General features: G+C 63.9%; 91 protein-coding genes and 3 pseudogenes. 44 read left to right on the top strand and 50 right to left on the bottom strand.

Translation table 11 applies throughout. The features are described 5' to 3' along the window. Positions 1-149: 149 nt before the first annotated feature. A complete protein-coding gene (gene argF, locus HWY30_RS17300) occupies positions 150-1079 on the bottom strand; it encodes an ornithine carbamoyltransferase (protein WP_090801624.1) in 930 nt (309 codons plus the stop codon). Between the two features lie 505 nt (positions 1080-1584). On the opposite strand from argF, the gene HWY30_RS17295 reads away from it, so the two are divergent. Further along, positions 1585-1932: a DUF3579 domain-containing protein gene (locus HWY30_RS17295; RefSeq protein ID WP_090801622.1), complete on the top strand. Its 348-nt coding sequence runs from the start codon at positions 1585-1587 to the stop codon at positions 1930-1932. A 149-nt stretch (positions 1933-2081) separates the two neighbouring features. Here HWY30_RS17295 and rpsT read toward each other — a convergent pair whose 3' ends face one another. Continuing rightward, positions 2082-2360: a 30S ribosomal protein S20 gene (gene rpsT / locus HWY30_RS17290; RefSeq protein ID WP_027198671.1), complete on the bottom strand. Its 279-nt coding sequence runs from the start codon at positions 2358-2360 to the stop codon at positions 2082-2084. Between the two features lie 508 nt (positions 2361-2868). On the opposite strand from rpsT, the gene murJ reads away from it, so the two are divergent. After that, positions 2869-4419, top strand: coding sequence for a murein biosynthesis integral membrane protein MurJ (gene murJ, locus HWY30_RS17285; protein ID WP_090801620.1), 1551 nt, complete (start codon positions 2869-2871; stop codon positions 4417-4419). A 5-nt stretch (positions 4420-4424) separates the two neighbouring features. Next, positions 4425-5267: a SirB1 family protein gene (locus HWY30_RS17280; protein WP_090805444.1), complete on the top strand. Its 843-nt coding sequence runs from the start codon at positions 4425-4427 to the stop codon at positions 5265-5267. Positions 5268-5394: 127 nt separating this feature from the next. Here HWY30_RS17280 and HWY30_RS17275 read toward each other — a convergent pair whose 3' ends face one another. The 5 genes from HWY30_RS17275 to lpxK form a co-directional block, all read right to left on the bottom strand. Further along, positions 5395-6153: a 3-hydroxyacyl-CoA dehydrogenase gene (locus HWY30_RS17275; protein ID WP_090805443.1), complete on the bottom strand. Its 759-nt coding sequence runs from the start codon at positions 6151-6153 to the stop codon at positions 5395-5397. A 260-nt stretch (positions 6154-6413) separates the two neighbouring features. Continuing rightward, positions 6414-7079 (bottom strand): adenylate kinase, encoded by a 666-nt coding sequence (adk, locus tag HWY30_RS17270; RefSeq protein ID WP_090801619.1) that lies wholly within the window; start codon positions 7077-7079, stop codon positions 6414-6416. Between the two features lie 210 nt (positions 7080-7289). Further along, positions 7290-8084: a 3-deoxy-manno-octulosonate cytidylyltransferase gene (gene kdsB / locus HWY30_RS17265; protein ID WP_090801617.1), complete on the bottom strand. Its 795-nt coding sequence runs from the start codon at positions 8082-8084 to the stop codon at positions 7290-7292. 208 nt (positions 8085-8292) lie between these two features. Continuing rightward, positions 8293-8496 (bottom strand): Trm112 family protein, encoded by a 204-nt coding sequence (locus HWY30_RS17260; protein WP_007180583.1) that lies wholly within the window; start codon positions 8494-8496, stop codon positions 8293-8295. Then, positions 8477-9493 carry a tetraacyldisaccharide 4'-kinase gene (gene lpxK / locus HWY30_RS17255; protein WP_090801615.1) on the bottom strand — a complete coding sequence of 339 codons (1017 nt, stop codon included), beginning with the start codon at positions 9491-9493 and terminating at the stop codon, positions 8477-8479. Before lpxK ends, HWY30_RS17260 begins: the two co-directional genes overlap by 20 nt. Positions 9494-10042: 549 nt before the next feature. Here lpxK and xseA point away from each other — a divergent pair. The 3 genes from xseA (at position 10043) to HWY30_RS17240 (ending at position 13387) form a co-directional block, all read left to right on the top strand. Then, on the top strand, positions 10043-11422 hold the full coding sequence (xseA, locus tag HWY30_RS17250; protein WP_090801614.1) for an exodeoxyribonuclease VII large subunit: 1380 nt from the start codon (positions 10043-10045) through the stop codon (positions 11420-11422). Between the two features lie 216 nt (positions 11423-11638). Then, positions 11639-12217 (top strand): superoxide dismutase [Fe], encoded by a 579-nt coding sequence (gene sodB / locus HWY30_RS17245; RefSeq protein WP_013090345.1) that lies wholly within the window; start codon positions 11639-11641, stop codon positions 12215-12217. 618 nt (positions 12218-12835) lie between these two features. After that, positions 12836-13387 (top strand): glycine zipper family protein, encoded by a 552-nt coding sequence (locus HWY30_RS17240; protein ID WP_090801611.1) that lies wholly within the window; start codon positions 12836-12838, stop codon positions 13385-13387. 123 nt (positions 13388-13510) lie between these two features. On the opposite strand, the gene HWY30_RS17235 is transcribed toward HWY30_RS17240, so the two are convergent. The 3 genes from HWY30_RS17235 to HWY30_RS17225 all read right to left on the bottom strand — a co-directional run bounded on the left by HWY30_RS17235 (position 13511) and on the right by HWY30_RS17225 (position 16112). Continuing rightward, complete coding sequence (locus tag HWY30_RS17235) at positions 13511-15061, bottom strand: NYN domain-containing protein (RefSeq protein ID WP_090801609.1); 1551 nt, start codon at positions 15059-15061, stop codon at positions 13511-13513. A 157-nt stretch (positions 15062-15218) separates the two neighbouring features. After that, positions 15219-15866: an ATP-dependent Clp endopeptidase proteolytic subunit ClpP gene (gene clpP / locus HWY30_RS17230; protein ID WP_090801608.1), complete on the bottom strand. Its 648-nt coding sequence runs from the start codon at positions 15864-15866 to the stop codon at positions 15219-15221. A gap of 57 nt (positions 15867-15923) precedes the next feature. Then, the gene (locus tag HWY30_RS17225; RefSeq protein WP_143037118.1) at positions 15924-16112 is read right to left on the bottom strand and encodes a hypothetical protein; all 189 of its coding nucleotides are present in this window, start codon (positions 16110-16112) and stop codon (positions 15924-15926) included. A 24-nt stretch (positions 16113-16136) separates the two neighbouring features. On the opposite strand from HWY30_RS17225, the gene HWY30_RS17220 reads away from it, so the two are divergent. After that, positions 16137-17192: a sigma-70 family RNA polymerase sigma factor gene (locus HWY30_RS17220; protein ID WP_090801605.1), complete on the top strand. Its 1056-nt coding sequence runs from the start codon at positions 16137-16139 to the stop codon at positions 17190-17192. Here the strand turns inward: HWY30_RS17220 and HWY30_RS17215 are convergent. From HWY30_RS17215 to HWY30_RS17205, 3 genes are all read right to left on the bottom strand, one after another. Then, a complete protein-coding gene (locus HWY30_RS17215; protein ID WP_090801603.1) occupies positions 17148-18422 on the bottom strand; it encodes an EAL domain-containing protein in 1275 nt (424 codons plus the stop codon). The genes HWY30_RS17220 and HWY30_RS17215 overlap by 45 nt on opposite strands. 334 nt (positions 18423-18756) lie before the next feature. Continuing rightward, positions 18757-20217, bottom strand: coding sequence for a multidrug transporter subunit MdtD (gene mdtD, locus HWY30_RS17210; protein ID WP_090801602.1), 1461 nt, complete (start codon positions 20215-20217; stop codon positions 18757-18759). Between the two features lie 129 nt (positions 20218-20346). Then, positions 20347-21765, bottom strand: coding sequence for an aminotransferase-like domain-containing protein (locus HWY30_RS17205; RefSeq protein ID WP_090801600.1), 1419 nt, complete (start codon positions 21763-21765; stop codon positions 20347-20349). Between the two features lie 183 nt (positions 21766-21948). On the opposite strand from HWY30_RS17205, the gene HWY30_RS17200 reads away from it, so the two are divergent. Continuing rightward, positions 21949-22254 (top strand): DUF2917 domain-containing protein, encoded by a 306-nt coding sequence (locus tag HWY30_RS17200; RefSeq protein ID WP_090801599.1) that lies wholly within the window; start codon positions 21949-21951, stop codon positions 22252-22254. Between the two features lie 35 nt (positions 22255-22289). Here the strand turns inward: HWY30_RS17200 and HWY30_RS17195 are convergent, their stop codons facing one another. Next, on the bottom strand, positions 22290-23531 hold the full coding sequence (locus HWY30_RS17195) for a citrate/2-methylcitrate synthase (RefSeq protein ID WP_090801597.1): 1242 nt from the start codon (positions 23529-23531) through the stop codon (positions 22290-22292). A 126-nt stretch (positions 23532-23657) separates the two neighbouring features. On the opposite strand from HWY30_RS17195, the gene HWY30_RS17190 reads away from it, so the two are divergent. After that, entirely contained in the window at positions 23658-25067 is a 1410-nt protein-coding gene (locus tag HWY30_RS17190; protein ID WP_090805441.1) for a CoA transferase, read from the top strand. Between the two features lie 66 nt (positions 25068-25133). On the opposite strand, the gene HWY30_RS17185 is transcribed toward HWY30_RS17190, so the two are convergent. After that, positions 25134-25880 (bottom strand): GntR family transcriptional regulator, encoded by a 747-nt coding sequence (locus tag HWY30_RS17185; protein ID WP_013090333.1) that lies wholly within the window; start codon positions 25878-25880, stop codon positions 25134-25136. A 195-nt stretch (positions 25881-26075) separates the two neighbouring features. Between HWY30_RS17185 and HWY30_RS17180 the strand changes: the two genes are divergently transcribed. Continuing rightward, positions 26076-26921, top strand: coding sequence for an aldo/keto reductase (locus HWY30_RS17180; RefSeq protein WP_090801596.1), 846 nt, complete (start codon positions 26076-26078; stop codon positions 26919-26921). 93 nt (positions 26922-27014) lie between these two features. On the opposite strand, the gene HWY30_RS17175 is transcribed toward HWY30_RS17180, so the two are convergent. The 12 genes from HWY30_RS17175 to HWY30_RS17120 form a co-directional block, all read right to left on the bottom strand. Next, positions 27015-27476: a Rap1a/Tai family immunity protein gene (locus HWY30_RS17175; protein WP_090801594.1), complete on the bottom strand. Its 462-nt coding sequence runs from the start codon at positions 27474-27476 to the stop codon at positions 27015-27017. A 327-nt stretch (positions 27477-27803) separates the two neighbouring features. Then, complete coding sequence (locus HWY30_RS17170) at positions 27804-28541, bottom strand: hypothetical protein (RefSeq protein ID WP_090805440.1); 738 nt, start codon at positions 28539-28541, stop codon at positions 27804-27806. Positions 28542-28961: 420 nt separating this feature from the next. Beyond that, positions 28962-31151, bottom strand: coding sequence for an ABC transporter ATP-binding protein (locus tag HWY30_RS17165; RefSeq protein ID WP_090801592.1), 2190 nt, complete (start codon positions 31149-31151; stop codon positions 28962-28964). Further along, on the bottom strand, positions 31148-32044 hold the full coding sequence (locus HWY30_RS17160) for an ABC transporter permease (RefSeq protein ID WP_090801591.1): 897 nt from the start codon (positions 32042-32044) through the stop codon (positions 31148-31150). Before HWY30_RS17160 ends, HWY30_RS17165 begins: the two co-directional genes overlap by 4 nt. Beyond that, the gene (locus HWY30_RS17155; protein ID WP_090801589.1) at positions 32041-33069 is read right to left on the bottom strand and encodes an ABC transporter permease; all 1029 of its coding nucleotides are present in this window, start codon (positions 33067-33069) and stop codon (positions 32041-32043) included. The genes HWY30_RS17160 and HWY30_RS17155 overlap by 4 nt, the downstream gene beginning before the upstream one ends. A gap of 41 nt (positions 33070-33110) precedes the next feature. Beyond that, entirely contained in the window at positions 33111-34784 is a 1674-nt protein-coding gene (locus HWY30_RS17150) for an ABC transporter substrate-binding protein (RefSeq protein ID WP_090801588.1), read from the bottom strand. Positions 34785-35171: 387 nt separating this feature from the next. Then, positions 35172-36191 carry a HoxN/HupN/NixA family nickel/cobalt transporter gene (locus HWY30_RS17145; RefSeq protein ID WP_090801586.1) on the bottom strand — a complete coding sequence of 340 codons (1020 nt, stop codon included), beginning with the start codon at positions 36189-36191 and terminating at the stop codon, positions 35172-35174. Between the two features lie 38 nt (positions 36192-36229). Beyond that, on the bottom strand, positions 36230-36757 hold the full coding sequence (locus tag HWY30_RS17140; protein WP_090801585.1) for a cupin domain-containing protein: 528 nt from the start codon (positions 36755-36757) through the stop codon (positions 36230-36232). Between the two features lie 202 nt (positions 36758-36959). Further along, positions 36960-39065: an elongation factor G gene (gene fusA, locus HWY30_RS17135; protein WP_090801583.1), complete on the bottom strand. Its 2106-nt coding sequence runs from the start codon at positions 39063-39065 to the stop codon at positions 36960-36962. Between the two features lie 316 nt (positions 39066-39381). Then, a complete protein-coding gene (locus tag HWY30_RS17130) occupies positions 39382-39897 on the bottom strand; it encodes a DUF192 domain-containing protein (RefSeq protein ID WP_176078905.1) in 516 nt (171 codons plus the stop codon). A gap of 144 nt (positions 39898-40041) precedes the next feature. After that, positions 40042-40227, bottom strand: coding sequence for a hypothetical protein (locus HWY30_RS17125; RefSeq protein WP_090801582.1), 186 nt, complete (start codon positions 40225-40227; stop codon positions 40042-40044). A gap of 495 nt (positions 40228-40722) precedes the next feature. After that, the gene (locus HWY30_RS17120; RefSeq protein WP_090801580.1) at positions 40723-41292 is read right to left on the bottom strand and encodes a pseudouridine synthase; all 570 of its coding nucleotides are present in this window, start codon (positions 41290-41292) and stop codon (positions 40723-40725) included. 261 nt (positions 41293-41553) lie between these two features. On the opposite strand from HWY30_RS17120, the gene icd reads away from it, so the two are divergent. Further along, positions 41554-42810: an NADP-dependent isocitrate dehydrogenase gene (icd, locus tag HWY30_RS17115; protein WP_090801579.1), complete on the top strand. Its 1257-nt coding sequence runs from the start codon at positions 41554-41556 to the stop codon at positions 42808-42810. A 182-nt stretch (positions 42811-42992) separates the two neighbouring features. Here icd and HWY30_RS17110 read toward each other — a convergent pair whose 3' ends face one another. Then, the gene (locus tag HWY30_RS17110) at positions 42993-43199 is read right to left on the bottom strand and encodes a cold-shock protein (RefSeq protein WP_007180614.1); all 207 of its coding nucleotides are present in this window, start codon (positions 43197-43199) and stop codon (positions 42993-42995) included. 554 nt (positions 43200-43753) lie between these two features. On the opposite strand from HWY30_RS17110, the gene clpS reads away from it, so the two are divergent. Continuing rightward, positions 43754-44068, top strand: a complete 315-nt coding sequence (gene clpS, locus HWY30_RS17105) for an ATP-dependent Clp protease adapter ClpS (RefSeq protein ID WP_008919570.1) — start codon at positions 43754-43756, stop codon at positions 44066-44068. Then, on the top strand, positions 44065-46362 hold the full coding sequence (gene clpA, locus HWY30_RS17100) for an ATP-dependent Clp protease ATP-binding subunit ClpA (protein ID WP_090801577.1): 2298 nt from the start codon (positions 44065-44067) through the stop codon (positions 46360-46362). Before clpS ends, clpA begins: the two co-directional genes overlap by 4 nt. A gap of 142 nt (positions 46363-46504) precedes the next feature. Here the strand turns inward: clpA and dut are convergent, their stop codons facing one another. The 6 genes from dut to HWY30_RS17070 form a co-directional block, all read right to left on the bottom strand. Further along, positions 46505-46951, bottom strand: coding sequence for a dUTP diphosphatase (gene dut / locus HWY30_RS17095; RefSeq protein ID WP_018421593.1), 447 nt, complete (start codon positions 46949-46951; stop codon positions 46505-46507). A 66-nt stretch (positions 46952-47017) separates the two neighbouring features. Continuing rightward, on the bottom strand, positions 47018-48034 hold the full coding sequence (locus HWY30_RS17090; RefSeq protein WP_090801576.1) for an LLM class flavin-dependent oxidoreductase: 1017 nt from the start codon (positions 48032-48034) through the stop codon (positions 47018-47020). Positions 48035-48115: 81 nt separating this feature from the next. Further along, positions 48116-49333: a bifunctional phosphopantothenoylcysteine decarboxylase/phosphopantothenate--cysteine ligase CoaBC gene (gene coaBC, locus HWY30_RS17085; RefSeq protein ID WP_090801574.1), complete on the bottom strand. Its 1218-nt coding sequence runs from the start codon at positions 49331-49333 to the stop codon at positions 48116-48118. Between the two features lie 124 nt (positions 49334-49457). Further along, positions 49458-49964, bottom strand: coding sequence for a signal peptidase II (gene lspA / locus HWY30_RS17080; protein ID WP_090801573.1), 507 nt, complete (start codon positions 49962-49964; stop codon positions 49458-49460). After that, positions 49964-52801, bottom strand: coding sequence for an isoleucine--tRNA ligase (gene ileS, locus HWY30_RS17075; RefSeq protein WP_090805438.1), 2838 nt, complete (start codon positions 52799-52801; stop codon positions 49964-49966). The genes lspA and ileS overlap by 1 nt, the downstream gene beginning before the upstream one ends. Positions 52802-52969: 168 nt before the next feature. Then, a complete protein-coding gene (locus HWY30_RS17070; RefSeq protein WP_090805436.1) occupies positions 52970-53965 on the bottom strand; it encodes a bifunctional riboflavin kinase/FAD synthetase in 996 nt (331 codons plus the stop codon). 138 nt (positions 53966-54103) lie between these two features. Between HWY30_RS17070 and purN the strand changes: the two genes are divergently transcribed. The 6 genes and pseudogenes from purN (at position 54104) to nadC (ending at position 60522) form a co-directional block, all read left to right on the top strand. Then, the gene (gene purN / locus HWY30_RS17065; protein ID WP_090801571.1) at positions 54104-54757 is read left to right on the top strand and encodes a phosphoribosylglycinamide formyltransferase; all 654 of its coding nucleotides are present in this window, start codon (positions 54104-54106) and stop codon (positions 54755-54757) included. After that, on the top strand, positions 54754-56013 hold the full coding sequence (locus HWY30_RS17060; protein ID WP_090801569.1) for an RsmB/NOP family class I SAM-dependent RNA methyltransferase: 1260 nt from the start codon (positions 54754-54756) through the stop codon (positions 56011-56013). Before purN ends, HWY30_RS17060 begins: the two co-directional genes overlap by 4 nt. A 90-nt stretch (positions 56014-56103) precedes the next feature. After that, positions 56104-56843, top strand: a pseudogene (locus HWY30_RS17055) (hypothetical protein); the annotation flags it as partial. A gap of 289 nt (positions 56844-57132) precedes the next feature. Continuing rightward, entirely contained in the window at positions 57133-58329 is a 1197-nt protein-coding gene (locus tag HWY30_RS17050) for a DesA family fatty acid desaturase (protein ID WP_090801568.1), read from the top strand. Between the two features lie 130 nt (positions 58330-58459). Continuing rightward, positions 58460-59599 carry a quinolinate synthase NadA gene (nadA, locus tag HWY30_RS17045; protein WP_176078907.1) on the top strand — a complete coding sequence of 380 codons (1140 nt, stop codon included), beginning with the start codon at positions 58460-58462 and terminating at the stop codon, positions 59597-59599. Next, positions 59599-60522, top strand: coding sequence for a carboxylating nicotinate-nucleotide diphosphorylase (nadC, locus tag HWY30_RS17040; protein ID WP_090801565.1), 924 nt, complete (start codon positions 59599-59601; stop codon positions 60520-60522). The genes nadA and nadC overlap by 1 nt, the downstream gene beginning before the upstream one ends. 124 nt (positions 60523-60646) lie before the next feature. Here the strand turns inward: nadC and nadB are convergent, their stop codons facing one another. The 4 genes from nadB to radC form a co-directional block, all read right to left on the bottom strand. After that, positions 60647-62245 carry an L-aspartate oxidase gene (gene nadB, locus HWY30_RS17035; protein WP_090801563.1) on the bottom strand — a complete coding sequence of 533 codons (1599 nt, stop codon included), beginning with the start codon at positions 62243-62245 and terminating at the stop codon, positions 60647-60649. Between the two features lie 226 nt (positions 62246-62471). Further along, complete coding sequence (gene rpmG, locus HWY30_RS17030) at positions 62472-62639, bottom strand: 50S ribosomal protein L33 (protein ID WP_008919555.1); 168 nt, start codon at positions 62637-62639, stop codon at positions 62472-62474. 10 nt (positions 62640-62649) lie between these two features. Continuing rightward, positions 62650-62883, bottom strand: a complete 234-nt coding sequence (gene rpmB, locus HWY30_RS17025; protein ID WP_007180631.1) for a 50S ribosomal protein L28 — start codon at positions 62881-62883, stop codon at positions 62650-62652. A 210-nt stretch (positions 62884-63093) separates the two neighbouring features. Further along, positions 63094-64008 (bottom strand): RadC family protein, encoded by a 915-nt coding sequence (gene radC, locus HWY30_RS17020; protein WP_090801562.1) that lies wholly within the window; start codon positions 64006-64008, stop codon positions 63094-63096. A gap of 206 nt (positions 64009-64214) precedes the next feature. Here radC and HWY30_RS17015 point away from each other — a divergent pair, with 206 nt between their 5' ends. From HWY30_RS17015 to HWY30_RS16985, 7 genes are all read left to right on the top strand, one after another. After that, positions 64215-64670 (top strand): FKBP-type peptidyl-prolyl cis-trans isomerase, encoded by a 456-nt coding sequence (locus HWY30_RS17015; protein ID WP_090801560.1) that lies wholly within the window; start codon positions 64215-64217, stop codon positions 64668-64670. 2 nt (positions 64671-64672) lie between these two features. Next, entirely contained in the window at positions 64673-65632 is a 960-nt protein-coding gene (ispH, locus tag HWY30_RS17010; RefSeq protein ID WP_018421578.1) for a 4-hydroxy-3-methylbut-2-enyl diphosphate reductase, read from the top strand. A 542-nt stretch (positions 65633-66174) separates the two neighbouring features. Next, on the top strand, positions 66175-67377 hold the full coding sequence (locus HWY30_RS17005) for a branched-chain amino acid ABC transporter substrate-binding protein (protein ID WP_090801559.1): 1203 nt from the start codon (positions 66175-66177) through the stop codon (positions 67375-67377). Positions 67378-67605: 228 nt separating this feature from the next. Further along, positions 67606-68556 (top strand): branched-chain amino acid ABC transporter permease, encoded by a 951-nt coding sequence (locus tag HWY30_RS17000; RefSeq protein WP_090801557.1) that lies wholly within the window; start codon positions 67606-67608, stop codon positions 68554-68556. Between the two features lie 26 nt (positions 68557-68582). After that, positions 68583-69752 (top strand): ABC transporter permease subunit, encoded by a 1170-nt coding sequence (locus HWY30_RS16995; protein ID WP_090801556.1) that lies wholly within the window; start codon positions 68583-68585, stop codon positions 69750-69752. A gap of 20 nt (positions 69753-69772) precedes the next feature. After that, positions 69773-70564 carry an ABC transporter ATP-binding protein gene (locus HWY30_RS16990; RefSeq protein WP_090801554.1) on the top strand — a complete coding sequence of 264 codons (792 nt, stop codon included), beginning with the start codon at positions 69773-69775 and terminating at the stop codon, positions 70562-70564. A gap of 17 nt (positions 70565-70581) precedes the next feature. After that, a complete protein-coding gene (locus tag HWY30_RS16985; protein ID WP_090805434.1) occupies positions 70582-71286 on the top strand; it encodes an ABC transporter ATP-binding protein in 705 nt (234 codons plus the stop codon). A 133-nt stretch (positions 71287-71419) separates the two neighbouring features. On the opposite strand, the gene HWY30_RS16980 is transcribed toward HWY30_RS16985, so the two are convergent. The 4 genes from HWY30_RS16980 to HWY30_RS16965 all read right to left on the bottom strand — a co-directional run bounded on the left by HWY30_RS16980 (position 71420) and on the right by HWY30_RS16965 (position 74998). Then, positions 71420-71713, bottom strand: coding sequence for a GYD domain-containing protein (locus tag HWY30_RS16980; RefSeq protein WP_018421572.1), 294 nt, complete (start codon positions 71711-71713; stop codon positions 71420-71422). A 262-nt stretch (positions 71714-71975) separates the two neighbouring features. Next, positions 71976-72449: a GNAT family acetyltransferase gene (locus HWY30_RS16975; protein ID WP_090801553.1), complete on the bottom strand. Its 474-nt coding sequence runs from the start codon at positions 72447-72449 to the stop codon at positions 71976-71978. 19 nt (positions 72450-72468) lie between these two features. Then, positions 72469-73653: an acetylornithine transaminase gene (locus HWY30_RS16970; protein ID WP_090801551.1), complete on the bottom strand. Its 1185-nt coding sequence runs from the start codon at positions 73651-73653 to the stop codon at positions 72469-72471. A 313-nt stretch (positions 73654-73966) separates the two neighbouring features. Then, a complete protein-coding gene (locus tag HWY30_RS16965; protein WP_090801550.1) occupies positions 73967-74998 on the bottom strand; it encodes a CDP-6-deoxy-delta-3,4-glucoseen reductase in 1032 nt (343 codons plus the stop codon). Between the two features lie 94 nt (positions 74999-75092). On the opposite strand from HWY30_RS16965, the gene HWY30_RS16960 reads away from it, so the two are divergent. Next, complete coding sequence (locus tag HWY30_RS16960; protein WP_090801548.1) at positions 75093-76124, top strand: Rossmann-fold NAD(P)-binding domain-containing protein; 1032 nt, start codon at positions 75093-75095, stop codon at positions 76122-76124. A 112-nt stretch (positions 76125-76236) separates the two neighbouring features. On the opposite strand, the gene HWY30_RS16955 is transcribed toward HWY30_RS16960, so the two are convergent. Then, the gene (locus tag HWY30_RS16955) at positions 76237-76425 is read right to left on the bottom strand and encodes a hypothetical protein (protein ID WP_090801547.1); all 189 of its coding nucleotides are present in this window, start codon (positions 76423-76425) and stop codon (positions 76237-76239) included. Positions 76426-76592: 167 nt separating this feature from the next. Then, entirely contained in the window at positions 76593-77303 is a 711-nt protein-coding gene (locus HWY30_RS16950; protein WP_090801545.1) for a pseudouridine synthase, read from the bottom strand. A gap of 94 nt (positions 77304-77397) precedes the next feature. On the opposite strand from HWY30_RS16950, the gene HWY30_RS16945 reads away from it, so the two are divergent. The 9 genes from HWY30_RS16945 to HWY30_RS16905 all read left to right on the top strand — a co-directional run bounded on the left by HWY30_RS16945 (position 77398) and on the right by HWY30_RS16905 (position 88572). Then, complete coding sequence (locus HWY30_RS16945; protein WP_176078904.1) at positions 77398-78666, top strand: MFS transporter; 1269 nt, start codon at positions 77398-77400, stop codon at positions 78664-78666. 216 nt (positions 78667-78882) lie between these two features. After that, positions 78883-79974: a MurR/RpiR family transcriptional regulator gene (locus tag HWY30_RS16940; protein WP_090801543.1), complete on the top strand. Its 1092-nt coding sequence runs from the start codon at positions 78883-78885 to the stop codon at positions 79972-79974. Further along, the gene (locus HWY30_RS16935; protein WP_090801542.1) at positions 79971-80960 is read left to right on the top strand and encodes an isoaspartyl peptidase/L-asparaginase family protein; all 990 of its coding nucleotides are present in this window, start codon (positions 79971-79973) and stop codon (positions 80958-80960) included. The genes HWY30_RS16940 and HWY30_RS16935 overlap by 4 nt, the downstream gene beginning before the upstream one ends. 70 nt (positions 80961-81030) lie before the next feature. After that, complete coding sequence (locus HWY30_RS16930; RefSeq protein WP_090801540.1) at positions 81031-82953, top strand: dipeptide ABC transporter ATP-binding protein; 1923 nt, start codon at positions 81031-81033, stop codon at positions 82951-82953. A gap of 153 nt (positions 82954-83106) precedes the next feature. Continuing rightward, positions 83107-84669 (top strand): glutathione ABC transporter substrate-binding protein GsiB, encoded by a 1563-nt coding sequence (gene gsiB / locus HWY30_RS16925; RefSeq protein ID WP_090801538.1) that lies wholly within the window; start codon positions 83107-83109, stop codon positions 84667-84669. A gap of 127 nt (positions 84670-84796) precedes the next feature. Further along, the gene (gene gsiC / locus HWY30_RS16920; protein WP_090801536.1) at positions 84797-85717 is read left to right on the top strand and encodes a glutathione ABC transporter permease GsiC; all 921 of its coding nucleotides are present in this window, start codon (positions 84797-84799) and stop codon (positions 85715-85717) included. A 7-nt stretch (positions 85718-85724) separates the two neighbouring features. Then, complete coding sequence (gene gsiD, locus HWY30_RS16915; protein ID WP_090801535.1) at positions 85725-86630, top strand: glutathione ABC transporter permease GsiD; 906 nt, start codon at positions 85725-85727, stop codon at positions 86628-86630. Further along, positions 86627-87742, top strand: a complete 1116-nt coding sequence (locus HWY30_RS16910) for a DmpA family aminopeptidase (RefSeq protein ID WP_090801533.1) — start codon at positions 86627-86629, stop codon at positions 87740-87742. Before gsiD ends, HWY30_RS16910 begins: the two co-directional genes overlap by 4 nt. After that, on the top strand, positions 87739-88572 hold the full coding sequence (locus tag HWY30_RS16905) for a M55 family metallopeptidase (RefSeq protein WP_090801532.1): 834 nt from the start codon (positions 87739-87741) through the stop codon (positions 88570-88572). Before HWY30_RS16910 ends, HWY30_RS16905 begins: the two co-directional genes overlap by 4 nt. A 24-nt stretch (positions 88573-88596) precedes the next feature. On the opposite strand, the gene HWY30_RS16900 is transcribed toward HWY30_RS16905, so the two are convergent. Then, positions 88597-89490 (bottom strand): alpha/beta fold hydrolase, encoded by an 894-nt coding sequence (locus HWY30_RS16900; protein ID WP_090801530.1) that lies wholly within the window; start codon positions 89488-89490, stop codon positions 88597-88599. Between the two features lie 673 nt (positions 89491-90163). Here HWY30_RS16900 and HWY30_RS16895 point away from each other — a divergent pair. From HWY30_RS16895 to catB, 6 genes and pseudogenes are all read left to right on the top strand, one after another. After that, positions 90164-91429, top strand: coding sequence for a glycosyltransferase family 87 protein (locus HWY30_RS16895; protein ID WP_090801527.1), 1266 nt, complete (start codon positions 90164-90166; stop codon positions 91427-91429). A gap of 479 nt (positions 91430-91908) precedes the next feature. Continuing rightward, positions 91909-92801: pseudogene (locus HWY30_RS43005) on the top strand (IS30 family transposase). A 53-nt stretch (positions 92802-92854) separates the two neighbouring features. Beyond that, positions 92855-94714 (top strand): methyl-accepting chemotaxis protein, encoded by a 1860-nt coding sequence (locus tag HWY30_RS42490; RefSeq protein WP_090801526.1) that lies wholly within the window; start codon positions 92855-92857, stop codon positions 94712-94714. Positions 94715-94727: 13 nt separating this feature from the next. After that, positions 94728-95003 carry a hypothetical protein gene (locus tag HWY30_RS16880; protein ID WP_090801524.1) on the top strand — a complete coding sequence of 92 codons (276 nt, stop codon included), beginning with the start codon at positions 94728-94730 and terminating at the stop codon, positions 95001-95003. Between the two features lie 556 nt (positions 95004-95559). After that, positions 95560-96111: a GNAT family N-acetyltransferase gene (locus HWY30_RS16875; protein WP_090801523.1), complete on the top strand. Its 552-nt coding sequence runs from the start codon at positions 95560-95562 to the stop codon at positions 96109-96111. Between the two features lie 146 nt (positions 96112-96257). Continuing rightward, positions 96258-96899 (top strand): type B chloramphenicol O-acetyltransferase, encoded by a 642-nt coding sequence (catB, locus tag HWY30_RS16870; protein ID WP_090801522.1) that lies wholly within the window; start codon positions 96258-96260, stop codon positions 96897-96899. A 97-nt stretch (positions 96900-96996) separates the two neighbouring features. Here the strand turns inward: catB and HWY30_RS16865 are convergent, their stop codons facing one another. Together HWY30_RS16865 and HWY30_RS16860 are read right to left on the bottom strand one after the other, a co-directional pair. Then, a complete protein-coding gene (locus HWY30_RS16865; protein WP_090801520.1) occupies positions 96997-97530 on the bottom strand; it encodes a GNAT family N-acetyltransferase in 534 nt (177 codons plus the stop codon). Positions 97531-97622: 92 nt separating this feature from the next. Beyond that, positions 97623-97995 (bottom strand): annotated as a pseudogene (locus HWY30_RS16860) (site-specific integrase); the annotation flags it as partial. 227 nt (positions 97996-98222) lie between these two features. Between HWY30_RS16860 and HWY30_RS16855 the strand changes: the two are divergent. Both HWY30_RS16855 and HWY30_RS16850 read left to right on the top strand, forming a co-directional pair. Beyond that, positions 98223-99986, top strand: a complete 1764-nt coding sequence (locus HWY30_RS16855) for a serine hydrolase (protein WP_090801519.1) — start codon at positions 98223-98225, stop codon at positions 99984-99986. A 251-nt stretch (positions 99987-100237) separates the two neighbouring features. Beyond that, a complete protein-coding gene (locus HWY30_RS16850) occupies positions 100238-101239 on the top strand; it encodes a hypothetical protein (RefSeq protein ID WP_090801517.1) in 1002 nt (333 codons plus the stop codon). Positions 101240-101406: 167 nt separating this feature from the next. On the opposite strand, the gene HWY30_RS41670 is transcribed toward HWY30_RS16850, so the two are convergent. From HWY30_RS41670 to HWY30_RS16840, 3 genes are all read right to left on the bottom strand, one after another. Beyond that, on the bottom strand, positions 101407-101715 hold the full coding sequence (locus HWY30_RS41670; RefSeq protein ID WP_244144927.1) for a sensor histidine kinase: 309 nt from the start codon (positions 101713-101715) through the stop codon (positions 101407-101409). A 39-nt stretch (positions 101716-101754) separates the two neighbouring features. Then, the gene (locus HWY30_RS41665) at positions 101755-101973 is read right to left on the bottom strand and encodes a histidine kinase (RefSeq protein ID WP_244144926.1); all 219 of its coding nucleotides are present in this window, start codon (positions 101971-101973) and stop codon (positions 101755-101757) included. Positions 101974-102134: 161 nt separating this feature from the next. Further along, positions 102135-102989, bottom strand: a complete 855-nt coding sequence (locus tag HWY30_RS16840) for a PA4780 family RIO1-like protein kinase (RefSeq protein ID WP_090801516.1) — start codon at positions 102987-102989, stop codon at positions 102135-102137. Positions 102990-103188 lie beyond the last annotated feature (199 nt).

Below are 103188 nucleotides of genomic sequence, written 5' to 3'. Positions count from 1 at the left end.
ACGAAACGAAGCTCGCTGGAGCAATCCAGTCGTCAGGAAACGCCGGATACGTGATCCGTACGTCCGGTGTTGTGGGAGGACGGCGGGGGCAACCCCGCCTCCTACCCGATTGCCCGCGGTTCCGGCGCGGGTATGGACCAGCGGCTCGCTCAGTGATTGAGCTTGCCGAGCAGCAGGTATTCCATCAACGCCTTCTGCACGTGCAGACGGTTTTCCGCCTCATCCCACACGACGCTCTGCGGTCCGTCGATCACTTCCGCGCTGACTTCTTCGCCGCGATGCGCGGGCAGGCAGTGCATGAAGAGCGCGTCGGGATTCGCGCGCGCCATCATGTCGGCGTCGACGCACCAGTCTGCGAAGGCCTTCTTGCGCGCTTCGTTCTCGGCCTCGAAGCCCATGCTGGTCCACACGTCGGTGGTGACGAGATCGGCGCCCGTGCAGGCTTCGTTCGGGTCGTCGAATTCCTCGTAGAACGACGCGCTTTGCGCCGCGACGAGCGCGCGGTCGAGCTTGTAGCCGGGCGGCGTGGACAGGCGCAGCCTGAACCCGAGAATCTGCGCGGCTTCGATCCACGTGTACAGCATGTTATTCGCGTCGCCGACCCACGCGACCGTCTTGTCGCGAATTGGACCGCGATGCTCGAAGTACGTGAAGATGTCTGCGAGCACCTGACACGGGTGGTATTCGTTCGTGAGCCCGTTGATCACCGGCACGCGCGAATTCTCGGCGAAGCGCTGGATGATGTCCTGGCCGAACGTGCGGATCATGATGATGTCGACCATGCGCGAGATGACCTGCGCGGCGTCTTCGATCGGCTCGCCGCGGCCGAGCTGCGTGTCGCGCGTGCTCATGAACACGGCGTGGCCGCCCAGCTGGAAGATGCCGGCTTCGAACGACAGGCGCGTGCGTGTCGAATTCTTTTCGAAGATCATCGCCAGCGTGCGGTCATGCAGCGGGTGATAGGTCTCGTAGTTCTTGAATTTGCGTTTCAGGATGCGCGCGCGCTCCAGCACGTACTCGTAGTCTTCCAGCGAGAAGTCCTTGAACTGCAGGTAGTGGCGAATTTTCTTGGCGGTCATGAAACAAATACGGCGGTCTCACCCGGCAGGGTTGCCGGACTGCGCCGCCGTCGGTATGGTGGTAACTCCATGCAGCATAAAGGATTTCGCCTCGTTTGACGAGTCGGCGGGAGGGCGCCGAAAGCGATTCGAAAGCTTCGTATCGCGCTTCGCGGGGTCATCGGAAGGCGCTTGTGTGCGCTGCGGAAAAGGGCCCGCTGCGCTATAATCTGCGGGTTATCCCAAAGCCCAGCAGGCCGGCGTTTCGCATGAAGAAACGCGGCTCGTGCGGCGCGGAAAGCCTGTCAAGGCGTGGCCGTCATGACAGACGCCAGAGCGGTTCAGCCGGTTCGCCGCAGCGGTTCTCGTGGTGCGGTTCGTCATTGTTGCGTTAGCGCCAGATCCCACGCACGTCGCAGGTGGCTGCAAGCGCTTGCCGTACATGCCGCTTGCGGTGAGTTCGAGCGTACAACTGGCGTCGCCGGTTGGTCGTCATTCCGCTGGGCAGTCACACAGGTATTTCTACATGGCCGAAGCAGCTCCAATCGAATATTTCATTCAGGGCATTACGTCGACGGGAAAAAAATTTCGGCCGAGCGACTGGTCGGAGCGGCTCGCGGGCGTCATGTCGTCGTTCGGGCCCGGCGTGAGGAAGGGGCCGAACGCCTATATGCAGTACTCGCTGTACGTGCGGCCGACCATGATCGGCGACCTCAAATGCGTGATTCTCGATTCGCGGCTGCGCGACATCGAACCAATGGCCTTCGATTTCGTTATGAACTTCGCGAAAGACAACGACCTGCTGGTCACCGAGGCGTGTGAGCTGGAACTCGACCATGCGCCTGCGCCGCAAGCCAAACGGCAGGTCATCTGATGTAAGTCGACCGGATCGGCAAAAACAAAAACCCGCAAGCAGCGGGTTTTTTTGTGGCTGGCAATTCAACCGAAACAAAAAAGCCCGCCAAAGCGGGCTTCTTGTGCAGCGGAAACAGGAGGTAGCCCGCCGAAGCGGGCCGACCGGAATTACTGCGCTGCGGGCGCTTGCAGACCCTTGACGGCTGCAGCGAGGCGGCTCTTGTTGCGAGCTGCCTTGTTCTTGTGAACGATGTTCTTGTCGGCGATGATGTCGATGGTCTTCGACGATGCCTTGAAGATTTCGGCGGCCTTAGCGTGATCGCCTGCATCGATTGCCTTGCGGACAGCCTTGATAGCCGTGCGGAACTTCGAGCGCAGTGCCGAGTTGTGCGAGTTTGCCTTCGCGGCCTGGCGGGCGCGCTTGCGTGCTTGTGCGGAGTTAGCCATGACGGTTCCTTATCCTGTTCCTGTTTCCAGTACCCGGCCTTCAATGATGAGGCGAGGTGCTGCTTCTCGATCCGAACCCTTGGAAGCGATTGCCCAAGGGCGCAAAAGTGTCGAAAAAATCGATCGAACTACGCGAAGGCGGGCCCGTGTTTCAAGGCATCCGGATGTATTGACAGGCGGCGCTGCGCCAACCTGAGAACCGCGTCCGAAGACCATTCGAAAACTGAGCAAGCTTCGAAACCGACGATTATAGCAACAAAATCAGGCACGTGACAACGGAAAACACGCGCCGGCGCCACAATGACCGGAGCGGCGTCATGTCGGCGCGTATGTGCTGGCCCTCCTGCGAGGGCGCCGATGGAAGGCGGGGGCGCTGCCGGGAAGACCGCAGAAAACACAAGAAATCGCGCTTTCCAGCCGATCGCGGCGAACGTCCGCGTGGCAAATCGGTCCGAATCGCGTTCTGGCTCGTCGCCCGCATTGGCGGGACCCGTATAATAAGCGCCCCATGAATCTATTACGAGCCCTGCTGACGGTCAGCGGCTTCACGCTGCTGTCGCGCGTGACCGGACTGGCCCGTGAAACGTTGATCGCCCGTGCGTTCGGCGCCAGTCAATACACCGACGCTTTCTACGTCGCCTTTCGCATTCCGAACCTGCTGCGTCGCATTTCCGCCGAAGGCGCGTTCTCGCAGGCCTTCGTGCCGATCCTCGCGGAGTTCAAGAACCAGCAAGGCCACGACGCCACCAAGGCGCTCGTCGACGCGACCTCGACCGTGCTCGCGTGGGCGCTCGCCGTGCTGTCAGTGATCGGCGTGGTCGGCGCGTCGGGCGTCGTGTTCGTCGTCGCGTCGGGCCTCGCGCACGAGGGCCACGCGTACCAGCTTGCGGTCGCGATGACGCGCATCATGTTCCCATACATCATTTTCATCTCGCTGACGTCGCTGGCGTCGGGCGTGCTGAATACGTACAAGAACTTTTCGTTGCCCGCGTTTGCGCCCGTGCTGTTGAACGTCGCGTTCATCGCCTCCGCCGTATTCCTCGCGCCGCGCCTGCAAACGCCGGTCTATGCGCTCGCCTGGGCAGTGATCGTCGGCGGCGTGCTGCAATTCGTCGTGCAGCTGCCGGGCCTCAAGAAGATCGACATGGTGCCGCTCATCGGCCTGAACCCGCTGCGCGCGCTCGCGCATCGCGGCGTAAAGCGGGTGCTCGCGAAGATGGTGCCGGCGATGTTCGCGGTGTCGGTCGCGCAGATCAGCCTGATCATCAACACCAACATCGCGTCGCACATCGGCCCCGGCGCGGTGTCGTGGATCAACTACGCCGACCGGCTGATGGAGTTTCCGACCGCGCTGCTCGGCGTCGCGCTGGGCACGATCCTGCTGCCGAGCCTGTCGAAGGCGCACGTCGATGCCGACTCGCATGAGTATTCGTCGCTGCTCGACTGGGGACTGCGCGTCACGTTCCTGCTCGCCGCGCCGAGCGCGATCGCGCTGTTCTTTTTCGCCCAGCCGCTGACAGCGGTGCTGTTCAACTACGGCAAGTTCGACGGCAATGCGGTCGTGATGGTGAGCCGCGCGCTCGCCGCCTACGGAGTCGGCCTGATCGGCCTGATCCTGATCAAGATCCTCGCGCCGGGCTTTTACGCGAAGCAGGACATCAAGACGCCAGTGAAGATCGGCATCGGCGTGCTGGTCGTCACGCAGTTGAGCAACTACGTGTTCGTGCCGGTGCTCGCGCATGCGGGTCTCACGCTGAGCGTCGGGCTCGGCGCTTGCGTCAATGCGTTGCTGCTATTCATTGGTCTGCGCAAACGTGGCATTTATATGCCGTCGAGCGGCTGGCTCAAGTTTTTCGTGCAGTTGCTCGGGGCGTGCCTCGTGCTCGCCGGCGTGATGCGCTGGCTCGCGATCAGCTTCGACTGGATCGGCATGCATACCCAGCCGGTCAGCCGCATGGTGTTGCTCGGTGCGTGTCTCGTGCTGTTCGCCGCGCTGTATTTCGGTATGCTTTGGCTGATGGGCTTCAAGTACGCGTATTTCAGAAGGCGAGTGAAGTGATCACCATGTCGCGGGTTCTCGATTATTTCAGTACGCTCGTCGCCGAAGACGAGAGCCTGCCGCTGACCGAGACGGCGCTCTCGATCGCGCAGGATGCCTATCCCGACCTCGATCTGCAGTCGGTGCTCGCCGAGATCGACGAGCTGGTGCTGCGGCTGCGGCGCCGCATGCCCGACGATGCCGACATCCGTCAGAAGGTTGGCATCCTCAACCGTTTCTTTTTCCGCGAACTCGGTTTCGCGAGCAACCTGAACGATTACTACGACCCCGACAACAGCCATCTGAACGTCGTACTCAAACGTCGCCGCGGCATTCCGATTTCGCTCGCGGTGCTCTATCTGGAGATGGCCGAGCAATTCGGCGTTCCGGTGCGAGGGGTGTCGTTTCCAGGCCACTTCCTGCTGCGCGTGACGATGCCCGACGGCGACGTGATGCTCGATCCGACCACCGGTCATTCGCTGTCCGAAGCGCAGATGGTCGAGATGCTCGAGCCGTACGTCGCGTCGGCTGGCGATTCGGTCGGGCGCGCGCTACGCATGCTGCTGCAACCGGCCACGCATCGCGAGATCGTCGCGCGGATGTTGCGCAACCTGAAGGCGATCTATCTGCAGACCGAGCGTTGGCAACGTCTGCTCGCGGTGCAGCAACGGCTCGTCATTCTGCTGCCGGACAATATCGAGGAAGTGCGGGATCGCGGTTTCGCGTATGCGCGGCTCGATTATCTGCGGCCCGCGCTCGAGGACCTCGAAAGCTATCTCGGCGATCGCCCCGATGCGGAAGATGCCACCGTGGTCGAGTCGCAGTTGCATGAATTGCGGCAGCGCACGCGGCATGATGACGGCGAATAGCGACGCGCGTTTTCACGCTGCATAAAACACAAACGCCTGCACATGTCGCACATGCACAGGCGTTTTTTTATCGCCGTATGCAGGCCTTGGCCTAGCATCGGCGACCAGATCGATCGCTAAGCGATCCTCACTTCGGCTGCATGCGGATCGCGCCGTCCAGCCGGATCACCTCGCCGTTCAGCATCGGATTGTCGAAGATCTGCTTGGCGAGCATCGCGTATTCCGCCGGTTTGCCGAGGCGCGGCGGGAACGGCACCATCGCACCGAGCGCGTCCTGCACTTCCTGCGGCATGCCGAGCAGCATCGGCGTTTCGAAGAGGCCGGGGGCGATCGTCATCACGCGGATCGCGTTGCGCGACAGGTCTCGCGCGATCGGCAGCGTCATACCGACCACGCCAGCCTTCGACGCGGAGTAGGCCGCCTGGCCGATCTGGCCGTCGAACGCGGCGACCGATGCGGTGTTGATGATCACGCCGCGCTCGCCGTTGGCGTTCGGCTCGTTCTTCGACATTTGCACCGCGGCGAGCCGGATCATGTTGAACGTGCCGATCAGATTGATCGAGATCGTGCGCGTGAACAGATCGAGCGAATGGGGGCCATCCTTGCCGACGGTCTTCGCGGCCGGCGCGACGCCCGCGCAGTTGACGAGACCGCGCAGCGTACCGAGCTTCGTCGCGGCTTCGACGGCCTGTTGCGCGTCCTCTTCCCGGCTCACGTCGCATTTGACGAAAGCGCCGCCGAGTTCCTTTGCGAGCGCCTCGCCCGCGTCCAGATTCAGGTCGGCGAGGACGACTTTGCCGCCGTTCTCGACGAGCAGGCGCGCGGTGGCAGCGCCGAGCCCTGATGCGCCGCCGGTGATCAGGAACACGTTGTCACGAATTTCCATGTCTTCTCCTTTGCTACGGTTGTTCAGTGCGGTCTCGAGCGAAGCATTTTTCGACGACGATCGATTGTAGCGGCTGTGCTGCGCTGCGGAAAGCGAAGCGGGCGGCGGCATGCAAGCGCTATGGAAACCTAACTGGTTCCGCTGGGCGTTCCCCACCGCTTGCCGCTTTTGGTTTGCGCACCGAGCCAAATAAAAAACCCGCCCAACGTGGGCGGGTTTTGGTCAAACGAAAACAGCGGTAATGTTTGGACCAAGCCGGCTTACTTCAGCGCGTCGAACGCGCGGGCGCGAATTTCATCGACGCTGCCAAGGCCCGAAATGCGGCGATATTGGGGCGCCTTCACCGAGCTCGACGTATCGCCGTTCTTCGCCCAGCCGTTGTAGTACTCGATCAGCGGCTTGGTTTGCGATTCGTACACTTCCAGACGCTTCTTGACCGTTTCTTCCTTGTCGTCGTCGCGCTGGATCAGCGGCTCGCCGGTCACGTCGTCGATGCCCTCGACCTTCGGCGGATTGAACGTCACGTGATAGGTGCGGCCCGACGCGGGGTGCGAGCGACGGCCGCTCATGCGCACGATGATCTCGTCGAACGGCACGTCGATTTCGAGCACGTAGTCGATCGCGACACCGGCCTGCTTCATTGCTTCGGCTTGCGGAATCGTGCGCGGGAAGCCGTCGAACAGATAGCCGTTCGCGCAGTCCGGCTGCTGCAGACGTTCCTTCACGAGGTTGATGATCAGCTCATCCGTGACGAGCTCGCCGGCGTCCATGAAGCGCTTTGCTTCGAGGCCGAGCGGCGTGCCAGCCTTGACGGCCGCGCGCAGCATGTCGCCGGTCGAAATTTGCGGGATGCCGAACTTTTCCTTGATGAAGTTGGCCTGAGTGCCTTTGCCGGCACCCGGTGCACCCAACAGGATCAAACGCATGGATATCTCCAGATCTATGTGAATTCTTTGTTGACGCGGCATGCTTCCCGGCGATTCTCGCAGGTTGCGCATCGGCTACCGTTGGCTACCTCGCGCTGCACGTCGAATACGACGGCGCTGCAAGATCCGCACGGCGCGACCGGATAACCCGAGTGTCGCCTGCGCTGGGAGGCGCGCATAACCGTTCGATTATGCCACGGCTTCCCGCGCTCAAGACCCGAATAAGGCCCGTACGCGCGCGAGATCGGCGGGGGTATCGACCCCCGCCAACGGTACGTCTTGCGTGACGAGGACCGCGATGCGCTCGCCATGCCACATCGCGCGCAGTTGTTCGAGCGCTTCGACCTGCTCGATCGGCGAGATCGCGAGGCTCGGGTACGTGCGCAGAAATTTCGCGCGATACGCGTACAGGCCGATGTGCCGGTATACGACGGCGGGCGCGGCCGGCGTCGGCATCGACGCGACGTTGGGCCAGTGCGGTTGCCATGCGTCGCGCGCCCACGGGATCGGCGCGCGCGAGAAATACAGCGCGACGCCGCGCGCATCGGGCACGACCTTGACGACGTTCGGATTGAAAATTTCGGCGGGATCGGTGATCGGATGCGCGGCCGTCGCGATCGCGCAGTCGCTTGTCGTTGCCAGATGCGCGGCGACGCCGCGCACGAGCGCCGGGTCGATCAGCGGCTCGTCGCCCTGCACGTTGACGACGATCGTGTCGTCGCTCCAGCCGAAACGCGTCGCCACTTCCGCGAGACGGTCGGTGCCCGACGGATGGTCGGCGCGCGTGAGTACCGCGTCGAAGCCGTGGTCTCGCGCCGCGTCGAGCACTTCCTGCGCGTCCGACGCGACCAGCACCTGTTGCGCGCCCGATTCGCGCGCGCGCTGCGCGACGCGCACGACCATCGGTTTGCCGCCGATGTCCGCGAGCGGCTTGTTGGGCAGACGCGTCGACGCGAGGCGGGCCGGCACGACGGCGATAAACGGATGAGGGGTGGTGTGGATCATCGGATCAGGAACGGGCGGCGATCAGGCCGGAGGAAGAGGCTGCGCGCGCGACGCTCACGCAGAGTCGGAGATGAGCCGGAGCGGCGAAAACGGCTGTGGATCGATATGGGAGCGCATGCGGGGAGGGGGCGGTGGCATCGATGAAGTCTGCCTTGACCCGCGCGCGAGCGAGACGTCGCGGCGCCTCGCGCTGCAGTGGCGCTGCGGGTCAGGCGACCGAGCCGGGATTCAGATCGACCGGCGTGCCTTCGACGGTCTGCCTCGCTTCGTCGACGAGCATCACGGGAATGCCGTCGCGGATCGGATAGGCGAGCTTGTCCGCGTTGCAGATCAGTTCCTGCGCGGCGCGGTCGTAGCTGAGCGGGCCCTTGCAGATCGGGCAGACGAGGATTTCAAGCAGGCGAGCGTCCACGGACTTTCTCCACAACTAATGCAGTGAGGCGGTGATCAAGCGCGGCTTCGACCGGGACTACCCAGATGCGCGCGTCGTGCCAGGCCCCCAATTTTACCGCATCCTTTTCCGTAATCAGGATCGCGTCGGCGTCGACGTCGGTGAACGGATTGCGCTCGAACGCGTAGTGGTCGGGCAGCGCGCGCGTCGTGGGCGCGAGGCCGGCCGCGCGCACTGTCGCGAAAAAGCGTTCCGGCGCGCCGATGCCGGCCGCGGCCAGCACGCGTTGACCGGCGAATTGCGCAAGCGGGCGGCGCAGTGCGGGATTGTCGAGATGCCACGCGTCGGCAGGGGCGAGCTGCAGTGCGAACGTGTTCGGCCACGCGGGCAGCGTGCGCGCATACGGATCGTTGATCAGCGTCGCGTCGCGGCGGCGCGACAGCGGCTCGCGCAGCGGCCCGGCCGGTAGCAGGAAACCGTTGCCGCCGAGCCGGTGATCGAACACGACGAGTTCGACATCGCGCGCGAGGCGATAGTGCTGCAAGCCGTCGTCGCTGACGATCACGTCGACGTCGCGATGCGCGGCGCACAACGCCTGCGCGGCGGCGACGCGGTCCGGACAGACCCACACGGGTGCGCCGGTGCGGCGCGCGATCAGCAACGGCTCGTCTCCGCCGACCCGTGCCGACGAACCGGGCGTGACCCGGGTCGGCGTGCTCACGCGCGCGCCGTAGCCGCGCGACACGATGCCGGGCGTTAAGCCCGCGGCGCGCAACGCTTCGACGAGCGCGATGACGGTCGGCGTCTTGCCGGTGCCCCCGACCGTCACGTTGCCGACCACCACCACCGGCACGCCGACGCGCACCGATTTGAGCCAGCCGAGCGAAAACGCGGCGCGGCGCGCGGCCGCGACTGCGCCGAACACGCAGGCGAGCGGCGTCAGCGCCCAGGCGAGCGGTCCACGTTGCTGCCATTCGCGCGAGAGGCGCGCTCCGAGACGGTCGCTGAGTTCGCTCATGGGCGGGTTGCGAGCACGGACTGCGCGCCGTGCGCACTACGCGGGGTCAACATCAACGCGGTTCTCCGGGCAATCGAATGCGAATACGGGTCAAAAAATGAGGTGCGAGCGGCGCGGCGAAAGGGCCCGCGGCCAGTGGCCTCGGGCCGGGCAAGCTCTCCGCCGCGCTGCGCGATCGACATGCCGTCGAACCCGGCACTGTAGCGCGCGGGCGTCCCGCCCGGCAAGTCGCGTAAGGTCCAACGCACGCCGCTCCACGCTATGTGCGGTTGCGCACAGTCTGTGGATAACTTTGTGGAGAACCTGCCGTCCGATCGTCCCGAAGGGCCATTCCGTGCGCTTTGGATCGTAGTACTCGCTCGCTATCGAGATGCAAACGCCATATAAATCAAGGCTCTGCCAGGAATTTATTGACGTTGGCGGGCGTTCTGGCGGAATTCGTCAGGCGGTTCCCGCCATGTGGACACTTTTAACAATCCTGCGATTCCGGCTGGACGCGGCTCTTCGCTCGGTCTATCGTCTGTCCGGCCAGCGCTATTTATTCCTTGCATGAACCCCGAAAATCCTTTTGCTTCTGCGGCCACACCTGGCGGTGAGGTCGTCGTTCCCGTCTCCGCGCTCAATCGCGCGATCGGCACGATGCTCGAACGCTCGTTTCCACTTGTTTGGGTCGCGGGTGAAGTGTCGAACTTCACGCGCGCCGCGAGCGGCCATTGGTACTTCTCGATCAAGGACGCGCAGGCGCAGATGCGCTGCGTGATGTTCCGCGGTCGAGCTCAGTACGCCGAATTCATGCCGCGCGAAGGCGATCGCATCGAAGTGCGCGCCCTCGTCACGATGTACGAGCCGCGCGGCGAACTGCAGCTTAATGTCGAAGCGGTGCGCCGCACCGGCCAGGGGCGTTTGTACGAAGCGTTTCTGCGGTTGAAGGCGCAACTCGAGGCCGAGGGGCTGTTCGCCGCCGAGCGCAAGCGCGCGCTGCCGACGCATCCGCGCGCGATCGGTATCGTCACGTCGTTGCAGGCTGCCGCATTGCGCGATGTGCTGACGACGCTGTCGCGTCGCGCGCCGCATATTCCGGTGATCGTTTATCCGGCGCCGGTGCAGGGCGCGGGCGTCAGCGCGAAGCTCGCGGCGATGGTCGAGGCGGCTGGCGCGCGCCGCGAGGTCGACGTGCTGATCGTGTGTCGCGGCGGCGGCTCGATCGAAGATCTGTGGGCGTTCAACGAAGAAGTGCTCGCGCGCGCGATTGCGGAAAGCGTCATACCCGTGGTGAGCGGCGTCGGTCACGAGACCGATTTCACGATTGCCGATTTCGCCGCCGACGTACGTGCACCGACGCCGACCGGTGCCGCCGAACTCGTCAGTCCACAGCGCGTCATGCTGCTGCGCGAACTTGATCATCGGCACGCGACGCTCGCGCGCGCGTTCGGCCGCATGATGGAGCGGCGCGCGCAGCAGCTCGACTGGCTGGCGCGCCGGCTCGTGTCGCCCGCCGAGCGGCTCGCTCGGCAGCGCACGCATCTGCAGCAGTTGCGCGTTCGGCTCGCGTCGGCGGGCGCCCGGCCGGTGCGCGACGCTCGTGCGCGATTTTCGTTGCTGCAGATGCGCTGGCAACGCTGGCGTCCGGATCTCGCGGCCGAGCGCACGCGCGTCAACGTGTTGGCGCAGCGTCTGAATGCGGCGCTATCGCGCCGGCATGAACGACAGGTCGCGCGCATCGACATGCTCAGCGCGCGACTCGAAGTGCTGAGTCCACAGCGCACGCTCGAGCGCGGTTATGCGGCCGTGCTCGATGCGCAAAGCGGTCGGGCGATTCGCACGCCGTCGTCGCTGAAACCTGGACGTCGTCTGACGATGCATCTCGCCGAAGGCTCGGCCGATGTCGCGCTCGCCGACGTGCAGGCGCGTCTGACCGACGGTTTCTGACGTTTCACCGGTGGGCGCGTGACGCCCTGTTTACCGTCTTCCGACGAGGCGGGCACGCGCCATGCGCGCCCTTTTCATGGGCCTTGCGCACGGCGTGTTCGACATGCCGGACATAAAGGCCGTTGGTTTGCGGGGTTATTCCAACTCGCCTACAATCGAGTGCTCGATAGCGTCATCCGCAGACTCCCCACAACAGATACAGAGAAGGAAAGCACCATGGAACATACGCTCCCGCCGCTGCCGTTTGCGAAAAACGCGCTCGCTCCGCACATGTCGGAAGAGACGCTCGAGTTTCACTATGGCAAGCATCACCAGACCTATGTGACCAACCTGAACAATCTGATCAAGGGCACCGAGTTCGAGAACCTGTCGCTGGAAGAGATCGTCAAGAAGTCGTCGGGCGGTATCTTCAACAATTCGGCTCAGGTGTGGAATCACACGTTCTTCTGGAACAGCCTGTCGCCGCAAGGTGGCGGCGCACCGACCGGCGCGCTGGCTGACGCCATCAACGCGAAGTGGGGTTCGTTCGACAAGTTCAAGGAAGAGTTTGCGAAGACCGCGGTCGGCACGTTCGGCTCGGGCTGGGCATGGCTCGTGAAGAAGGCTGATGGTTCGCTCGACCTCGTGTCGACGAGCAACGCCGCCACGCCGCTCACCACCGACGCGAAGGCTCTGCTGACGATCGACGTGTGGGAGCACGCTTACTACATCGACTATCGCAATGCGCGTCCGAAGTTCGTCGAGGCGTACTGGAACATCGTCAACTGGGACTTCGCAGCGAAAAACTTCGCTTGAGATTGCCGGTTGCGGCTCGCCGTCTGATGTCGTGATCCTGGCGGTCGCGTTTGAAGATGGTAGCCAGAGGCGAAAGCCCTCCATCGCGAGGGCTTTTTCTTTCTGGAGGCGATTGGAAGGGGAGGAATTGGTATTGCTTACCACCGAGGGATGCCCTTCTTACGCGCTTCTGAAAGAAGTTTGTCACAGTTGGTAACTGCGGTTTGGCGGGGCGCGGCGCTAAGTGAAATTGCCCTGCGGCTAATCGTCGGGGCCAGAATTCGTGGACATCTGTCGATGCCGATGAGCCCGGTCCCCGCCCGTCGACTTCGCCGAACTGGCGAGGGCGGGCGCTGGCGGCGGATGGTTCATATACCGGAAGTTCTGCGCGGTCGCGGCGCTCGGGAAGGTCGTCGCGCCCGGTTGCTGGAGTACGACGTTCGGCGCGGCCGGCGTCGTGTCAATCGATTGCCAGCTCATCTACAAGCATGACTTGATATAACGTACCAATCGCCGCAGCGACTCGCAGCAAGGTCGAGGCCAGCCAGCCGGGCAAAAAACTTTCTGTAACTGAGCCGTAACCACGGAATTTCGCGATTAGCCTAACGTTTGAATTCCAATCCTCCGAAGTGCACCGCCATGATTCCCAGCAATAAAACGATCAGCCTGGCGATTCCCGCCGCCGTCATCGCGCTCGCGTTAGGCGGTTGCGCAGTGGCGCCACCGAGCGGCCCGAGCATAGCCGCGATGCCGCGCAGCGGCGAGCCGCTCAGCCAGTTCCAGCAGAACGACTACGCGTGCCGCGACTACGCGAATCAATCGACGAATCCGTCCGGCGCTGCGCAGGCGGCCACCACGAACAGCGTGAACAGCGCGGCGCTCGGCACGCTCGGCGGCGCGGCGATCGGCGCGCTGTTCGGCGCCGCGGCGGGCAACGCCGGCGCGGGCGCGGCGATCGGCGCCGGCAGCGGTCTGCTGATCGGGGGCGCGAACGGCGCGAATGGCGCCCAGTATTCGGCGGCCGGCATGCAGGCGCGCTACGACACCGCCTACGCCCAGTGCATGACCTCGAAGGGTGAGACGATCGTTCAGCCGCAGCCTTACTATTCGACGCAGCCGGTGTACGTCGCGCCCCGTCCTTATTACGCGCCGCCTCCGCCCGTCATGTACGCGCCTTATCCGGCTTACTGAGCGGTGATAGCTGAGGTTGGCCGGCTTGCGCTTGTCTTGCATTGTCGGCCGGTACTGCATTTCAAGTCCGAAGGACGGTTGGGCGGTAGCTTTTAGCGACGATCGTCGAATCCGTGCCGCTCCTTATTCCGCGCTGTCGGTCGATGCCGCTTTGCGCGGGCGACGGCTCCGGGACGCCGTTTTACGGGCTGCCTTCCTCGCGGCCTCAGACCCTTCTTCCGAGTTGATTGCTGGAGCAGGGGGCGCGGCCGGCGCTGCGATCTCAGGTACTTCCTCGATCGTGCCTGGCGTGCTTTTCTTCACTTTCTTCGCGGCCGTTTTGCGCGATGCGCGCTTTTTGGCGCTTTGACGCTGCGCGGGTTGGTCGCTGTCGGTGGAATGGTCGGTTCCTTGGCCGAATACGACTTGTTCAGCGGCTGTATCCGCTTGCGCTGTTACAGCGCGAGCTTTGGACTCTTCAGCTATCGGTTCAGTGACGAACTCATGTGGGAGCGGCGCGTGTTCACGCGGTTCCTGCCGCTCGACCTCTTCGGCGGGTTCCGCGTGTTCGGTGAGAGCCGCAGCGGTAGCCGCATGCTCTTCATCAGCCGTTTCGTGGTGACCGCGCTTGCCGTGCGCGGCCTCCTGCTGACCCCGCCCCAGCTTGCGGTTGTTGCGCTCCTTGCGCCGCGACTTGTGCTTGCCGCTCGACTCGGACGCGGCCGCTTGCGCCGCCTGCGCTTCATATGAATGTTCGGCCGCCTGTTCGGCCGATACCGCTTCAGCCGACCCCGTTTCGGCAGACTCCGCCGCGGTTTCGCCGATGGTTTCACTTGCCGCTTCACTCGCAACGTTCACGGCTGTACTTCGATAGACGTACGCGCCTGACTTTTCATCGCGGCCGAATTCGAGCAGCCCGCGCGCCTGCGCTTCTTCCAGCAGATTGCCGAAAGCGCGAAACCCGTAATACGTCTCGTTGAAATCCGGTTTGCGCCGTTTGATCGCGTTCTTCAGCACGGACGCCCAGATCTTGCCGCTGTCGCCACGTTCGGAAGCGAGCGCGTCGAATGTCTGCACCGCAATTTCAACGGCCTTGCTGCGGCGCTTCTCCAGATCTTCCTTGGGCGGAGCCTTCTCTTCATCAGGCGCACGTTTGGCTGCCTGCTGGGTGTTCTGCTGCTGACGAGACGATTCGGGCCTTGCGACTGCGCGCTGACTTTCGCGTACAAGATCGTCGTAAAAGAAGAACTCGTCGCAATTCGCAATCAGCAGATCCGAGGTGGACTGTTGCACACCGACGCCGATCACCTGTTTGGCGTTCTCGCGCAGCTTCGACACGAGCGGCGAGAAATCCGAATCACCACTGATGATGACGAACGTATTGACGTGCGATTTCGTGTAACAAAGATCGAGCGCATCGACGACGAGCCGGATGTCGGCGGAATTCTTGCCCGATTGGCGCACGTGCGGAATTTCGATCAACTCGAAATTGGCCTCGTGCATCGCGCCTTTGAAGCTCTTGTAACGGTCCCAGTCGCAATACGCTTTCTTGACGACGATGCTGCCCTTCAGCAGCAGGCGCTCGAGCACCAGCTTGATGTCGAACTTGTCGTACTTCGCGTCGCGCACGCCAAGCGCGACATTCTCGAAGTCGCAGAACAGCGCCATGCTGACGTTTTCGTTGGATGACGCCATGTGTATCTCCATTGAAGCGGTCGTCGAAGTCGACGAATCGCGACATGATAGCGATTCCAGCGAAGGTGAGCAGCTTTTGTGGTGCGCTCGCACCGATCGGTAGGTGCGAATTTGCAGCCTGCGGTCCAACCGGTGGTCCAGCGGGCGGCTCGTTCCGTTACAGGGTGTCGCGACGGCCTGCGTTGTTCCATGTCGCGCGAGCTTCCAGCACGTCATCGATCAATCCGTATTCCCTCGCTTCGAGCGCCGACATGAAGTTGTCGCGGTCGGTGTCGCGCGCGATTTCTTCGATGCTGCGTCCGGTGCGCTCGGCCATCATCGCATTGAGCCGCGCTCGTACATACAGCACCTCCTTGGCCTGGATTTCGATGTCCGCCGCGGTGCCCTGACCGCCGCCCGACGGCTGGTGAATCATGATGCGCGCATTGGGTAGCGCATACCGTTTGCCGCATTGACCCGCGGTGACCAGAAAGGTGCCCATGCTCGCGGCAAAACCCGTGCACAAGGTCGAGACCTCCGGCTTGATGAACTGCATGGTGTCGTAAATCGCGAGGCCGTCGTACACGGAGCCGCCGGGCGAGTTGATGTAAAAAGAAATATCCTTGTCGGGGTTCTCCGATTCGAGAAACAGCAATTGTGCGACGATCAGACTGGCTGACTGCTCGTTCACGGGCCCGACAAGAAAGACGATGCGCTCGCGCAGCAGGCGGGAGTAGATGTCATAGGCACGTTCGCCCCGGCCGGATTGTTCGATCACCGTGGGCACAAGGCCGAGGCCGGAGACAGACGGGTAACTGGAAGGCATGGATTCCTCGTTCAGATGGATGGCGCGGGCATTCCGGGATGCGCAGGCCGCCGCGGATCAGAAGCCGCGTGACATGCGCCGGTTGTTGCTCATTTGACGAAGCAGCCGCTGGCGTTGTGACAGGTTGTGACAGCGAATTTTTTTGCGCCGCGCTGTCACATCACAGGTTGCCCATGCGTCAAGCTCAGGAATACCGAGCATGACGCGCGCCTGAGCCATGCCGCCGGTATGCAGCCGCTTCTTCACCACGCACCATCGGGAGGTCTACGCATGACGGAACAGGGAATCGACAAGGCATCCAGTTTCGAGGCCGCGCGCGCCCGTCTGCTGGCACTCGCATATCGGATGCTCGGCAGTCGCGCGGAGGCCGAAGACGTGGTGCAGGATGTCTGGCTCAAATGGCACCTGGCCGATACGCAGGCGGTGCAAACGCCGGTCGCGTGGCTCACCACGCTCACCACGCGCACGGCGATCGACCGTCTGCGGCATGCACAGCGCGAGCGTGCGTCACAGGCTAGCGGCTGGTTGCCGGAGCCGTGGCTCGACGAGGTCGCACCATCGGCGGAGGAGTTGGCGTTGCGAGCGGCAGATATGTCGTACGGCGTGATGCTGCTTCTCGAACATCTGAAACCAGACGAACGTGCGGCGCTCGTCCTGCATGAAGCGTTCGAGTGCGGTTATGCGGAAATCGCCTCGATTCTCGAGCGCACACCGGCCGCTTGCCGGCAAATGGTTCATCGCGCCAAGGAGCGTCTGAGACGTGCGGGGGCGCCGTTGGAGCGGCCCGATCCGGCGGTGCATGGGCGAATCGTCGAGCGTTTGCGCGCGGCGCTCGAAGCGCAAGACCGGGCGGGCCTGCTACAGCTTTTCAGCGATGCGCCGCAACTGATCAGCGACGTGCCTTTGTACGCTCCGCCGCCTCCGTTCCCCACAGCCAACCCGGCCCTTCGAGCACAAGGGCCAAGGCCTGAAACCGAAGCGCAACGCGACCGCGAACCGGGTTCAGGTCCGAAGTGGATGGCTGTAGTCACATCGCTCGCGCAACAGGCGAGCCATGCGGAGGTGGTGTCGATGGCGGGTGCGGTGTGCATCGCACTGTTCTGCGACGGCGAGATCGTCGGGTTAATCGACGTGGTGACGGATGGCAAAACGGACCTTTCGGCGAAAATCGTCTCGCTGCGCATCCTGACCAGCGCCGCGCATCTGCAGGCGGCCAACCGGATGCTGGGCCGTGATGCGGTCATGGAACTGCTTGCCCGCATCAAGGACCATCCGGGGGCGTCAGTTACGGTGAGCCGCGACTTCCCAGTTGATGTCGACGCATAGCACCTGCGTACCATGCGACGTGTGCGCGGCAATCGAGGCGGTCACGCACAGATGCGCTTCGTTGATCGACAGATACGGCGGCGTCAGATTAACCCGCCCCGGTTGACGCATCGCCTGAATGAAGTACGGGCGGCGCTCCCAACTCGCGCCTTCGGAATGCAGCAGCGGGCTGAAGCGCTTTGCGCGTTGCGATGTGCGCCCCGGCGGCAGCACGTTGTCGCCGATCTGCCGCCCCGAACCGTCCAAAACAAAGCAGCGCGCCGTTTCTCCGAGCGCGAGCAGAGGTGCGGTCGCCTGCGTGATCGATTCCCCGGCAACCAGCTGTGCGGCGGCTGCCTCGAGCGCCGTGACATACGGCGCGAGCCGCGCGGATTGCGCTTTCTCTCGAGCGGCAACGCGTTCGCGCAGCGAAGCGGAGAGCGAATCCATCAGGCCAGCGGCAACTTGCGGCTTGACGGGTTCGACGCTCGGACCCGCGAAAAATGCGCCCTGGACGAAGTCGACATTGCATTCGAGCGCGATCAGCGCATCACGTTCGGTGCTCAGACCGCCCATCAGCACCAGTTGCCCAGACTCGTGCAACAGAGAGACGAGGCCCGGCAGCACGCGCTCGATATGCGAGTGTTCACTCGCTTGCGCGAGGATGCAGCGGTCGAGCGTGACGATGTCCGGCCGCAGATTCCACACCCGGTCGATGTTCGAATGCTTGGCGCCAAAGCCGTCGAGCGCGATCAGGAAACCGGCCTTGCGCAGCGAATCGACGATTTCGGCGAAGCGCGTGGTTTCGCCGCCAGCCTGTTCGGATACTTCGAGCACCACGCGCTGCGGCGGCAGGCCGAGCGCCTTCAGGCTGGCAAGCAGCGCGTCGCCGTAGCTGGTGTCCATCAGTGCGGCCGGATGCAGGCTGAGGAAGAGCCATTCGTCGTGGCTGTCGAATGCGTTGAAGTTGCCGAGGTGCAGCGATTCGGCCAGCCGTCCGAGTTCCAGCAGATCGCCGCGTCGCGCGGCCTGCGTAAAGACTTCGTGCGAGGGCACTTGCCGCTCATGCTCGTCGTGCACGCGCAGCGACGCGTGATACCCGATCGCGCGCCGGTGCGATACCGAAAAGACCGGCTGAAACACGCTGAAAACGGTGTAGCCGCCATAGAGAACGGTACGCCGGGAGCCTTCGTCGCCGGCCATCGGGCGTGGTGGCTGGAAGCCGGGAGGATCGAGTTCGATCATGCTCATCGTGTCAGTCGTGTGGAAATGGCGGCGCTTGCTGGGCCAGGCAGGAGTTCGCGCGCGCAGACCAAGAGTTTACAGGATAGACGAGCAAGAACTATGCGCGTGTTCGAACAAAGCTCGAGCGTCCACCAGCAATGCTCCGAGGAAATCGTTGTGCGCCCGCCGCGGTACGAAGGCGATAACGCGCACTTCGCTGGTGCGGGACGCGCCCTGTTGCGGGTCGGCGACGCTGTGCAAGCGTGCTGCGTGCTGCGTGCTGCGTGCGGCGCGCGCGGAGCGATGCCCGGAAATCCGTTCGCGAGTGCACGAGGATGCGTCGTCCTGGCTACTGCGGCTTTCAAGTACGCTCCGAAGGATCGGTCTTTTTCGCGGGCGTGCGAATCTCCGGCGACAACTGCGCAAAGATCCATGACGAGCATGCGGTGATGATGCCGACACAGAGGAACGTCGCATGAAACGCGGGCAGCGAATTGGCGCCAGTCGCGCGTTGCATGATGCCGGTAAAGGTTGTCAGCAACGCACCGGCCACCGTCACGCCGAGACTCATCGAAAGCATCTGCACGAGCGAAAACAGGCTATTGCCGCTGCTGGCGCCGCCGGTGCCGAGGTCCTTCAACGTCAACGTGTTCATCGCGGTGAACTGCATCGAGTTCACGCCGCCGAAGATCGCCAGTTGCACGAGCCGCAGCCACAGCGGCTGATGCGTGCTCGTGAGCGCGAAACTCGCCATCATCAGACCGACCAGAATCGTGTTCGCCATCAGCACGCGCCGGTAGCTGTACTTCAGAATCAGCTTCGTCACGAGGCGCTTCGTCGCCATGCCCGCGGCCGCCACGGGCAGCATCATCAGCCCGGCTTCGAATGCGCTATAGCCGAGGCTCACCTGCAACAGCAGAGGAATCAGGTAGGGCATCGAGCCGCTGCCGATCCGCGCGAACAGATTACCGAGCAGCCCAACGCTAAACGTGTGGATCTTGAACAGATCGAGCGAGAAGATCGGCGCGGGCACGCGCACCGCGTGCAGCCCATACGCAACGAAGCACGCCATGCTCAGAATCAGCAGCACCAGCACCGTCGCATGTTGAATGCCGAACTCGGTGCGGCCGTCGAGCGCGAACGAAATCGCCACCATGCCCACCACCAGCAACAGGTAGCCGCCAAGGTCGAATTTGCTCGTGTGTTCGTTGCGGCTATCCGGCATGAAGATAAACGTCGCGATGCAGCCCACGATGCCCACCGGCACGTTGATCAGAAAGATCCAGTGCCACGACGCGATCTTGACGAGCCAGCCACCGAGCGTCGGTCCGATCAACGGTCCGATCAGCCCCGGAATCGCCACGAACGACAACGCCGGCAGATAGCGCTCAGCCGGAAAGGTTCGCAGCACCGCGAGCCGCCCAACCGGCAGAAGCATCGCGCCGCCCACGCCTTGCAGAACGCGAAACAGCACCAGTTGGTTCAGCGTATGCGCGTTCGCGCACAGCAACGAGCCCACCGCGAACACGAGGATCGCACTGAAGAACACGCGCCGCGTGCCGAGTCTGTCGGCGAGCCAGCCGGACACGGGGATCATCACCGCCATCGTCAGCGAGTAGCCGATCACCACCGATTGCATGCGCAGCGGCAGTTCGCCGAGGCTTGTCGCCATTGCGGGCAGCGCGGTGTTGACGATCGTCGAATCGAGCGTCTGCATGAAGAAGCCGGTGGCGACCAGCCACAGCATCACGGTCAGCGAGCGGGGCGAAGGACCCGAGGGGATATCGGGAGCGAGGGCGGGCGGAGGCGTCGTCGTGGACATATGAGGTGGCTGGGCGCGCTCGGTCGGGTTGGGACTCGCTATTCTAGGGAAAAGCGGGTCCCGGCGCAGCGGGCGGCGCAGCGTTGCGCGGGTGTCGGTGCTGCGTCACGGCCGCGCTCCGCGCCGTGTTCACGCATCAGGCGGCAACTGCGCCGCCGCATTAAAAAACGCCTGCGCACGTGGCTCGTTGCCAAACGCCACATGAATTCTGATCCACGGGCTCACCTCCCGGTTCGGCCTGAAGTGTTGTCCAGGCAGCACCGTCACTCCGAGGGGCACGCCGCATTCAACGAGCCGCTCGGCGTCCGCGACATGCGGCACGCGTGCCCACACGAACTTGCCACCCGCTGGTTCTTCGAAGATCTCCCAGCCGGCATCTTCGAGTGTCTGGACGGTCGAGCCAAGCGCGCCGCGCATCTGGCGGCGCAGTCGCTCCAGATATTTGCGATATGCGCCGCGCTCCAGCATCGACACCGCCACCGCTTCGGCAAAGCGCGAACAGCCGATGCTCGTCAGCATCTTGATGTCGACCAGGTCCTTGATGATCGCGTGACTCGCAACCACGTAGCCGACCCGCAGCGAAGACGACAGCGTTTTCGACAATCCGCCGATGTAGATCACCTGTTCGAGTTGGTCGAGGGTGGCCAGGCGGTCGGTGAGCTCGGTCTGAAAATCCGCGTAGATATCGTCCTCGATGATCTGGAAGCCATGCTCTCGCGCCATTTGCAGCAAACGGAATGCGACCTGCGGTGCGACCGTGGTGCCGGTCGGATTGTGGAACACGGTGTTGATGAGCAGCAATCTGGGCCGGTGCAGCTTCAGTTGCGCCTGCATCGTGTCGAGGTCGGGACCATTGCCGGTGCGTGGAATGCCGATCAGCTTCATGCCGTGCAGGCGCAACAGGCCGTACAGGTTGTAGTAACCGGGGTCCTCGACAAAGATCGTGTCGCCTGGCTTGAGCATGTAGCGCACCAGCAGATCGAACGCCTGGCTCGCGCCGTTGGTGATCAGAATCTGCGATGCGTCTGCCTGGATGCCCAACTGGCCAATGCGGCCGCGCAACTGTTCGCGCAAGACCGGGTTGCCGAGCGGCGTCGCGTACTCGACCATGCTAGCCGGATCGGTTCGCGACACGTGGCGGATCGCCTGCGCAATGCCATCGATGTCGCGCCAGCTTTCGGGGATGAAACCGGTGCTGAGCTTCAGCGTTTCGCCCGGAAAGTTGAATTGCTCGAGCAGATGGTCCGACTCGACATCGGCGCGGCGCGGGTCCGAAGTGCCCTGGCAGCGCATGTCGGTCGGTTGGCGATCGGCGACGTAAAAGCCGGAGCCGTGGCGCGAGTCGACATAGCCGAGCGACACCAACCGGTCGTATGCCTCGATCACCGGAAAGCGGCTTACGTCGAAGTCGGCGGCGAACTGGCGGATCGACGGCAGCTTTGAGCCAGGATGCGCATTGCGCGAGCGGATCCACGCCGAGACGCCCGCGACGATCTGCTCGGTCAGCGGCACGCCGTTGTCCCGATCGAGCTGGATTTCGAGTTTCATACGCTTGCCTTCTGTCGCCGGCCTGCGAGCGCGAAAGTTTTAAACCTGCGCCGCGCGAGCCATGCCAACTGTTCGGTTTTTTGACTGAACAGTTCCGATGGAAGTGTTCGGAACTGTGCATGGGTCTCCGATCATCGCACGTCAATAATCGGTACAACAGAAAGTTCATCGAGGAGAACGGCGATGCGAGAAGTGCGAGTTTTCGAGCTGGAACATGGCGAGCCCGTCACGGCCTGGCGGGTTGCGCGTCCGACGATTTTCAAGGTGATCAGCGGCAACGTCTGGCTGACCGTCGAGGGCGAGCATGAGGATCACTGGCTGGCGGCGGGGCAGTCGATCGAGTTGGCGCGTGGATCGGTGGCATGGATCAGCGCCGGGCGGGCCGGGGCGCGTTTTGCGCTGGCGAGCGGCTCGGAACGCAGGTTGCCGAGGCTGCTATTCGGCTGGCCGATGCCGGCTTGGCTGGCGCGTCGGCCGGGCGTGGTCTGATGCAGGGCGAACGGCGAGCCGCCTCTTCCTGGTCCCTAAGCAGCACCTCCCGCCTCATACTCCCCGATATACCGCGCCCGCGGCCGGATCAACCGGCCATCGCGCGCCTGCTCCATCGCGTGCGCGATCCAGCCGACCACCCGCCCGAGCGCGAACAGCGTGAACGCGGCCCCGCTCGGCAAGCCGAGCACGCGCTCGATCGCGGCAAGCGCGAAATCCACCGTCGGCTCCGCGCCGGTCGTGTCGCGCACCGCTCGCGCGACCTGCTGCACCTCGTTGAGCGGCGAGCGGGCTGGCGCGCAGTCGGCGAGCATCGTCAGCAATAGCCGCGCGCGCGGATCACCGTCCGGATAGAGCGGATGACCGAAGCCCGACAGCAGCGGCCCTTGCGCGCCGTGCTCGTAGCGCGCGAGACGGTTCGCCAGGTAGCGGTCCAGCTCGGGCGAGCGCGACGCCTCATCGAGCAGCGCGGCGATGCGCACGGTTTCGCCGCCGTGACGCGGCCCGGAAAGCGCCGCGAGCCCGCCCGCGACCGCACCGAACAGGTGCGTGCCCGTCGACGTGATACAACGGACCGTGAACGTCGACGCGTTCAGCTCGTGATCCGCGCAGGCGACCAAGGCCGCGCGCAGCAATCCGCTTTGCTGACGGCTGCGCACCCGCCAGGCCGTCGCGATCTGCCGATGCAGCGGTTCGTTCGACGGCGCCGCCGGCAGCATCGCGGCGGCCAGCAGCCGCATCACGGCGCACGCGGTGTCGAGCTGCGCATCGCGGCCGAGCGCCCACACGCGTGGCATCTGCGCGGCGGCGGCCGGCAGCAGCACCAGCGCGCGATCGAGCGGCGTGCTGTCACTCCACAGCTTGAGCCACGCGGCCCATTGCGCGGGGGCGAGCGGCACGACCGGCGCATCGGCGATGCGCCGCGCGCTGCATTCCCACAACAGCGCCGCGACGTCTTCGAGTGACGCACTGCGCGCGAGTTCGATCGCATCGTGCCCGCGATACAGCAGCCGACCGTCCGCGACCAGCGTGATCGACGATTCGAGCACCGGTACGCCCCAGTCGAGCACCTTCTGCGCGACCTTGCCGGCGCGTTTGCCGTCCGCCTTGCGACGCGCGAGGCGGCGCACCTCGGCGGCATCGTAGAGCCGATGCCTGCCTTGCGCATCCGGCGACGAGCCGAGCATGCCTCGGCTTACATACGCGTACAGCGTCGGCAAGCTGACGCCGAGCGTTGCGGCCGCTTCGGCGGCGCTCAGGTAAATCGGGGCTGGCATAAAAGTGGGTATAAACCGAAGAAATCAATATATATTGATTATCATAATCAACATTGATTGCGGCAAGGTGCAAATTTAGACTCGGTGTACCTGCTTCCTGTCCGCGCGGCCAGCGCGCCCGATCCCATGACGCCCGAACTCGCCCTCAAGCACATCTGGACCCTCGCCGGCTGCGATCCGGTCGCGCTGCACGCCGTGTCGCTCGCCGGCGCGGATCCCGGCTTGCCGTCGGTCTACCGTGTCGGCAGCCTCGCGGCGTCGACCATCGCCGCGACGGGCCTCGCCGCCGCCGAATACTGGCGCTTGCGCAGCGCTCGCCTGCAACAGGTGTCGGTGCAGATGCGTCGCGCGCTGGCGGCGTTTCGCAGCGAACGCTATTTGCGGATCGACGATGGGCCGCCGCCCGCGCTGCGCGATCCGGTCACCGGCTTCTATGAAACGGGCGACGGCCGATGGATCCAGCTGCATACGAATTTCGCGCATCACTTGAAGGGCGTGCTCGAGGTGCTCGGCTGTGACAATGGGCGGCACTCGGTGGCGGCCGCGATTCGCGGCTGGGAAGGCGCGACGCTCGATCAAACGCTCGCCGACGCGGGCCTGTGCGCCGCCTTGATTCGCACGCCCGACGAATGGGCCGCGCTCGAGCAGGCCAAAGCGATCGCGCGCTTGCCGCTGTTCGAGATCGAGCGCATCGGCGACGCCCCCGCCGAGCCGCCGCGCCACGCCGCCGCTGACGCCGAGCCTGGTATCGACCGCCCGCTCGCGGGTGTGCGGGTGCTGGATCTGTCGCGGATCATCGCGGGACCGGTGGCCGGCCGCGCGCTCGCGCATCATGGCGCGGACGTGTTGACGATCAACGGGCCGCATCTGCCGAACATCGCGCCGCTCGTGATCGACAACGGCCGCGGCAAGCGTTCGGCAATCGTCGATCTGCGCGAGGCGGCAGGCTGCGACACGTTGCGCGGACTCGCGCGCGATGCCGACGTGTTCCTGCAGGCCTATCGTCCGGGCGCGCTCAAGGCGCGCGGCTTCGGGCCGGACGAGCTGGCACGGCTGCGGCCCGGCGTCGTCTATATCTCGGTGTGCGCGTACGGGCACACAGGGCCGTGGGCGCAGCGACGCGGCTTCGATAGTCTGGTGCAGTCGGCGAGCGGCATCGCGTGGACCGAGCGCGCGGCGGCGGGTTCAGCCGAGCCGCGGCATCTGCCGTGTCAGGCGCTCGATCACGCGACCGGCTATCTGGCCGCGTTCGGCGCGATGGTCGCGCTCGCGCGGCGCGCTCGCGAGGGCGGCAGCTGGCATGTGAAGGTGTCTCTTGCGCAGACGGGGCGTTGGCTGCGGTCGTTCGGGCTGCTGGCCGATGGGCAGCAGGCGCCCGAGGTGTCGCTCGACGACGTGCGCGATTGCGTCGCGAGCGTGCAATCGGAGTTCGGGCGTGTGCTTGGCGTGCTGCCGGCGGAGGAACTGGAGCAGACGCCTGCGTTTTATGCGCTGCCGCCGGCGCGCATCGGCGCGCACGAAGCCCGGTGGCCGTGACGGTTGGAGCGGGCGGCGCGTTCAGGTTGGGAACGCGGCGTACCTAACCGCCCACCGCGTCGCAGCTTACTTTCGCAACTCCGCCACGAAGTCGTAGTAATCGTTGCGGCAGTACGTGTCCGTCAGTTCGATCGCGCGTTGATCCGCCGTATAACCCACGCGCGTGATCAACAGCAACGCCTCGTTCGGCGCGATGCTCATCTGCTGCGCGATCTCGTCGCTCGCGTTCACCGCGCGGAAGTGCTGCAACGCGCGCACGATCGTCAGTCCGCGATTCTCCAGATACGTGTACAGCGAGTCGCCGATTGCCTGTGGATCGGGAATCACCGCGGCCGGGAACGTCGAATTCTCGACCGCCATCACGATGCCGTCGGCGAGCCGCAGCCGCCGCAGCCGCGTGACCGCTGCGGCCGGCGACAGACCCAGCTGGATCACCTCGTCGCGATTGGCCGGCGAGATTTCGCGCGACAGCCACTTCGAACTCGGCGTGAAGCCGCGCCGCCGCAGCATTTCGCTGAAGCTCGACAGACGCGACAACGGATCTTCGTAGCGCGGCGTGATGAAGCTGCCCGCGCCTTGGGTGCGGCGGATCAAACCCTGCTCCACGAGCAGCGCGATCGCCTTGCGCGACGTGATGCGCGACACGCCGAGCGCCTCCGACAGCACGCGCTCCGAAGGCAGCGCCTCGCCGGCGTTCCAGCGGTTTTCGTGGATCGCGCTGCCGAGCTTGCGGGCAAGTTGCAGATAGAGCGGCGTGTCGTTTTCCGGGTCCGGGCGCAGGTCGCGCCAGCGGTCTTCCGAGGCAGAGGTCATGGGGCTCACGCAAGATGGGCAAGCGGCAATTTTAAAACATCGGCGCGTCCTGTTATAGCGGGCTTTTGCCAGGCGCGCCGTTCTGAGGCCGCGGAGCCGCTAAACTCGTCGCCAGGATTTGAGTAGCATGCGTTGCGCGATGAGGCGGCGGGCCAGCGCATCGCATCTGGATCGAGCCACTTTCGAGGAGTCAGCATGACGAGCGAGATCGCAAGCGTGAGCCTGCCGGGCGGCGAGCGCATGCCAGCACTGGGGCAGGGCACGTGGGAAATGGGCGAGCAGCGGGCACGACGCGCGGCGGAAATCGCTGCGCTGCGCTGCGGCATCGAACTCGGCATGACGCTGATCGATACCGCCGAAATGTACGGCGACGGCGCGACCGAGTCGCTGCTCGGCGAAGCGCTCGCGGGTTTGCGCGACAAGGTGTTTCTGGTCAGCAAGGTGTATCCGCACAACGCCAGCCAGCGCGGCGTGATCGCCGCGTGCGAGCAGAGCCTGAAGCGTCTGAAAACGGACCGGCTCGATCTGTATCTGCTGCACTGGCGTGGTTCGGTGCCGCTCGCGGACACCGTCGACGGCTTCGAGGCGCTGCGGCGCGCGGGCAAGATCCGTCACTGGGGCGTCAGCAACTTCGATACCGACGACATGGAAGAACTCGTCGCGACGCCAGGCGGCGACGCGTGCGCGACCAACCAGATTCTGTACAACGTGGCGCGGCGCGGGCCGGAGTTCGATCTGTTGCCGTGGCTCGCCGCGCGCGGCATGCCGGCGATGGCGTACAGCCCGGTCGATCATGCGCGGCTGCCGAAACGCTCGCCGCTCGACGATATCGCCGACGCGCGCGGCGTCTCGGTGTTTCAGGTGGCGCTCGCGTGGGTGCTGGGCAAGCCCAATGTGTGCGCGATTCCGAAGGCGGCGCGCGTCGAGCATGTGCGCGACAACCATCGCGCGTCGCAACTGGTGCTGGAAGCCGGCGAACTCGCCGCGCTCGACGCGTACTTCAAGCCGCCGCGCGGCAAGCGTGCGCTGGAGATGTTGTAAGTGCCGGCGCGGCCGCCGTCCGTTGCGCAACGGCGGCGCGCGAGGCTCGAAGCGCTGTGGGCGTCGATGACGCCGCTCGCGCTGACGCGGCGCTCAGGTGCAGGGATGGTGCTGATGCACGGAGCCGAGCACGGCGACTTCGGCGGGGGTGTGCTGCAGCGCGTCGTCCGGCACCTGGGCGGCATCGGCGAGGAAGTCGTCGACGATCGACGACACCGCCACGTCGCGCAGGCATAGCGACACGCGCTGCGTTTCGTTGGCGGGGAGGGTTGCTCGTTGCGAGAGGAACAGCACGCCGTATTGATAACCGTGGATGATGCCGCGGATCGCGCCGACGCATTGCCCTTGCGCGACGTTGTCGTGGCGCTGTTTGCAGCTCTGGACGAGCGAGTAGGCGGAGAAGCTCGGATCGACCGGTGGCGCCGCTTGCGACAAGGTTTGCGCCATTGGCTGCGCGGGTGTTTGCGCATTGGCGAGCGATGCGAGGCCCAGGGCGGCAGCGGTCAGCACGGCGGCTGCCGTACGGGTCGCGGCGGGGGGGACGCTTCTATGCATGTTGTGGGCCCTCATATCGAACGATGAATTTGATATGAGGCGGTCGTCTCGGATTGGTTCCATAACACTCGCACGCAATGGAGGTTGTGTTTCCGCCGCTCGCGGTGCGGTTCGCGCGATGGCGCGAGGCGCAGCTCGCGCGCGCTCCGAGCCATTCCGTCAGCGCGCGCCGAAGGCGGGCGGGCCGCTCCGACCGGCCTCCGGCGGTGACGCCCGACCGGGGGATCGGGACATCACCGCCGTTGCCAGCGGATAGCGGACAGTATGCCGGGACATGTCGCCGGCGGGTAGGGCGCGGGGCTCCCTACCCGGGGCAACGGGCGACGCCTAGTGCCCGTTCCCGCCACCGTTGCCACTGCCGCCACCCTTGCCTCCGTGACCGCCGCCGAAGCCTCCGCCAAAGCCTCCGCCGAACCCGCCACCGAAGCCACCACCGAAGCCACCACCATTCGCACCGCCGAAACCACCGCTAGGGCCACCGCTGGAGCCTCCGCAACCGCAGCCGCCGCTCCCGCTGCCGCCGCTGCTTCCGCCTCCGCCGCCTCCGCCGCCTCCGCCGCCGCCACCACCTCCGCTTCCACCTCCGCTTCCACCTCCGCTTCCACCTCCGCTTCCACTACCGCTATTTCCCTTACCGCCACTCCCACTTCCGCTCCCTGAACCCGCCGCCCCGGCGCCGCTGTTGCCGCTTGCGCCAGCACCGCTATTGCTCGAACCCGCCGCGCCGCCATTACCGCCGCCGTTGCCAATGCCGCCGCCGAGCCGCCCGCAGCCCGGACCGCCGAGCCCGCCGCAGCCGGCCGGCGCGAACACCGAGGCGGCATCGTCGGCGGCTGTGGCCGTGCCAGCCTCGGCGCCGGTTGCCGCGCCGTCGTTCCGCGCGAGCAGCAGCGGCGTTGAATCGCCGGGTTGCGCCCGCAACGCGTCGGCCAGCACAATCCAGCGAGGGATCACGTCCGTCGACGCTCCGTACGCGGTCCCGCCCGCCAACACCGCGACCCCCGCGAGGACCACCGCGCTGCGCATCATTGCACAGTAGTACTGATCTGATTTTCCGGTCTTCATCGCGCGTCTCCAGAGCGAAGGACGGTCCCTCGCTGCCGCCTTCGCGAACTGCTCCAGCAGCGGCCGACCTGTCTGCACGCGGGTCTTGTCGAACCCCCGGTCCGTTGTGTCGAAGTTGTCCGTGCGTCGCTGCCGTGCTGATCGCGCGAGGTCGCGCCATCGCGTGGTGACGCTCGTCGTGCGGATATGCGCGGCGTTGCGCGCCCGGTTTGGCTTCGAATCTCTGGCTGTTAATTTAGCGATATCCATGCCACGCGCCGCAAAGCCTTGAAGCGACACGGGCGATATCGGGATGTGCGATGCGCACGCCGGAAAAACGCCTCAAAACGTTGCGACGATGAAACGCGCGGACGCAAAAGCGTGTTCCGACGCGGGATTCGTTAAGAGGGGCGGTGTGCGTCGATGAGGTTCGAGTCGACGCTAGCTGGCGTTTTCCGACGCATCGTCGGAGGTGCCGCCATTCGTCGGGTCGCCCGCGTTGTCGTCGCGCGGCTCGCTTTGCAGCTCGCGAAGTGTGGCGACCGGAATATGGCAGCGAATCCGGTGCGCGCAAGACGGATCGGCGGCGTCGTCCGCGTCGAGAAACGGCGGGTCCTGCTGCTCGCAGATCGCGCCGAGCTTGCGCGGACAGCGCGTGTGAAACACGCAGCCCGACGGCATCGCGCCGGGCCCGGGCAACTCGCCGGTGAGACGGATACGCGTACGTTGATGCACCTCGCCGGACGCGCCGTCGCCCGGCAGTGTCGGCACGGCGGACAGCAGCGCCTCGGTATAGGGATGCTGCGGTCCATCGAACACGGCCGCCGCCGGGCCGATTTCGAGCAGCCGGCCGAGGTAGAGCACCGCGATGCGATCCGACACATAGCGGACCACGTGCAGATCGTGCGAGATGAATACGTAGCTGACGCCGCGCTCGTGCTGCAGATCGGCGAGCAGGTTCAGAATCGCGGCCTGCACCGACACGTCGAGCGATGAAGTCGGCTCATCGCACACGACGACGCGCGGTTCGCCGGCGAACGCGCGCGCAATCGCGACGCGCTGCTTGAGTCCGCCCGAAAGCTGGCGCGAACGTGCATCCAGATAGCGCTCGGGCAGCCGCACGGCGTCCGTCAGCGTGGCGAGCCGTGCGTCGATCTCCGGCCCGCGCAGCGCGGTGAAGCGCGCGAGCGCACGGCCGATCAGCCGCTTGACGGAATGCGCGCGATTGAGCGCCGAGTCCGGATTCTGGAACACGATCTGCAGCGATTTCAGCTGCTCGTCGCTGCGTCGCGTGACGCGCGCGGCGAGCGGGGCGCCGTCGAGTTCGAGCAGGCTGCCGGCATCGGGTGCGAGCAGGCCGAGCAGCAGTCGCGCGAGCGTTGTCTTGCCGCTGCCCGATTCGCCGACGAGGCCGAGCGTCTCGCCGCTCGCGAGTTCGAGCGACACGTCGTCGACCGCGCGCAGCGGGACGCCCGATACGTGGAATGTTTTCGACAGGTTCCGGGCGCGCAAGACCGGCCCAGAGGGCGCGCGCGGCGCCGCGTTGGATGATGCGGCCGCCACCGGCGCCGCGCTCGATGTCGCACGCGGCAGTTCGATCGCACGCTCGTGATAGTGGCAGCGCGCCATCTGATCGCCATGCCGGGCGCCGAGGCGATAGGGCGGCGGCGCGTCGCGGCGGCAGCGCTCGTCGGCGAGACGGCAGCGCTCCGCATAGATGCAGCCCTGCGTGACCGAGCCCGGCAGAGGCAGGCCGCCCGCGATCGTATCGAGCCGCTCGCTGTCCTTGCTGCGTCCGGCCGTCGGCAGGCAGCGCAGCAACCCGACCGTGTACGGATGACGCGGCCGCGCGAACACGTCCTGGGTCGCGCCTTCCTCGACCAGCTTGCCCGCGTACAGCACGCCGACGCGTTCGCACATGCGGCCGATCACCGCGAGGTTGTGGCTGATGAACAGCACCGCGGTGCCGAGTTCCTCGCGCAACCGTGCGACGAGGTCGAGCACTTCCGCTTCGACGGTCGCATCGAGGCCGGTAGTCGGTTCGTCGAGAATCAGCAGCGCGGGGTTCGACGCGAGCGCCATCGCGATCACGACGCGCTGCTGCATGCCGCCCGACAATTGATGCGGATAGCTGTTCATCACGCGCTCGGGCGCCGCGATGCGGACGCGTTTGAGTATCTCGAGCGTGCGTTGCAGCGCCTCGTCGCGCGCGACGCCGGCCGCCTCGAATGCTTCGGAAACCTGACGGGCGATCGTCAGCGATGGATTCAGTGCGCGCCCCGGGTCCTGGTAGACCATCGAGACGGTCGTCGCACGCATGCTGCGCAGCGCGTCGGCACCCAGCTTCTGCACGTCCTCACCGGCGATTACGATCTTGCCGGCCTTCACCTTGCCATTGCGCGGCAGATAGCGCAGCGTCGCCATTGCCACGGTCGACTTGCCGCAACCGGATTCGCCGACGAGCCCATACGCCTCGCCGCGTCGCACGCGAAACGATACGTCCTGCAGCACTTCGCGATCGCGTCCGCGGATCCGGTAGGTGACCGTCAGGCCGACCACGGTCAGCGCATCGGTGCGATCGCTTTTCGACACGTCGAACGCCGCGAACGAGGAGGGCGGTGGGCCGTTCATTGGTCGAGCACTCCCTGCACGCCGTCGGCGATCAGATTGACGCCGACCACCAGTGACGCGATCGCGCCCGCCGCAAACACGACGGTCCACCACGCGCCGCCCGCCATCAACGTGTACGACTCGGACAGCGCGAGCCCCCAGTCGGCCGACGGCGGCTGGATGCCGAAGCCGAGAAACGACAGCGTCGCGACCGCGAAGATCGCATAGCCGAGCCGCACCGTTGCTTCGACGACGATCGGCGGCAGCACGTTCGGCAGGATCTCCGCGAACATGATGTACGGCGCGCGTTCGCCGCGCAGCTGCGCGGCGGCCACATAGTCGAGATGCCGCTCTGCGAACACGGCGGCGCGCACGGTGCGGGCTGTTATCGGCGTGAAGGTGGTGCCGATCACGAGAATCACCGTGAAGTTCGACGCACCGACCGCGGCGAGCGCGAGCAGCGCGACGATCACGAGCGGCAGCGCGAGCACCGCGTCGATCATGCGGCCGATGACGTCGTCGACCCAGCCGTCGAAGTAGCCGACCACCAGGCCGAGCGCGGTGCCCGCCGCGGTGCCGAGCAGTGTCGCGAGCGGCGCGATCGTCAGGATGTCGCGCGCGCCGACGATCACGCGCGAGAATACGTCGCGGCCGAGCTGATCGGTGCCGAACCAGTGCGTGCGATCGGGCGGCGTCAGCGAATTGAGCGGATCGGACGCGTACGGATCGAGATGCACGAACCACGGCCCGGCGATCGCGCAGACGATCCACCACGCGACGATCAGCGCGCCCACGATGAAGGTCGGCGAACCGAGCAGCAGGAGGAGGCGCGGGAAACGCGGCTCGGAGCCCGGTGCGCCTGGCGCGGGCGAGCCTGGTGGCGTCGATGAAGCCGGCGGCACGGTCGCATTCATTCGGCGGTCCTCACCCGCAGTCGCGGATTGAGCAGCACGTGCAGCGCATCGGCAACCAGATTCGCGAGCGTATAGACGACGCCGATCGTCAGTACGCCCGCTTCGAGCATTGGAAAATCCTTCGCCTTGGCGGCGTTGTAGATCAGCGAGCCGATGCCCTGGTAGCGGAACAGCGTCTCGACCACCACGAGTCCGCCGATCATGTAGCCGAGTTGGGTGGCGGCGACGGTGATCGTCGGCAGCAGTGCATTGCGCAGCACGTGCCGCCAGATCACGACGTGGCGCGGCAGGCCCTTGAGGATCGCGGTGCGCGTGTAGTCGGCGTCGAGCGCTTCGACGGTGCCCGCGCGTGCCATTCGCGCGATGTAGCCGAAGAACACGAGGACGAGCGGCAGCACCGGCAGCACCAGATGGCGCAGCTGTTCGAGCACGCTCGCATCGGGCGGAGATGAGGCCTCGATGGGCAGCCAGCGCAGCCACACGCCGAACACGAGAATCAGCACGATCGACGACACGAACTCCGGCACCACGGTCGCCGACAAACCGGCGATGCTGATCGTGCGATCGAGCCAGCGCCCCGCATGCATCGCCGACCACACGCCGCCTGCGATGCCGAGCGGCACGACGACGATGAACGCGAGCAGACCGAGCTTCGCCGAATGCCCGAGCGCATCGGCGATGAACGGCCTGACCGGTTCGCGATACGCGTACGACAGCCCCATGTTGCCGCGCACGAAATGCGTGATCCAGTCGATGTATTGCGTGAGCAGCGGCCGGTCGGCGCCGAGCTGATGATCGAGCGCGGCGACCGCGCGCGCATCGGCGAGCGGCCCGAGCACCGCGCGGCCGATATCGCCGGGCAGCAGCTGGCCGCCCGCGAACACGATCACCGACAGCAGCCACAGCGTGATCAGCGAAAGACCCGCGCGCGTCGCGAGAAAACGCGCGACGCGGCCCGCGTTGCCGTTCCTCGCGCGCGGCGGACGCGATGTATTCGAGGCGGGAGAGGGCGCCGGAGCCGACATCGTGAGTTCTCCTGCGAAAAGCGAGACGGACAGCGCGCTGCTTACGCGCTGAGCGTCGCGCGATCGAAATACAGTTGCGCGAGCGCAGTGAAGCGCACGCCGTTCACACCCTTGCGCATCGCGATCAGCTGATCGTAGAAGAACGGGATGATCAGCGGCGTTTCGTCGAGCAATAGCGTCTGGATCTGCCCGGAGATTTTCTTTTGCGTGGCGAGATCGATCGCCGCGACGAACTGCGCGACCAGTTGATCGTATTGCGGATTCTTGAAGTGCGCGGCGTTCCATGTGCCGTTGCTCGTCAGCGTCGCGGTGAGGAACACGTTCGGCACGCCGCGATGGCCGTAATCGGTGATGCCGAGCGGCGAGTCGAGCCAGTCGGATTTGCCCGGCGTGCCCGCGCCGTAGTAGAGCGATTGGCTCTCGACCTTCAGATTGATGCGCACGCCGATCGCCTTCGCGGCGTTCTGCACGACGACTGCGAGGTCGGGGATCTCCATGTATTTTTCGGTGGTCAGCGTGACGTCGAAACCATTCGGCACGCCAGCCTGCGCGAGCAGTTGCTTCGCCTTCGCGACGTCGATCTTGCGTTGCGGCACGCCCGCATCCGACGATGGAAACACCGGCGCGAACGGGCTGTCGTTGCCGAGTTGTGCGCGACCCTTGAAGAGACCGCGCACGATCACGTCGCGATCGAGCGACAACGCGAGTGCCTGACGCACGCGCTTGTCCTTGAAGAGCGGGCTGTCGTTGCGCATGTGAATCTGGCGGTGCGCGCTCGACTTGACGCCGACCGCCTTGTAGTCCGGATTGTTCAGGATGGCCGCGCCGCCCTGCACGGTGAACGTGCCCATCACGTCGGCCTGATGGCCTTGCAACGCGAGCAGTTGAGCCTGCTCGTCGGCGTAGAACGAAAACTGTACGCGTTGCGGTAACGCTTTTTCGCCCCAGTAGTCGGGATTGCGCACGAACGACGCGCCAACCTTCGGCTGATACTTTTCGAATTTGAACGGACCCGTGCCGATGAAACTCTTTTCGTAGTTGCCCGCGAAGTTCGCGGGCAGGATCACCGCGTTGTAATTATCCGAGGAAACGTAGTACGGGAAATTGCCGGTCGGCGCGTCGAGATGAAACTCCACCGTGTGTTCGTCGACGACCTTCGCTCCGCCTTTCGACAGCACGCCCTTTAGTACCGATAGCGCGGCCGAGCCGCTCGCGGGATCGGCGAGACGGTCGAAGGTCGCGACCACATCTTTCGCGCCGAAGCTCTGGCCGTCGTGGAATTTCACGTTCTGGCGCAGTTTGAAGGTCCACACGTCGCCCTTGTCGTTCGGCTTCCACGACAGCGCGAGCGCGGGCTTCAGCATCAGCTTCTCGCCGTCGTCGTCGATCAGGAATTCGCCGGTCTGGTTCAGCAGCGCGAGACTCGCGGCGTCAGTCACCGTCAGCGGATCGACGGCGCCCGCCGGCGTCAGATGCGCGACGCGGATCGTCTGGTTCGACGTGGGCGGTGCACCTTGCGCCCGCGCTCGCGGCGCGCCGAGCAGGCCGCCACCCGCGAGCGACAGACCGATCACGCTCGCATGTCGTAGCAGCTCGCGGCGCGTGATGCGGCCGGCGACAAACTCGTCGAGGGCGTGGTTGCCGTAGGCGTCGGCTGCGAGGCGGGCTGCGTCCAATGCGTCAGGTGCGAGAAATCGGTCCGCTGGCGTTTTCATCGATGGCGTGTCCAACCCGTTCTGTTACTGGTTCGGAGGCGTCGCGCGAGCCGCGCGACGGCGCGAGGGCAGCGCGCCTTCCGATGGGCGATGGGATGTGGTGGGGCCGCGATCGCGAAAGGGCAACGCTGTGCAGAGCGGTCTCAGTGTAAGCGATTGCTCGCGGCTCTGGCGCACCGCGGGCGCGCCGCGCTAGTCGATCGGCCGATAAATGACGCGCGGTGTGTCGTCGTCACAACGGTTACCGGACGCGTGCTCGCGAGGGGCGGCCGCGATTGCGGACGGATTGGCGGAGCAACACGGTGCGAAATGCGGTTTCGAACTCCACAAGGTGGAACGCTCAAAGAAACCTACGGTGTAGATCGGTTTCCCGGTAGGCCAGGTCACTTATCGTGCCGCCGTATCCGGCCGTCTCCAGCGATGAAACAGCACCGAGCCGATCCAGCACGCCATGAAGGCCGCGACGATCGCATAGCCGAGCGCGCCGAAATGATCGTTGATTCCGACGATCGCATCCGACACCCCGCCGCTCCAGCCCAAGCGATCCGACAGCAGCCCTAGCGCCTCGACGCCGCCAATCACGATCGCGACCATCGCCGACACGAACGTGATGCTCGCGTTGTAGTAAAGCTTGCGCTTCGGGTCGTCCATCGCCCAGCCGTACGCGTGCACCATCAGCACGTTGTCGGTCGAATCGACAAGCGTCATGCCGGCCGTGAAGAGCGCCGGGAACACGAGGATCGAATAGAGCGGCAGGCCAGTGCTGGCCTGCGACGCAGCGATCGCGAGCAGGCCGATCTCGGTCGCGGTGTCGAAGCCGAGACCGAACAGCACGCCGACCGGATACATGTGCCAGCTTTTCGTGACCAGCCGAAACAGCGGCCGCAATGCGCGCGACAGCAGCCCGGCTGGGGCGAGCGCATCGGCTGACGCCGTGGTCGCAGCGTCGCCACGTTGCGTGTGCCGGTAGCGGCGCCACACGTCGCGCAGGACCACGAGATTGACCGCCGCGAGCACCAGCAGGAACGACGCGGAAACCAGTGTCCCGAGCGTGCCACCTACTTCCTTGAAGCTCTCGAAGCGTCCATTCAGCGAATGCGTGGTCCAGGCGATGCCGATCGTCGCCGCGATCACGATCGTCGAATGGCCGAGCGAAAACGCGAGCCCGATCCCGACCGGTCGCATGCCGGTTTGCATCAGCTTGCGCGTAACGGCGTCGATCGCCGCGATGTGGTCGGCGTCGACCGCATGACGCAGACCGAAGCCATACGCGAGCAGCGCGGTGCCGAGCAGCAGCGGGTAGTGGCGAAACGCGATTAGCGCCCACAGCCATGCGCCGAGGTTGGCGGCGAGCAGCATCGCGTAGAGCGCGACTAGGCGAGGGCGCAGCGAGGCGTTAGGCGTCATGTGGCACAAGCGGATGAATGGATAGGTTGATGAGCGGCTTAGTGATCGTGCGGATGCTTGTGGATCGGATCGACCCAGTAGACGGTTTCCGGCTGCTCCACAGCGTCGATGTTCAAATTGACGACGACCGCTTCGTTGTCGCTGCGCACGAGCACGCATTCGAGCGGCTCGTCGGTGCTCGCGTTGATCTCCTGATGCGGCACATAGGGCGGCACGAAGATGAAGTCGCCGGGACCGGCCTCGGCAGTGAATTCCAGATGCTCGCCCCAGCGCATGCGCGCCTGGCCGCGCACAACGTAGATCACGCTTTCGAGCGCGCCATGATGATGCGCGCCGGTCTTCGCATTCGGATGGATCGTCACGGTGCCGGCCCAGATTTTCTGCGCGCCGACGCGCGCCGCGTTGATCGCGGCCGCGCGGTTCATGCCCGGCGTTTGCGCGGTGTTGGTGTCGAGCTGATCGCCGCGGATGACCTTCACGCCGTGTTCGCGCCAGTCGATCTGCTGGCTGGCTTCGGCGGCGTCGTGCTCGGCCCGGTAATGCGGATGTTCGTGATCGTGGCTCATCGTGTCTCCTCCTCGGCTGGCGTGCCGCGTTCGAGTCGTGCGCTTCGGTCTTACGATTCAGGCGCGTGCCGCATGGCTGATCAACATTCTGGCACGTTCAAAAAACGGGTGCGTGGCTCGACGATGCAAACGGCGCCATAAAAAAAGCCCGCTCACAGAGAGCGGGCTTCGGCTTGTCGCGCTCAACGCCGCCGCGTCAGCGTCATTGTTTCTTCGTGTTGATCACGGCCTCGGCGACATTGCTCGGCGTCTCGGCGTAATGCTTGAACTCCATCGTGTAGGTCGCGCGGCCCTGGGTGGCCGAGCGCAGCGACGTCGAATAGCCGAACATCTCGGCGAGCGGCACCTCCGCGCGCACCAGCTTGCCGCCGCCGCCCGCGATGTCTTCCATGCCCTGCACCATGCCGCGTCGGCTCGACAGGTCGCCCATCACGTTGCCCATGAAGTCCTCGGGCGTTTCCACCTCGACGGCCATCATCGGTTCGAGCAGGATGGGCTTCGCCTTGCGCATCGCTTCCTTGAACGCTATCGAGCCGGCCATGCGGAACGCGTTTTCGTTCGAGTCGACGTCGTGGTACGAACCGAACGTCAGCGTGACCTTCACGTCGACGACCGGATAGCCCGCGAGCACGCCGGCTTTCAGCGTTTCCACGATGCCCTTGTCGACCGCGGGGATGAATTCGCGCGGAATCACGCCGCCCTTGATCGCGTCTACGAATTCGTAGCCCTTGCCCTGCTCGGACGGCTCCAGCGTAATCACCGCGTGGCCATACTGACCGCGGCCGCCCGACTGCTTGACGAACTTGCCTTCGACGTCCTCGACCTTGTTGCGCACGGTTTCGCGATACGCGACCTGCGGCTTGCCGACGGTCGCTTCCACGCCGAACTCGCGCTTCATCCGGTCGACCAGGATTTCGAGGTGCAGCTCGCCCATGCCGGAGATGATCGTCTGTCCGGATTCCTCATCGGTCTGCACGCGGAACGACGGGTCTTCCTGCGCGAGACGGTTCAGCGCGATGCCCATCTTTTCCTGGTCGGCCTTGGTCTTCGGTTCGACGGCCTGCGAGATCACCGGGTCCGGGAAGATCATCTTTTCAAGGATGATTACATGGTTAGGATCGCAGAGCGTGTCGCCGGTGGTCGCTTCCTTCAGGCCGACGGCCGCGGCGATGTCGCCCGCGTAGACCTCCTTGATTTCCTTGCGCTCGTTCGCGTGCATCTGCAGGATCCGGCCGAGGCGTTCCTTCTTTTCCTTGACCGCGTTGTAGACCGTGTCGCCCGAGTTGACGACGCCCGAGTACACGCGGAAGAAGATCAGCTGACCGACGAACGGGTCGGTCATGATCTTGAAGGCGAGCGCCGAGAACGGATCGTCGTCGTTGGGATGACGCTCGATTTCCTTGTCGTGCTCGTCGTGACCGGTGATCGCGGGCACGTCGACCGGCGACGGCAGATAGTCGATCACCGCGTCGAGCATCGCCTGCACGCCCTTGTTCTTGAACGCGCTGCCGCACAACATCGGCACGATCTGGTTGGCGATCGTGCGCGCGCGGATGCCGTGCTTGATTTCGGCTTCGCTCAGCGGTTCGCCGCCGAGGTACTTCTCGAGCAGTTCCTCGTTCGCCTCGGCCGCGGCCTCGACCATCTTGTCGTGCCATTCCTTCGCGGTGGCCGCGAGTTCAGCCGGGATGTCGCGGTACTCGAACTTGATGCCCTGGCTGTCGTCGTCCCAGTAGATCGCCTTCATCTTGACGAGGTCGACCACGCCCTGGAAGTGCTCTTCCGCGCCGATCGGAATCTGGATCGGCACGGCGACCCCCTTCAGACGATCGCCGATCTGCCGCTGCACGCGGAAGAAGTCCGCGCCGACGCGGTCCATCTTGTTGACGAATGCGATGCGCGGCACCTTGTACTTGTTCGCCTGGCGCCACACGGTTTCCGATTGCGGCTGCACGCCGCCGACCGAGTCGTACACCATGCAGGCGCCGTCGAGCACGCGCATCGAGCGCTCGACTTCGATCGTGAAGTCGACGTGCCCGGGGGTGTCGATGATGTTGATCCGATGCTCGGGATAGTTGCCGGCCATGCCTTTCCAGAACGCGGTCGTGGCCGCCGACGTGATCGTGATGCCGCGCTCCTGCTCCTGTTCCATCCAGTCCATCGTCGCCGCACCGTCGTGAACCTCGCCGATCTTGTGGGTCACGCCGGTGTAGAACAGGATCCGTTCGGTGGTGGTGGTTTTGCCGGCATCGATGTGAGCGCTGATGCCGATATTCCGGTAGCGCTCGATGGGAGTCTTGCGGGGCACGTGAATCTCCTTGTAATGGCGCGCCTGAAACGCATGCCGGGCGACCGCGTGGGCCGCCCGGGGAGTCTGAGTGGTGCTTTATCTGGCGTTACCTTGTCGAGATTACAAGGATAGCGCGTCGATTGGTCTTTTGCATGAATCCTGCCAGCCGGCGCGAAGGCCGGTGGCGCGGGGCTGAGCGGGCGAAAAAAAGCCGGCGCCTCGGGTCGAGACGCCGGCTTTTCGCGGGACAGCGTGGGCGGGACGGTGCCCCCGCTCAGAGGCCGCTCCGGGGCCATACGGGGCTGCACGGACACGCGGCCCGGCGGTGAGGGTCTTACTGCGTGATACCCGGCACCGGCGGTAAGCCCTGGACCTGCATGCCCGGCTTGATGCCCTTCGCCGAGAACCAGCCCTTGGGCATTTCCAGCGCGAACACGCCGTTGTGCGTTGGGCAGTGGTTGTTGGTGGTCTCGGCCTGCATCTCGTCGATGTCGGTGATCGTGCCGTCGGCGCGCATGAATGCGATCGACAGCGGGATCAGCGTGTTCTTCATCCAGAAGCAGTGGCCCGCGTTCTCGTTGAACACGAACAGCATCCCTTCGTTCGGCGCGAGCTTCGTGCGATACATCAAGCCCTGTTCGCGGTCCGCGTCGTTGGCGGCGACGGCCGCGTCGATCACGAACATGCCAGCGGTCAGCTTGACGCGCGGAAACTCGCTCGGCTGCTTGGCGCCCGGCGGCATCTGCTGCGCCTGGGCGGGAGCCGTGGTGACGACGAACGACAGCGCCGCGAGCGGCAGTGCTACGGCAATGGCGAAACGCGCCATCGACGAGCGCATGGAAAATCGCACGGCAAGACTCCTTGCTGAAATTGACTCGCGCATGTTACGCGAGCGCGTCAAAAACAAAAAGGCAGATCGCCTTGCGGTGATCTGCCTTACAACGCCGTAAGAACGGCAATGAAGCTGGTTCTTTACTGCGTTTTTACAAGCAACTTACTCCGAAGCTGCCGAAGCTGCAGCTGCTGCCTTCTTGTGCGACTTCTTGTGAGCGTGCTTGGTGGTCTTCTTTGCCGACGAAGCTGCTGCCGGAGCTGCCGGAGCTGCTTCCGGTGCCGATGCTTGTGCGAATGCTGCCGTTGCGAAGAGGCCAGCGACCAGAGCGGCGATCAGTTTGTTCATTTTGTGAATCCTCAGCTTGAGTTAATTAACCAAATGACCCGGCATATGTAGAGTCATGTCGGTAAACGTGCCATCCACCTTTCGGTTGACAGCCGCATCGAACAAATTTTTCGACGCGTCTGCTAGCGTTCGGACTTTCGTACTCGCCGCGAAAACGGCGTATGCAAATGTCTTTAAGGCTGAATGCCGGATAGCTTCGGCGGCATCTGCGTCGGATAACGCGTGGAGTTGTACGGCGGTTGACGCGAATTGCGCGGAAATTTTGATCGTGATGACACGCGCTCAAACCGCGTGGCGCAGGCTCGCGGCGAGCCCACTTGTTTCACGCATTTCGGGCCTGCGTTTCACGCATTATTTTGCGTGCTGCTACAACGAGTTAGCTTGATTGTCACAGCCGTGAAACGGGTTTGGAGTGAGCACGTGCAGGCTGATTCGCGCGTGCGTGAGTTCGGCACGCGGTGTTGCGGCGATGAACGAACAATCGTCAAATAATGTTCAGGCGACGCCATCCCATGGCGCGTTCGCTCGCAACTCCGTGCTCTGTCCGGGTTGCAGTCCGAGTGAAAAAATGTCAAGCGCACCGATGCCGACGCGCACGAGACGCAGCGTCGGAAAACCCACCGCCGCCGTCATGCGACGCACCTGACGGTTCTTGCCTTCGGTGATCGACAGCTCGATCCATGTGGTCGGGATCGCGGCGCGATAGCGGATCGGCGGCGTGCGCGCCCACAGCGAGCTGGACGGTTCAACATAGGTCGCCTGACATGGGCGTGTCACGTAGTCGTCGAGATCGACGCCGCGCGCGAGCTTTTTCAACGCGGCGTCGTCGAGCGCGCCTTCGACTTGCGCCCAATAGCGTTTGACGAGCTTGTGACGCGGTTCGGCGATGCGCGCCTGCAGCGCGCCGTCGTCGGTGAGCAGCAGCAGGCCTTCGCTATCGGAGTCGAGCCGGCCGGCCGGATAGACGCCGGGTAGCCTGACCCAGTCGGCAAGCGACGTCCGCGTCTCGTGTGGCGAAAATTGACAGATGGTGCCGAACGGCTTGTTGAGGGCGAGAAGGCGCATAGGAGAGCGATACGGCAGAGCGATACGGCGCGATGATAATGCATAAACCGGGACGCAGATTCTTCTATCTTATAGAGGAGCGTGGCGCGTTCGAGAGGCCGTCTATGTTGGAAAACCCGGAGCGAGGGGCGGCCGCGTCGCGCGTGGGACGTGGGCTAGAATAGCGGCCAGGCCGCTCGCGGCGGTTCGGCATTGCGCGGCGAGGGCGTCTCTTTCGCAGTCTCCCATCAGCTTTTGCACAGCTTTCACTGGAGTCCGATCATGCCGTATCAGCACATCAAGATTCCGACAGGTGGCGATAAGATCACCGTCAACGCCGACTTCTCGCTCAACGTTTCCGACGAGCCGATCATCCCGTACATCGAAGGCGACGGCACTGGTCTGGATATCACGCCGGTCATGCTCAAGGTCGTGGATGCGGCGGTCGAAAAGGCGTACGGCGGCAAGAAGAAAATCCACTGGATGGAAATCTACGCGGGCGAGAAGGCGACCCGGGTGTACGGCCCGGACGTATGGCTGCCGGACGAAACGCTGCAGGCGGTCAAGGAATACATCGTGTCGATCAAGGGGCCGCTCACCACGCCAGTCGGGGGCGGCATCCGCTCGCTGAACGTCGCGTTGCGCCAGGAACTGGACCTCTATGTGTGCCTGCGCCCGGTGCGATATTTGAAGGGCGTGCCCTCGCCGGTGCGCGAGCCCGAGAAGACCAACATGGTGATCTTCCGCGAGAACTCGGAAGACATCTACGCGGGCATCGAATGGCCGGCTGAATCCGAACAGGCGAAGAAGATCATCAAGTTCTTGCGCGAAGAAATGGGCGTGAAGAAGATCCGCTTTCCGGATTCGTCGGGTATCGGCATCAAGCCGGTGTCGCGCGAAGGTACCGAGCGTCTGGTGCGCAAGGCGATCCAGTACGCGATCGACAATGAACGCCGCTCGGTCACGCTGGTGCACAAGGGCAACATCATGAAGTACACCGAAGGCGCGTTTCGCGACTACGGCTACGCGCTCGCGCAGAAGGAGTTCAACGCGGAACTGATCGACGGCGGTCCCTGGATGAAAGTCAGGAATCCGAAGACCGGCGGCGACGTCGTCGTGAAGGACGTGATTGCCGACGCGTTCCTGCAGCAGATCCTGCTGCGCCCGGCCGAATACGACGTGATCGCCACGCTGAACCTGAACGGCGACTACATCTCGGACGCGCTCGCCGCGCAGGTCGGCGGAATCGGAATCGCGCCGGGCGCGAACCTGTCGGATTCGGTTGCGATGTTCGAAGCGACGCACGGCACGGCGCCGAAATACGCGGGCAAGGATTACGTGAATCCCGGCTCGGAAATCCTGTCAGCGGAAATGATGCTGCGCCACCTGGGCTGGTTCGAGGCGGCGGATCTGATAATCAGCTCGATGGAAAAATCGATCCTGCAAAAGCGCGTTACTTACGATTTTGCCCGCCTGATGGAAGGCGCGACCCAGGTGTCGTGCTCGGCATTTGGGCAAGTGATGATCGAAAATATGTAATTGACGCGCCGGGATTATCCGTTTCGCATAAAACCCCCGGCGCCAGCAAACGGCCGGGGTATTTTTTTACCCGGAATTTTCGCGCGGCTTTCCGGTCGGAAAATCCGCTGCAATAGAAAGCTGCCGCAAAAAAGAAACCCGGCGCGGAGCCGGGTTTCAAAAAGGACGGGTATCGAAACGTTTCAGGCTGGCGCCTGAATGTTCGATGCCTGCTTGCCTTTCGGGCCTTGCACGACTTCGAAGGTGACCTTCTGGCCTTCCTTCAGCGTCTTGAAGCCATTCATCTGGATGGCCGAGAAGTGTGCAAACAGATCCTCGCCGCCCTCGTCAGGCGTGATGAATCCGAAACCCTTTGCGTCGTTAAACCATTTGACCGTACCAGTTGCCATTCCAACTTCCCCTGTAACTCATGTCACTACCACGAGCCCTCGAAAAGCCACGACCACGCGAGGCAGTCGTTCCCTCCTCACAAGCTCACCATCGGCATTTTTTCGAGATTATGGCTTGGTGAAAAAAGTGCCAGCTTGATTGTTGGGGCTCTTTATTCGAGTGTCAAGAAAATTTTGAGACGTCGTTGTCGCGTTGCAAACAGGCCGCTTTCCAGGGTTTTTACCGCTTCCGTATGTGCGGTGGCGCAAGCGGCGTGGCTTGAAAAGTCGCATAATCCACTCACATGCTGACTGTGCCCGCGGCGCCGACGCCCAGCGCGGCGAGCGCTCGCAGCCAGTACCGGCAGGTTGTGCGATACTCGATCCGACCGCGGTGCAGCACGCGCCGCGCATGAGAGGATCGGGGCCGGCACCGCAATCGGCCCGTCGAAAACGCGCAGCCAGGCCGAACATGACAGCGTCGTGACCGCCGGGTGGCAGCGAACGGGCTCATCGGCCGGGCGGCCGGGTTCTGACAGGATTGCGGGCCTGTCCTAGTTGTTTAGAATGGGTGTATGGCGATTATCCCGGACAAGCAGGACGGCACCGTACTGGAGCGGCAGGAGCAGAAACTCAAGCCGCCATCCATGTACAAGGTGGTGCTGCTGAATGACGACTTCACGCCGATGGAATTTGTCGTGATGATCGTGCAGGAATATTTCAATAAGGATCGTGAAACCGCAACGCAGGTCATGTTGAAGGTGCATCGCGAGGGCAGGGGAGTTTGTGGGGTCTATACGCGGGACATCGCGTCGACCAAAGTCGAGCAAGTCGTTACCCACGCACGGCAGGCCGGGCATCCGCTGCAGTGTGTGATGGAGGAAGCATGATTGCCCAGGAACTGGAAGTCAGCCTGCATATGGCGTTCATGGAAGCGCGCCAGGCAAGGCACGAGTTCATAACGGTCGAGCATCTTTTGCTCGCGCTGTTGGATAACCCGACGGCGGCAGAGGTACTGCGCGCATGCGCGGCCAATATCGAGGATCTGCGCCAGAACCTGCGCAACTTCATTCATGACAACACGCCGACCGTGCCGGGCACGGACGACGTCGACACGCAGCCCACGCTCGGTTTCCAGCGTGTGATCCAGCGCGCGATCATGCATGTGCAGTCCACCTCGAACGGCAAGAAGGAAGTGACCGGCGCGAACGTGCTGGTCGCGATCTTCGGCGAGAAGGACTCGCATGCGGTGTACTACCTGCAGCAGCAGGGCGTCACGCGTCTGGACGTAGTCAATTTCATCTCGCACGGCATCGCCAAGACGAGCAGTTCGGACGCCGCGAAGGCGAGCGACGCGAATGCCGAGTCCGACGAAGCCGCCGCGCAGAAGGAAACGCCGCTCGCCCAGTTCACGCAGAACCTGAACCAGATGGCGAAGGACGGCCGCATCGATCCGCTGATCGGACGTGAGTCGGAAGTCGAGCGTGTGGTGCAGGTGTTGTGTCGCCGCCGCAAGAACAATCCGCTGCTGGTCGGCGAGGCCGGTGTCGGCAAGACCGCGATCGCCGAAGGGCTCGCATGGCGCATCACGCGCGGCGAAGTGCCGGACATCCTGGCCGATGCCCAGGTGTATTCGCTCGACATGGGCGCGCTGCTCGCGGGCACCAAGTATCGCGGCGACTTCGAGCAGCGTCTGAAGACGGTGCTGAAGGAACTGAAGGAGCGTCCGCACGCCATTCTCTTCATCGACGAAATCCATACGCTGATCGGCGCGGGCGCCGCGTCGGGCGGCACGCTGGACGCGTCGAACCTGCTGAAACCGGCGCTCTCGTCGGGCACGCTGAAGTGCATCGGCGCAACCACCTTCACCGAATATCGCGGCATCTTCGAAAAGGACGCGGCGCTGTCGCGTCGTTTCCAGAAGATCGACGTGACCGAGCCGACCGTCGAGCAGACGGTCGCGATCCTGCGCGGGCTGAAATCGCGCTTCGAAGAGCACCACGGCGTCAAGTATTCGTCGGGTGCGCTGTCGGCGGCGGCTGAGCTGTCGGCGCGCTTCATCACCGATCGTCATTTGCCGGACAAGGCGATCGACGTGATCGACGAAGCGGGCGCGGCGCAGCGCATTCTGCCGAAGTCGAAGCAGAAGAAGACGATCGGCAAGAACGAGATCGAGGAAATCATCTCGAAGATCGCGCGTGTGCCGGCGCAAAGCGTGTCGCAGGACGATCGCAGCAAGCTGCAGACGCTCGACCGCGATCTGAAGAGCGTCGTGTTCGGTCAAGATCCGGCTATCGATGCGCTGTCGGCCGCGATCAAGATGGCGCGCGCGGGCCTCGGCAAGCTCGACAAGCCGATCGGCGCATTCCTGTTCTCGGGTCCGACCGGCGTCGGCAAGACCGAGGTCGCGAAGCAGCTCGCGTTCACGCTCGGCATCGAGCTGATCCGCTTCGACATGTCGGAGTACATGGAGCGTCACGCGGTGAGCCGGCTGATTGGCGCGCCGCCGGGCTACGTCGGTTTCGACCAGGGTGGCCTGCTGACCGAGGCGATCACGAAGAAGCCGCACTGCGTGCTGCTGCTCGACGAAATCGAAAAGGCGCATCCCGACATCTTCAACGTGCTGCTGCAGGTGATGGACCACGGCACGCTGACGGACAACAACGGGCGGAAGGCGGACTTCCGCAACGTCATCATCATCATGACGACGAACGCGGGCGCCGAGGCGATGGGCAAGTCGGTGATCGGCTTCACGAACCGCCGCGAGGCGGGCGACGAGATGGTCGACATCAAGCGCATGTTCACGCCGGAGTTCCGCAACCGTCTGGACGCGACGATCAGCTTCCGTTCGCTCGATGAGGAAATCATCATGCGCGTGGTCGACAAATTCCTGATGCAGCTGGAAGATCAGCTGCACGAGAAGAAGGTCGATGCGCTGTTCACCGATGCGCTGCGCAAGCATCTGGCGAAGCACGGTTTCGATCCGCTGATGGGCGCGCGGCCAATGCAGCGCCTGATCCAGGACACGATCCGTCGTGCGCTCGCCGACGAGTTGCTGTTCGGCAAGCTGATGAACGGCGGCCGCGTGACGGTCGACGTCGATGCCGACGACAAGGTGCAGTTGACCTTCGACGAGCATCCGGCGCCGCGCAATCCGAATCCGGAGGCGGTGGAAGTCGAGTGATGTCACTTAGGCCGACGTTGCGTTGAGCTGGCCGGACACCAAAGGCAGAACGGCGCGGGTTTTATCCTGCGCCGTTTTTTATGCTCTGGTTTTTTCTCACGGCGCTCGCTGAAGGCGCCAGCCGCCGCGTCGCAGCATTCGATCAATGCTTGCCGGTGCTACCAAACCCGCCCGCGCCGCGCACGCTTTCCTCGAAGTCATCGACGATATTGAACCCGGCCTGCACGACGGGTACGATCACCAGTTGAGCGAGGCGTTCCATCGGATTCAGCACGAATGTCGTCTCGCCGCGATTCCACGTCGAGATCATCAGTTGGCCCTGGTAATCGGAATCGATCAGGCCGACCAGATTGCCGAGCACGATCCCATGCTTATGGCCGAGACCCGAGCGCGGCAGAATCAACGCCGCATAACCGGGGTCGCCGACGTGGATCGCGAGTCCGGTCGGCACCAGCGCGGTTTCGCCGGGTTTCAGCGTCAGCGGTTCGTCGAGGCAGGCGCGCAGATCGAGGCCGGCGCTACCGGTCGTCGCGTAAGCGGGGAGCTGTTCGCGCATGCGCTGATCGAGAATCTTCAGGTCGAGTTTCATTCAGGTTCGATAGTTGGGGGTGAGATTGGTGAAGGGGCACGCGGCTGACTGGCAACGCCTTTGCGATCAAGCCGCCTGGTTCGAGCCGAGCTGAAATGCGTCGGCGAGCAGTTCGTAGGAGCGCAAGCGCGCACGATAGCTGCCGGCGACGGTCAGCACCATCAGCTCGTCGGCCTGGAACTGCTGCTGTAAATCCGTGAGCCGTTCGGTCACGCGCTCAGGCGTGCCGATGATGCTGCGCGGCTTTTCGCGGTCGATCACGAGCTGTTCGCGCTCGCCATATTCCTGCGCGATGCCTTGCTCGATCGAGGGTATCGGTTCGTTCAGACCATACGCCATCTGCACGCGACGCAGATCGACGGCTTTTTCGAGGTCCGCGGCTTCCTGCTCGGTATCCGCGCAGATCACGAAGACCGCGGCCGCCAGATACGGCCGCGACGCGTCTTTGCCAGGCTGGAAGCGCTCGCGATACGCCAGCGCGACCTGTTTGCCGAAATGCGCGTTGATGAAATGCGCGAACGAAAAGCGGATGCCGAGCTGCGCCGCGAGCAAACCGCCGAAGTCGCTCGAGCCTAGCATCCACAGCTGCGGGCGCGTATCGATCTGCGGCTGCAGCAGCACGCCCTGCGCGAGATGATCGTCGGGCAGCGCGCCGTGCATGAGGCCGAGCAGCTCGGCAACCTGCTGCGGAAAATGCTCGCCGCGATTGTAAGCGCCGGCGGCGACCGCCTGCGCGGTGCGCATGTCGCCGCCCGGCGCGCGTCCGACGCCGAGATCGACGCGATTCGGAAACAGCGCCTCGAGCATCATGAACTGCTCGGCGACCTTGAACGGGCTGTAGTACGGCAGCATGATGCCGCCCGAGCCGATGCGAATGCGTTTGGTCACGCTGCCGAGGCGCGCCAGCATCACTTCAGGGCAGGGATTCGACACGCCGCGCAGGCCGTGGTGCTCGGCGCACCAGTAGCGCGTGTAGCCGAGGTCGTCGGCGAGTTGCGCGAGTTCGACGGTCGCGGCGATCGCGTCCGCCACCGAATGGCCGGCGATCACCGGTGTTTGATCGAGCACGGAGAGTAGCGTCATGGCAGTAGTGCTCCAGGTGATTCCGGTCGGCTAACCGGGCAAAGATGGCAGGGCCACACGGGCCCACTGCCGCTCGCTCGTTCAGCCAACCGGACTGATGCCGGGCGGCACTCGCTTCGCGATTTCCGCGATCAGCGCGCGCGCCAGCGTCTGCTTGTCGGCGCGTGGCAGCTTCGTCGCGCGGCCTGCTTCGAACAGAATCACTTCGTTGTCGTCGAGCCCGAACGTTTGCGGCCCCAGATTGCCGATCAGCAGCGGCACGTTCTTGCGCGCGCGCTTTTCCTCGCCGTGGACTTCGAGGTTGTCGCTTTCGGCGGCGAAGCCGACCGCGAACGGCGGCTTCGGCAGCCCGGCGACCGCGGCGAGGATGTCTGGATTCTCGACGAATGAAAAGCTCGGCAGCGCGTGCTCGGCGGTCTTCTTGATCTTCTGACCGCTGACGTGGTCGACGCGCCAGTCGGCCACCGCCGCGACGCCGATGAAAATGTCCGCCTCCGCGACCGCGCGCATCACCGCGTCGTGCATCTGCTGCGCGGTCTGCACGTCCTCGCGCAAGACGCCCCACGGCGTGTCCAGCGCGACCGGACCGGCCACCAGATGCACGTCGGCGCCGGCCTGCTGCGCGGCGCGCGCGAGCGCGAAGCCCATCTTGCCGCTCGAACGATTGGTGATGCCGCGCACCGGGTCGAGCGGTTCGAAGGTCGGCCCGGCGGTCAGCAGCACGCGCCGGCCGGACAGGATTTTCGGCGCGAAGAACGACGCGACCGCCTCGTAGGTCGCGGCCGCTTCGAGCATGCGCCCATCGCCGATTTCGCCGCAGGCCTGCGGGCCCGAATCGGGGCCGAGCACCTCGACGCCGTCCGCGCGCAGTTGCGCGACGTTGCGTTGCGTGGCCGGGTTCTGCCACATCTGCCGGTTCATCGCCGGCACGACGAGCAGCGGGCAGTCGCGTGCGATGCACAGCGTCGACAGCAGATCGTCGGCCATGCCGTGCGCGAGCTTGGCGAGGAAGTCGGTCGACGCCGGCGCGATCACGATCGCGTCGGCTTCGCGCGATAGATCGATGTGCGCCATGTTGTTCGGCACGCGACCGTCCCACTGGCTCGTGAAGACCGGCCGCCCCGACAGCGCCTGCATCGTGACGGGGGTGATGAACTGGGTGGCCGCTTCGGTCATGACGACCTGCACGGTCGCGCCTGCCTTGGTCAGCAGACGCGTGAGTTCGGCGATCTTGTAGCAGGCGATGCCGCCCGTCATGCCGAGGACGAGGTGTTTGCCTGCGAGTTCTGCGGTTGCCAACAAAAGCCTCCGACAAAGCGTGATCGCGCGGCGGCGCGAGGGCGTTGCCCGTCGTCGCCGCGCGCTTCAAACCGGACCTGAGGCACGGCTCGCGCAGCCGCGACCGTGCCTCACGTCGGCGACGTTAGCGTGTGCCGCGTACCCGCCGCAGCTCGTCGATCACGAGCAGGATCGCGCCGATCGTGATCGCGCTGTCGGCGAGATTGAACGCCGGCCAGTGCCAGCCGCCCACGTGGAAATCGAGGAAGTCGATCACGTGGCCGTACGCGAGCCGGTCGATCACATTGCCGAGCGCGCCGCCGAGAATCAGCGCGAGCGCCGTGCAGAACATTTTCTGCCCGCTATGCCGCTTGAGCAGATAGCAGATCACGAGCGCCGCGACCACGCCGAGCGCGGTGAATGCCCAGCGCTGCCAGCCGCCCGCCATCGCGAGGAAGCTGAACGCGGCGCCGCGGTTGAACACGAGAATCAGGTTGAAGAACGGCGTGACCTCGTGCGGCACACCGTAGGCGAACACCTTGCGCACGGCGATTTTCGTCAGCTGGTCGAACAGGATGACGATCAGCGCGATGCCGAGCCAGGGTGCGAGCGAACTGCTTCCGGTGCGCGTTTTCGACATGGTTCTCGCCATTATGCCGCGCTCCTCGATTCGCCACTGCCGAACAGGTTGCTGAAGCAGCGGCCGCACAGCGACGGATGCTCGGCGTTCGCGCCGACGTCCGCGCGATAGTGCCAGCAGCGCTCGCACTTCAGGTACTTCGACGCGATCACTTCGACGCCTTCATCGGCTTCGCTGTCGACCTTGACGACGTTCGCCGCCGACGTGATCAGCACGAACTTCAGGTCGTCGCCGAGGCTCGCGAGTGCGTCGTAACGCGCGCCGCTCGCGCGGATTTCGACTTCCGCCTGCAGCGACGAGCCGATCAGGTCCGCGACCCGCGCCTCTTCGAGCGCCTTGGTCACGTCGCCGCGCACCGCGCGCAGCAGCGTCCACTTGTCGAGCAGCGCGCCCGCGTCCGGCACGGCCGGGTACGCGTGGTACGTCTCGGTGAAGATCGTTTCGCTATTGGGCTGGAACACCTTCCACGCTTCTTCCGCGGTGAACGACAGGAACGGCGCCATCACGCGCAGCAGCCCGTGCGCGATGTGGTAGAGCGCGGTCTGCGCCGAGCGGCGGGCGACCGAATCCGCCGCGCTCGTGTAGAGGCGGTCCTTCAGCACGTCGAGGTAGAAGCCGCCCAGGTCTTCCGAGCAGAACGTCTGCAACTTGGCGACGACCGGGTGGAACTCGTACTTCTCGTAGTGCGCGAGGATGTCGTTCTGCAGATTCGCCGACAGCGTCACCGCGTAACGGTCGATTTCGAGCCAGTCTTCGACCGGACGCGCGTGCTGCGCGAAGTCGAAGTCCGACAGGTTCGCGAGCAGGAAGCGCAGCGTATTGCGGATGCGGCGATAGCCTTCCGTCACGCGCTTCAGGATTTCCTCGGAGATCGCGAGCTCGCCCGAGTAGTCGGTCGACGCGATCCACAGGCGGATGATTTCCGCGCCGAGGCGGTTTGCGACTTCATGCGGATCGATGCCGTTGCCGAGCGACTTGCTCATCTTGCGGCCTTCGCCGTCGACGGTGAAGCCGTGCGTGAGCAGCGCGTTGTAGGGCGGGCGGCCGTCGAGCATCGACGCGGTCAACAGCGACGAATGGAACCAGCCGCGATGCTGGTCCGAGCCTTCGAGGTACAGGTCGGCCGGAAACTGCAGCTCGTCCTTGTGCGAGCCGCGCAGCACGTGCCAGTGCGTGGTGCCTGAATCGAACCACACGTCGAGCGTGTCGCGGTTCTTTTCGTACAGGTTGGCGTCCTCGCCGATCAGCTCTCGCGGATCGACCGTCTGCCATGCCTCGATGCCTTCCTTCTCGATGCGCTGCGCGACCTGTTCGAGCAACTCCAGCGTGCGCGGATGCAGCTCGCCGGTTTCCTTGTGCACGAAGAACGCCATCGGCACGCCCCACTGGCGCTGCCGCGACAGCGTCCAGTCCGGGCGGTTCTCGATCATGCTGAAGAGGCGCTGCTTGCCCCACGACGGATAGAACGCCGTGTTCTCGATGCCTTCGAGTGCGGTCTCGCGCAGCGTCCTGTCGCCGTCGTTCGGCTTCACGTCCATGCCGGCGAACCACTGCGAAGTGGCGCGGTAGATGATCGGCGTCTTGTGGCGCCAGCAGTGCATGTAGCTGTGCGTGTACTTCTCGGTGCGCAGCAGCGAGCCGGCGCCTTGCAGCGCCTCGACGATCTGCGGATTGGCAGCCCAGATCGACAGGCCGCCGAACAGCGCGAGCGATTCGATGTAGCAGCCGTCGCCCATCACCGGGTTGATGATGTCCGAGTCGGCCATGCCGTGCGCCTTGCACGACACGAAGTCTTCCACGCCGTACGCCGGCGACGAGTGCACGATGCCGGTGCCGGTTTCGGTCGTCACGTAGTCGCCGAGGTAGATCGGCGCGGTGCGCTTGTAGCCCGGATGCGCGGACGCGAGCGGGTGGTTGAAGCGCAGGTTCACGAGCTTTTCGCCCGGCGTCGTCGCGACGACCGTGCCTTCGAGGCCGTACAGCTTCAGGCACGCCTCGACGCGTTCCTCAGCGAGGATCAGCAGGCCGCGCGGCGTGTCGACGAGCGCGTAGACGAGTTCCGGATGCAGGTTCAGCGCCTGGTTGGCGGGGATGGTCCACGGCGTGGTGGTCCAGATCACGATGCCGCCTTCGTTGCGCGGCAGCGCGGCGAGTCCGAACGCCTGCGCGGTCTTCTCTGGTTCGGCGAAGCTGAACAGCACGTCGATGGTCGGATCGGTCTTGTCCTTGTACTCGACTTCCGCTTCGGCGAGGGCCGAGCCGCAGTCGAAACACCAGTTGACCGGCTTCAGGCCGCGGAATACGTAGCCCTTTTCCATGATCTTCGCGAGCGCGCGGATTTCGCCGGCTTCATTCGCGAAGTTCATCGTCTTGTACGGATTGTCCCAGTCGCCGAGCACGCCCAGACGGCGGAAGCCCGCCTTCTGCTTCTCGATCTGCTCGGTCGCGTAGGCGCGCGCCTTCTGCATCACTTCGGCCGCCGGCAGCGACTTGCCGAACTGCTTTTCGATCTGGATTTCGATCGGCATGCCGTGACAGTCCCAGCCCGGCACGTAGACCGCGTCGAAGCCCGCCAGATTGCGCGCCTTGACGATCATGTCCTTCAGGATTTTGTTCACCGCGTGACCGAGGTGGATGTCGCCGTTCGCATACGGCGGGCCGTCGTGCAGGATGAACTTCGTGCGGCCCCTGGAGGCGGCGCGGATCTTGTCGTACACCTTGCGTTCCTGCCAGTCCTTGACCCACTGCGGCTCGCGCTTGGGCAGGTCGCCGCGCATCGGGAACGGTGTGTCGAGCAGGTTGACCGGGTAGCGGGACTGCGGTTTCGAATCAGCTTTCTTGTTGCTCATGATGTGGGTGGCGGTGAATTCGTTTCTATGCGTAGCGGCGCGCGGATTGCGCGCTGCGCGAGGAGCGTGGGACGCGCCCGGCAGGCGGCTCCGCGTGAAGCACGGACGCCCTTCGATGCGCGCGGCGACGGTTCGTGCGGCGCGGCGCACCGGCCCGAACCGCGGTGGTTATCTAATTCGGTCGGTGGCCGAGGTGGCGAAACCGGTGGAACGGCTGCCCGGCGTGCCGGCGCCGACCGCAGCGAACCATGCGCGGGCATTGGCGACGTCGCGCGCGATCGCGGCGGTCAGCGTTTCGAGATCGACGAACTTCTCCTCGTCGCGCAGCTTCTTCAGAAATTCGACGCGCACGAGTTTGCCATACGCGTCGCCGTGCCAATCGAGCAGGTGCACTTCGAGCAGCACACGGCCGGAATCGTCGACGGTGGGGCGCAGGCCGAGGCTCGCGACGCCGGGCAGCGGTTGCTCGGCGATGCCGTGCACCTGTACGACGAAGATGCCGGCCAGTGCCGGACGCTTGTGCGCGATCGGCAGATTGAGCGTCGGAAAGCCGAGATCGCGGCCGAGCTTCATGCCATGGGTGACGTGGCCGCTGATCAGATAGTCGCGGCCGAGCGCTGCGCGCGCCGAGTCGAGGTCGCCCGCGACCAGCGCCGCGCGCACGCCCGAGCTCGAGATGCGCGCGCCCGACGGATCGGCGACCGTCGCCATCTGTTCGACTTCGAAACCGTACTGCTTGCCGGCCGTGCGCAGCGACGCGAAATCGCCGGCGCGCTTCGCGCCGTAGCGGAAGTCGTCGCCGATCATGATCCAGCGCGCGTGCAAGCCGTTGACGATGATCCGCTCGACGAACGCATCTGGCGACTGGCTCGCGAACGTGTGATTGAAGTGCTCGACGACGACCCGGTCGACCCCGTTGGTGCGCAGCGCCTCGAGCTTGTCACGCAGCATCGCGATGCGCGGCGGCGCGCCGGCCGGGTTGAAGAACTCGCGCGGGTGCGGCTCGAAGGTCATCACGCAGACGGGCAGGCCACGCGCGTTCGCGGCCGCGCGCACGTGGGCGAGCAGAGCCTGGTGGCCGCGGTGGACACCGTCGAAGTTGCCGATGGTCAGCGCGCACGGCGCGCGGCTCTCGGCATTGGGAAGGCCGCGGAAGACTATCACGATAGTGGGTTGCAGGCGTTGCTGCGATTGCAATAGGGGCGCGGGCGGGGTGCCACAAAACAATCGATTATAAACGCTTGGCGCAACAGACGGCTGCGCGGTCGCGGTCCGGCGATTGCCGAATGATAAAATCCGCGCATGAAAAAACTCGTCATCCTGATTTCCGGGCGGGGTAGCAACATGGAAGCCATCGTGCGCGCCTGCGCGAGCGAGGGCTGGCCGGCGCGGGTCGCCGCCGTGATTGCTAACCGTCCCGATGCCGCGGGGCTCGCGTTCGCGGCGTCGCATGGCATCGCCACGGCGGTGGTCGACCACCGCCAGTTTCCGGATCGCGACAGCTTCGACGCGGCACTCGCCGAGCAGATCGACGCCATCGCGCCGGACCTCGTCGTGCTCGCGGGCTTCATGCGCGTGCTGACCGAGCGCTTCGTCGACCACTACGCGGCGCGCATGCTGAACGTGCACCCGTCATTGCTGCCGAGCTTTCCTGGTCTGAAGACCCATCAGCAGGCGCTCGACGCCGGCGTGCGGTTCCACGGCGCGTCGGTGCATTTTGTCACATCAAAGCTGGATCACGGGCCGATCGTCTTGCAGTCGGCGGTGCCTGTCGAGGCGGGCGATACCGCACAGACGCTCGCCGCACGCGTGCTCGCCACCGAGCACATCATTTATCCACGCGCGGTGCGCTGGTTCGTCGAAGGGCGTCTCGCTCTGGACGGCTCGCGCGTCACGCTTACGCCGTCGGAGCCGCAATGGCTCTTTGCCGGTCACACCGCCGGAGAGGGCGCATGAGATTGCATGGTTTCCTGATTGGACAAACTGAAACGCTGCTGGCCGAAGTGCTGCGGCTGAACGGCCCCGCCGACGCCGCCACGAGCCGCTTCTTCCGCGCGCATCCGAAGCTCGGGCACGCCGAGCGCGGCGTGATCGCCGAGGCGGTGTTCGCCGTGCTGCGCCGCCGGATGGAGTTCGCGCATCTGGCCGAAAGCGGCACTGGCAGCCCCGCGCGCCGCATGGCGCTGCTGGGCCTGATGCAGACGGCCGGACGCTCGGCGCTCAAGCCGTTCGTCACCGAGGCCGAGGCGACGTGGCTCGAACACGTGGCGAAGATCGACCCGGAAAGCCTGCCGCTGCGGATTCGCCTGAACCTGCCCGACTGGATCAGCCAGGCGCTCAGCTCGCGCTTCGAGGCCGCCGAGCTCGCGCAGCTGGCCGCCGCGCTGAACTACCCGGCGCCGCTCGATCTGCGCGCGAACCCGATCAAGGCGAGCCGCGACGACGTGCTGGGTGCGCTGTCGAAGGCGGGCATCGAGGCGGGCGCGACGCCGTTCGCGCCGCTCGGGGTGCGCGTGGTCGGCAAGCCGGCGCTCACCAAGCTCGACGCGTTCCAGCAGGGCTGGCTCGAAGTGCAGGACGAGGGCAGCCAGCTGCTGTGCTCGCTGGTCGCACCTCGGCGCGGCGAGATGATCGTCGATTTCTGTGCGGGCGCGGGCGGCAAGACGCTGGCGCTCGGCGCGGCAATGCGCTCGACCGGCCGGCTCTACGCGTTCGATATCTCCGAGCGGCGTCTCGCGAAGCTGAAGCCGCGTCTCGCGCGCAGCGGCCTGTCGAACGTGAACCCGGTGCTGATCGACAGCGAACACGACGCGAAGATCAAGCGTCTGGCTGGCAAGATCGACCGCGTGCTCGTCGATGCACCGTGCAGCGGCCTCGGCACGCTGCGCCGCAACCCGGATCTGAAGTGGCGCCAGTCGCCGGAGTCGGTCGCCGAGCTGGCGCCGAAGCAGGCGTCGATTCTCACGAGCGCGGCGCGTCTCGTGAAGAAGGGCGGCCGGCTCGTCTATGCTACGTGCTCGATTCTCGAAGCCGAAAACGAGGCGGTCGTGCAGCAGTTCCTCGCCGATCACCCTGATTTCGCGCTGGTGCCGGCGCGCGACGTCCTTGCCGAGCAGCGTATCGAGCTGGAGATGGGCGACTACCTGTCGCTGTGGCCGCACCGCCACGCGACCGACGGCTTTTTCGCCGCCGTGCTCGAGCGCCAGAGCTAGGCAACCGGCTGCAGGCCGGCGCGCGGATTGGCGGATGAATCCGCGCGCGCCGGCCATTCCGGCGACATCCATGCATACGACTTTACCCACATGTTCGGCGACATCGCCCGCGACTTCGGTCAGCGCGTGATGCTGTGGCAGGTCGCGATCCTGCTTGCGACGCTTCTCGTCGCGTGGCTGCTCGCGCGGACGCTGCGCCGCCGCATCAAGCGGCCGCAATCGACGCGCGACGAGAGCCTGCGTTTCGGCATGGAAAGCCTCGACCGGGCGGCTTTTCCGCTGATCGGCGCGGCACTGGTGTGGCTCGCGCGGGCGATCGCCGGCCAGTTCATGGACACCGCGCTGCTCGATCTGGCGCTGGTGCCGCTCGCCGGCATTGGGCTGATCTACATCGTGTTCTTCTTCGGCGGGTGTTCAACCGCGAAGGTGGCGAGCATCGGTGGCTGTTTCTCGTCGAGAAGATCGTGTCGGTGGTCGTGTGGATCGGCATGGTACTCACGCTGTTGGGCATTCAGAACGCCGTGATCGCGTGGATGGACAGCGTGAGCTTTGGCGTCGGTAATGCGCATATGACGCTCCTCGCCCAGGCCGCCGCCGACGTGCCGCGGGTGCTGCGCGAACCGGCGCCGACGCCATTTCTGGTCGGCTTTGGCCGGGACGGCATCAATCTCGAGTTGGGTTTCCGGATCGAAGACGCGGCGAGCGGCACGCGTGGCGTGCTCTCGACCGTCAACTGCAATATCTGGCGTCTCTTTTCCGAGCACGGCATCACTATTGCGCTCCCGCAACGCGAGGTGCGCATCGTCGGTCAGGCAAGCGGCGCAATGCCGCACCCGGTGGCGATGACCGATCCGGATTCCGACACCACCCCGATCCGGCGCTCAGGCCCGCCGACCGTGCCGCCAACGACGGCCGTTAAGCCCCGTTTCGCGCCGCGCCAAGGCATGCGCCAGTGCCCAGGCAATCGCTATCGACTTGATAGCGCACAAAAAATCCCTATTTGTTACAAACACTTGGAACCCTTCAAGTAGAATATCGTCCTATCCCGCTGTATGCTTTCACTTTCATGACACGCGCGCCGCGTGTGCTTCGTATCTCTCGTTCTGCAGGTAACTTACCTTGTTGAATTCTTTGCTCGATTTCCTTGCCCACGGGCTGCTGCGTTTCTCGTGGTGGCAACTCGTCGTGTACACGCTGATCGTGACGCACATCACGATTATCGGCGTGACCGTCTATCTGCATCGCTGCCAGGCGCATCGCGCGCTGGATCTGCACCCGATCGCCAGTCATTTTTTCCGCTTCTGGTTGTGGATGACCACCGGCATGCTGACCGGCCAGTGGGCCGCGATTCACCGCAAGCACCACGCGAAATGCGAGACCGAAGAGGATCCGCACAGCCCGCAGACGCGCGGCATCTGGAAGGTGCTGCTCGAAGGCGCCGAGCTCTATCGCACCGAAGCGAAAAACGAAGAAACGATGCGCAAGTTCAGTCACGGTACGCCGAACGACTGGATGGAGCGCAACGTCTACACGAAGTACCCGATTCTCGGCGTGAGCCTCATGATGGTGATCAACGTCGCGCTGTTCGGCGTCGTCGGCCTGACCATCTGGGCCGTGCAGATGGTGTGGATCCCTTTCTGGGCCGCGGGCGTGGTCAACGGCCTCGCGCACTTCTGGGGCTATCGCAACTTCAATTCGTCGGATGCGAGCACCAACATTTTCCCGTGGGGCATCATCATCGGTGGCGAAGAGCTGCATAACAATCACCACACGTATGCGACGTCGGCGAAGCTGTCGAACAAGTGGTACGAGTTCGACATTGGCTGGATGTACATCCGCATCATGCAGGCGTTTCGTCTGGCCAAAGTGAAGAAGGTCGCACCGACGCCGCGCCTGACCACCGGCAAGCTCGTGCTCGATCAGGACACGCTGCAGGCCGTGCTCGCGAACCGCTACGAAGTGATGGCGCGTTACGCGAAAGCGATCAAGCGCGCATACCGCCAGGAGCTCGCGCATCTGAAGGAAGTCGGCGCGCGCGAAAAGTATCAGGTGATGCGTGGTGCGCGCAGCTGGTTCCACAAGGAAGAGGCGGGCCTGAACGAGCCGCAGAAGCTCCAGCTGCCGCAGATTTTCGCGAACAGCCAGAAGCTGAAGACCTACATCGACATGCGCAACGAACTGGCGGCGATGTGGGAGCGCTCCAACGCGTCGCGCGAGCAATTGCTGGTGCAATTGCAGGACTGGTGCCATCGCGCAGAGCAGAGCGGTATCAAGGCGCTGCAAGACTTCGCGATGCGACTGCGTCGCTATGCCTGAAATCCATTAAAATTTCAGAACGTCACAAAACCCCGCGTTGGCGGGGTTTTGCGTTTTTGGGCCGTGGAAAAGCATCGCATGTGTAGCGCGAGCGGCAAGCCGCGGCGGCCAGGTGAGGGCAGAGGACATGATGGAGCAGCGGGCGATCAAGACCGTCGAATACGATCGGCCACAGGCGCAGGGCACGACCTGCGGGATCGGGCAGGCGTGGGCGAAGGTGCCCGAGACGCCGTCGGCGGAAGAAAAGCGGGCGCTGAAGGCGCGCATTCGCGAATTACTCAAGCGCGAGAAAGCGGTGCTGGTCGCGCACTATTATGTCGACGCCGAATTGCAGGAACTCGCCGACGAAACCGGCGGTTGCGTGGCCGATTCGCTGGAAATGGCGCGCTTCGGCCGCGATCACGAGGCGCAGACGCTGGTGGTCGCGGGCGTGCGCTTCATGGGCGAGACCGCAAAAATCCTCAGTCCAGACAAGCGCATTCTGATGCCGGATCTGGATGCGACCTGTTCGCTCGACCTCGGTTGTCCGGTCGACGAGTTCTCGGCGTTCTGCGACGCACACCCGGACCGCACGGTGGTCGTGTACGCGAACACGAGCGCGGCCGTGAAGGCGCGCGCGGACTGGATGGTAACGTCGTCGATCGGGTTGGAGATCGTCGCCGATCTGCATGCGCGCGGCGAGAAGATCATCTGGGCGCCGGACCGTCATCTCGGCAGCTACATCCAGGGCAAGACCGGCGCGGACATGCTGATGTGGCAGGGCTCGTGCCTCGTGCACGACGAATTCAAGGGCATCGAACTCGATCTGCTGCGCGCCGATTATCCGCACGCGAAGGTGCTCGTGCATCCGGAGTCGCCGGCCAACGTGATCGCCCAGGCGGACGTGGTCGGCTCGACCACGCAGTTGATCGACGCCGCGCAGAAGCTCGACGCGACGCACTTCATCGTCGCGACCGACCTCGGCATCCTGCACAAGATGCAACTCGCCGCGCCCGGCAAGACGCTGATTGCCGCGCCGACGGCCGGCAACAGCGCGACCTGCAAGAGCTGCGCGCATTGCCCGTGGATGGCGATGAACGGACTCGCCAATCTGGCCGATGTGCTCGAGCGCGGCCACAACGAAATCTTCGTCGAGCGTGGGATCGGCGAGCGTGCGCGTCTGCCGATCGATCGCATGCTCGATTTCGCGGCGCGTCACAAGAAGCGCGTGCAGGCGAGCGGCGATCTCGCGCGCGACGCGCAACTGTATTCGAATGTGGGGGCAGCGTAATGAAGGTGGTGGAGAAGGCGCCTGAGCAGGTAGTGGCGCGCGAAGGGGCCGACGCAGTGTCGCCGCTTTTCGCGGCGATTCACGCGCAATATGGCGTGGCGTTCGACGCGGCGCTCGCACGCAATGTCGCCGATGCACTCGCCGAAGATATCGGCACCGGCGATCAGACCGGCCGCCTCGTGCCTGCCGATGACGTTCGCGACGCGCGCATCATCGTGCGCGAGGAAGCGGTACTGTGCGGCGTGCCGTGGTTCGACGCGGTGATGCGCGCGGTCGATCCTCGCATCGTAGTTCAATGGCGTTACCGCGAGGGCGACCGCATGAGCGCCGACACGACGGTCTGCGATCTTCGCGGGCCGGTGCGCGCGCTGCTGACCGCCGAGCGCAACGCGATGAATTTCCTGCAGCTGCTGTCGGGCGTGGCGAGCGCGACGCGCCGCTATGTCGACGCGATTGCTCACACGCACGCGCGCGTTCTCGATACGCGCAAGACGCTCCCGGGCTTACGGCTCGCGCAGAAGTACGCGGTGCGCATCGGCGGCGGTGCGAACCAGCGGCTCGCGCTGTACGACGGCATTCTGATCAAGGAAAACCATATCGCCGCGGCCGGCGGCGTGGGCGCGGCGATGGACGCGGCGCTCGCGTTGAATGCGGGCGTGCCGATCCAGATCGAAGTCGAAACGCTCGAACAACTGGAAACCGCGCTCGCGCATGGCGCGCAGTCGATCCTGCTCGACAACTTCTCGTTTGACATGATGCGCGACGCGGTTCGCATCACGGCCGGGCGCGCGGTGCTCGAAGTGTCCGGCGGCGTGAATTTCGAGACCGTGGGCACGATCGCGGAGACTGGCGTGGATCGCGTGTCGATTGGCGCACTGACCAAAGACGTGCGCGCGACCGACTACTCGATGCGGATCGTTTGAGCGCCGCGCGTTCTAGCGCGACAGTCGACGCTCGTGACGACTTAACAAGGCCATTGCCAGAGCTTACCGGCAATGGCCTTGTCGTTTGTGGCGTCGTTTCAGCGTGTATTTCGGCCCAAGGCTGTCAGGTATTCGGCCTGCGTACATACTCCGGCGTGAGCACCGTCGGTAGCGCCTTGGGTAATGTGGACGGCCAGTCGCGGCTGAAATGCAGGCCGCGGCTTTCGCGCCGCGAGCGCGCGCTGTCCACGATCAGCGACGCCACATCGACCAGATTGCGCAGTTCCAGCAGATCGCGGCTCACCTTGAAGTTCGCGTAGTACTCGTGGATCTCGTCGCGCAGCAACGCGAGCCGATGCTTCGCGCGCTCGAGTCGCTTGTCGGTGCGCACGATACCGACGTAGTTCCACATCAGCCGGCGCAGTTCGTCCCAGTTGTGCGCGACCACGACCTCCTCGTCCGGATCGGACACGCGGCTTTCGTCCCAGGCCGGCAGCGGCGCGTGAACGGCGGCAGCGAAGCCTTCTGCTTCGATCGCCTTGGCGGCGGAGCGGCCGGTCACGAGGCATTCGAGCAGCGAATTGCTGGCAAGTCGGTTCGCGCCGTGCAGGCCGGTGCAGGACGTTTCGCCGACTGCGTAGAGACCCGCGAGATCGGTGCGGCCCGCCAGATCGGTGACGACGCCGCCGCACGTGTAATGCGCGGCCGGTACCACTGGAATCGGCTCCTTCGTGATGTCGATGCCGAACTCGAGGCAGCGCGCCAGGATCGTCGGGAAATGCTCGTGCAGGAACGCGGCCGGCTGGTGGCTGATGTCGAGGTACACGCAATCAATGCCGCGTTTCTTGATCTCGAAGTCGATCGCCCGCGCGACGATGTCGCGCGGCGCAAGCTCCGCGCGCTCGTCGTGATTGGGCATGAAGCGCGTGCCATCCGGCAGTTTCAGAATGCCGCCTTCGCCGCGCACTGCTTCCGAAATCAGGAACGACTTCGCGTACGGGTGAAACAGGCACGTCGGGTGGAACTGGATGAATTCCATGTTCGACACGCGGCAGCCGGCGCGCCATGCCATCGCGATGCCGTCGCCGGTCGCGGTGTCGGGGTTGGTCGTGTACAGGTAGACCTTGCCGGCGCCGCCGGTCGCGAGCACCGTATGCGGCGCTTCGATCGTAACGGTGCGGCCGCTTTGCAGATCGAGCGCATACAGACCATGGCAGCGGCGGCCGGGCAGGCCGAGGCGTTCGGACGTGATCAGGTCGATTGCGTGATGGTCTTCGAACAGCGTGATGTTCGGATGCTGGCGCACCTGCTCGCTGAGCGTGGCGACGACCGCATGGCCGGTCGCGTCGGCCGCGTGAATGATCCGGCGATGGCTATGGCCGCCTTCGCGCGTCAAATGAAAGCCCAGTTCGGCGGCCTCGTCTTTCGTGAACGGCACGCCCTGTCCGATCAGCCATTCGATCGCGGCGCGCCCATGCTCGACGATAAAGCGTGTCGCCGCCTCGTCGCACAGGCCGCCGCCTGCGGTCAGCGTATCGCGCACGTGATTCTCGACGCTGTCCGCCGAATCGAGCACCGCGGCGATGCCGCCTTGCGCCCAGTCGCTCGCGCCTTCGGTCAGCGATCGCTTGGCGATCACAGCAACGCGCCGTGTCTGCGCGAGATTGAGCGCGACGCTCAAACCAGCCAGACCGCTACCGACAATCGCCACATCGAATTCCATTGCCTACATCTCCGTCTTTCGTTTTGCGATGACGGCGCGCGAACCGCACGCCGCGAAAACGACAAAGGATACGCGCCGCATCGCCCTGGCGAAAGCTGGCCAAACGGAATAGGGCGATTCGCGTGCGCCTTGCGGAGCTATCGCGAGGTCCGCGCAAAAACAAAAAAGCCTCGCACGAATGCGAGGCTTTTCATGTTTTTGCCTTCGTCAGGCTGGAGAGCCAAGATTACTTGATCTTGGTTTCCTTGTAGTCAACGTGCTTGCGGATGACCGGATCAAATTTCTTGATCAGCATCTTTTCCGGCATGTTGCGTTTGTTCTTCGTGGTCGTGTAGAAGTGACCCGTGCCTGCGGTCGATTCCAGCTTGATCTTGTCGCGTGCGCCTTTCGCCATGATTTACTCCTTAGGCTTCACCGCGTGCGCGCAAATCTGCGAGCACAGCGTCGATACCGTTCTTGTCGATCAGGCGCAGGCCGGCGTTCGAAACGCGCAGACGCACCCAACGGTTTTCGCTTTCCACCCAGATACGGCGGTTTTGCAGGTTCGGCAGGAACCGGCGCTTGGTCTTGTTGTTCGCGTGGGAAACGTTGTTGCCGCTCATCGGCGCTTTCCCAGTTACTTGGCATACGCGTGCCATGAGAGCACTCCTAATACGCTAATTCTGAGTTCGAACGCCGTGAAAGTTTCCCGAAAAGAGCCGCGCTGAAAGTGTGCGAAGTTGTGCCGAATTTGCATTGAGACACTTCGCTACCACAGCTGCCTGACCTTTGCGGAACGCCTTGATGGCTTCGGAACAGGGGGTTGGAAATAGGCAAACCGGAATTCTAGCAGAAAAAAAGCCGCAAAATCAAACCTTATTTGCGATGCGGGACGCTGCGCCGTACGGCGGCCATTCCGCTTCCCGCGCTCGAGCGGGCTTGCGCGCGAGCCCCGGCCAGCCGGCGCGGGCGAACGAATATACGGTGTCCGCGCCGATCACCAGATGATCGATCAACTGCACATCGACGAGCGCGAGCGCGTCGCGCAGCGTCTGCGTGAGGCGGCAGTCGCTGGCACTCGGCTCGACGGCGCCGGACGGATGATTATGCGCGACGATCAGGCTGGCCGCGTTCGCGGCGAGCGCCCGCCGCACGATCTCGCGCGGATACACGGCCATGCGCGTGAGCGAGCCGCGCGCGCTTTCCTCGCAGCGGATCAGCCGATGCCGGGCGTCGAGAAACAGCGACACGAACACCTCCTGCGGCTGTCCGCCGATCAGAAGGCGCAGATAACTTTCGACCGCTTCGGGCGAATTCATTAGCGGGCGCTTGCGCATTTTGTCGACCAGCGAGCGACGCGCCATTTCCATGATCGCGAGTAATTGCGCTTTTTTCGCGGGGCCGATGCCGCGAATGCCGTCGAAGTCCGCATAAGTCGCATCGAGCATCGTGCGCAGGGAGCCGAAGCGATCCAGCAGCGCCCGCGCGACGCTGAACACGTCGTGACCGGGCAGGCCGGAGCCGAGCACGAGCGCGATCATTTCGGTGTCCGACAGCACGTCGGGGCCCTGCTCGATCAGTCGCTCGCGCGGCATGTCGCGCCGGAGCCATTTACCCCGAAACAGTTGCCGCCGGCAGCGGGCGGTGGAGTCGGCGGCTTCTGACGGGGCCTCGGCCGACCGATTCGCGGGGGCTTTCACGCCGCCTCCGGCGCGTGCCGGCGCCTTCGGTCGTCGCAGCGTTGGCGCAGGGGTTTCGTCGATTGTGCTGGCGAAATCAGCCATATATATAGAGTCCTCCGCGTAAGGTTGACGGCGCACGCGGCGCAATGCGCCGCCGGGCCGTGCCGCCCTCGCGCGCGACGGACTCAAGCCGGCGCCCGCTAGGTGGCTTACAATAGACACTTTGCGCACGGCACGCCGACGGTTTGCCACACGCGTCGACTGCCCCGCGGCGCACGCGTGCAGCGCTTCGACTGAGCGAGCATTGCATGAGCATCATCGATATTTCCGAGGTGAAACCCGGTTCACACGTCACGCTGCATTACCGGCTTTCCCTTGCCGATGGCGCCGAAGTGATCAACACGTTCAACGACAAGCCTGCCACGCTGCTGCTCGGCGCCGGTCAACTGGCGCCGCCGCTGGAAGATATTTTGCTGGGTTTGAAGGTGGGCCGCCATTCGACCTTTCAGCTAGCGCCGGGCCAGGCGTTCGGCCCACGCAATCCGGATCTGATCCAGCGCGTGTCCCTCGCCACGCTGCGGGAGAACAGCATGATCGGCGAGGATTTTTCCCCGGGTGACCTGGTCGAATTCAACGCGCCGGGCGGCGGGCGCTATGCCGGCGTACTGAAGGAAGTTGGCGAAACGTCGGCCCTATTCGATTTCAATCACCCGCTTGCCGGCCAAGCGCTGGCGTTTGAAGTGAAAATCATCGGGATTCTGTAAACATGAGCATCACGGATACGACTCTTGCCGAAGCGGAGATCCTGCTGGCCCAGCCACGCGGGTTCTGCGCCGGCGTCGACCGGGCGATCGAGATCGTCGAGCGGGCCATCAAGCTGTATGGCTCGCCGATCTACGTGCGTCACGAAATCGTCCATAACGCCTATGTGGTCGAAGACCTGCGCAAGAAGGGAGCGATCTTCATCGAGAACCTGGACGAAGTGCCGGCGGGCAACACGGTGATCTTCAGCGCGCATGGCGTGTCGAAGGCCGTGCGCTCGGAGGCGGAGTCGCGCGGGCTGCGGGTGTACGACGCCACATGTCCGCTCGTGACCAAGGTGCATATCGAAGTCGCGAAGATGCGCCAGGACGGTTTCGACATCGTGATGATCGGCCACAAGGGCCACCCGGAAGTCGAAGGCACGATGGGCCAGGCGGCCGAGGGCATGCATCTGGTCGAGGACATCGAGGATGTGCAGGCGTTGCAGCTCGCCGATCCGGAGCGGATCGCCTTCGTCACGCAAACCACGCTGTCGGTCGACGACGCCGCCGAAATCATCGGCGCGCTGAAGGCCAGGTACCCGTCCATCCGTGAGCCGAAGAAGCAGGACATCTGCTACGCCACGCAGAATCGCCAGGACGCAGTGAAGTTCATGGCGCCGCAGTGCGACGTCGTGATCGTCGTCGGCAGTCCGAACAGCTCGAATTCGAACCGCTTGCGCGAGCTCGCCGAGAAGCTCGGCGTGCCAGCCTATATGGTCGATTCGCCCGATCAGATCGATCCGGTTTGGGTCGAGGGCAAGCGCCGCATTGGCGTGACCGCCGGTGCGTCGGCGCCGGAGGTGTTGGCGCAGGCGGTGATCGCGCGTTTGCGCGAACTGGGTGTGCGCAACGTGCGCGCGCTCGAGGGCATCGAGGAAAACATCGCGTTTCCGCTGCCACGCGGGCTCGGTCTGCCAGCCTGACAATCCGTTAGCTACACTGAAAGGAAAGCGCGCCGTGGGCGCGCTTTTTTTATGCCCGTGCCCGACGAACCTCTGATTAAATTAAGTGCCACATCGAATGACCGGTCAGCTTTCGGTGGTCTCGCGCACAAATTATTTTGAATTGTGATCGTGGCTTTTATCGATTTTGGCGCGATGCGTCCCCGTTTTAAGCTCGCAAAAGCCTTAAGACGGGTTGATCAAGCACTGAATTGGTGCAATTCACCGGGCGCGCGCTAAATGCTCATGCCCGACGCAAAGCCCGGCCTATCCGGGATTCGCGCCGATCGCCCGCAACACTTGATGCCAGCGGGTTCGGCGCCGGTGCAACTGGTGCACGAAAACGGATCGCAACCAGGTTGCGCCTTTTAACGGATTTTGCTCTCAAAATCAGGTTGCAATGCAGGAAAACCCCACCGGTTCAACAATATTGCCACCCGCATAATTGGAGTTACAATGCGCGCGTTCTCAAGGCCTTGAGGTCCTGGACAGTGGATTTTGCAAGGCGCAGGAGACCTTACTTGATGCGAGTCAAATTTGCTTACGCCGTGTCCATCGCGGCCACGGTTGCGATGCTGACCGCGTGCGGCAAGAAACAGGATGGCGAAGCGGGAACGGGCGCATCGGCGGCCTCGGCCGCGGCGGTTGCCGCCGCGAGCGAAGCGACTATCGTGAAGATCGGTCATGCGGCTCCGTTGACGGGCGGCATCGCGCACCTGGGCAAGGACAACGAAAATGGGGCGCGCCTCGCGGTCGAAGAAATCAATGCGCAGGGTTTGACGATCGACGGTCGCAAGATCCAGCTGCAACTCGACGCGCAGGACGATGCGGCGGACCCGAAAACCGGCACCGCCGTCGCGCAGAAGCTGGTCGACGATCACGTGGTCGCGGTGATCGGACACCTGAACTCCGGGGTCTCGATTCCGGCGTCGAAGATCTATAGCGACGCGAGCATCGTCGAGATCTCGCCGTCGTCGACGAATCCGGCCTATACGCAGCAAGGGTTCAAGACGACCTATCGGGTGGTCGCGACCGACGCGCAGCAGGGTCCGGCGCTCGCCAATTACGCGACGAAGGCGCTGGGCGCCAAACGCATCGCGGTCGTGGACGACGCGACCGCCTACGGCAAAGGTCTCGCGGACGAGTTCACGAAGACCGCCGAGGCGAGCGGCGCGAAGATCGTCGCGCGGGAGGCGACGAGCGACAAGGCCACGGATTTCCGGGCCATTCTCACGAAGATCAAGAGTGTTCAGCCGGACGCCATCATGTTCGGCGGCATGGACGCGACGGGCGGGCCGTTTACGAAGCAGGCGGCGGCGCTCGGTATCAGGGCAAAAATCCTTGGCGGCGACGGTGTGTGTACCGACAAGGTAGGTGAACTGGCGGGTACCGCCGTGCAAAACCTGGTCTGTTCGGAAGCAGGACTCGCGCTTTCGAAAATGACCCATGGAGCGGACTTCGAAAAGAAGTACGAGGACCGCTTCCACACGCCGGTGCAGATTTACGCGCCGTTCACGTATGACGCGGTGTACGTGATCGTCGATGCAATGAAGCGCGCTAATTCTATCGAGGCGCCCAAGGTGCTGGCTGCGATGCCTTCGACCGATTACAACGGGGTAATCGGCCACATCGCGTTCGACGACAAGGGTGATTTGAAAGAGGGCGCCATTACGCTTTACGACTTCAAGGACGGCAAGAAAGCAGTGCTCGACGTCGTAAAGATGTGATGACGGGAAGTTCGGCCTGACGGCACCGACACCATCCAACGGTGCCGTTTTTGCATCCGCCCAAGGTGAGCTCGCGACCGCATCACGGTCGTCAGGGCCAGCCGGCAACGGATAACCCTTACCGGTCTTTTACATCAGTACCCGCAGTGCCGTTGAGATTCGTAGCGCATCACCGCCCACCGGCAGATGAAAAACGCGAATCCAGTCGCACGGGCTAAGGAGCATTAAATGGATATCTTCATCCAGCAGATCATCAATGGACTGGTACTTGGCAGTGTCTATGCCATCATCGCACTGGGCTATACGATGGTTTACGGCATTCTGGGCATCATCAACTTCGCCCACGGCGACGTGTTGATGGTGGGCGCGATGGTTGCGCTCTCCGCCATAGGAGTGCTGCAGAACCACTTCCCCGGCCTCGGCAATGTGCTGACGCTCGTGATCGCGTTGATCATCGCGGCGGCGGTCTGCGCGGTGGTCGGCTACACGATCGAGCGGGTCGCCTACCGGCCGTTGCGGCGTGCGCCGCGTCTCGCGCCGCTGATCACCGCGATCGGTGTATCGATTCTGCTGCAGACGCTCGCGATGATGATCTGGTCGCGCAATCCGCTGCCGTTCCCGCAGTTGTTGCCCACCGACCCGCTCAACGTGATCAAGGCCACCGACACGACGCCCGGCGCCGTGATCTCGATGACTGAAATCGTGATCATCGTAACGGCGTTCCTCGTGATGGGCGGCCTCCTGCTGCTCGTGCACAAGACCAGGCTCGGCCGCGCCATGCGCGCGATCGCCGAGAACCCGAACGTCGCGAGTCTGATGGGTGTGAACCCGAACTTCGTGATTTCGGCGACCTTCATGATCGGCTCGGCGCTGGCTGCGCTCGCCGGCGTGATGATCGCGTCCGAATACGGCAACGCGCACTTCTACATGGGCTTCATCCCTGGCCTGAAGGCCTTTACCGCGGCGGTGCTCGGCGGTATCGGCAATCTCGGCGGCGCGATGGTCGGCGGCGTGCTCCTCGGCCTGATCGAGCAGTTGGGTGCCGGCTATATCGGCGACCTCACGGGCGGCGTGTTCGGCAGTAACTACCAGGACGTGTTCGCGTTCATCGTGCTGATCGTCGTGCTGGTGTTCCGTCCGTCGGGTCTGCTCGGCGAACGTGTCGCGGATCGCGCCTGATCCCGGGCCACAAGGAGTCAACAATCATGACCTCAATTCAACCGATCGAGCCGTCCACGACGCTCATCCCCGAAAAGAACCGCACGAAGACGCTGACTATCGGTATTCTCACGGCGTTCTTCGTGATCGCGGCGCCGATGGTCATCGGTGCCGCGGGCGGCAACTACTGGGTCCGCGTGCTCGACTTCGCGATGCTGTACGTGATGCTCGCGCTGGGCCTGAACGTGGTGGTCGGCTTTGCCGGCCTGCTGGACCTGGGCTACATCGCGTTCTACGCGATCGGCGCCTACACGGCCGCGCTGCTGAGCTCGCCGCACCTCGCGACGCAATTCGAGTGGATCGCGCATCTCGCGCCGAACGGCATCCACGTGCCGATCTGGATCATCGCGCCGATCGCGATGGCGCTCGCCGCGATGTTCGGGATTCTGCTCGGTGCGCCGACACTGCGTCTGCGTGGCGACTACCTCGCGATCGTGACCCTCGGCTTCGGGGAAATCGTGCGGATCTTCATGAACAACCTCGACCGTCCGGTGAACATCACCAACGGCCCGAAGGGGATCACCGGGATCGATCCGGTGTCCGTCGGCGGCTTCAGCCTCGCGCAGACACACTCGCTGTTCGGCATGCAGTTTCCGTCGGTGTACCTGTACTACTACCTGTTCGTGCTGTGCGCGCTGTTCGTGATCTGGACCTGTACGCGTCTGCAGCATTCGCGGATCGGCCGCGCGTGGGCCGCGATCCGCGAAGACGAAATCGCCGCCAAGGCGATGGGCATCAATACCCGTAACGTGAAGCTGCTCGCGTTCGCGATGGGCGCGTCGTTCGGCGGCCTGTCGGGCGCCATGTTCGGCTCGTTCCAGGGTTTCGTGTCGCCGGAATCGTTCACGTTCTGGGAATCGGTCGTGGTGCTCGCCTGCGTGGTGCTCGGCGGCATGGGCCACATTCCGGGCGTGATCCTCGGCGCGGTGCTGCTCGCGGTGTTCCCCGAGTTCCTGCGCTCGACGATGGGTCCGCTGCAGAACATGATCTTCGGCCATGAAATCGTCGATACCGAAGTGATCCGTCAGTTGCTGTACGGCCTCGCGATGGTTGTGATCATGCTGTACCGCTCGGAAGGCCTGTGGCCCGCGCCGAAGCACGAAGACAGGATTGCGAAGCTGGCGAAGCGTGGCGGCAAGAAGCCGGTGCGCGCATAAGGTCCGGTGGAGAAAAAGACATGAGCGATAACGTAAGCAACAACGCAGCGATCCGTCTGTCGGTGAAGGGCGTCAACAAGCGCTTCGGCGGGCTGCAAGCGCTTTCCGAGGTCGGCCTGCAGATCCGCGCCGGCGAGATCTACGGTCTGATCGGCCCGAACGGCGCCGGCAAGACCACCTTCTTCAATGTGATCACGGGTCTGTACACGCCGGATTCAGGCGAGTTCAAGCTCGACGGCGAGAGCTACACGCCGACCGCGGTCTATCAGGTCGCGAAGGCGGGCATTGCGCGCACGTTCCAGAACATCCGTCTGTTCGGCGGCATGACCGCGCTCGAAAACGTGATGGTCGGCCGTCATGTGCGCACCAAGCACGGTCTGCTCGGCGCGGTGTTCCAGACGCCGGCCGAACGCCAGGAAGAGCGCGAGATCAAGGAGCGCGCGCTCGAACTGCTCGACTACGTCGGCATTACGCAGTACGCGGACTATACGTCGCGCAACCTGTCGTATGGCCACCAGCGGCGGCTCGAAATCGCGCGTGCGCTGGCGACCGATCCGAAGCTGCTCGCGCTCGACGAACCGGCGGCCGGCATGAACGCCACCGAGAAGGTCGAGCTGACCAGGCTGCTCGACAAGATCCGTGCGGACGGCAAGACGATTCTGCTGATCGAACACGACGTGAAGCTCGTGATGGGTCTGTGCAATCAGATGACGGTGCTCGACTACGGCAAGGTGATTGCGCAAGGTCTGCCGCAGGACGTGCAGAAGGATGCGAAGGTGATCGAAGCTTATCTGGGTGCGGGGGTCCACTGATGTCCACGACGCAAGCAATGTTGAAAATCAAGGGCCTGCAGGTCAACTACGGTGGCATCCAGGCGGTCAAGGGTGTCGACCTCGAGGTCGGGCAGGGCGAACTCGTCACGCTGATCGGCGCGAACGGCGCGGGCAAAACCACGACGATGAAGGCGATCACCGGCCTGAAGCCGTATGCGGCCGGCGACATCGAGTACATGGGTCAGTCGATCAAGGGCCTCCCCGCGCATGAGCTTCTGAAGCGCGGTCTCGCGATGGTGCCGGAAGGGCGCGGCATTTTCGCGCGCATGTCGATCGTCGAGAACATGCAGATGGGTGCGTATCTGCGCAACGATGACGATGGCATCAAGTCGGACGTCGAGCGCATGTTCGGCTTCTTTCCGCGTCTGAAGGAGCGTGCATCGCAATACGCGGGCACGCTGTCGGGCGGCGAGCAGCAGATGCTCGCGATGGCACGCGCGATCATCTCGCGGCCCAAACTGCTGCTGCTCGATGAACCGTCGATGGGTCTGTCGCCGATCATGGTCGAGAAGATCTTCGAAGTGGTGCGCCTGATTTCCTCTGAAGGCATGACCGTGCTGCTCGTCGAGCAGAACGCGCGGCTCGCGCTGCAGGCGGCGAATCGCGGCTACGTGATGGACTCCGGTTTGATCACGATGTCGGGCGACGCGAAGCAGATGCTCGACGATCCGAAGGTTCGGGCCGCGTATTTGGGCGAATGAGCGGGCGAACGAGTGGGTGAATAAGGATGTGACGAGTTGGACGTGCGCGCCGGTGGCGCATACGTCCGGCTTGCAACGCGCCCCGCGATGCAATGTCGCGGGGCGCGTTTTATTTTTCTGGTTGGGACGTGAATTAAGGGAGTCGCCCGATAACCGAACTGATTTCGTCTTTTGTGAACGCACGCAGCGTTTGCGAGCGGACATTGCCGGCCGAGCCGAGTGCGAAGCCGAAGGCGAGGAAGCTCTGCTCGTCTGCCGCTTCGACGACCGAGACAACGTCGTATGCCCCTAACGTCCAGTAGATCTGCTTCATTTCGCAGCCAAAAGATTTCGCCATTTCCGCCGCCTGCCCGGCTCGCTCTGCACTGTTCTTGATCGTGCGGATACCCTGATCCGTAAATTGCAGGAGCACCACATAAGTCGCCATGAAGATTCCCCTTAGGATTCCAACGCGTTGGGACTCAGACGCATGAGCCGCCCCCGGGGGGAAGGGTCGCGATTCGTCGCAAACCTGTCTTTCCAGCGCCGGCGTCGTCTCGTGCGTAAACGATTTTAGGCAATCCAACTGCTCGCCATCTGCTATTTGTCCGAATCCGCCGATATGTGCGCTGCTTGCGGGAGAACCATTGAAAAAGCCGCATGCGTCAAGCAACGCATGCGGCTTTCTTTAATCAGGCGTACGACGCGAATCAACTGGCCGGGGCCGCGTCGGCGTATTGGCCGAGCCGCTTGCCGAGGCTGATCACCGCATCGGTGCGATACCCGAGCGCATCGTAGAACGCCCGTATTTCAGCCGTTGCCGACGACAGTACCTGCAGGTTCAGCTTCGGACAACCGAGCTTCGTCAACTCGCTCTCGACGTGCGCGACGAGCCGCGTGCCGATGCCATGACGTCGCAGCGATGCGTCGACCGCGAGCGAATACAACCAGCCGCGGTGTCCATCATAGCCGCCCATTACGGTGCCGACGATGCGTCCATCGAGCACCGCGACGAAGAACAGCTCCGGTTGCGTCGCGAGCTTGTTGGCGATCGACAGACGCGGGTTGCGCTGCGGTCGCGTCACGTCGCGATACTCGGGAAACACGTCCTGCCATAGCGCAATCACGGCTTCGGTATCGGTCGCGTCGAAGCGGCGGATCGACAGCGTCGTGTTCGTCGTCATCGGTGCGCTCCGTGGTTGATTACAGCGAGTCGAGAACCGAGCGCAGCATCGCCAGCATCTGGTCGATTTCTCCGGTCGTCACGTTAAGCGCCGGCATGAAGCGCAGCAGGTTCGGACGCGCGGCGTTCAGCAGCACGCCGTCGGGTTGCATGTCGCGCGCCTTCTCGACAATCTGGTAGCCGATGTCCTTGCCGAGCAGCAGCGCGCGCAGCAGACCCTCGCCGCGCTCGCCCTTGAAGCCGCGCTCCTCGGACAGCTCGAGCAGCTTCGTGCGCAGATATTCGCCGCGCGAGCGCACGCCTTCGAGGAAGCCCGGCGCCGTCAGCTGCGAGATCACCGAGTAGCCGACCGCGGTCATCAGCGGATTGCCGTTGTAGGTGCCGCCCTGATCGCCCGCTTCGAACACGGCGATTTCCGCCTTCGACAGCAGCGCCGCGAGCGGCACGCCGCCGCCGATGCCTTTGCCGAGCGTCATGATGTCCGGCTCGATGCCCGACAGCTGATACGCGAACAGCGTGCCGGCGCGACCACAGCCGCTTTGCACTTCGTCGACGATCAGCAAGATGTTGTGTTGTTTCGTCAGCTCGCGCAGTTGCTGCATGAACTCGCGGGTTGCGGGGATCACGCCGCCTTCGCCCTGGATCGGCTCGAGCATCACCGCGACGGTCTTCGCGTTGATCAGCTTTTCCACCGACGCGATGTCGTTCAGGTCCGCCTTCGGGAAGCCCGGCACCTGCGGCGCGTAGATTGTGTCCCAGCCCGGCTTGCCGCTGGCCGACATCGTCGCGAGCGTGCGGCCGTGGAAGCTGTGGTCGAACGTGATGATCTCGAACGCGCCGTCCTTGAACTTCCTGCCCCACTTGCGCGCGAGCTTGATCGCGCCTTCGTTCGCCTCGGCGCCGCTATTCGCGAAGAACACCTTGTCGAAGCAGCTGTGCTGCGTGAGCAGGCCCGCGAGCTTCGCCATCGGCTCGTTGTAGAACGCCGGCGACGGGTTGATCAGCAACTTGGCCTGCTGGTTCAGCGCTTCGATCATGCCGTCGTTGCAGTGGCCGAGGCAATTGACCGCCCAGCCCTGAATGAAATCCAGGTAGCGCTTGCCGTTGTTGTCGTAAAGCCACGAGCCTTTGCCGTGCGTGAAAACGATTTCAGGTCGGTTCGTGATGTACATCAGCGAATCGATTGGATACTCATTGAAATTCATGACGGCAGGCTCCAGGCAAAAGGGTAAGAGCAGGGTGAAGAAACGGTGACGGTTTGGCCAATAAGAACGGCGGCCGGAAAAACAGAAAAGCCACGGCATGCCGTGGCTTTCATGATTCGAACAGCTTGCGCCCAAGTTGTGTGTGGCGCGAGTCCGTGACGAAGCCAGCGGCGTCCCTAAGGGAGCGGCGAGCGGCGACGTCGGAATTCGGACTGGATGCGGTTCATGCGCGAAAGAATACGATAAGAAAAGCGCTGGTGTAAACCATGAATTTGCACTGACGCTGCATCGTGGGGAATTTGCCGCCGTGCAATCAGACCGCGTTCGCGAGATCGGCCGCGCTGGTGAACGAGTCCGCGTAGAACTCGTCTTCCGGCAACTGGTGATGCTGCGTGAAGTCGCGCAGCGCCGATTCGACCATCACCGGCGCGCCGCATGCATACACCTGGTAGGCCGACAGATCGGGCAGATCCTCGATCACCGCCCGATGCACGAAGCCCGTGCGGCCCGTCCATGCGTCGCCCGCATCGGGTTCGGAGAGCACCGGCACGAACTTGAAGTTCGGAATCTCGCGCGCCCATTGCTCGGCGAGTTCGAGCAGATACAGGTCTTTCTTGCGGCGCGCGCCCCAGTAGAGCGTCATGGGGCGCGTCATGTTCTTGAACACCGCATGCTCGACGATCGCCTTCAGCGGCGCGAAGCCGGTGCCCGACGCGAGCAGCACAATCGGCTTGTCCGAGTCTTCGCGTAGGAAGAACGTGCCGAGCGGCGCTTCGAAGCGCAGGATGTCGCGCTCCTTCATCGTGTTGAACACATGGTCGGTGAACGCACCGCCGGGCATGTGGCGGATGTGCAGCTCGACCGGGCCTTCGACGTGCGGCGCGCTCGCCATCGAATAGCTGCGGCGCTTGCCGTCCTTCAGGATGAATTCGAGGTACTGGCCGGCCAGATATTGCAGACGTTCGTTGGCGGGCAGTTGCAGCTTCACGACGATCACGTCGTCGGCCTTGCGCTCGATCGCGTTCACGCGGCACGGCAGCTTCTTGACCTGCACATCGCCGACGCCGGCCACTTCGCGGATGTCGACTTCGAGATCGGAGCACGCGCTCGCGCAGCACAGGAGCGCCATGCCGCGCGTCTTTTCGTCGTTCGACAGCGCCGACGACGAGTGCGCGCGCTGTTCGACCTCGCCGCTCACGACCGTGCCTTTGCACGAACCGCACGCGCCGTTCTTGCAGCCGTACGGCAGGCCGATGCCTTGACGCAGCGCTGCGGAGAGCACCGGTTCGTCCTGTTCTACCTGAAACTGCCGGCCGGTTTGCCGGAGCGTGACGTTAAATGCCATAAAGTGTTCGGAATCGAAAATTCGGAATCGTAATCGGACCCGCCGGATCAACCGCGCGGTACCTGTTGCGTGTGACCGCTACAATGCGCCCACCATGAAAGCGACACGAAACTTCCGCCGGCCGCGCGTGCTGATCGTAGGATGCGGCGACGTCGGCATGCGCTGCGTGCCCCTGTTGCGGCCGCGCGCGCGTATCTTCGCGTTGACGAGCCATGCCGCGCGCTGCGATGAGTTGCGCGCCGCGGGCGTGATGCCGCTCGTCGGCGATCTCGACGCGCGCGGCAGCCTCAAACGGCTCGCGCGCCTCGCGCCGACGGTGCTGCATCTCGCGCCGCCGCAGAAGTCCGGCGACGACGATCGACGCACTCGCGCGCTGCTTGCGACGTTAGGTGCCGCGGGCCGCATGAACGCTTGCGCGGCGAGGTCGTCCGTCGCGCCGATCGCGCGGTTGCGCCGTGCGCGCGCTTCAGGTCTGGACGCTGAAACACCCGATATTGTACCCGACGGGGTGCGCCGGACCGGCGCTTCGCGCGCACCGGTGCGCATCGTTTACGCGAGCACGACGGGGGTCTACGGCGATTGCGGCGGCGCGTGGATCGACGAAACGCGCGCGCCGCGGCCCGCGAATGCGCGCGCCAAACGTCGCGTGTCGGCCGAGCGGCAGTTGCGGCGCGCGACGGCGCGCGGCAGCGTCGCCACGAGCATCGCGCGGATCCCGGGCATCTATGCGCGCAACCGTCTGCCGCTCGCGCGGCTCGAAAGAGGCACGCCGGCGCTCGTCGATGCCGACGACGTCTACACGAATCACATCCACGCCGACGACCTCGCCGCGATCCTCGTGCGTCTCGCCACGCATGGCCGGCCCGCGCGCGCACTGCACGCGTCCGACGATTCGTCGCTGAAAATGGGGGAGTATTTCGACGCGGTCGCCGATGCGTTCGGGCTCGCGCGCCCGCCGCGCATCACGAGAGAGCAGGCGGAGCAGCAGATCGATCCGCTGCTGCTGTCGTTCATGCGCGAGTCGCGCCGGCTCGTGAACCGGCGTCTGAAGGAGGAATTGCGGGTACGTCTGCGCTATCCGAGCGTCGAGGATTTTTTGCGCGAGGCGAACGGGAAACGCGGCTAGGGCGGCAGCAGAAACAAAATATCGCCTCGCGAGGGCGGAGTTGCCCCGCCAAGCGTATCCGCCGCACCGCATCAATGCGCCGCGCAACACGAGCTGTGCGGTCCAACCGGCATCAGGTCAGCGCAGGCAGCACTTCCAGCAACAGGAAGCACAGCATGCCGCCGATCAATGCGCCGATCAGATTCGGATGGTACTTATGGCGCAGCCGCATGATGACCAGCAATCCGCCGACCAGCAGCAGCGCAAGGCAGATAAACGAGATCATCGCGTGCGAAAACGCCATCGTGCCGTCGATTTGCATGGCGCCCCTCCTTGAAACCTTTGTAGTCGTTTGTTTAGACGAGTATAGGGCGATATGTAAGCAACGGCATGCTGCAACGCAACGGCCTATGTTCGGTGCACCGCAATGCGCGCGGGCTTTCTCCGGCGCATCAAGGGCTTAGGCGGGCCCTCGTTGCGGCTAGTCGTTTACCCGGCCCGCAGCGCGGCAAGACCCGCTGCGTCGAGCCATTGCCATGCGCCGGGCGCGAGCGCCGCGGGAAGCGCGAGCTCACCGATCCGTTCGCGATGCAGCGCCTCGCAGCGGTTGCCCGAGGCCGCGATCATCCGCTTGACCTGGTGGTATTTGCCTTCGAGCACGGTGAGCGCGAGCGTGTGAGTGTCGCGCGCCTGGGCGTCGAGCGCGGCGCTGGGTTTCGTTTCGCCGTGCAGCAGCACGCCGTCGCGCAGCGCGGCGAGCTGCGCGTCGTCGAGCGGATGGCGCGTGGTCGCGACGTAGAGCTTCGGCACCTTGCGTTTCGGCGACGTGAACTGATGCACGAACTTGCCGTCGTCGGAGAGCAGCAGGAGGCCCGTGGTGTCCTGATCGAGACGGCCGACGCACTGCACGCCGCGCTCGGCGAACTGCGGCGGCAGCAGGCTGAACACGCTCAGATGATGCTGCGGATCGCGCGAGCATTCGTAGCCGATGGGCTTGTTCAGCAGCAGATACGCGTGCTCGCGATACGGCCATTCGACGCCGTCGACGTTAAAATGCAACGCGCCGCCATCAACAGCGAAATCGGCGTCGGCATCGGTGCAAATCGCACCGTCGACGCTGACGCGGCCGTCGCCGATCAGCGCACGGCATTGGCGGCGCGAACCGAAACCTTGAGTGAAGAGGATGCTTTCGAGATTCATGGCGAGCGAAGAATAACACCGCAAGAAGCGGAGCGCCCCGCAGGCCCTGAGCGCCGACGATGAATGCCTCACGTCAAACCTCGGGAGTGCATCGATGTCCGCCACGTCTTCCCCTTCGTCGTCTTCGCCGTCCAATGCGCAACGTCTGCCCCGCGCATTCCAGCGCCTCGCCTGGTCGAACCCGTGCGCGCAATCGGCGGAGCAGATCAGCCTCGCCGCCGCGCCGCTCGTCGCGGTGTTCGCGCTCGGCGCCGACGCGCGCGATACTGGTCTGCTGCAAACCGCGCAGACGCTGCCGTTCCTGTTGCTGTCGATGCCGCTCGGCGTCTGGGCCGACCGCCGCTCGCGCCGCGTGCTGATGACGCTCGCCGAGAGCGTGCGGGTCTGCGCGATGCTGTGCGTGCTGCTGCTGGTGCTCACGCATGCGCTGAACCTGCCGCTGCTCGCCGCGCTCGGCTTCGTCGCCGCGACGGGTACGGTCGCCTACAACGTTGCGGCGCCGTCGCTGGTGCCGTCGATCGTGCCGCGCGACGCCTATGCGAGCGCGAACGGCCGGCTCGAACTCGCACGCAGCGTCGCGTATTCGGCGGGGCCGGCGCTGGGCGGCGTGCTGGTCGGCTGGATCGGCGCGGGCTGGGCGTATGGCGGCGCGGCGATGTTGTCGGCGTTCGCGGTCGCGTTGCTGGCGGGATTGCGCGAGCCGCCGCGCGCGGCCGCGCCGCGGCGGCACTTCATGCTGGAGCTGCGCGACGGCACGCGCTTCGTGCTGCGCGATCCGTTGCTGCTGCCGATGCTGCTGACCGCCGTGTTCTTCAATCTCGGCTTCTTCATCCTGCAGGCGATCTATGTGCCTTACGCGGTGCATCGGCTGGGGCTCAATGCCTCGGCGGTCGGCGTGACGCTCGGCGCGTACGGGGTCGGCATGGTCTGCGGCGCGCTCGCCGCGCCCGCGGTCGCGCGGCGTCTCGCATTCGGCCGTCTGCTGATCGTCGGACCGTCGTGCGGCCTGCTCGCGTCGCTCGTGATGGTGGCGACGCTGATCGTCCCATCGTTCTGGCTCGCGCTCGCGAGCTTCTTCCTGCTCGGCGCGGGACCAATCCTGTGGGTCGTCGGCTCGACCACGCTGCGTCAGGCGATCACGCCCGAACGGATGATCGGCCGCGTGTCCGCGCTGATCAGCACCGCCACCTACGGCGCGCGGCCGGTGGGCGCGCTGCTCGGCGCCGCGCTCAGCGCGCGCTGGAGCATCGACGTGTGTCTGGTCGCGGCGTCGCTCGCGTTCGTCGTGCAGGCGCTGATCATCGTGATGTCGCCGGCGGCGCGGCTCATGGGCATTCCCGAACAGAGCGCGGCGGCGTGCTGAGCGGCGGAGCGCGGCACGCGGTGAAGCCACCCATCGCCCCGATGAAAATGGATTTTCATCGGGGTGCGGCATGGCGTGGATGCCGAACTCCGTTGTCTGAATACCTTCGGTCGGTGAAAACCCTCGAAATAATGAAAATGAATTTTTTTCTGCGCGTGTTTCATGTAAATATAATTTCATCCCGTTCACATAGAACAACCGCGCCTTTCCGCCCGCATGATCCATCACCCGTCCGCCGTGTCGAACTCCGCCGAGCAGGCCATCGCCGCGCGCATCACCGCCGCGATGCCGACGCTCACGCCAATCCACCAGCGCATGGGCGAGTACGTGCTGGCCCATCTGTTCCGCGCGGCGACGATGCGTATCGACGAGCTCGCGAGCGTGGTCGGCGCGTCGGTCGCGAGCGCGAATCGCTTTGCGCGCGCGCTCGGCTTCGACGGTTATCCGCAGTTTCGCGAGGCGCTCGTGCGTGGCTTCGAGGCGACGCTCGCGCCGGTCGAGCGGCTGCGCAGCGCGCAGGAAACGCTCGCGGCCGGTGACGATCTGATCGACGCGTCGCTCGAGCAGGCCGCCAACAATCTGCACGCAACGCGTACGTCGATCGATCGCGCGACCGCCGACGCCGCCGTCGACGCGATCATCGCCGCGCGTCGCGTATTCGTGGTCGGCTTCGGCGCCAGCGCGTTTCTCGCGAGCCTGATGGAGCACGGACTGCTGCCGTATCACGACAACGTGCATTCGCTGGCGCTGAGCGGCGGGCCGTCGCATGCGGCGCGGCACCTCGTGGGTTCGGGCCCGGGCGATCTCGTGATCGGCATCGCGTTTCCGCGCTATGTCGAGGACACGATCGAACTCGCGCGCCGCGCCTCCGAACGCGGCGCACGCGTGCTTGCGCTCACCGACGGTCCGCGCTCGCCGCTCGTGCGGTTCGCGGACCTGTCGCTGTATGTCCGCACCGACCGGCGTCTCGCGTCGAATGCCGATTCGGCCGTGCTCGCGGTCATCGAGGCGTTGTGCGACGCGGTGGCGTATCGCGCGCAACGCTCGGTCAAGGCGGCCGCCGAGGTCAGCGAGTTCGTGCTGCCGTGGCTGTTCGATCCGCAGTCGGGCGCGGCCGGCGCCGCGCAGGAGCCGGCGCGCGCCCTGAGCAAAGCCGCGCGCGCGAAGGCTGCAAGGCTAAAACACAGCGACGGCGCAAAGGCCGACAGCACCCAAGCCGGAAGCACGAAAGCCAGGGATGCCGAAGCAAAAGCCATCACAGCACCCCGCGCTCCCCGAACCACCCGCACTCCACGATCCAAACGATGAACTCCAACGCAGTCATTGCCATTCACGGCGGGGCCGGGACGATCCTGCGCACGTCGATGTCGGCCAGCGCCGAAACCGGATATCACGCGGCGCTCAACGCGGTGCTGAGCGCTGGCCAGCGCGTGCTCGCCGACGGCGGCAGCGCGCTCGACGCGGTCAGCGAAGCGGTGCGGCTGCTCGAAGACTGCGCGCTCTTCAATGCGGGCCACGGCGCGGTCTACACGGCGGCCGGCACGCACGAGCTCGACGCCGCGATCATGGACGGCCGCACGCTCGACGCAGGCGCGATCTGTTGCGTGAAGCGCGTGCGCAATCCGATTCTCGCCGCGCGCCGCGTGCTCGAGCGCAGCGACCACGTGCTGTTCACCGGTGACGGCGCGGAAGCGTTCGCGGCCGCGCAGGGGCTCGAGTTCGTCGACAACGGCTACTTCGATACCGACGCGCGCTATCGCCAATGGCAACTGGCGCGTGAGCAGCAGCGTCCGATGCTCGATCACGACGCCGCGACGCTCGCGTCCACGGCTTCGAGCAACGACGACCCGACGCCGCACGAGCCGATCGATCCGAATCGCAAGTTCGGCACCGTCGGCGCAGTCGCGCTCGACCGCCACGGGCATCTCGCCGCGGCGACCTCGACGGGCGGCGTGACCAACAAGCAGGTGGGCCGCGTCGGCGATACGCCGCTGATCGGCGCGGGCTGCTACGCGGACGACGCGACCTGCGCGGTATCGACCACCGGCGCGGGCGAAATGTTCATGCGCATGGTCGCCGCCTACGACGTCGCCGCGCAGATGGCCTATCGCCAGGTGTCGCTCGAAGAAGCCGCGCACGACGTCGTGATGAACCGCTTGCCGAAGATCGACGGACGCGGCGGCCTCGTCGCCGTCGACGCGCGGGGCAACGTCACGCTGCCGTTCAATACCGAGGGTATGTACCGCGGTTTCGCGCGGCTCGGCGAAGCGCCGGTGACGGCGATCTATCGCTAGCCGCTGAAGCGTGTCGCCACATGCCTGAGGCCCCGTTAGCCGCGTTCGAATTCAAAGCAAAGGAACCACCGTGCCTTCTTCCTCGCACACCGCCAGCCCGCTTGTCGAAACCCTGCCGCCGCAGCGCGTGCTCGCGGTCGACGATCTGACGGTCGCGTTCCGCCGCGGCGACTCGACCTTCAACGCGGTGCGCAATCTGTCGTTCACGGTCGAGCGCGGCGAGACGCTCGCGATCGTCGGCGAATCGGGCTCGGGCAAGTCGGTCACGTCGCTGGCGCTGATGCGGCTGATCGAGCATGGCGGCGGCCGTCTTGCCGGCGGCAGCATCGCCTTCCGGCGGCGCGACGGCAGCGTGCTCGATCTCGCGAAGGCGTCGTCCGGCACGATGCGCACGGTGCGCGGCGCCGACATCGCGATGATCTTCCAGGAGCCGATGACCTCGCTCAATCCGGTCTTCACGGTCGGCGATCAGATCAGCGAGGCGATCGCGCTGCACCAGGGCAAGAGCCGCGAGGCGGCGCGCGCCGAAACCTTGCGTCTGCTCGAGATCGTGCGGATTCCCGAGGCAAGGCGCGTCGCGGCGCGTTACCCGCATCAACTGTCGGGCGGCATGCGCCAGCGCGTGATGATCGCGATGGCGTTGTCGTGCAAGCCCGCGCTGCTGATCGCCGATGAACCGACCACCGCGCTCGACGTGACGATCCAGGCGCAGATCCTGCAACTGATTCGCGGCTTGCAGGACGAGATGAACATGGGCGTGATCTTCATCACGCACGACATGGGCGTGGTTGCGGAAGTGGCCGACCGCGTGCTCGTCATGTATCGCGGCGAGAAGGTCGAGGAGGGCGCGTCGGACACGCTGTTCGCCGCGCCGTCGCATCCGTACACGAAGGCGCTGCTCGCGGCGGTGCCGCGGCTCGGCTCGATGCACGGCACCGATCAGCCCGCGCGCTTTCCGATCCTGAGCGTCGAGCAGGCCGGTGCGAACGGCGCCGATGCCGCGGTGCAGCCGGCGGCGGCTGTCGCCGAAGAAGCGCAGCCGCTGGTGCGCGACGACACGCCGCCGATCCTGCGCGTGCGCGATCTGGTCACGCGCTTTGCGGTCCGTAGCGGCCTGTTCGGCCGTATGACGGGCCGTGTGCATGCGGTCGAAAAAGTCAGCTTCGATCTGCGGCCCGGCGAAACGCTCGCGCTGGTCGGCGAGTCGGGCTGCGGCAAGTCGACCACGGGCCGCTCGCTGCTGAGACTCGTCGAAAGTCAGAGTGGCTCGATCGAATTCGCTGGCAAGGAAATCAGCTCGCTGACCGGGCCCGCGTTGCAGGCGCTGCGCCGCGATATCCAGTTTATTTTCCAGGATCCGTTCGCGTCGTTGAATCCGCGCTTGACCGTCGGCTTCTCGATCATGGAGCCGCTGCTCGTGCATGGCGTCGCGCAGGGTGGACAAGCGCAGGCGCGCGTCGCGTGGCTGCTCGAGAAAGTCGGTTTACCGGCCGAGGCCGCGCGCCGCTATCCGCATGAGTTTTCGGGCGGGCAGCGTCAGCGTATCGCGATTGCTCGCGCGCTCGCGCTGAATCCGAAGGTCGTGATCGCCGACGAATCGGTGTCCGCGCTCGACGTCTCCGTGCAGGCGCAGATCGTCAATCTGATGCTCGACCTGCAGCGCGAGTTCGGCGTCGCGTATCTGTTCATTTCGCACGACATGGCGGTGGTCGAGCGGGTCAGCCATCGCGTCGCGGTGATGTATCTCGGCCAGATCGTCGAGATCGGTCCGCGTCGCGCGGTGTTCGAGGCGCCGCAGCATCCGTACACGAAGAAGCTGATGAGCGCGGTGCCGGTCGCCGATCCCGCGCGCCGTCACGCGCAACGCATGCTCGCCGCCGACGATATTCCGAGCCCGATTCGCGCGCTGCACGACGAGCCGGTCGTCGCGCCGCTCGTCGCGGTGGGACCGGATCATTTCGTCGCGCAGCATCGCGTCGGCGGCGCTTATTGAGCGAAGCGCCGCATCGCATTGAAGCGGAAGACCTGAAGCGCGAGACCCGAAGCATCGGCAATCGAAGCAACAGCAAGAGAAACATCAGCACTTGAAGCCACACCAACCATAACGGCCCTGTCACATCCTTAACTCGCAGCCTGGAGCAATCTCATGAACCTGCTGTTCCCGTCCTCTCCGTTTCGTTTGCGCGCGCTCGTCAGCGGCGGCGCGGTGGTGTTCGCGACGCTCGCGGGCAATCTGGCGCACGCCGAAACGACGGCCGTGATGGCCGTCGCGTCGACCTTCACGTCGCTCGATCCGTACGACGCGAACGACACGCTGTCGCAGGCGGTCGCGAAATCGTTCTATCAGGGGCTGTTCGGCTTCGACAAGGACATGAAGCTCGTCAACGTGCTCGCCGACAGCTATGAGGCGAGCCCCGACGCGCGCGTCTATACGATCAAGCTGCGCCATGGCGTGAAGTTCCAGGACGGCACCGACTTCAATGCGGCCGCGGTGAAGGCGAACTTCGACCGCGTGACCGATCCGGCCAACAAGCTGAAGCGCTACAACATGTTCAGCCGCATCGAGAAAACGGAAGTGGTCGATCCGTACACGGTGCGCGTCACGCTGAAAACGCCGTTCTCGGCGTTCATCAACGTGCTCGCGCATCCGTCTGCGGTGATGATCTCGCCGGACGCGCTGAAGAAGTATGGCAAGGACATCGCGTTTCATCCGGTCGGCACGGGCCCGTTCGAACTCGTGAAGTGGGACCCGGCCGGCGACCTGACCGTGAAGAAGTTCGCCGGCTACTGGAAGAAGGGTTATCCGAAGATCGATGCGATCGACTGGAAGCCGGTCGTCGACAACAACACGCGTGCCGCGCTGATCCGCACCGGCGAAGCGGACTTCGCGTTCCAGGTGCCGTTCGAGCAGGCCGCGCAACTGCAGTCGAGCCCGAAGGTCGATCTGATCGCGGCGCCGTCGATCATCGAGCGCTACATCAGCATGAACATGAACCAGAAGCCGTTCGACAACCCGAAGGTGCGTGAGGCGCTGAATTACGCGGTCAACAAGGAAGCGCTGACGAAGGTCGCGTTCGCCGGGTACGCGACGCCGGCCGACGGCGTCGTGCCGCAGGGCGTCGACTATGCGGTCAAGCTCGGACCCTGGCCGTACGATCCCGCGAAGGCGCGCGAACTGCTGAAGGAAGCGGGCTATCCGAACGGCTTCGAAACGACGCTGTGGTCCGCGTATAACTACTCGACCGCGCAGAAGGTGATCCAGTTCGTGCAGCAGCAGCTCGCGCAGGTCGGCATCAAGGCCAGCGTCGAGGCGCTCGAAGCGGGTCAGCGCGTCGCCAAGGTCGAAAGCGCGCAGGACCCGGCGACCGCGCCGGTGCGGATGTACTACGCGGGCTGGTCGTCGTCGACCGGCGAGGCCGACTGGGCGATCAGCCCGCTGCTCGCGGGCTACTCGATTCCGCCGAAGATGGTCAACACGTCGTACTACAAGAACGACGCGGTCGACAACGATCTGAAGCAGGCGCTCGAAACCACCGACCGCACGCAGAAGGCCGCGCTCTACACCGACGCGCAGAAGCGCATCTGGGCCGACGCGCCGTGGATCTTCCTCGTCAAGGAGAAGGTCGTGTATGCGCGCAGCAAGCGTCTGTCGGGCGCTTACGTCGCGCCGGACGGCTCGTTCAACTTCGACGAGATCGCGATCAAGTGATGAGCTGACGAGGCGGCATGCGCAGGCGGCGGTTCACCCAGCCCGCCGCCGCGCCGCCGCCGCACACGAGTCCTCGTTGCCCGCCTGATTTGCCGCTCATTTGCCGCTCATTTGCCAGATTGGTTTCATGCTGAACTTCCTCGTCAAACGTCTGCTAGGCCTGCTGCCGACGCTCTTCATTGTCGCCGTGCTGGTGTTCCTGTTCGTGCATCTGCTGCCGGGCGATCCGGCGCGGCTCGCCGCCGGTCCTGAAGCGGACGAGGCGACCGTGGCCCTCGTGCGCTCCGACCTCGGGCTCGACAAGCCGCTGCCGCAGCAGTTCGTCCGTTTCTTCTGGCGGATGGCGCATGGCGACTTCGGCGTTTCGACGCGCAGCAAGCGGCCGGTGAGCCAGGAGATTGCGGAACGCTTCTTCCCGACGTTGTGGCTGACGATCGCGAGCATGGTGTGGGCGGTCGTGATCGGCATGGCGATCGGCATCGCCTCGGCGGTGTGGCGCAACCGCTGGCCGGACCGCCTGGGCATGACGCTCGCGGTGTCGGGCATTTCGTTTCCGGCGTTCGCGCTCGGCATGCTGCTGATGCAGATTTTCTCGGTGCAACTCGGCTGGCTGCCGATCGTCGGCGACGGTTCGTGGCGCAGCTACGTGCTGCCGTCGCTGACGCTCGGCGCGGCGGTCGCGGCCGTGATGGCGCGCTTCACGCGGGCCTCGTTCGTCGAGGTGCTGCACGAGGACTTCGTGCGCACCGCGCGTGCGAAGGGCGTGCCCGAGCGGCTCGTGATCATCAAGCACTGCCTGCGCAACGCGCTGATTCCCGTCGTCACGATGATGGGGTTGCAGTTCGGCTTTCTGCTCGGCGGCTCGATCGTCGTCGAAGTGGTGTTCAACTGGCCAGGCCTCGGCCGTTTGCTCGTCGATGCGGTGTCGATGCGCGACTATCCGATCATTCAGGCCGAGGTGCTGTTGTTCTCGCTCGAATTCATCATCATCAACCTGATCGTCGACGTGCTGTACGCGGTGATCAACCCGACCATCCGTTTCAAGTGAGGTCCGCATGAGCACCACTGCCACCGGGCCGAATGCGGCCACTCCCGCTGCCGTCGAACGCGCGATCCGCACACCGTGGAGCGAGTTCTGGCGCAAGTTTCGCAAGCAGCATGTCGCGCTGGCCGCCGGCGTGTTCGTGCTGCTGCTGATCGTGGTCGCGATCATCGCGCCGCATATCGTGCCGTACGATCCCGAGAACTTCTTCGACTACGACGCGCTGAACGCGGGGCCGTCGGCCGCGCACTGGTTCGGCGTCGATTCGCTGGGCCGCGATATCTTCAGCCGCATCCTCGTCGGCTCGCGCATTTCGCTCGAGGCAGGCTTTCTGTCCGTGGCGATCGGCGCGGTGATCGGCACGTTCTTCGGTCTGCTTGCCGGTTACTACGAGGGCTGGTGGGATCGCATCACAATGCGCGTGGCCGACGTGCTGTTCGCGTTCCCCGGCATTTTGCTCGCGATCGGCGTGGTCGCGATTCTCGGCAACGGCATGATCAACGTGATCTGCGCCGTGGCGATCTTCAGCATTCCGGCGTTCGCGCGGCTCGTGCGCGGCAATACGCTGATGCTCAAGCAGCTCACCTATGTCGAGGCGGCGCGCAGCATCGGCGCGTCGGACTGGACGATCATGGCGCGGCACATTCTGCCGGGCACGATTTCGTCGGTCGTCGTGTATCTGACGATGCGCATCGGCACGTCGATCATCACGGCGGCGAGCCTGTCGTTTCTCGGCTTGGGCGCGCAGCCGCCGACGCCCGAGTGGGGCGCGATGCTCAACGAAGCTCGCGCCGACATGGTGACCGCGCCGCATATCGCGCTGTTTCCGAGCCTCGCTATCTTCCTGACCGTGCTCGCGTTCAATCTGCTCGGCGACGGTCTGCGCGATGCGCTCGATCCGAAGCTGGATCGGCCATGAGCATGAGCAACCATCATTCGGCCGAGCGCGCGCCGCATCTCGGCACGTTGCCGGCCGGAGCGCTCGGCACGATCGCCGACGTGGACGGCGTCAGCGTCGGTCATTGCACGCTTGCCGAAGGCGCGCTGCAAACCGGCGTGACCGTGATCCGGCCGCATCGCGGCGATCCGTTCGTCGACAAGGTGCCGGCCGCCGCGTCGGTGATCAACGGCTTCGGCAAGAGCATCGGGCTCGTGCAGCTCGACGAACTCGGCACGCTGGAGACGCCGATCGCGCTGACCAACACCTTCGGCGTCGGTACGGTCGCGCAGGCGCAGATCCGCGCGGCGATTCGCGCGAATCCGCGCATCGGCCGCGAATGGCCGACGCTCAATCCGCTCGTGTTCGAATGCAACGACGGCTACCTGAACGACATTCAGGCGCTTGCCCTGACCGAACAGCATTTCAACGAAGCATTCGACGCGGCAAGCGCCGATGTCGCGAGCGGTGCGCTCGGCGCGGGGCGCGGCATGTCGTGTTTCGATCTGAAGGGCGGCATCGGCACTGCGTCGCGCGTGTTCAGTGCGGCGGGCCGCGACTACACCGTTGGCGCGCTCGTGCTGGCCAACTTCGGCCGTCTGCCGATGCTGACGATCGACGGCACGCCGCTCGGGCGCATGCTGGCCGAACGCGCGGCCGTCGTTGAGGCGTCGAATGCTGCCAGTGCCGCTGCTAATGCGACCCCCGACCAACCCGAGCAAGGCTCGATCATCATGATCGTCGCGACCGATGCGCCGCTCGACGCGCGCCAGCTGAAACGCCTGTCGTTGCGCGCGGCGGCCGGTCTCGCGCGCACCGGCTCGGTGTACGGCCACGGCAGCGGCGATATCGCGCTGGCGTTTTCGACCGCGTACACGGTGCCGCACGGCGCGGACTTCGTCGCGCTGCCGCCGCTGGTCGCGGATCACTGTATGGACCCGCTGTTTCGCGCCTGCGCCGACAGCGTCGAGCAGGCGATCGTCGATGCATTGTGGAGCGCCGAGTCGGTCACCGGTCGCGACGGCCATCGGCGGCTGTCGCTGCGCGACAGCGTGCCGGATCTTGCCCACCTGCTGAGGAATTCCGCGCGATGAAAGTCCTGATCTCCACCGACATCGAAGGCATCGCCGGCGTGTTCCATGCCGAGCAGACCCGCGCGGGCAACGGCGAATACGAAGCCGCGCGACGCTGGATGACGCTCGAAGCTAACGCGGCCGTCGAAGGCGCGTTCGCGGGCGGCGCGACCGACGTGTGGGTCAATGATTCGCACGGCGGCTTTCGCAACCTGCTGCCCGATCTGCTCGATCCGCGCGCCCAGCTCGTGCTCGGCAAGCCGCGCACGCTCGGCATGATGGCCGGGCTCGAATACGGTGCGGCGCTGGTCTTCATGCTCGGCTATCACGCGAAGGCGCAAACGCGCGGCATCCTCGCGCACACGATCAACAGCTTCGCGTTCGCGCGCGTGGCGTTCAACGGCGTGGAGCTGGGCGAAGCGGGGCTGTACGGTGCGCTCGCCGAAGAATATGGCGCGCGTGTGGTGCTTTTATCGGGTGACGACGTGTTCGCCGAGGAAACCGCGTCGCGTTTTCCCGGCGCGCGTTTCGTCGTCACGAAGACCGCAACCGGGCAAGCAAGCGGCGTCACGCAGTCGCCTGCGAGCGTGCGCGAGGCGCTGCGGGCCGCCGCGCGCGACGTGGTCCGTCAGCATGTCGAAGCGGGCCGCGCGCCTGCCGCGACGCGCGCGGAGCCGCGAACGATCGACTGCGAACTGCGCGTGCAAACGAGCGGGCTCGCCGATCTGTTCTGCCAATGGCCGACGCTTACGCGCGTCGATGGCGTGACGTTGCGCTTCAGTGCGGCGTCGGCCGAGCATGCGGTGCGGATGCTGAACTGTCTGTCGGCGATGTCGTTCATGCTGCGCTGAGCCGCGCGGCGTCGAGCCGCCGGCTTACTGCTGCTGCCGGCTCAACTCGCGCGCCGCGTGATCGATCGCCTCCGCCACCGCCCCGGCGTGCGACACCGGCGCGAGATGGCTCGACGCGACCGGCACCACCTTCGCGCCGATGCGCGCGGCGATCATTCTCTGCAGATCGGGCGACACCGCGTGGTCTTTCGTCGTCAGCACGTACCACGATGGTTTGTCCTTCCAGCCGACCTGATCGACCGGTTCGTCGAATGCGCTCGCGGCGATCGGCACCTGCGCGGCGGCGAGCACGCGTGCGACGGTCTCGGGCACGTCGGCGGCGAGATCGGCGTGATAGCGCGCGCGGTCGATCCACAAAAACCCGTTCGCGTCCTTGCTGATGCTCTGGCCGGCCGGCATCGGCCCGCCGGCCTTCATCACGTCCATCGCCGATTCGTGCAGTTGCGGCGCAAGCGCGGCGACATACACGAGCCCGGCGACGTTCGGCGCATTCGCGGCGACCTCGGTGATCACGACGCCGCCCCACGAGTGCCCGACCAGCAGCACCGGACCGTTCTCGCGATCGAGCACGCGGCGGGTCGCGGCGACGTCGTCGGCGAGCGAGGTCAGCGGGTTCTGCACCGAGCTCACGTGATAACCCTTTTGCTGCAGCTTCGCGACCACGCCGTTCCAGCTCGATCCGTCGACGAACGCGCCATGCACGAGCACGATGTTGCGCACCGGGCCGCCGAGCGCGGCGGCAGGCGGCTTGCTGGCAGTAGCGGGGGCAGGCGCTGGCGTAGGCTGGCCGCTTGCCTGCGACGCGGCGTCATCGGCCGGTTGCTGGGCGGCGGGCACCGTCTGCGCGAGCGCGGACGTACTGACGCCCGCGAAACAGAGGCACAACGCGGCGGCGCAAAGCAGACGTTTGGGCAACATAGTGAAGCTCCGCGGCGTGAAAAGTGGACTTCGGCAACATACCCGGGCGCGATCCCCGTGACAATCACAATCCGCGCGCTTAAGTGCGGCGCAGAACGAAGCGGGCGGCTCCGAATGTCAGAGGAATATCGGTCGGGTAAAGTTAGCGGTTTCGCCAGACCGGACCGTACGGTCAGCCGTGCAATCTGCCACAGCGCTGCCTTCGACAGCGTTCCACGCCCAGCGGCGACATGCGGCGAACACAGGGGCGCTGACGCCGGGCTTGTCGATCTCGGTGTGGCTGGTGCCGGCATGGCTCGTGCTGATGTGGGGCGGCTACGTGATCAAGCGACGCCGCGAGGTTGCGCGCGCTGGCATGGGGGGCCGCGAGCCGATAAGCGCCGATCGGCGCGACGCGTGGTATTCCGCGGCGAACACGGCGATTCGCCGCCGACGAACGATCTTCGCGCGCCGAGGTTCCCGACATTGGTCGGTCTCGTGTGGGCGAGCGCACAGATCGATTTTTGCGAATCGGTAATCTCTGTCCGGTCGTCCGGCACGAAACCGGCATGGCTGGCCATGCCGGCCATCCCCGGACCATACCGGCGACATGGTCTGCTGGTACGCCCCCGCTAGCGCGGGTCTCATGGGCGCAGCAACTCCCACGTTGATTGACGTACCGCGGAGAGACACCATGTTCAACGCAGGCGCCGTACGGACCAGGTCGAACTTCGGCGCGGGTGCCGCGCTCCTTTTGCTGATTGCGGTAGCCTGCCTCGCGCTGCGTATGCTGCACGTCGTCGCGAAGTTTCGTGGCAACGTCCCTGACGCCTTCGGCGATTTCAATTTCTACCTGTACGCCTTCAACGTCGTGCTGCATGACCCGGCGCGCCTGTACGATCACGACGCGCTCATCGCGTTTTTGCAGGGCATCGGCGCGCGCTCGACGGGCGACGACATCTTCTACGCCTACCCGCCGCAGTTCGCGCTGGTGTTTGCGCCGCTCGCGCTGCTGACGCCGCTCGCCGCGAAAATCGTCTGGGCGAGTGCGTCGATCGTGTTGTTCTCGGTGGCTTTGTATCTCGTCGTCACGATGGCGTACCGCGGCACGGAGCGCAGCGTGAATCTGCTGCTGGTGGCGGTCGCGCTGCTGAGCTTTCCGCTCGTCGAAGATACCTACGACGGCCAATCGAACGAACTGCTGTTCTTCCTGTTGATTGCGACTTTCGCGCTGATCGAGCGTGGCAAAGGTTATGCCGCTGGACTCTTTCTTGGCTTTGCGATCGCGATCAAGCTCACGCCCGTGGCCGTCGCCGGCCTGCTGTTGCTGCGTCGCGAATGGCGGACGTTCGTGATGGCGAGCGTCGTTGCGATTGCGTTGACGTTGATCACCGGAGCGCGCCTCGGCTTCGACGTTTTGTGGCACTACTTCGTGTCGGACATGCCGCGCCTGAACGGCATGGCACTGGCGATGAGCGGTGGGGGCGCGCCGATGAACAATGCCGTGAGGGGCGCTCTGCAGACGCTATCGGCGACGATCGGCATGCCGGTGTCCGGTACGTTGCTGTCGATTGCTTCGCATGCGTTGGTGCTGGCTGCTTGCCTGCTGTCCGCGTATCTGGTGTTTCGCCGCCATCGGGACAGCCGCATCGACTACGCGCTCGCGTCGATGACGATGCTCGTGGCTTATCCGATCCTCGAGCCGATCCACATGGTGCTCGCGTTGATCCCGTTGCTGATTTTGCTGGGGACCGCCTTCGAAGCGCGCGGCGGGCAGCTGTCGGCGCTCGGTCCGAGACTGGAAATGCTGCTGGCCGCGATCGTCGTAGTCTTGCTGTTCTTTGCGGCGCGATTCGTGTCCTACACGGTCGCGGCGCTGATCATTTACGGGCTCTGTGTCGCAAGGTACTTTCCACCGTCGGGAGTGAGGCGGCGAGGGCGTGCTTACCAGCCTGGATGAATGATCCCGGTGTGGCTAAAGGGTTCGTGATGGGAGATGCGACTGGCGATGTCTTCCTGACGATTGGGAATCGGGAAGATTGTTTGATGGCAGGGCCGGAATGAAAAACCCCCTGCTATCGCTTTGCTTGAGCGGGTTTGAGGAATTTTGCCGGTACGGATACCACCAAAAATACCACCGGGCGTGCGTATTTGCCGGAATGAGCGAGCGAAAGCTTATCGGCGAACCGGGCATATTACAGTCGGGCGAGTTCGACCCGTTCCAGCCCTTCGGCGAATTTTTGAGAACGTCTTCATCCCATTCAAAAGCGGCCGTTCCGGCTCGCTCAAAGGGGCGAGGCCCGACTTGGGCCGATCAATGGTCGGTCCCGCCCGGACGATCCGTGGCCGAGTGTGGCGAGGATGGCATTGGTGAGTTCGAGCATCGCCGAATGATATTCCGCGGGCAAGCATTTGAGTGCGGAAGAACGCGCGGCGATCATGATTGAAAATCGAAAGGGCGGCAGCATAAGAACTATTGCAGGGCTGCTGGGGCGCAGCGCTTCGACGTCGTCGGCGCTGTGTGCGGCCGCGCAAGTTGATCGAAGGCAGCGCGCTTTATCGGCATGTGCATGATCGCTTGATCTACTGGCGCTGGTCGTCGCAGCAAATCGCTGCGAAACTGCGGGCCATGTATCCAGACGACCCAAGTCAGCACGTCAGCCACGAGACGGTCTACGCTGCCATTTACACCTATGCACGTGGCTCGCTGAAACCGGCCATGATCGCAGCCTTGCGCCAGGAAAAACCGGCGCGCGGAAATCGGCGCACGACGCTTGCTGGCGGCAGCTATGTTCCCGAGGATTTGCGCATCCAATATCGCCCCGAGCAGATCGAGCAACGGTTGTTGCCGGGGCACTGGGAGGGCGACTTCATCGAGGGTGCGTTTAATCGTTCCGCCGTGGGCACGCTGGTCGAACGCAAGACGCGCTTCGTGATTCTGTGCCGCATGGATGGCTGTACGGCCAAGGATGCGCTGGAAGGCTTCTCGCGGCAAATGAAGAAGTTGCCGGCCTTTCTTCGCGAGAGCCCGCCCTACGATCGGGGAATGGAAATGGCCTGCCATGTCGAGCCTCTCCAGGCGGCTCAATATCGATATCTGGTTTGCTGATCCGCACGCGCCCTGGCAGCGCCGCAGCAATGAGAACAGCAACGGCTTGCTGCGTCAGTTTCTGCCAAAGGGCACGGGCCTTTCGACGCTCTCGCAGACCCAACTCAATGACATCGCCAAATTGCTCAACGGGCGGCCTCGCCAGACGCTCGGCTGGGACTCCCCCGAGGAAGCAATGGCTAAAGAGTTAGAGAAAGCCGGATTAGCTAAACGTTGCACTTGACTCTTGAGACCGCCAAGAGTCCTGCCGTAGCAAGGCTCACCAGTGCGTCCGTCATGGCGATCGCGAAACGTTCAGAAACTCTTAAGTATTGTGCAGTTCAGTCGATAACCGGTAAACGAATGTTGCATGAACGTTATTCCATGCAACATATGATGTCAACCGGTCCTACGGAGAAAAACATGGGAGTACGGACACTGAACGCCAATCTGCGGGCCATGATGGCCTTATTGATTCTCGGCCTTCTGGCGGTCGCAGGTACCGAGTCAGGGCTCAACAGGATGTCACTAATGGAGGGACGCAAAGTCGCCCTGCAACAAGAGGTCGAGACTGCAATGAGCGCCGCTGAGCGCTGGAAGCAGCTCGCTGATTCAGGCGCCATCTCGCAGTCGGACGCGAAATCCAATGCAATTTCGGAGCTTAGGGCGATGCGATATGGTGCCGATGGCAGCGGTTATTTTGGAATCTACGACTCGAACGCGGTCAGAATCCTGAATCCGACAAACCCAAAACTCGAGAATCAGAGCGCCGCCGGCTCGACTGATCCGAACGGGAAGCACGTCGCACTCGAGGTCATAAGAAGCAATGACCCCGGAGCGAATCACCTGACGCAGTATCAATGGCCACATCCCGGGCAGACGAAACCGGTTGATAAGCTGGTGTACAGCGCCTATCTGCCGACGTGGGACTGGCATGTATATACAGGTGCCTACGTTGACGATATTGACACAACGTTTGAACGCGACCTGATAAAAGGCTTGGCTTCCGTAATTTTAGTTGGTTTCTTGCTGTCGGGAGTCATGCTGCTACTCATCCGCAGCGTGAGTCGCTCACTTGGTGGAGACCCCGCAGTTGCAGCGGCTGTCGCACAGGAAATTGCGAGAGGTAATCTCCTGGTCGACGTCAAGGTACCGTTCTCGGGTGGCGTTAGTCTCATGAGCTCGCTCGCTGAAATGCGGGACAGGCTGACGGCCATCGTGCAGGGCATCAAGACCTCCAGCGAGTCGATCTCGGTCGCCGCAGGCGAAATCGCGCAGGGCACCACCGATCTGTCGCAGCGCACGGAAGAGCAGGCCGCATCCCTCGAGGAAACCGCCTCGAGCATGGAAGAGCTGACGGCAACGGTCCGCCAGAACGCCGACAACGCGAAGCAGGCGACCGCGCTGGCCAGTACGGCGTCGGGTATCGCGCAACGCGGCGGGGAAGTGATCGGACGCGTGGTCGAGACGATGCACGGGATCTCCGACAGCTCAGCCAAGGTGACCGAGATCATCAGCGTGATTGAAGGCATCGCGTTCCAGACCAACATCCTCGCGCTCAATGCCGCGGTCGAGGCGGCCCGCGCCGGCGAACAGGGGCGGGGTTTTGCCGTCGTGGCCGGCGAGGTCCGCACGCTCGCTCAGCGCAGCGCCACGGCGGCCAAAGAGATTAAGGAGTTGATCGGCGAATCGGTGACCCGGGTAGATGCCGGCTCGAAGCTCGTTGAGGAAGCTGGTAGCACGATTAAGGAAATTGTTCAGTCGGTGCAGCGCGTGACCGACATCATGAGCGAGATCGCGGCAGCATCGGAAGAACAGAGCACCGGCATCGGGCAGGTCAATACGGCCGTCACCCAGATGGACGAGGCGACCCAGCAGAACGCCGCGCTGGTCGAGGAAGCCTCGGCAGCGGCGCAATCGATGGCCCAGCAGGCCCAAGGGTTGCGTGACGCAGTGGCCGTCTTCAAGGTCGACGACGGGAGGGCATCCGCGTCACGAGTGATTGCCCCGCCGAGCGAACCGCGTCGGCCGGCACCGAAGGTTCTCACGTCCCATCCTGCCGCGTTGACAAGGCGAGAGACGGCGCCCCTCACTACCCCGAAGAGGAACACACTGGCTTCGTCCGGCACCAGTGCTGAGGACTGGCAGGCATTCTGAGCGGATCTGAAAATTGGACCATGCGAACGACGCATTCGAACGAATCAGCAGGCTCGTGACCGCCAACACGAAGACAGTGAGCGCGCTTGTCGCGCGGGCGATGGTCCTGGGCAGGTTTCTCGATGCAGCCTTGCCCCACCTGACGACGTTACAGCGCGCCGGGATCGCCGGGTCATTCTGGCAGGGCATTGAAGAGGCCATGTCACTGATGGACGATGTGCCCCTGCCCGCCGACTCCTCTCAAGTTCCGGCGTGGCCCTCTGAAGCCGGAATCTTTAGCCGACCCTAACCCGGTCGACTTTTTTCGACCGCATCGGTCCGCATGAGCGCATGCACACGAGCGAACCGCGCGTTGGTGTGAGAAGCGATAACCATTTTTGTCTGGAAGTGACTTCCAGCGATACCCAAACCGCTTTAGCGGCTAACTCGCCATTGCGGAAGCACTGGCATGGCGAGAAGCACAGGGACGGCTGTTCCAGCGGACGGCGCTATCGGCCAGAATGGCCATCGAAATCTGAGCCGCCGCGCACAGTGCTTGAAAATGAAGCCGGCTCGTCCGACGAATCGTCAGTCGCCTTTGCTTCGCCAAGTGGCGACTCGTCGCTCATCAGCAGACGTTCGCCATTCGACTGCGAAGGAGCGTTCGTGGCCGAACCTTGCCAATCGTTGTGCGATCGACAAGTGCCGTGTCATCACCGGCAGCACGCGACCCGTAAGCGACAGAGGTAAATCGCGAAAGTGGCTGCACAAAGGCTGTGCCGCCACGCGGTTCGATGCGTGCGGTTGTTGGCTCTCGGCCCACATGTTCTAATGGGGTCATCTATTTCCGGTGCCCCGCCCCCGTCATGCCATTATTCGAGCCCGTCACGCTGACTACCCCACGCCTCGTTCTGCGGCCGCTTCGTCATGAAGACGCGCAACCACTGTTCGCGATCTGGTCGGACGCGGATGCGATGCGCTATTTTTCGTTTCCGGCGATGACGTCCCTGGATCAGGCAACGGATCGAGTCGCACGTAAATTGAAGACGTCAGCTGGCGGCCAGGACTTCATCTGTGCAGTCGAGTTGCAGACAACCGGCGAAGTGCTCGGTGATTGCGCTCTCTTTCATGCAGACGAGCAATGCCGACGCGCGGAGATAGGCTTTGGTCTGCAACGCAAGCATTGGGGAAACGGATATATGAGTGAGGCGGTTTCCGCGCTGATCGAGCACGCGTTCGGCACGCTGAATTTACGCCGGATTGAGGCGGATATCGACCCACGAAATGTAGCCTCGGCGCTTCTTCTCGAACGGCTCGGATTTGTCCGCGAAGGGTTGTTGCGTGATCGCTGGATAGTTGGCGATGAGGTGTCGGATAGCGCGCTGTACGGGCTGCTCGAAAGTGATCGTCGGGCGTAGATGGCCACTCGCTGACGCCAGGATGTGAACTTGACGCTGCGCCGTGAGCGACCGGAATTCTCTCTGATTGTCGCGAATTTACGCAGCGGCTCGTAACCTGCGTGCTCGAACGATAAACGCGCCCCAGACTACAGCGTGGTCCCTTGATGAAGAATTACTTCGACAGCCCCTTCAAGGGGAAGCCGCTTTCAGAGCAGGTAACCAATCCCAACATCATCGTGGGGCGTTACAGCTACTACTCTGGCTACTATCACGGACACTCCTTTGATGACTGTGCACGCTACCTGTTGCCAGACCGCACAGGTGTCGACCGGCTGATCATCGGTAGCTTCTGCTCTATCGGAAGTGGTGCGACGTTCATGATGGCGGGCAACCAGGGGCACCGGAACGATTGGGTAACCACATTTCCCTTCTTCTACATGACGGAAGAACCGGCGTTTGCTGACGCCTGCGATGCATTCGAACCCGCCGGCGATACGGTTGTCGGGAATGACGTCTGGATCGGTTCCGAAGCGATGATCATGCCAGGTGTTCACATCGGTCACGGTGCCGTGATCGGGAGTTGCGCCGTTGTCACGAAGGACGTTGAACCCTATACGATCATCGGAGGGAATCCGGCAAAGCCGATCCGAAAGCGCTTTTCGGACGATGAGATCGGGATGCTCCTCGAGATGAACTGGTGGGACTGGCCGCTGGACGAGATCGGCAAGTCGATGAAGTTGCTCTGTGCCACGGATATCGCAGCATTGTATGAACGCTGGAGCAGTTCATCGTTATCGGGTCGCTAATACTCGCGTCGACCGACACGCATGCAGTTGACGATCTGGGCGTTGACCTTGACTGACCGATCTTGCCCGACGGAAGCCAGTCCACAGGCAGAATCGCCTATACCTCGCTTGCGACTGGCCGGCGAGGAATTCTGTAAACCACAGACTTGTACTTTGGCGTCGCGCGGCTTTCCACAATGACGCCGCCTAGCGATTCGGCGATGCGCCGGCTGGGACGGTTCTCTTCGGCAACCGGATAGGTAAAGCTTTCACAACCAATGGTTCGCGTTGCCCAGTGTGCAACAAGGGTCACAGCTTCACAACCAAACCCATTTCGATGACGATCTTCACGAATCCAGATACCGAGTTCCGGGCTCTCGGTGCGGACGCGGTGAAGCCCGGCTAACCCAAGGAAACTCCCGTCGGCGCGTTGACGTATCGCGAACACATAGTCTGACCCATCGTCAATCGACGGCACCCAGGACCGCCAAACACCATCAAAATCCTGCCGGGATGCAGGCGGCTCCCGCGCCATGTGACGGGTGAGCGAAGGGGTGATGAACGAGAACGCAGCATCCGCGTCGTTGGCCGAGAACGGTTTGATCAAGAGCCGGGTTGATTCAATTTGGATTTCTGTCGGCCGCAGCATCATCTCAAGTCTTCCGTCGAGGTTTGTCTATATTCACCGATTGTCGACGAATCAGAAACGTGTGTCGAATGTCTCATCCTGACCGGACAGCGTGCGTGTATTCGCCCCGGGACCAGGAAATCTGAAGGACACAGAGCTGCTGCCTTGATCCAGCTTCCCACGCTATGCCGCGTTTGCTCGGTGATCTCGAATTGCACCGGCCGCTGCGTTTTCTGTTGCATAACGGTCGCCCGGGGCGCTACGTGTGCCCAGACAGACATCGCGGACTCGAAGTTTTGTCAGGTCGCACGCTCGAAGTTTGCTGTCGATCGCCAGATTGCACATCGCCAGATCACGGGTTTTCGCCCCCAATTGCAGGCGAATCCGAATGGCCCAAATCTCCTTGAGCTTCAGCGGCGACTTCTGCCCGGTTAGCTTGTCATTGTTCCACGGCACGCGCGGCACGTTGCCGACGATGATCGCGTCCATTTCGACTCTCCTTTCAAGTGAAGAGAAAATCAGTCTGCGCCAACCTCGATGGGCGATACCCGACCCGCAAGGGTCGTTCAATTTTCTCCATAACGGCCGTTCGTTCAGGAACGCAGTCGTGGCATTAGCGATTCACTAATCGAATGCTTTTTATTGTTCCCTGTAGAATTTCTTGCGGTTTTTGACTTGCTCCAGTCTTCACTGACCTTCGAATCAAAGGACGGTAGATGCTAAGCGATCTGGGCGATTTCGACGATTACATAGAAGCACAGGTGCATGAATGGAATGCACCCGGCATAGGCGTCTGTATTGTGAAAGACGAAAAAGTCATCTTCACGAGAGGCTACGGTTATCGTGACTATGCAAACAGACTGCCGTTTTTATCGTCAACTTTGTTTCCTATCGCATCGAACACCAAGTTATTTACGGCCATTGCCGCCGGAATTCTAGTCGAAAAGGGCGTGCTGACCTTCGATCAGCCGATCCGCGATGTTGTCCCGAGTTTGCGCTTTTACGACAAGTCGCTCGATGCCGCGGTGACACTACGCGATATGCTCGGTCATCGTACCGGCGTGCCCCGGTACGACATGATCCTGCATAGAGCCGAGTTCTCAAAGAAGGAACTATTCGACCGGATCCGATTCATGAAGCCTATCGCTCCATTTCGATCGAAGCTTATCTACAACAATATGATGTACGAGGCTGTGGGCCACATCATCGAGTTGCTAAGCGGCAAGTCGTGGGATCAATTCGTCCGCGACGAGGTTCTGAGTCCTGTGGGTATGCCCCAGACTGCTTTCACCATTGCCGACATGCTGGCTCATCCGAATCACGCGGTACCGTTCACGGAGAGGCGCGATAGTGAGGCGCTCTGGCAGACACCGTATCCGGAGTTGAACTGGTCGAGTCCAGCGGGGAGCATCGTCTCTAGCCTCGATGATATGAGTCGCTGGCTGGCCGTGTTGATAAACAACGGGGTGATGGCCGGAAAGAAGGTGATTCCGGAGCAGATACTGCAGGCTACTTTGGCGCCTGGGCTCGCATTTCCGGACCCGCTGGGCGACGTCCTTGGTTTTGAGCCGGAGATTAATTCAATCTATGGGATGGGCCGGCAAACCTCTTCGTATCGGGGACATCTGCTTGCGAGTCATGGCGGCGATCTCCGCGCCTTCCATTCGCAGGTCTCGTATTTACCGAGCGAGAAATTGGGCGTAGTCGTGTTCGTGATCGGGGACCACTGCTCGATGCTGCGAAATGCCGTCGGCTACAACGTCTACGACCGCCTGCTGGGACTGGGTGAGTCGAGTTCGATGGACGCATTGCGCGAGTTCCATTTGAAAGCAAAGCAGAACATGCGCGAGTCGCGCGAACGGGTAAGGCCAAGCGCAATTCCAGACACGCGGCCCTCACACGATCTCGCAGACTACGTGGGTCGCTACGAGCATCCTGCCTACGGGCAACTACATATCTCGCTCAACGATTTCCAGCTTCAGTTTCGTTTCCGTCAAACGAAGCTGCCATTGCATCATTACCACTACGACCGGTTCGATACCGACGATGACGAGGCCGAAGGCGCGTGGTCCATGTCGTTTCTGACCAGTCCACTCGGCGATATCGACCGCGTCAGTTTGTGGCTCGACGCGACGGATGCCGTGTTCGTCCGGATTCCGGACGCGCCTGCGCCAGGTGTGCTCAAGCAGCTTACCGGCACGTACCAGGCTGCTTTCGGCGCCAGGTGCGCGATCAAGCTGCGGCGCGACAACCAGCTCATGCTGCACTTTCCAGAGGCTCCTGCGGAAGTTTTAACTCCGCTCAAGGGTCTTCAGTTTCGCAACCCGAAATGGCCACAAAGGACATTCGAGTTCGTGATGGAAAACGGGCGCGTGGCCGCATTGAGGCACTGGAACTCGGTCGCCGAGTTCGTTTTGACTCGGGTCGAGAATGCTGATTCCGCCGATACGATGGAGCATGAAGAGCCGATCGCCGATTAAACCGCGCGGCCCATCATCATCGACAGGAGCTGTATTGGGGAATGCACTGGCGGGTGAGATCGGGAGGGCGCGTTCGAGCTGACTTCCGCTTAAGGCATCCGGCTCATGTCGACCCACAAAAGAAGGTCGCGTTGATTGGACCCAGACACCCAACCAAATGCCTCACGCAGAACCCTGCCGCCTGTCCGACCGTCATAAATGCTTGGTCAACGATTCGTAACGTTCGCCGCCAGAGTGATGGAGCCCACACGATGACAATAGCTGCAAGTCCGATTGATCCGATCGCCGCCATTCTTGACGCTTTCAAATCCCACGATGTCGTCGCGCTTTGCGACGGCGGCCACGGCTGTGAGCAAGCATATGCTTTTCGGGTTTCGCTGATCCGGGACCCGCGATTTGCTTACATCGTGAACGACATCGTAGTTGAAAGTGGCAATTCTCTTTATCAGGAGATGATGGACCGGTTCGTTGCGGGGGATGACGTACCCGAAAATCAACTCCGCCAAGCTTGGCAAAACACTACGCAGCCCCACGATGTGTGGGATCGTCCTGTCTTTGAAGGGCTTTTTCGTGAAGTCCGCGATGTGAATGCCTCGCTCCCTAAAGACCGTCAGATTCGCGTCTTGTTAGGCGATCCGCCGATAGATTGGTCGAAAATCAATAGCGCCGACGATCTCGATAAGGCTTGGAACGCCATGGGCGACCGCAACACCTGTGCGGTTGAAATTATCCAACGTGAAGTGCTGGCCAGGCAGCGCCGCGCTTTGGTCGTCTATGGCGGCATGCACCTTTTGCGCAAGAACCTGTACTGGCAATTGAAATTCCCAGAGAAGGCAGAGCAACGATTCAACCCGTTGCCGAATACCATCGTTTCGTTGCTGGAAAGCCAAGGCGTCAAAGTCTATTCTGTTTGGACCCCGGTGTTTGGTGATCCGGCGACTTTACAGTCCGACGTCAGCTCCTGGCTGACGCCAAGTCTTGCGCTCATTTTCGGCACTCCGCTCGGAGAGGCGAGCTTTCGATCGTATTATCCGCACGCCATGTTCACTAGGCACGACGACGTCATGGTGGAGATATATGTCGATCCTGTCCGCTCTCCTGTGATGCAGGAGCAGTTCGACGCCATCCTTTATCTTGGGCCGCCTTCCGAGTTAACCTGGAGTGAACTCTCTCCCGCGCTGTCCTCTGATCCGGCATACATCAAAATGCGGTCAGACAGGCTCGCATGGGCCCGCATTGGCGACGGTCGCTAACGCGCCGATGGCTGTTAGCCGATCCACTATCCATATCACGCCCCGAGTCAGCTTTTTGAGTACAGCGGCCGTTCGACGCACGGGACCGACTCGGCGAGCGATCTGGAATGGCATGACGAAGCGCAACAAGCTCCGGCGTGAAACTCCGGGGCGCAAGGCCGTTCCGGTCAGAGCACGTGCGACGGAAAACGGGGGATCTGGACCGTGAAGGTCGTCCTGCCGTCTTTCGACCGGGCCTGTATGGTGCCGTTGTGCGCATGTGCGATGCACCGGCTGATGTAAAGGCCCAGGCCCATACTCGAGGAGGGTCCGCTTTGCCTCGGCGGGCGGCTGGCCCGTGTCGATGGATCAAAGAGCATCGGCAGGGCGGCCGCTGGTATCGGGTTGCCTTCGTTCGACACGACGAGAGTCAACTGCCCACCATGACCGAGAGCATCCACGCTTATATTCCCTGCACCGTGCTGGACTGCGTTCACAAGCAGGTTGATCAGCAGTTGGCCGATGCGGGCGCGGTCTCACTTGCCGGCAGTCTCGCCCGTCACGCGCACGTCGATCCGTGCATCCGGATACGAAGCGCGTACCTCATCTGCCGCATCGTTGCAGATACGCCCGATGTCCCGCGACGTGAAGTCCACTGGAAGCGCGTCACCCAGGCGGGTATGCGTGAAGACGAGAAGATCGTCAATCATCCGCTTCATGCGCACGGCGCCGCGTTGCGCGATCGCCACTGACATGGACGGATTTGCGGTGGCGCGGCAACCGAACGCGACGCTCGGTCCAGCGACGAAAACTGGCCGAACTCGACTATTCTGACGGTGCGCAACCGGTTCCCGGTGCAACATTCGTCGAAGACCTTGTTTCGGGGCACCTTTCGGGGTACATCGAGCACGGGTTATCAGTTCGCGCTCAGTTCCTGCTGTCGCCGCACTCGCGCGTCTTCGTCAAGACGTGTCTCTTCGAGTTCCTGCAGCACGCTGTCGAGGTCGACTGGTCGCGTGTCGAGCTCGATGCGGCCGGTCAGTTTGACCTCGACATGCAGCTCGCCTGCTTCGAACAGCGCCCAGATCTCCGTTCCGTAATCCGCGCCGAGAATTTGCGGTGCAAACCGTCCGAAGTACGCAGCGAGGTTGTCGACGTCACGCTTGAGCATCGAGGCGGCTTCGTTGTTGGCGGCGGCGTCGATGGCCTGAGGCAGATCGATGATCACCGGTCCATCAGCCGCCAGCAGGATGTTGTATTCGGACAGGTCGCCGTGAATCACACCCGCGCAGAGCATGCGGACAACCTGGTTGAGCAGCAGGGCGTGCAGTTCAAGGGCGCGCGCTTCAGTCAGATGGACGTCGTTGAGGCGTGGCGCGACGTCACCCGTTGCGTCGACCACCAGTTCCATCAGTAACACCCCATCGGTACAGATATAGGGTTGCGGCACTCGCACGCCCCCGTCGGCAAGTCGGAACAGTGCGTCGACTTCGGCGTTTTGCCACAACTCCTCCTGCATCTGGCGCCCATAGCGAGTACCTTTTTCCATCGCACGCGCCTGCCGGCTGTTCTTGACCTTGCGGCCGTCCCGATACGATGCGGCTTGCCGGAAACTGCGCTGCTTCGCGTCCTTGTAGACCTTTGCACACCGCATCGAGTCGCCGCTGCGCACGACGTAGACGGTTGCTTCCTTGCCGCTCATCAACTGGCCGATCACTTCGTCGATGAGTCCTTCGTCAAGAAGCGGTGCAAGCCGTTTGGGTATTTTCATACGACCGACCAGTGCGGCTCGTGGCGCGTGCGTTCGAAATGCGTGGAAGGCGAATGGGTCGCCGAGGTGTGCGGAATCGGCGAACCGATGAATCGCGTGGGCGGTTCCGCTCGTCGGGTTGCTGCGTGGGGAGTGGAGGGAGTCATGCCGGATTATAAAGGGAGCGAGGGGGCGGCGACTCAAATCAAATTTCCTGGCG

The organism is Paraburkholderia tuberum STM678 (genome assembly GCF_902833905.1).
Lineage (GTDB): Bacteria > Pseudomonadota > Gammaproteobacteria > Burkholderiales > Burkholderiaceae > Paraburkholderia > Paraburkholderia tuberum.
The sequence above is the reverse complement of the archived record's forward strand: the minus strand, read 5'-3'. Positions and strand labels throughout refer to the sequence as shown.

What these genes read in the sequence shown, in the direction of transcription:
- argF (WP_090801624.1), bottom strand. Translation starts at nt 1,079, where the DNA reads ATGACCGCCAAGAAAATTCGCCACTACCTGCAGTTCAAGGACTTCTCG.
- HWY30_RS17295 (WP_090801622.1), top strand. Translation starts at nt 1,585, where the DNA reads ATGGCCGAAGCAGCTCCAATCGAATATTTCATTCAGGGCATTACGTCG.
- rpsT (WP_027198671.1), bottom strand. Translation starts at nt 2,360, where the DNA reads ATGGCTAACTCCGCACAAGCACGCAAGCGCGCCCGCCAGGCCGCGAAG.
- murJ (WP_090801620.1), top strand. Translation starts at nt 2,869, where the DNA reads ATGAATCTATTACGAGCCCTGCTGACGGTCAGCGGCTTCACGCTGCTG.
- HWY30_RS17280 (WP_090805444.1), top strand. Translation starts at nt 4,425, where the DNA reads ATGTCGCGGGTTCTCGATTATTTCAGTACGCTCGTCGCCGAAGACGAG.
- HWY30_RS17275 (WP_090805443.1), bottom strand. Translation starts at nt 6,153, where the DNA reads ATGGAAATTCGTGACAACGTGTTCCTGATCACCGGCGGCGCATCAGGG.
- adk (WP_090801619.1), bottom strand. Translation starts at nt 7,079, where the DNA reads ATGCGTTTGATCCTGTTGGGTGCACCGGGTGCCGGCAAAGGCACTCAG.
- kdsB (WP_090801617.1), bottom strand. Translation starts at nt 8,084, where the DNA reads ATGATCCACACCACCCCTCATCCGTTTATCGCCGTCGTGCCGGCCCGC.
- lpxK (WP_090801615.1), bottom strand. Translation starts at nt 9,493, where the DNA reads ATGAGCGAACTCAGCGACCGTCTCGGAGCGCGCCTCTCGCGCGAATGG.
- xseA (WP_090801614.1), top strand. Translation starts at nt 10,043, where the DNA reads ATGAACCCCGAAAATCCTTTTGCTTCTGCGGCCACACCTGGCGGTGAG.
- sodB (WP_013090345.1), top strand. Translation starts at nt 11,639, where the DNA reads ATGGAACATACGCTCCCGCCGCTGCCGTTTGCGAAAAACGCGCTCGCT.
- HWY30_RS17240 (WP_090801611.1), top strand. Translation starts at nt 12,836, where the DNA reads ATGATTCCCAGCAATAAAACGATCAGCCTGGCGATTCCCGCCGCCGTC.
- HWY30_RS17235 (WP_090801609.1), bottom strand. Translation starts at nt 15,061, where the DNA reads ATGGCGTCATCCAACGAAAACGTCAGCATGGCGCTGTTCTGCGACTTC.
- clpP (WP_090801608.1), bottom strand. Translation starts at nt 15,866, where the DNA reads ATGCCTTCCAGTTACCCGTCTGTCTCCGGCCTCGGCCTTGTGCCCACG.
- HWY30_RS17220 (WP_090801605.1), top strand. Translation starts at nt 16,137, where the DNA reads ATGACGGAACAGGGAATCGACAAGGCATCCAGTTTCGAGGCCGCGCGC.
- HWY30_RS17215 (WP_090801603.1), bottom strand. Translation starts at nt 18,422, where the DNA reads ATGAGCATGATCGAACTCGATCCTCCCGGCTTCCAGCCACCACGCCCG.
- mdtD (WP_090801602.1), bottom strand. Translation starts at nt 20,217, where the DNA reads ATGTCCACGACGACGCCTCCGCCCGCCCTCGCTCCCGATATCCCCTCG.
- HWY30_RS17205 (WP_090801600.1), bottom strand. Translation starts at nt 21,765, where the DNA reads ATGAAACTCGAAATCCAGCTCGATCGGGACAACGGCGTGCCGCTGACC.
- HWY30_RS17200 (WP_090801599.1), top strand. Translation starts at nt 21,949, where the DNA reads ATGCGAGAAGTGCGAGTTTTCGAGCTGGAACATGGCGAGCCCGTCACG.
- HWY30_RS17195 (WP_090801597.1), bottom strand. Translation starts at nt 23,531, where the DNA reads ATGCCAGCCCCGATTTACCTGAGCGCCGCCGAAGCGGCCGCAACGCTC.
- HWY30_RS17190 (WP_090805441.1), top strand. Translation starts at nt 23,658, where the DNA reads ATGACGCCCGAACTCGCCCTCAAGCACATCTGGACCCTCGCCGGCTGC.
- HWY30_RS17185 (WP_013090333.1), bottom strand. Translation starts at nt 25,880, where the DNA reads ATGACCTCTGCCTCGGAAGACCGCTGGCGCGACCTGCGCCCGGACCCG.
- HWY30_RS17180 (WP_090801596.1), top strand. Translation starts at nt 26,076, where the DNA reads ATGACGAGCGAGATCGCAAGCGTGAGCCTGCCGGGCGGCGAGCGCATG.
- HWY30_RS17175 (WP_090801594.1), bottom strand. Translation starts at nt 27,476, where the DNA reads ATGCATAGAAGCGTCCCCCCCGCCGCGACCCGTACGGCAGCCGCCGTG.
- HWY30_RS17170 (WP_090805440.1), bottom strand. Translation starts at nt 28,541, where the DNA reads ATGAAGACCGGAAAATCAGATCAGTACTACTGTGCAATGATGCGCAGC.
- HWY30_RS17165 (WP_090801592.1), bottom strand. Translation starts at nt 31,151, where the DNA reads ATGAACGGCCCACCGCCCTCCTCGTTCGCGGCGTTCGACGTGTCGAAA.
- HWY30_RS17160 (WP_090801591.1), bottom strand. Translation starts at nt 32,044, where the DNA reads ATGAATGCGACCGTGCCGCCGGCTTCATCGACGCCACCAGGCTCGCCC.
- HWY30_RS17155 (WP_090801589.1), bottom strand. Translation starts at nt 33,069, where the DNA reads ATGTCGGCTCCGGCGCCCTCTCCCGCCTCGAATACATCGCGTCCGCCG.
- HWY30_RS17150 (WP_090801588.1), bottom strand. Translation starts at nt 34,784, where the DNA reads ATGAAAACGCCAGCGGACCGATTTCTCGCACCTGACGCATTGGACGCA.
- HWY30_RS17145 (WP_090801586.1), bottom strand. Translation starts at nt 36,191, where the DNA reads ATGACGCCTAACGCCTCGCTGCGCCCTCGCCTAGTCGCGCTCTACGCG.
- HWY30_RS17140 (WP_090801585.1), bottom strand. Translation starts at nt 36,757, where the DNA reads ATGAGCCACGATCACGAACATCCGCATTACCGGGCCGAGCACGACGCC.
- HWY30_RS17125 (WP_090801582.1), bottom strand. Translation starts at nt 40,227, where the DNA reads ATGAACAAACTGATCGCCGCTCTGGTCGCTGGCCTCTTCGCAACGGCA.
- HWY30_RS17120 (WP_090801580.1), bottom strand. Translation starts at nt 41,292, where the DNA reads ATGCGCCTTCTCGCCCTCAACAAGCCGTTCGGCACCATCTGTCAATTT.
- icd (WP_090801579.1), top strand. Translation starts at nt 41,554, where the DNA reads ATGCCGTATCAGCACATCAAGATTCCGACAGGTGGCGATAAGATCACC.
- HWY30_RS17110 (WP_007180614.1), bottom strand. Translation starts at nt 43,199, where the DNA reads ATGGCAACTGGTACGGTCAAATGGTTTAACGACGCAAAGGGTTTCGGA.
- clpS (WP_008919570.1), top strand. Translation starts at nt 43,754, where the DNA reads ATGGCGATTATCCCGGACAAGCAGGACGGCACCGTACTGGAGCGGCAG.
- clpA (WP_090801577.1), top strand. Translation starts at nt 44,065, where the DNA reads ATGATTGCCCAGGAACTGGAAGTCAGCCTGCATATGGCGTTCATGGAA.
- dut (WP_018421593.1), bottom strand. Translation starts at nt 46,951, where the DNA reads ATGAAACTCGACCTGAAGATTCTCGATCAGCGCATGCGCGAACAGCTC.
- HWY30_RS17090 (WP_090801576.1), bottom strand. Translation starts at nt 48,034, where the DNA reads ATGACGCTACTCTCCGTGCTCGATCAAACACCGGTGATCGCCGGCCAT.
- lspA (WP_090801573.1), bottom strand. Translation starts at nt 49,964, where the DNA reads ATGGCGAGAACCATGTCGAAAACGCGCACCGGAAGCAGTTCGCTCGCA.
- ileS (WP_090805438.1), bottom strand. Translation starts at nt 52,801, where the DNA reads ATGAGCAACAAGAAAGCTGATTCGAAACCGCAGTCCCGCTACCCGGTC.
- purN (WP_090801571.1), top strand. Translation starts at nt 54,104, where the DNA reads ATGAAAAAACTCGTCATCCTGATTTCCGGGCGGGGTAGCAACATGGAA.
- HWY30_RS17060 (WP_090801569.1), top strand. Translation starts at nt 54,754, where the DNA reads ATGAGATTGCATGGTTTCCTGATTGGACAAACTGAAACGCTGCTGGCC.
- nadA (WP_176078907.1), top strand. Translation starts at nt 58,460, where the DNA reads ATGGAGCAGCGGGCGATCAAGACCGTCGAATACGATCGGCCACAGGCG.
- nadC (WP_090801565.1), top strand. Translation starts at nt 59,599, where the DNA reads ATGAAGGTGGTGGAGAAGGCGCCTGAGCAGGTAGTGGCGCGCGAAGGG.
- nadB (WP_090801563.1), bottom strand. Translation starts at nt 62,245, where the DNA reads ATGGAATTCGATGTGGCGATTGTCGGTAGCGGTCTGGCTGGTTTGAGC.
- rpmG (WP_008919555.1), bottom strand. Translation starts at nt 62,639, where the DNA reads ATGGCGAAAGGCGCACGCGACAAGATCAAGCTGGAATCGACCGCAGGC.
- rpmB (WP_007180631.1), bottom strand. Translation starts at nt 62,883, where the DNA reads ATGGCACGCGTATGCCAAGTAACTGGGAAAGCGCCGATGAGCGGCAAC.
- radC (WP_090801562.1), bottom strand. Translation starts at nt 64,008, where the DNA reads ATGGCTGATTTCGCCAGCACAATCGACGAAACCCCTGCGCCAACGCTG.
- HWY30_RS17015 (WP_090801560.1), top strand. Translation starts at nt 64,215, where the DNA reads ATGAGCATCATCGATATTTCCGAGGTGAAACCCGGTTCACACGTCACG.
- ispH (WP_018421578.1), top strand. Translation starts at nt 64,673, where the DNA reads ATGAGCATCACGGATACGACTCTTGCCGAAGCGGAGATCCTGCTGGCC.
- HWY30_RS17005 (WP_090801559.1), top strand. Translation starts at nt 66,175, where the DNA reads ATGCGAGTCAAATTTGCTTACGCCGTGTCCATCGCGGCCACGGTTGCG.
- HWY30_RS17000 (WP_090801557.1), top strand. Translation starts at nt 67,606, where the DNA reads ATGGATATCTTCATCCAGCAGATCATCAATGGACTGGTACTTGGCAGT.
- HWY30_RS16995 (WP_090801556.1), top strand. Translation starts at nt 68,583, where the DNA reads ATGACCTCAATTCAACCGATCGAGCCGTCCACGACGCTCATCCCCGAA.
- HWY30_RS16990 (WP_090801554.1), top strand. Translation starts at nt 69,773, where the DNA reads ATGAGCGATAACGTAAGCAACAACGCAGCGATCCGTCTGTCGGTGAAG.
- HWY30_RS16985 (WP_090805434.1), top strand. Translation starts at nt 70,582, where the DNA reads ATGTTGAAAATCAAGGGCCTGCAGGTCAACTACGGTGGCATCCAGGCG.
- HWY30_RS16980 (WP_018421572.1), bottom strand. Translation starts at nt 71,713, where the DNA reads ATGGCGACTTATGTGGTGCTCCTGCAATTTACGGATCAGGGTATCCGC.
- HWY30_RS16975 (WP_090801553.1), bottom strand. Translation starts at nt 72,449, where the DNA reads ATGACGACGAACACGACGCTGTCGATCCGCCGCTTCGACGCGACCGAT.
- HWY30_RS16970 (WP_090801551.1), bottom strand. Translation starts at nt 73,653, where the DNA reads ATGAATTTCAATGAGTATCCAATCGATTCGCTGATGTACATCACGAAC.
- HWY30_RS16965 (WP_090801550.1), bottom strand. Translation starts at nt 74,998, where the DNA reads ATGGCATTTAACGTCACGCTCCGGCAAACCGGCCGGCAGTTTCAGGTA.
- HWY30_RS16960 (WP_090801548.1), top strand. Translation starts at nt 75,093, where the DNA reads ATGAAAGCGACACGAAACTTCCGCCGGCCGCGCGTGCTGATCGTAGGA.
- HWY30_RS16955 (WP_090801547.1), bottom strand. Translation starts at nt 76,425, where the DNA reads ATGCAAATCGACGGCACGATGGCGTTTTCGCACGCGATGATCTCGTTT.
- HWY30_RS16950 (WP_090801545.1), bottom strand. Translation starts at nt 77,303, where the DNA reads ATGAATCTCGAAAGCATCCTCTTCACTCAAGGTTTCGGTTCGCGCCGC.
- HWY30_RS16945 (WP_176078904.1), top strand. Translation starts at nt 77,398, where the DNA reads ATGTCCGCCACGTCTTCCCCTTCGTCGTCTTCGCCGTCCAATGCGCAA.
- HWY30_RS16940 (WP_090801543.1), top strand. Translation starts at nt 78,883, where the DNA reads ATGATCCATCACCCGTCCGCCGTGTCGAACTCCGCCGAGCAGGCCATC.
- HWY30_RS16935 (WP_090801542.1), top strand. Translation starts at nt 79,971, where the DNA reads ATGAACTCCAACGCAGTCATTGCCATTCACGGCGGGGCCGGGACGATC.
- gsiB (WP_090801538.1), top strand. Translation starts at nt 83,107, where the DNA reads ATGAACCTGCTGTTCCCGTCCTCTCCGTTTCGTTTGCGCGCGCTCGTC.
- gsiC (WP_090801536.1), top strand. Translation starts at nt 84,797, where the DNA reads ATGCTGAACTTCCTCGTCAAACGTCTGCTAGGCCTGCTGCCGACGCTC.
- gsiD (WP_090801535.1), top strand. Translation starts at nt 85,725, where the DNA reads ATGAGCACCACTGCCACCGGGCCGAATGCGGCCACTCCCGCTGCCGTC.
- HWY30_RS16910 (WP_090801533.1), top strand. Translation starts at nt 86,627, where the DNA reads ATGAGCATGAGCAACCATCATTCGGCCGAGCGCGCGCCGCATCTCGGC.
- HWY30_RS16905 (WP_090801532.1), top strand. Translation starts at nt 87,739, where the DNA reads ATGAAAGTCCTGATCTCCACCGACATCGAAGGCATCGCCGGCGTGTTC.
- HWY30_RS16900 (WP_090801530.1), bottom strand. Translation starts at nt 89,490, where the DNA reads ATGTTGCCCAAACGTCTGCTTTGCGCCGCCGCGTTGTGCCTCTGTTTC.
- HWY30_RS16895 (WP_090801527.1), top strand. Translation starts at nt 90,164, where the DNA reads ATGTTCAACGCAGGCGCCGTACGGACCAGGTCGAACTTCGGCGCGGGT.
- HWY30_RS42490 (WP_090801526.1), top strand. Translation starts at nt 92,855, where the DNA reads ATGGCGATCGCGAAACGTTCAGAAACTCTTAAGTATTGTGCAGTTCAG.
- HWY30_RS16875 (WP_090801523.1), top strand. Translation starts at nt 95,560, where the DNA reads ATGCCATTATTCGAGCCCGTCACGCTGACTACCCCACGCCTCGTTCTG.
- catB (WP_090801522.1), top strand. Translation starts at nt 96,258, where the DNA reads ATGAAGAATTACTTCGACAGCCCCTTCAAGGGGAAGCCGCTTTCAGAG.
- HWY30_RS16865 (WP_090801520.1), bottom strand. Translation starts at nt 97,530, where the DNA reads ATGATGCTGCGGCCGACAGAAATCCAAATTGAATCAACCCGGCTCTTG.
- HWY30_RS16855 (WP_090801519.1), top strand. Translation starts at nt 98,223, where the DNA reads ATGCTAAGCGATCTGGGCGATTTCGACGATTACATAGAAGCACAGGTG.
- HWY30_RS16850 (WP_090801517.1), top strand. Translation starts at nt 100,238, where the DNA reads ATGACAATAGCTGCAAGTCCGATTGATCCGATCGCCGCCATTCTTGAC.
- HWY30_RS41665 (WP_244144926.1), bottom strand. Translation starts at nt 101,973, where the DNA reads ATGTCAGTGGCGATCGCGCAACGCGGCGCCGTGCGCATGAAGCGGATG.
- HWY30_RS16840 (WP_090801516.1), bottom strand. Translation starts at nt 102,989, where the DNA reads ATGAAAATACCCAAACGGCTTGCACCGCTTCTTGACGAAGGACTCATC.